Below are 113,209 nucleotides of genomic sequence, written 5' to 3'. Positions count from 1 at the left end.
ACAGTCGGCTGGCGGCCGTGGTGGCGATGGCGCAGGGCATGGCCGCGGCGCAGACACCGCGCGGGACGTGGCGGGCGGCGGCGACGGGTGCGCGCCGAGCCCTCGCCGGCAGCTTCGCGGCGCTCTCCGTCTGGGAGCGCGACCTGGGCCGGCTGCGGGTCCTCGTCAACGTGGGGGAGCGCGCCCCCGGCGAGGAGGAGTTCCCGGAGGACGAGACCTATCCCGTGCACCAGTTCGCCGAGATCACCGAGTTCCTGCACGAGCGATGGGCGGGTGGCGGCGAGCCCGACGCCTGGGTGGAGACCGCCGAGGGGCCCGCGGCGGGCCGGCCCGGGTACTGCCACCAGCGGGTCGCCGCCCTGCGCCGCCGAGGACGCGGCTGCTGCGTGGTCGCGCCGATCGTGCTGCACGGCCGCGCGTGGGGCGAGCTGTACGTGGCGCGCCCGGTCGGCGCGCCCCTGTTCGGCCGCGCCGACGCCGACTTCGCGACGGTCCTGGCGGCGGTCGTCGCCGCCGGGATCGCGCAGACCGAGCGGCTGGAGGAGGCCAGGCGGCTCGCGTTCACCGACGCGCTCACGGGGCTCGCCAACCGCCGTGCCGTCGACATGCGCCTGGACGAGGCGGTCGAGCGGCACCGCAGGACCGGGGTCGTCGTGAGCCTCGTTGTGTGCGACCTCAACGGGCTCAAGCGGGTCAACGACACCCTGGGGCACGCCGTCGGCGACCGGCTGCTCGAACGGTTCGGGTCGGTGCTCTCGCTGTGCGGCGCGATGCTGCCCGGAGCCCTCGCGGCGCGCCTCGGCGGTGACGAGTTCTGCCTGCTCGCGGTCGGGCCGCCCGGCGACGACGTGGTCGCGGCGGCCCGGGAGCTGTGCCGCCGCGCGGGGCGCCTGGAGCTGGGCGAGGGGGTGGCGTGCGGGCTCGCGTCGACCGACGACCCGATCGGGGAGGTCCGCTCCGCCCGCCGTCTGTTCCGCCTCGCCGACGCGGCCCAGTACCGCGCGAAGGCGGTCCGTGCCGCCGAGCCGGTCGTGGCCGGCCGTGAGGGCCCGGACGACCCGGTCGTACGCCTCGCGGACACCGCCCCCGACGCTCCCGGGGGCGAACGCCGCCGCTTCCGCGGCCGCCACGACACCGCGCCGGGCGACCCCCGGGGCGGAGCGGACGGGCGGCCGGCGGACGTGACGGACCTGTAAGGGGTGAACCCGGCACCCAGTGGTGACACCGCCGAATTCACTGCGTACGCTCCTGAATATGGATATGCACACTGTGGTGGTGGGGACGTCCGGGGTCACCGCGTCCGACGTTCTCGCCGTGGCCCGCGAGGGCGCCCGGGTCGAGATCTCCGAGGAGGCGCTGGCGGCCCTCGCCGCCGCCCGCGAGATCGTGGACGCGCTGGCCGCCAAGCCGGAGCCCGTGTACGGCGTCAGCACCGGGTTCGGCGCCCTGGCGACGCGGCACATCAGCCCGGAGCTGCGCGCGCAGCTCCAGCGCAACATCGTGCGCTCGCACGCGGCGGGCCTCGGCCCGCGCGTGCACAGCGAGGTGGTCAGGGCGCTGATGTTCCTGCGGCTCAAGACCGTCTGCTCCGGCTACACGGGCGTACGCCCCGAGGTCGCCCGCACGATGGCCGACGTCCTCAACGCCGGCATCACGCCGGTCGTGCACGAGTACGGCTCCCTGGGCTGCTCGGGCGACCTGGCCCCGCTCTCCCACTGCGCGCTCACGCTGATGGGCGAGGGCAACGCCGTGGGCCCCGACGGCGTGGTGCGGACGGCCGCCGAACTGCTCGCCGAGCACGGCATCACCCCCGTCGAACTGCGCGAGAAGGAGGGGCTGGCCCTCCTCAACGGCACCGACGGCATGCTCGGCATGCTGGTCATGGCCCTCGCCGACCTCGACATGCTCTACAAGTCCGCCGACATCACGGCGGCCATGTCCCTGGAGGCGCTCCTCGGCACCGACCGCGTGCTCCTGCCCGAGCTGCACGCCGTGCGTCCGCACCCGGGGCAGGGCGCCAGCGCGGCCAACATGCTCGCCGTCCTCAAGGACTCCGGCCTGACCGGACACCACCAGGACGACGCCCCGCGCGTGCAGGACGCCTACTCCGTGCGCTGCGCCCCGCAGGTCGCGGGCGCCGGACGGGACACCGTCGCGCACGCCCGGCTCGTCGCCGAGCGCGAACTCGCCGCCGCCGTCGACAACCCGCTCGTCCTGCCCGACGGGCGCGTCGAGTCCAACGGCAACTTCCACGGCGCCCCGGTCGCGTACGTGCTCGACTTCCTCGCGATCGCCGCGGCCGACCTGGCCTCCATCGCCGAGCGCCGCACCGACCGGCTGCTCGACAAGAACCGCTCGCACGGCCTGCCGCCGTTCCTGGCGGACGACCCGGGCGTCGACTCGGGCCTGATGATCGCGCAGTACACGCAGGCCGCCCTGGTCAGCGAGATGAAGCGGCTCGCCGTACCGGCCTCCGCCGACTCGATCCCGTCCTCCGCGATGCAGGAGGACCACGTCTCGATGGGCTGGTCCGCCGCGCGCAAGCTGCGCACCGCCGTCGACAACCTCGCGCGCGTACTCGCGATCGAGCTGTACGCGGCCGGCCGCGCCGTCGAGCTGCGCGAGGGCCTCACCCCGGCGCCCGCCACCCGCGCGGCCGTCGCCGCGGCGCGTGCCGCGGGCATCGCCGGGCCCGGCCCGGACCGTTTCCTGGCGCCCGACCTGGCGGCGGCGGAGGCGTTCGTGCGCGAGGGCGGACTCGTCGAGGCCGTGGAGCCGGTCACCGGCCCGCTGCGCTGACCCGGAGCCCGGCCCGCTGCTCCGACGCGGCGAGAACGCAGGACGCCGGTGCCGGACCCCGCGAGGGGCCCGGCACCGGCGTCTTCGCGCGTCGGGGCGGTTACTCGAACTTGCCCTCCTGGGCCTTCAGCACCGCGGGGTCGACCGGGTAGGCCTTGCCGGACAGCATCCTGCCGAGGTTGATCGTGTAGTAGACGGCGACGGTCGAACCGTGCCGGACCGCCTCGGCGTGCGCGACGCCCTCCTCGCCCTCGGACGACATCGTCACGGCGAACGCCACCGACTCGTCGCCGGCCGCGGCCGGCTTCTCGGCGGTGACCTTGGTGATCTCCTGCTTCTCGCCGCCGGTGACCGTGAAGCCGCCCGAGCACTTCGCGACCGCGTCCGAGAGGGACTTCATGGTCGCCGCGGCGCCGTCGCCGTCGTAGGACGAGAGGCCGACCATGGTGACGTTGATGCTCATCGCGTCGGTCATCGAGTTCTCGATGTCCTCGTCGGACATGTCTTCGAGCGACGCGGTCGTCGACGGGGACGGGCCCTCGGTCTGCTGCACGAGGCGCTCGGCGTCCGCCGCGGAGTCGCCCGGCGCGAAGCCGGTGACGGCGTACCCGAGGGGCGCGCAGGCCGTGTCGGCGACCTTGACGTCCGACTTCGAGGCCGCGTACGCGTCCTCGCCGGTCAGCCCGCCGACCTTGTAGCCGTCGACGTCGGCGGTCGTGACGATCAGCTTCTTCAGCTCGGCCGCGCCGAGCGCCTTCCCCGTCGAGGCGTCGGAGCCCGACGCGGCGTCCGAGGACGCGGAGGAGGAGCCGGAGGCAGGGCCGGAGCCCTTGTCCCCGTCGGTGTCCCCGCCGCAGGCCGTGAGGAGGGCGAGGGACAGGGCGCCCACGGCGAGAGTGGTGCCGCCGCGCAGCACAAACGATCTTTCCATGAGCGGACTATGAAGCCCAGGTGAAAGAATCGTCAAGTATTTTAAAAGTATCGCGATGGGGGTGTGATCGGGGAACCGTCAGAAACCCAGACGTTCCCGGCGAATCGAATACACCACGAACCCCGCGCCCACCCCCAGGAACAGCGTTCCGCCGACGACGTACGGCGTGGTGTCCACGCTGCCGGTGTCGGCGAGCGCGGTGCCGTCCGAGGCGGTCGAGGTGCCGGACGGACCGGCCGTGGCGGGCCGCGCGGAGCCCGTCGGGGTGTCCGAGGCGGCGGCGGAGATCGCTCTGGCCTGCTGTGTGGCCTGCGGCGAAGCCGCGTCCGACGCGGCCGCCGCGTCCGGCCCCGCGTGCTCCGCGGAGGCGTGCGCGGACGGGACGAACCAGAGGGCGCCCAGCAGGGTGGCGGCGGCGGTGGCGGTCAGCAACGAACGGCGAGCGGATGACACGGAATATCGATCCCCTTGTGGCGCTGGCGAATTGGCCGTGTGGCCCGATGCTAGTGAACCGCGCGGGTCGTGGGAAAGTCGTGGAGGCTACGGGACTTACGCTCCCGGCATGAGCACTCCGGAGACATCACGCTTCGTACGCCTTCGTGTCGATCTGGTACTGGAGGTCGACGACGAGAACGCCGTGACCGAGGCCGCGCTGCGGCGGATCGCCGAGGACGACGGTATGCCCGCCGACGAGCGGGTACACGCCGAGGACGCTGTGGCGGAGGACACCGCCGAGGCCCTGGCCTATCTCGTGGACCCGTTCGACCTGGTAGGCGAGATGCCGGGCATCGAACTGGCGCAGGCTTCCTGGTCCAGCGAGGAGATCGACTACGACCCCGACGCACCGGATTGGGAGTTCGACGAGGATGAGTCCGAGGAGGAGGGCGACGCGCACGGCGCGGAGCGCACCGGCTGACGCGCGGAGCATGGCGGCCGGGCCGGAAGGGCATGCTCCGGCGGGGCCGACGGGCGGCACGACTTGGGAAAAACGTGACCCCGGAGGGCAACCGCCGTCCGGGGTTCCGTCGTCTCACAGGTCGCACGGACGGACACCCGGGCCCACTGTGGCGAACGTGGTGTGCCCCACACATCCAAAGGATGTGGAAGGGGACGAACCGGTCGTAGCGTTGAAGGTTCCCGATGGGACCACTCGGGATTCCGGGGATTCGGCAACAATGGAGAAGCGTGTGATGACGGACGGTAAGCGGCGCAAGGGCCTGATGGCCGCGTCCGCGCTGCTCGGCGGCGTAATGATGCTCTCGGCCTGTTCCGGGAGCGACGATGCGGCGGCGGGCGGCGGCGACACCTCGCAGGCGAAGGCCGACGAGGCGGCGGCGCAGAAGACGTCCGAGGCGGACATCACGGTCACGCCCAAGGACGGGTCGACCAACGCCTCCATCAACAACTCCGGGATCGTCAAGGTCACCAAGGGCACGCTGACCGACGTCAAGGTGACCACCGAGTCCGGCACGGCCGTGACCGGCGCCCTCACCGCCGACAAGACGAGCTGGAAGCCCAGTTCCCAGCTGGAGCGCGCCACCACCTACAAGGTGACGGCCACGGCCGAAGACTCCAAGGGCCGCGCGGCCCACGAGAACGCGTCCTTCACCACGGTCGCGCCCTCGAACAGCTTCATAGGGAACTTCACGCCGGACGACGGCACCACCGTCGGCGTCGGCATGCCCGTGTCGATCAACTTCGACAAGGCGATCACCAACAAGGCGGCCGTCCAGAAGGGCGTCACCGTCAACTCCAGCAGCGGCCAGGAGGTCGTCTGCCACTGGTTCGGCAACCAGCGCATGGACTGCCGCCCCCAGGACTACTGGAAGGCCGGCTCCACCGTCACGATGAAGCTGGCCCTCGACGGCGTCGAGGGCGCGAACGGCGTCTACGGCGTGCAGCAGAAGACGGTCACCTTCCACATCGGCCGCAACCAGGTCTCGACCGTCGACGCCAAGACCAAGCAGATGACGATCACCCAGGACGGCAAGGTGATCAAGACCATCCCGATCTCCGCCGGCGCCCCCGACCACACCACGTACGAGGGCCAGATGGTCATCTCGGAGAAGTTCAAGCAGACCCGCATGAACGGCGCGACGGTCGGCTTCACCGACGACGACGGCAAGGGCGAGTACGACATCAAGGACGTGCCGCACGCCATGCGGCTGACCACGTCCGGCACGTTCGTGCACGGCAACTACTGGGGCGCCAAGTCCGTGTTCGGCAACGAGAACACCAGCCACGGCTGCGTGGGCCTGTCGGACACCAAGGGCGCCAACGACCCGAACACGCCCGCCGCCTGGTTCTACAACCACTCGATCGTCGGTGACGTCGTGGTCGTCAAGAACACCGGTGACAAGACGGTCGCCCCGGACAACGGCCTCAACGGCTGGAACATGGACTGGGCGCAGTGGAAGGCGGGTTCGGCCGTCTGAGCCGAACACCCCGGGCCCTGACGCCCGGCTCCTGATCCCCGGTCCGTGCGACGAGGGCGGCCACCCGCGAGGGTGGCCGCCCTCGTCGCCGTTCGCGCAGCGTGCGCACAGCCCCGGAGCGTTTCCAACAGCTCCGTCCGGGGCGGCTGCTGGGACTGTGACAGGCTTCTCATCATTCTTTTATGACGGCCTTATGGCTTCATCACGGTCCCTACCTACCTTGCGGCCATGTTCTTCACCTACTTGAGGCGCGAACTGCGCCGCCGCAGAAAGGCGGCCCTCGTCGTCGCCTCAGGGCTCGCGCTGGGCATCGCCCTGGTCATCGTGGTCAGTTCCGTGTCGTCCGGCATGGGCAAGGCGCAGGACAAGGTGCTCCAGTCGCTGTACGGCCTGGGCACGGACATGACGGTCTCCAAGGCCGCGACGGCGACCGGAAGTGCCGCCCAGCGGCCGAAGTTCAACTTCGACGCACAGAACAACGACGCGTCCAAGACGCAGAGCAGCGACCAGGTCCGCGTCCAGGGCTTCTCCACGCTCGCGTCCTCGACCGTCACCAAGGTCGCCGGCCAGCAGGGCGTCGCCGGCGCCGCGGGCGGGCTCAGCCTGAACGTGGTCAAGGTCAGTGGCCAGTTCAAGCAGGGCCAGTTCAAGCAGTCCCAGGGCGGCGGCGACCAGCAGGGCGGCCGGGGCAACGGCGGCGGCAACGGCCAGCCGCAGGGCCAGGTCCAGGGCGGCGGCGCCAACTTCGACGTCAACAGCTACACCGTCTACGGCACCGACGTCAGCAAGCCGGCCCTCGGCCCGCTGACCTCCTCGAAGATCACGAGCGGTCGCACCTTCAAGACCTCCGAGACGAACGCCAAGGTCGTCGTCGCGGACAAGTCGTACGCGAAGGAGAAGAAGCTCGCCGTCGGTGACACCGTCACCATCAAGAGCGTCAAGTACAAGCTCATCGGCATCGCGACGCCCGACAGCGGCGACGCGGCGGCCAACCTCTACCTGCCGCTGACGCAGGCCCAGACCCTGAGCGACAACAAGAACAAGGTCACCACGGTCTACGTCAAGGCGTCGGACTCGAAGCAGATCAGCGCGGTCAAGAAGACCATCCAGAAGAACATCTCCGGCACCACGGTCACCACCTCCGCCGACCTCGCGGACACCGTCTCCGGTTCGCTCTCCACCGCCTCCAACCTCGCGACCAGCGTGGGCAAGTGGCTCTCCATCGCGGTGCTCGTCGCCGCCTTCCTCGTCGCCGGCCTGCTCACCTCCTCCGCGGTCTCCCGCCGGGTGCGCGAGTTCGGCACCCTCAAGGCGCTCGGCTGGAAGTCCGGCCGGGTGACCCGCCAGGTGGTCGGCGAGGCCATCGTCAACGGCCTCGTCGGCGGTGTCCTCGGCATCGCGGTCGGCCTGGCCGGCGCGTACGTCGTCACCGCGATCAGCCCGACCCTCCAGGCGCAGCTCGGCAACGCGGCGTCCGGCGGTGGCGGTGGCTTCCCCGGCGGCGGCGGTGGCGGGGGCTTCCCCGGCGGCGGCGCCGGCGGTCCCGGCAGGCAGGCGGCCGCGAAGACCCTGGAGGTCGCGCTCACCGCCCCGGTCAGCCTCAGCACCATCGGCGTCGCGGTCGGCCTGGCCGTCGCGGGCGGCCTGATCGCCGGTGCCTTCGGCGGCTGGCGCGCGTCCCGGCTGCGTCCCGCCGACGCGCTGCGCCGCGTCGAGTAGCGCCCGCCCGCAAGGTCCGCACGGCTCACGCGGCATCGGCGCCTGTCCCGCGCGACAGGCCCCGACCCCCTTTCGTATCCCAGGAGTTGGCACCATGTACGAACTCAGAGGCGTCACCAAGCGCTACAAGCGGGGCAAGGACACCGTCGACGCGCTCGGCGGCGTCGACCTCACCATCGCGGACGGCGACCGGCTCGTCATCCAGGGCCCCACCGGCGGCGGCAAGTCGACCCTCCTCCAGATGCTCGGCGGTCTGGACCGGCCCACGTCCGGCGAGGTCGTCCTCGACGGTGTCGACCTGGCCAAGCTGTCGGAGTCCCGCCTCACCAAGGTGCGCAGCGAGAACATCGGCTTCGTCTTCCAGTCCTTCAACCTGATCCCGACGCTCACCGCCCAGGAGAACGTCGAGACGGCCCTCGTCCCGCTCGGCGTCAAGACCAAGGAACGGCGCGAACGGGCCGCCGAGGCACTGAAGTCGGTCGGCCTCGGCGAGCGGCTCGGCCACGTCCCGGGCGAGATGTCCGGCGGCCAGCAGCAGCGCGTCGCCATCGCCCGCGCCCTGGTCAAGAACCCGAAGGTGCTCCTCGCGGACGAGCCCACCGGCAACCTCGACGAGTCGATGCGCGACGAGATCATGGACGTCCTCCAGCGCATGTGGAAGGAACTGGGGCTGACCTTCATCATGGTCACCCACGACTCGTCGATCGCGAAGAAGGCCCCGCGCCTGGCGACGATCCGCAAGGGCAAGATCACCGTCAAGGAGAACGCGCAGGCGTCGTAACGGTGCGCCCCACGCGGCGACCACCGCGCCCCCCCGAACACCCCTCGTCACGGACGCACTTGAGCCGGGACGGGGGGTGCGGTGCTGCCGGGTCCCGGCGGGGCGCCCGGGGGCGGGCACTCGGCGGCCCCTGCGCGTCCTCGCGCTCGTCGGCGCCTGGCACGGTCGTCGGCTGCACCTGCCGTTGACGAAGGCGGCGGGGGAGAGCGTGACGGACGCGGCAGCGATCACGCGGTCCGCGCCTGTCGTGCTGCTGCGGGACGCGTCCCGTCCGCAGGGCTTCGCCGTGCCTCTTGAGTTTCCGCCCGCCGGTCGTTCCCTATGTGGCGTCGAAGGACCAGAAAACCCCGACCTCGGTCCCGGAAACGGCGAGAAGTCCTACGTCCCAGTCGTGCTCACTGAAGGGGTCGCAGCCCTTGAGGGGGGAGTAGAAGTCCGTGGCGTCCCCCACCCCGTACCAGGCGTTGGTGAAGAATTCCGCCTCCGCTGCCGGGAAACGGGCCAGCAGGATCCGCGCCTTCTTCTCCAGCGCGGGGCGGTCGGCCTCGAAGCCGGGTTCCCTGGTCACATCCAGCCAGTTGGTCGAGATCGCGACGAGGAGACGTTCGGCCCCGCTGGGCTGGATCTTCCGCAGCCGGGCACGCCATTCGGAAGGCCCCGGCGGTACGAGCGGTGCGATCCGGCCGGGGCTCCACTCGTCGTCCTCCTCCTCGTAGAACTCCCGAGCCTTCCACCCGCGCGGATCGCGGGTCTTCCTGCGCAGCAGTGCGGCGACGTCGAGTTCCCAGTCTTCGTGCCGACGCGGGCCCACGACGACGACCGCGCAGCGCTTCTCGTACAGGGTCAGGGCCGCGGCCCAGGCGTCCGCGTCCGGATCGGTTGTCATGCTGTCTCCCGGGAGAGGGCCGATCCGGAGCGCAGGCCCGGTGCGGCGGACAGGGTCCGACTCATCTCGGCGCACTCCGTTCCGCCGTCCGTATGCAGTCCTGTGTACTTCTGGGCGGACGTGAGGTCCGGAAAGCTCGACGCGGCCGGGATGGAGCCCGTTGCTGTCGGCCTGGTCGCGGAGGCGCTGGAGCAACTGCGTGTCGAATCGGCGAGAGTGGCATCAACCGCACATCTCCGCCCGCTTGTTCACTAGCATTGATGCCCGCAGTGAGTACCGAGCACGCAAGGCCGTCGACACCGCACCTCCCCGCTCCACCGGCGAAGGGACACCCTGTCATGGCATCCGCATCTGCGTCCGAGCCCACGCCCGTCACGCCCGCCGCCCCTGCCAGGCCCGGAGCCTCGGTGCCCGTTCAGCGCACCGCGTCCGCCAGGCCCGCCGTCGTGCCGGAGGCGGACGCGCCGGCCGGGGCCCAAGTCGTCGGCTACGACCCCGACTTCCTCGGGACGCGCATCGACGTGCCGGAACTCGATGCCGAACTCCAGCCGGACGCCGTGCTGTTGGACGGCTCGGCCATAGTTCCGTACACGCACTTCTCGCTCACGCTGAGCGCCTCCCGCCGTTTCGCCTTCTGGGTGGCGTGGAACATCGACGGCGGGCTGATCAAGAAGCTGTCCCGCACCGGCATCGACTTCGTGAAGGACCCGCGGCTGCCCGCCGACGTCCAGGTCGGCAACGAGCTGTACGAGGGCAACGACATCGACCGCGGCCACCTCGCCCGCCGCGCGGACCTGCTCTGGGGCACCCTCCCGGAGGCGGGGAGGGCCAACACCGACTCGTTCTACTACAGCAACATCACCCCGCAGATGGCCAACTTCAACCAGGCGGCCAGGAGCGGGCTCTGGGGCGAGCTGGAGGACGCCGTCTTCGAGGACGTCGACATAGACGACCTGCGCGTCTCCGTCTTCGGCGGTCCCGTGTTCCGTGACGACGACCGTGTCTACCGGGGCGTGCGCATACCGCGCGAGTTCTGGAAGACGATCGTCTTCACCGGCGGAGGCACCCTGGGCGCGCGCTCCTTCCTGCTCACCCAGAACCTCGACCACCTGGAGACGGTCCTCGACCTCGACGACTTCCGCGTCTACGAGGTCACCGTCGGCGAGCTGGAACAGCGCACCCGCCTCCGCTTCCCCGTCGCCCTGCACGCCGCCGACGCCCCGGCGGCCCTCGCCGCCGGGACGGGCGGGCGTGCCCCGCTGGAGAGCACGGCGGACATCCGCTGGACGGCCTGAGCGCAGCCCGGCCGCACCCGCCCCGCTTCCGGCTGCGCCGCGTGGGCGACGCGACACCGCCGGTCACCGCGGCAGCGGCCCTGCGCCACCCCCCACGCGCGCGGAATCGCCCGCACCCCTCGCGTGTTGACCCCAGTGGGTACGCGACCGGCGTGAGCCGGGGCGGCCCGAGTGATCGATCCACGGACATGGGAGGACCGCAATGGCTGCGCAGACGCAGAGGGCCGTGCTGGCGGGAGGATGCTTCTGGGGCATGGAGGAACTGGTCCGGCGGCTGCCCGGCGTGACGGCGACCCGGGTCGGCTACACCGGCGGCGACGTGCCGAACGCCACGTACCGCAACCACGGGACGCACGCGGAGGCCATCGAGATCCTCTTCGACCCGGAGCGGACCGACTACCGCGCGATCCTGGAGTTCTTCTTCCAGATCCACGACCCGAGCACCAAGAACCGCCAGGGCAACGACATCGGCCTCAGCTACCGCTCGGCGATCTACTACGTGGACGACGAGCAGAAGCGGATCGCCGAGGACACGATCGCCGACGTCGACGCCTCCGGTCTGTGGCCGGGCAAGGTCGTCACCGAGGTGGAGCCGGTCGGCCCCTTCTGGGAGGCCGAGCCGGAGCACCAGGACTACCTGCAGAAGTACCCCGAGGGCTACACCTGCCACTTCCCGCGGCCGGGCTGGAAGCTCCCCGCCCGCGCGCAGGGCTGACCTCCGGGGGAACCACGTGGAGGCCGGATCACCGGCCTCCCGGCGGCCGGCCGGGGCGGCGTCAGTGCGGCAGCGACGCCGGGTTGCCGCCGTTGGCCTCGTAACCGGCCACCGCCAGCGCCCGGTAGACGGCGAACTCCGCCGCCGGATCGGCGGAGAGGGTCCAGGGCAGAGCGCCCACGTGACCGTCGACGTGGGTGATCTGGTCCATCGCCTCGGCCCAGCGCTCGCCGCGCACGAGGAAGAAGACCAGAAGGTGCCGGACGTGCGGGAGCATCGGGTCGTCCGGGCGGGCCGACCGCACGGCGAAGAGCGCGCCGTGCACCGCGCGCGTGACGGTCTCGCTCTGGTGGAAACCGCGGACCAGGTTCACCTCGGGCAGGTGCTCGAAGACCGAGAACAGCGGCATCGCCGCCAGCAGGGATCCGTGCGGCGCGCGGGCGGCCGCCGCCTCGGCGAACGCCGTCGCCACCTCGCGGGAACCGTGCCACTTCTCGCACCAGTAGTGCAGCGCGGCCAGGTGCGCGCCCATGTGCGCGGGCGCGCGGTCCAGGATCTTCAGCCAGAGCTGTTCGAAGTCGGCCTGCGGGTAGGCGAGGCCCCTGGCCACCGCCAGCTCCACGATGTACGGGACGGGGTCGCCGGGGGACAGCAGCGCGGCCCGGCCGCACGTCTCCCGCGCCTCCTCCATGATGATGCGGAACTCGTCGGTGCCCGGCGCCGACGTGCGCCACGCCTGCTGCACCAGGAACTCGGCATGCACGGCCGCGCCGCCCGCGTCCTTCGGCGCCTCCGCCCGCCACACCCGCAGCCACTGTCCGCCCGGCGTCTCGCTCACCCCGCCGGGCCGCTGCTGGAGTTCCAGCGCCGCGGCACCCGCGAAGGCCTGCACGCGCTGCCAGCGCAGTTCGTCGGAGATGCCGGTGCCGGCGAGCAGCTGGGACGCCGCGCGGTAGTCCTGGGTGCGCTGCACGACGTCGAGGACGTCCAGCAGATCCTGGTCGGGGCCGGGCAGGCGGACGTCCTGTTCCTCCTCGCGCAGGAAGCCGTAGTTCTCCGGGTCCGCGGCGTCGGGGTCGCCCGGCGAGACGAGCCGAATGCCGCCGCGGCTGCGGCGCAGCAACGACGTCGCCACGAAGCCGATCATGACCAGCGCCATCAGGACCCAGAGAATCTGCATGCTCCAAGCGAACCAGACCGGCCCGACAATTGGCCAACCCCACCCCCGGGCCCTGTGGAAAACCCCGCCCCGCGACCGCTCGTTCCCGCCCCGTTCACCCGGTGTTCTCCCTGGTCGCGGGCGCAAAAAAGAGGTCGGGAAACATCGCGGGCCGCGTACAACCATGCCTGTGTCCCGCCTGTCTCACCATCGCCCGCCGTCCGTACCGCCAGACGCGACCGCGACCGGTTCGCGCCGGACGGAGGGTCACATGGACCGGGATCCGCCCCGAGGGCGGGTCCCCGTAGGACGCAGGAGCAGAGAACTCCATGCACCAGCATCTCCGTACCGCCCTCGCGACGGCCACGGCCGCCGCGCTCACCGGCGGTCTGCTGACCCTCGCGGCGACCGCGCCGGCCGCCGCGGCCGACGCGGTCACGCACCCCGTCGCCGACTTCAACGGCGACGGCATCGGCGACGTGGCCTACTCGGCCCCCACGTCCACCGTCGCCGGTCACAAGTACGCCGGGAACCTCGTCGTCATGTACGGCTCCGCGACCGGCATCAACGGCGTGAACCGCAAGACGATCAACTACAACACCGCCGCCGTCGCCGGAACCCCCGGCACGGGTGACGAGTTCGGCGCCCTCAGCGCGGTCGGCGACTTCGACGACGACGGCTACGACGACCTCGCCGTGACCGCCCCGTGGAAGTCGGTGGGCGGACACGCGCGCGCCGGCATGGTGACCCTGCTGTGGGGCTCCCCGGGCGGGCTGACGGGCGGCACGACGCTCGCCGACCCGTCGTCGGCCGCCAACCGCCAGTGGGGGCAGGCCGTCGCCGCAGGCGACTTCGACGGTGACGGCAAGGACGACCTCGCCGTCGGCGCGGACGCCGCTTCCGTCTGGGTGTTCAAGAAGGGCATCAGCCGCAAGGGCGTCGCCGTCGCCAGGGGCACCGTCAAGGCGCCGATCGTGGCGGGCGGCGGCAGCGGCCCGCTCAGCCTCACGGCGGGCGACGTCACCGGCGACCACCGCACCGACCTGGTGGTGGACGGCTACGACCCGAAGACGGCCCAGCAGTGGAACGCGAACTACTTCATCCCGGGGACCGCCTCCGGACTGAACGCGGCGGCCGCCGTGAAGCTCGCGCCCGGTGTCATCACCGGCATCGCCGACGTCAACAAGGACGGCAGGGGCGACATCGTCACCGGCATGTCGTGGGACCCGTCGACGGGCGTGCCCGGCGCGGTCACCGGCGGCAAGGTGACGATCCGCTACGGCTCCTCCTCGGGCCCCGCGGGCACCACCGCCATCTCGCAGAACACCGGCAACGTCCCGGGCGGCTCCGAGACCGGCGACGGGTTCGGCAGCGAGCTGTCGCTGGGTGACGTCAACGGCGACGGCTACGCCGACCTGGCCGTCGGTTCGTGGGGCGAGGACCTGGGCACCGCGAAGGACACCGGCGCGGTCACCGTCCTGTACGGCTCGGCGAGCGGCATCGACACCAGCAGCGGCGCCCAGTACTTCGACCAGGACACGGCCGGGGTGCCCGACACCAACGAGTCGAACGACCTGTTCGGCTGCGAGATCAAGCTGACCGACGTCACGGGCGACGGCCGGGCCGACCTCACGGTCGGCGACTGCGACGAGAACACCAACGGCGCGGTCTTCTACCTGCCGTCGAACGGTACGAAGATCACCGCCACCGGGAGCCGCGAGATCTTCGCGTCCTCCGTGGGCGTGGACGCGGACGGCCACCCGTACTTCGGCATGAACGCCGCCGACTAGTACGTACGCGAGGTTCCCCGGCGCGTGCGCGGGTCCGGTGCGTACGCGCGTACCGGACCCGCGTACCGCCGCGGTGGCGCGCGGCCCCGGATCCGGCCGCCGCCTCCGGGGCCGTTTTCGGCCCCCGCGGGCCGACGCCCGCTCCGCGGGCCCGCCCGCGCTCTGTACGCTCTGTCCGCATGAGTGACAGGCACATCAGTCAGCACTTCGAGACCCTGGCGATCCACGCGGGCAACACCGCGGATCCCCTCACCGGCGCGGTCGTCCCGCCGATCTACCAGGTCTCCACGTACAAGCAGGACGGCGTCGGAGGACTGCGCGGCGGCTACGAGTACAGCCGCAGCGCCAACCCGACCAGGACCGCGCTGGAGGAGAACCTCGCGGCGCTGGAGGGCGGGCGGCGCGGTCTGGCGTTCGCGTCCGGACTGGCGGCCGAGGACTGCCTGTTGCGCACGCTGCTCGCGCCCGGCGACCACGTGGTCATCCCCAACGACGCGTACGGCGGCACCTTCCGGCTGTTCGCCAAGGTCGTCTCGCGCTGGGGCGTCGAGTGGTCCGTCGCGGACACCTCCGACCCGGCGGCGGTGCGCGCCGCGCTCACCCCGCGCACCAAGGCCGTCTGGGTGGAGACCCCGTCCAACCCGCTGCTCGGCATCACGGACATCGCGGCCGTCGCGCAGATCGCCCGGGACGGCGGCGCCCGCCTGGTCGTCGACAACACCTTCGCCACCCCCTACCTCCAGCAGCCGCTCGCGCTCGGCGCGGACGTCGTCGTGCACTCCCTGACCAAGTACATGGGCGGCCACTCCGACGTCGTCGGCGGCGCCCTGGTGGTGGCCGACGAGCAGCTCGGCGAGGAGCTCGCCTACCACCAGAACGCGATGGGCGCGGTGGCCGGCCCGTTCGACTCCTGGCTGGTGCTGCGCGGCGCCAAGACGCTCTCCGTGCGCATGGACCGGCACAGCGAGAACGCCGCCAAGGTCGCCGACATGCTCACCCGCCACGCGCGCGTGACGCGCGTGCTGTACCCGGGCCTGCCCGACCACCCCGGGCACGAGGTCGCCGCCAAGCAGATGCGCGACTTCGGCGGCATGATCTCGTTCCAGGTCGAGGGCGGCGAGGAGGCGGCCGTCGAGGTGTGCAACCGCACCGAGGTGTTCACCCTGGGCGAGTCGCTGGGCGGCGTCGAGTCGCTGATCGAGCACCCCGGGCGCATGACGCACGCGTCCGCCGCGGGTTCGGCGCTGGAGGTCCCCGCGGACCTGGTGCGCCTGTCCGTCGGCATCGAGAACGTCGACGACCTGCTCGAGGACCTCAAGAACGCGCTCGGCTAGGCCGGTTACCGGGGTGCCCGGACGGCCGGGCTCCTCACCAGTGGTTCAGCGGCGGAGTCGTCTCGGACGGCGGCTCCGCCCACGGGTGCGCCAGCACCGCCCACACGGTGAACGCCAGGGCGGCCCCGCACAGCAGCACCCACAGCGCGCGCCGTGCGCGGGCCCGGCGCCGCAGCGTCCGGCGGCCCCGGCGCTCCGCCCGCTCGCGGAGGTCGGGCGGTACGTGCGGCGGGTCCTGCTCCATGATCTGCCGTACGGCGGACTCCCGTTGGGCCCGGTTCACGCGCACCGCCCCCGGCACCCACGGGGCACCACGTACGCGCGTACCGGCCGGGCGGGCCCCCCGCGCGCGTACGGCGTGGCCGTCGTCGTCCGTCCGCTCACGGTGCCACCACCTTCGTCGTCCCGCCCACCACCGGTGCGCCCTGCCGCGGTGGGTGCAGGAGTGCCGTCGTCGCGCGGTCGCAGACCAGGCGGACGCGTTCCGCGGGCAGGCCCAGCAGGGCGGCCGTCTGCTCCTCGGCGAAGCCCTCGTACAGCCGCAGTACCAGGACCAGGCGCTCCTGCGGTCCGAGCGCGGCGAGCGGGCCCTCGCGCCGCGAGCGGGAGCGGCCGAGCCGGGCGTGCCAGGTCCCGTGGGCGAAGCGGGCGGCCAGGTACTGGCGCGCGTGGTCGTAGGGATCCTCGCCCCGCAGCCGGTCCCAGGACGCGTACGTGTGGGCGAGCGCGGTCGTCAACAGGCGCCGCGCGCGCGGGTTGTCGTCGGGCGCCTCGGCGGTGAGCAGCGTGCAGGCGTGCAGCAGCCGTCCGCCGGCGCCCGCCACGAACCACTCGAACTCCCGGGACCTGCGGGCCTCCTGGTCCGCACGTCGTCGTCGCATCGCGCCTCCCGCCCCGGGCGACACCGAGGTGTACGGTGCCCGGTCGCACGCACGGGAGCACCGTCACCGCGGTCACCGACGTACGCCAAGAGGGCCTGTTCTCATCTGAGTTCAGCGCGGGCCCGGGGTCAAGAGGCGGTGGCCCGCGGTCGCGGCGCCGGATGCGGGCGGGCGCACCGCGCGCGGGACCGGCCCCACCTCGGAGGAGCCGGTCCCGCGGTGCGCCGCCTGCCCGAGATCGTGTCCAACGGCCGGGCAGGGAAAGACAGTTGCCCTGTTCAGGAGGCCGGCGGCGCGTCCGTGCCGTCGTCCGCGCCGGTGGCCGGCACGCCGACGCCCTGTCCCGCGTTCGCCTGGCGCGCGGAGAGCGCGCCGTTGAAGCGGCTGAGGAGCGTGCAGAACGCCTCGCGCTCCTCGGGAGACCAGTCGCCGGTCAGCTCGGCCATCAGCCGGCGCCGGGACGAGCGCACCTCCTGGAGCCGGGCCGCCCCGCGCGGCGAGAGCTGGAGCACCACCGCACGGCCGTCCTCGGGGTGCGAGGTCCGCTTGACCAGGCCGGTGTCGACCAGCGGCGCGACCTGCCGGGTGACCGTGGACGAGTCGATGCCCATGCTCGCGGCGAGCGCCTTGACGCCCATCGGGCCTTCGGTGTCCAGGCGGTTGAGCAGCAGGTACGCGGCACGGTCCATGGAGTTGCGGACCTGCCCGACCCCGCCGAGCCGCGTCTGTTCGGCACGACGGGCGAACACCGCCACCTCGTGCTGGAGGGTGTCGAGAAGACCGGGGTCGCCGGCAGTCGTCATGTCCATCGACATTTCTGGTGTTGTGGGCATGGCCGGGAGCTCAATTCATGAAGGGGCTGCTGATTGGGGGACAGGGTACGCGGCCGGGGCGCGGGCCGTACCGGCGCTGCACGAACCGGTCTCGCAGGGTGAGCACGGCGCGAGGGGGCCGCGGTGAACTGCGAGACTTGGTTCATGAGCTACAGCACGGCAGGTCCTTTCGCGCCGGTCTCCCTCGACGACGTGCGCGGCGCCCAGAAGATGCTGTCGGGCGTGGCCCGCACGACCGCACTGGAGGGCAGCCGGTACCTGTCCGGCCTGGTGGGGGCGCCCGTCCACCTCAAGTGCGAGAACCTCCAGCGGACCGGCTCGTTCAAGCTGCGCGGCGCCTACGTGCGGATAGCCGACCTGCCGCCGGAGGAGCGCGCCGCCGGAGTCGTCGCGGCGAGCGCCGGCAACCACGCGCAGGGCGTGGCCCTGGCGTCCTCCCTGCTCGGGGTGCGGTCGACGGTGTTCATGCCGCACGGCGCGCCGCTGCCGAAGATCAGCGCGACCCGGCACTACGGCGCCGAGGTCCGCCTGGAGGGCGAGGTCGTCGACGAGACGCTCGCCGCCGCCCAGGAGTACGCGACCGCCACCGGCGCGGTCTTCATCCACCCCTTCGACCACCCCGACATCATCGCGGGGCAGGGCACGGTGGGCCTGGAGATCCTCGAACAGTGCCCCGAGGTGCGCACCATCGTCGTCGGCATCGGGGGCGGCGGCCTGGCGGCCGGTATCGCGGTCGCCGTGAAGGCGCTGCGGCCCGACGTGCGGATCGTGGGGGTGCAGGCGGCGGGCGCGGCGGCGTACCCGCCCTCGCTGGAGGCGGGCCGGCCGGTGTCGGTGGACGGCCCGGCGACGATGGCCGACGGCATCAAGGTCGGCCGGCCCGGCGACGTGCCGTTCGGGATCATCCGCGAGCTGGTCGACGAGGTGCGCACGGTCAGCGAGGACGAACTGTCCGCCGCGCTGCTGCTCTGCCTGGAACGGGCGAAGCTGGTGGTCGAGCCGGCCGGGGCGAGCCCGGTCGCGGCCCTGCTCAGCGACCCGCGCGGCTTCGAGGGCCCGGTCGTCGCGCTGCTGTCCGGCGGCAACGTCGACCCGCTGCTGCTCCAGCGCATCCTGCGGCACGGCATGGCCGCGCAGGGCCGTTACCTGGCGGTGCGGCTGCGGCTGACGGACCGGCCCGGCGCCCTCGCGGACCTGCTCGCGGTGGTGTCGGGGCTCGACGCCAACGTGGTCGACGTGAGCCACGTGCGCACCGATCCGCGGCTCGGCGTCACGGAGGCCGAGGTGGAGCTCCACCTGGAGACCAAGGGTCCCGAGCACCGTGCCGAACTGCTCGTGGCGCTCGGCGCGGCGGGCTACGCGGTCATCGGCTGACGACCGCGGGCGCGCCGCGCGGCGAACGGCAGGCACGCCTTCCGGGCCCGCGCCGCGCGGCCTCGGGGCAGCCGTGGCGGGGCCTCCCCGCGCCGGTCAGCATCCGTGCCCCGGCGGGCTTCACTCGTTCGGGGAACCCCGTTGTGAGACGCGATACATCGCGTTATGGTGTGTCTCGCTGGGTCGGCGCGCGTGACGGGGAGCACAAAAATACGCTTGTCGTGCGGTGCCCGCCGATGAATTCCGTGCGCCCGGCCGGTCGGAACGGCGTGGCATCCGCGACGGACGCCACGCCACGACAGACACCGCGCACCCGCATTCCGCAAACGACGGGGAGAGAACATGCCAGGCGCCATCTACGCCGAAGGTCTGGTGAAGACGTTCGGCGACGTCAGGGCTCTCGACGGGGTCGACCTAGACGTCCCCGAGGGCACCGTGCTGGGTCTGCTCGGGCCCAACGGCGCGGGCAAGACCACCGCCGTCCGCTGCCTGACCACGCTGCTGCGCCCGGACAGCGGGAAGGCGGTCGTCGCCGGGCTCGACGTCGTGAAGCAGCCCGACCTGGTACGCCGGTCCATCGGTCTCTCCGGCCAGTTCGCGGCCGTCGACGAGTACCTGACCGGCCGCGAGAACCTGCAAATGGTCGGCAAGCTCTACCAGATGAGGTCCAGGGCGGCGAAGCAACGGGCGGGCGAGCTGCTCGAACAGTTCCATCTCACCGAGGCCGCGGACCGGCCCGCCAAGACCTACTCCGGGGGCATGCGCCGCCGGCTCGACCTCGCGGCGGCCCTCGTCGTCTCGCCGCCCGTGATGTTCATGGACGAGCCGACGACCGGCCTGGACCCGCGCAACCGCCAGCAGCTCTGGGGGGTCATCAAGGACCTCGTCTCGGGCGGTACGACGCTGCTGCTGACCACGCAGTACCTCGAAGAGGCCGACCACCTGGCCCACGACATCGCCGTCGTCGACCACGGCAAGGTCATCGCGCGCGGCAGCTCCGACGAGCTCAAGGCCCGCACCGGGGGCGAGCGCGTCGAGGTCGTCGTCCACGAGCGGGAGCACATCACGCCCGCGTCGGAGATCCTGCGCGGCTTCGGCAAGGGCACCGTCGCCGTCGACGAGCACACCCGCAGGCTCACCGTCCCGGTGTCCGGCGGCGCCAAGCTGCTGGCCGAGGTCATCCGCGAACTGGACGGCCGCGGCATCGAGATCGACGACATCGGCCTGCGCCGCCCCACCCTCGACGACGTCTTCCTCTCTCTCACCGGTCACGTGGCCGAAGACGCCGAGAACACCGAGAACCCCGACAACACCGAGAACCCCGACGCCGCCGCCGGGTCCGACGAGACCGCCCCCTCCGCTCCCGCCGGGGACGACACCCCCGGCCGCGGGGACGACCAGGACCGCCCGTACACGAAGGAGACCTCCCAGTGAGTGCCGTCACCGAGGCCGCGGCCTCCCGCCAGGCGCAGACCGGCGGCGCCCTCTCCCGTTCCGTCCGGGACTCGCTGGTCGTCGCGCAGCGCAATCTGATCCGCATGTCCCGGATCCCCGAGGTGATCCTCTTCGGGCTCATCCAGCCGATCATGTTCGTCGTGCTGTTCAGCTACGTGTTCGGCGGCTCCATCAGCGTCCCGGGCGCGGGCCTGAGCGCCTCCGGGTACCGCGAGTTCCTGATGGCCGGCATCTTCGCCCAGACGGTGACGTTCGCCACCGCGGGCGCGGGGGCCGGGATCGCCGACGACATGCACAAGGGCCTCATCGACCGGTTCCGGTCGCTGCCCATGGCGCGCGGCGCGGTCCTGACCGGGCGCACGCTCGCCGACCTGGTGCAGACCGCCCTGACGCTGGTGGTCCTCGCGGTCGTCGCGGTCCTGATCGGCTGGCGCACGCACGAGAACTTCGGCGAGGTGCTGGCGGGGTTCGGCCTGCTGCTCCTGCTGGGGTACGCGTTCTCGTGGATCGGCGCGCTGATCGGCCTGTCCGTGCGGACCCCCGAGGCGGCCACCTCCGGCGGCCTGATCTGGCTGTTCCCGCTGACGTTCATCTCCAACGCGTTCGTGCCGGCGGAGAACATGCCGTGGTTCCTGCGGACCATCGCGAACTGGAACCCCTTCAGTGCCACCGTCCAGGCCTGCCGCCAGCTCTTCGGCAACCTCCCGGCGGGCTACCCGGTTCCCGACGCGTGGCCCATGCAGCACCCGGTGTGGGCGTCGCTGATCTGGTCGGTGCTGATCATCGTGGTCTTCCGCACCCTGGCCGTGCGCAAGTACCGCTCGGCCACTGCCTGACCACTCGGCGCGCCGGGCGAAGCCCGCGCGACGCACCGCACCCCGGCGCCGGAGGGCGCCGGGGTGCGGTCGGGCGATGCGGGGGGCGGCGGATCAGCCGTTGTAGGGCTCGGCCTTGATGATCCGCACGGCGGCCTTGCGGCCGTTGGGCAGCTCGTACTCGACGTCGTCGCCGACCTTGTGGCCGATCACGCCGGTGCCCAGCGGGGACTGCGGCGAGTACGTCTCCACGTCGGAGCTGGCGTACTCGCGGGAGGCGAGGAGGAACGTCAGGGTGTCGTCCTCGTCGCCGTCGAAGGCGATCGTCACGACCATGCCGGGAGCGACCACGCCGTCCGCGGCCGGCGCCTCGCCGACCTTCGCGTTCTCCAGGAGCTGGGTCAGCTGGCGCACACGGAGCTCCTGCTTGCCCTGCTCCTCCTTGGCAGCGTGGTACCCGCCGTTCTCGCGCAGGTCGCCCTCCTCGCGTGCGGCCGCGATCTTGGAAGCGATCTCGGTGCGCGCGGGACCAGACAGGTACTCCAGCTCGCTCTTGAGCTGGTTGTACGCCTCCTGGGTCAGCCAGGTGACGTTCTCACTGGTCTGGGTCACAGGTGCTCCTCGTAGGTACTGGGAATACAAAGCATCGCCCTACCCAGAAGAATGTTCCTTCACGGATGGGCGAAACCACGAGCCTAACAATTCAGCGGCGCAAGGGGGAGGACATAAGGCATCAGAATCACGTCCGAGCAGGTCAGCATGGACGTTTTCCGGCCGGTCTCACCCGGCGTGGCAGCCCACCAGCTCGGCGGTGGTGCCCCGGGCGGTCGTGCGCAGCGTGAGGACCTTGTCGACGGACGTGGCGTGCCCGTCGAACCGGAAGTCGGCGCGGCCCACCTCGGCACCGTCGGCGGACTGCGAACGCAGGGTGCAGTACCCGCCGGCGTCGGCGTCCTTGTGGACCTCGAGGTGCACCTTGACCGTCGTGTCGGACACGGCCTGGAAGGTCACCACCTGCGCGCTGATCTTGTTCTGGCCCACGTAGTGGTACGCGAAGTAGCCCATGAGGGCGATCAGGGCGGCACCGAACACGATCGCGGCCGTCCGCAGACCGCGGTTCGAGCGCTCGTCGGCGGGGCGCCCGTAGCGCCCTTCGGGGAGCCGCGTGCTCGCCGTACTCATGATCGTCCTCCCGGCAGCGGCGGGACCGTGTCCCGCGGGCGGGCCCCCGGATCCGGACCCGGGAATTGTTCGCCCTCCGATTCGGTCACTATAGAAGCCGCCCAACGCACCCGTTCACACCGGGCGCCGACTTACTTGAGGATTGAGTCTTGACTGACCAGCTGCGACTGATGGCCGTGCACGCGCACCCCGACGACGAGTCGAGCAAGGGCGCGGCCACCATGGCCAAGTACGTGTCCGAGGGGGTGGACGTGCTGGTGGTGACCTGCACCGGCGGGGAGCGCGGCTCCATCCTCAACCCGAAGCTCCAGGGCGACAAGTACGTCGAGGAGCACATCCACGAGGTGCGCAAGAAGGAGATGGACGAGGCCCGGGAGATCCTGGGCGTCAAGCAGTGGTGGCTCGGCTTCGTCGACTCGGGCCTGCCCGAGGGCGACCCGCTGCCGCCGCTGCCCGAGGGCTGCTTCGCGCTGGAGGACGTCGACCACGCGGCCGGCCAACTGGTCAAGCAGATCCGCGAGTTCCGTCCCCAGGTGATCACCACCTACGACGAGAACGGCGGCTATCCGCACCCCGACCACATCATGACCCACAAGATCACGATGGTCGCCTTCGAGCACGCGGACGACACCGAGAAGTACCCCGAGGCGGAGTTCGGTCCCGCGTACCGGCCGCTGAAGCTCTACTACAACCAGGGCTTCAACCGGGCGCGCACCGAGGCGCTGCACAAGGCGCTGCTCGCCCGCGGTCTGGAGTCGCCCTATGAGGAGTGGCTGGAGCGCTGGGAGAAGTCGGGCCACAAGGAGCGCACGCTCACCACGCACGTGCCGTGCGCGGAGTTCTTCGAGATCCGCGACAAGGCCCTCATCGCGCACGCCACGCAGATCGACCCCGACGGCGGCTGGTTCCGGGTGCCGCTGGACCTCCAGAAGGAGGTCTGGCCCACCGAGGAGTACGAGCTCGCGAAGTCCCGCGTGGACACGTCGCTGCCGGAGGACGACCTCTTTGCGGGCATCCGGTAGCCCTGAGGGACAATGCCTGACATGAGCGCTAGCGCGACCCTGGCAACAACGCATCTCACCTTCCTCGCGGAGGTCGACGAGAACAAGGTCACCCCCGGTGTCCTCGGCTTCATCGTCTTCGCGGTGATGGCCCTGGCCCTGTGGGGCCTGATGAAGTCCATGAACCGCCGGATGGCGAAGGTCGAGTTCAAGGAGGCCCCCGACCCGGAGGCCGCCGCGGGCCGCCCGTCGGAGATCACCGACGAGCCCCGGGCCCGCCGGAACTGACCGCGCCGCCGCGCGGACCGGTACGGGAACCACCCGGCGGGCACCGGCGCCCCTGCGGCGCCCGACCCGACGGGCGGTTCCCGTGTGCCGTGACGTCTGCGCGGGGCGACCGCGTCCCGCGCCGCTCCCGCCGGCACCGCCCTAGCGGCCCCGTGCCGCCGGCACCGCCACGCCCATGACCTCCCGGGCGTGCCGGTTGGGCACCATGCCCAGCCGCCAGCCCTGCCAGCCCGACTCCGGGTGCACCCCGCGGGTCAGCAGCAGCCGGTACGCCTCCAGGCACTCCTCCAGCTTCTCGTCGCGGGCCGGGTGCCCGGCGCGCGCCAGGCCGGCCAGTTCCTCCAGGGCGGCGGCCGTGTCGTCCTCCGCCCCGCCGGCCGCCGCGTACGGCAGCAGCGAGCAGCGCAGGAAGCGCGCCCAGTCCTCACCCCGCCGGTCGCCGTACGACGTGAACAGCGCGACGGCGTCCTCGCACAGCGACACCGCCCGGCCGGTGCGCCCGTTGCCCGCCTCGACCACCGCCAGCTCCAGGCAGGTCCACGCCTCGCCGTGCGCCACGCCGATGCGCTGGAAGTCGGCACGGGCGTCCACCAGCAACTGCCGCGCGAACCCCGAGTTGCGCAGCGACCCCGTCTGCGCCGCCCGCAGGTCCCGGGTCACCCGCGCGGAGTGGTGACGGGCGCACGCCAGGCCGTAGACGTCGCGGATGCGGGAGAACATCGTGCGGGAGCGTTCCAGTTCGCGCACGGCCCGGTCCAGGTCGCCGGACTCCTCCAGGGCCTGCCCGAGGTAGTAGACCGTCCACGCCTCGCCGCGCACGTCCTCGTTCTCCCGGTGGCGCAGCGCCGCGCGCCGCAGGCCGTCCACCGCCGGGGCCGGGTCGCCGGCCACCAGTCGCGCCCGGGAGAGCTGGGTCAACGCCCACGCCTCGCCGCGCGCGTCCCGGGTGCGTCCGTACCGGGTGAGCGCCTCGCGCAGTTCGGCCTCCGCCCGCGGTACGTCGCCCATGCGCAGGGCGAGCTGGCCGAGCTGGAAGTGCGCCCACGCCTCGCCGTGCACCGAGCCGCCCTCGCGGTGCAGGACCAGCGAGCGGGTCAGCAGGTCCAGCGCCTCGACGGGGTTGCCCCGGTCGCGCTCCACGGCCGCGAGCGCGTGCATCGTCCACGCCCGGTCGGTGGCCAGCTCCGGCGGCGCCTGGAGTTGCAGCGCCTCCCGCAGCTTCGCCGACGCCTCCGTCAGGTTGCCCTGGTGGTGCAGGGTGATGCCCAGCGAACCCAGCGCACGGGCCGCCCCCGCGTCCTGCCGTGCCGACACGTACAGGTCGACGACGGACGTCAGGGTGGTGCGCGCCCGGTCCAGTTCGCCGAGCTGGCGGGCCGCGATGCCGGTGCGCCAGCGCACCGACCGTACCAGCGGGTCCTCGACGTCGCCGCCCTCGCGCAACGTCGCCAACTCGCTGATCTCGCCCAGGCGGTAGAGGTCGCCGCGCAGCAGGCAGTAGTCGCACAGGGCGCCCAGCAGGTTGAGCACCGCCTCGTGGTGGACGCTCTCCGCCTGGCGCAGGGTCGCCGTGATGAAGCTCGACTCGTCGTCCAGCCAGCGCAGCGCCTCGTCCAGCGAGGCGAAACCGTGCGGTCCGAACCGGTCGGAGCGGGTCGACATGTTGCCGTCCACCAACCGCAGTACGGAATCCGCGAGTTCGGCGTAGTTGACGATCAACCGACCCTGCGCCGCCGTGCGTTCGGCCGGCTGCTCCTCGTCGAGGAGGCGGGCGTGCGCGAAGGCGCGGACCAGGTCGTGCAGCCGGTAGCGGTGGCCCCGCACCCGGTCCACCAGGCCGGCCGCCGACAGCACCGCCAGGTGCCGGGCCGCCTCCGTCTCGTCGGTGGCGAGCAGTGCCGCCGCGGCGGCGGCCCCCAGGGACGCCCGCCCGGCCAGGGCCAGTCGGCGCAGCAGCCGCCGGGCGGTGTCGCGCTGGTCGGTGTAGCGCAGCCACAGCGCGCGCTCCACCGGGTCCACCGGCCCGTACGCGTCGAGGTCGGTGACGAGCTGTCCGTACGACCGCTCGCCCAGCGACGACCCCGCCACGCGCAGCGCGAGCGGCAGACCGCCGCACAACTCCCTTGTGCGTTCGGCCGATTCACCGTCGTACGGGGCCGAGCCGTCCTCGGCGACGGCGTTCAGGAGCTCCTCGGCGCCCGCCGCGTCTAGGGCGTCGACGGGGAGCCGGTGCACCCGGGCGGGCAGGTCGGCGGGGAGACCGGCCGGCCGGCCCAGCGGTTCGCGCGCGGTGATCAGGACGAGGCTGTCGGACCGTTCGGGCACCAGCGCGCGGACCTGCTCGGGGTCGGCCGCGTCGTCCAGCACGACCACCACCGACAGCCCCGTCAGGTGCTGTTGGTACAGCTCGCTCAGCCGCCTGACCTGCTGCTCCGCCGAGGACCGCTCCCGGAACAGCAGTTGCTCGCGCGGCGCCCCGAGCCGGTTGAGCAGGTGCAGCAGCGCGTCGCGCGTGGACAGCGGGGGCAGGCCCGCGCTGTCGCCCCGCAGGTCCACGACGACGGCACCGCGGAACTCGTCCCGCAGGTCCAGCGCGATCCGCACCGCCAGCGTCGTACGGCCCGAGCCGGGCGCGCCGTGCAGCACCACGACCGTCGGCCGGGTCTCGGTGTCCGCCCGCGCGGCGCGCACCCACTGCCGCACCTGCGCCACCTCCCGGCGACGGCCCGCGAACGGACCGTCGGACATGGGGAGTTGGTCGAAGGACTGCTCAAGCACCGTTCGCCTGCGGGCCGCCGCGCTCTTGTCGGCACCGCGCAGCCGGGGTGCCCCCTGCCGCGGGCCGGCCGCCGCGTCCAGCACCCGCTGCTGCTCCAGGAACGGGCGGATGCCGCGCACCTCCAGCGCGCTCAGCCACCGCAGCCTCAACTGCTCGACACCGCCGGGCTGTCCGGCCGCTCCCGCGTGATGGTGGGCCGCCGGCAGATGGGCCGCGGCGACCTTCGCCACCGTCGCCGCCGCGCCCACCACCCCCACGGTCACGCCCGCCCCGAACGCCGTCCCGACCCCGGTGCCCAGCGCCGCGTCGGCGACCACCGCCGCCACGGCCGCCGCACCCGCGACCCACAGCGGGGTGCCGGCGCCGTCCCGCACGTACCGCTGCGCGAAGCTGAGCCGGCCGGCACGCGCCGCGTCCAGCGCCTCGGTGTAGGCCGCGTACTCACCGGCCGCGGCCTGCGCCATCGTCTCCAACGTGCCGCGGCCCCGCGACAGCAGGACGTTGCCGTCGAGGCGCCCTCCCGAACGGCGCACCTCGTCCTCCACCGCGCGGGCCAACAGCCCCTCGGCCTCCACCCGATGCCCGTCCCGCATGCACGTCCCCCTCCAGCGGCCCGCCGTCCCGGGCCGTCCGCCCGGGATTAATGAGTGTCCTTCGTGCAACGCCGCCGCGCGAGAGGCCCGTTGGGATCAAGGGGGGCCTCCGTACGGGCCCGGTGCGCGGAGGGGGCCGGTGGGCGACGGCGGACGGCCGTCAGGACGTCCCGAAGGTCACCCGGTAGTAGCAGGCACCCTTGCAGGACATGGTCGCCGCGTCGTCGAAGGCGTAGGAGTAGGCGTACGGTTCGGCCTTCTTGAAGACCTGGGTGTAGTCGACCGGCCACTTCGACGGCACGCAGTTCTCGCGGCCGGCCCACGCGCCCCGGCAGCAGTACGTGTCGCCCCCGAACGCGGCGCACGGCGGTTTGCAGCCGATCGGCTGCCCGCCGGACAACTGCCGCATGGCAGCGGGGCAGTCGACCTCCGAGGTGCAGGTGCCGCGGTAGCAGCCGGACGCGTCGACCGGGTCGGTGGTCGTGGTGTGCGAGATGTTGACGAACATCGGGAGGTTGGAGCCGTCGACCATGCTCACGTCGTAGAAGTCCAGGCCGGCGTAGGCGGCGAAGCTGAACTCGCCAAGTGTCGTGGGCGGGTTGGCGCCCTCGCACACGGAGGTGCAGTCACCGCCCGCGCAGGTCCCGGCGGCCGAGGAGACGCATCCGGTGCGGCCCCAGATCCGGCCGCCCCAGTTGCCCGCCACGGTCACCGAGGTGGACTGCCCCGGGGCGAGCCTGCGCCCGGCCGGGTAGGCGGCCGTGTCGGTGGCGACGGCCCAGACGGTCTGCGCGGTGTGGTTGACCATCGTGATCACGCGCTGCCCGGCCGGTGCGCCGGCAACGCCCGTGCTGGGAGCGGCTGTTGCGGCTGCCCGGGGCGAACCGGTCCTGCTCGCCGACGGCCTGGGGGAGGCGCCGGCGGAGGCGCGCCGCGTGCGGGTCGCCGTGGGGGAGGGGGAGGCGGGGTCGGAGTCCCGCGCGGAGGCGGCCGCGGACACCCGCGTCCCGATCGCACCGTCCGCCGCGGGGTCGGGCACACCGCCGCCGGACGGCGGCCACGCCACGTAGGTGACCAGGGCCGTCACGAGGACGGTCAGGGCCGCGCCGGCCGCGTACCAACGGCGTTGTCGTGCGGGCCTCGTTGCGTGCCGACCGCTTCGTGCCATCCTCGCGCCTTCCTCGTACCCTGTGTGCTCCGATCACGCGTACTCGCGTCGTGCCGGAGACCGGGCGGGGCCGGGCGCGACAACACAAATTCGTCGACGGGACGACGGGACGACGGCGCGGCCCCGGCCGCACGGGAGGCGAGGCGAGGCGCCCATCGCGCCCGAGGCGTCCGTGTCGCCCGACGAAAGACCCCGGCGACAAGGCGCCCCGCTTTTTGTGTTGTCGGGCGCCGTGCTCCCGGTCTCCGATGCAGCAGACGTCCTCCCGGCCCGTTCCGCGGACCGTGAGGAGACGCCACGGCAGGACCCACACGCGGAGGAACGGACCCCATGCCCAAGACCCACCGGAGTGGACCAGGCGCCGGGACGGTGACGGCCGCGCGGGCCGGTGACCGCCGTGCCCTGGACGAGTTGCTGACGCAGGTCCTGCCGCTGGTCTACAACATCGTCGGCCGGGCCCTGAACGGCCACGCCGATGTCGACGACGTCGTACAGGAGACCCTGTTGCGCATGGTGCGAGGGCTGCCCGGCCTGCGGGACCCGGCCGCGTTCAGGTCCTGGCTGGTGGCCATCACGATCCGGCAGGTGCGCGACCGCGAACGGCTGCGGGCCGCGGCCCACGGCCGCAGCGCGGACCTCGCGGACGCGGAGGCGCTGCCCGACCCCGGCCCCGACTTCGCGGGACTGACGATCCTGCGCCTCGGTCTCACCGAGCAGCGCCGCGAGGTCGCCGCGGCCACCCGCTGGCTCGACCAGGACGACCAGCAACTGCTGTCCCTGTGGTGGCTGGAGGAGACCGGCGAACTGGACCGCGCCGAACTCGCCGCCGCGCTCGGCCTGTCCGACCGGCACGCGGCCGTGCGGGTGCAGCGCATGAAGAAGCAGATGGAGACCTCGCGCGTGGTGGTGCGCGCCCTGGAGGCGACCCCGCGCTGCGAGGGGCTCGGGGAGACCGCGCTCGCGTGGGACGGGGTGCCGAGCCCCCTGTGGCGCAAGCGGTTCGCGCGGCACGTGCGCGGGTGCGAGGTCTGCGACGGCCTCGACCGGGGCCTGCTGCCGATGGACCGGCTGCTCGGCGGCCTGCCCCTGCTCGCGCTGCCGCCGACGCTCGACCCGGCGCGGGTCATCGCGGCCGTGACCGGCAGGGCCCCGGCGCCCGGCGACCCGGGCACCTCGTCGTCGGCGCACACCGGCGGCCCGGGGCGCGGACGCGCCTCGCACGCCCGCCGCGCGGGGCGGGGCGCGTCGCGTGCGGGGCGCGTCCTGCCCCGGTCCGTGCTCGCGGGCACGGCGGCGGCGGCCGTGACCGTGCTCGCGCTGGTCGCGGCGCACCTGACCGGCGGCCCGTCGGAACCCGCCGCGCGAGTCACCACCCCCGGCCGGGCGGTCGCGGCACCGGCCTCGGTGTCCCCGGCGCCCTTGCCGGACGCGTCGCCCTCCCGGTCGGCGAAGGCGTCCGCGTCCGCGTCGCCGAGCGCCACGCACAAGAAGCCGGCGGCCACGCCGACGGCGACCCGCCGGGCCGCGGCCCCCGCCGCCCCCGCTGTCCAGGGCCCCCGCAAGGGAGTCGGCGTCTGGTCCTTCGACGGGGTGAACCAGGCCCTCGCGTCGTCGGGCGCCGGCTGGTACTACACGTGGTCGACGCAGCACCCGGGGATCACGACCCCGGCGGGCGCCGACTTCGTGCCGATGATCTGGGGCTCGGCGTCCGTCACGGACAGCGCCCTCGCGCAGGCCCGTGCGAACGGCCCCTACCTGCTGGGCTTCAACGAGCCCGACATGGCGGCCCAGTCGAACATGACCGTCGACCAAGCACTCGCGCTGTGGCCCAAGTTGACGGCCACCGGCAAGATCGTGGGCAGCCCGGCGGTCGCCTTCGGCGCGGACCGGGCCGGCGGCTGGCTCGACCGGTTCATGACGGGAGCGGCGGCCAAGGGCCTGCGCGTCGACTTCATCACCCTGCACTGGTACGGCGGCGACTTCCGCACGCCGCAGGCGGTGGACCAGCTCACCTCGTACGTCAAGGCGGTGTACGCCCGCTACCGCAAGCCGATCTGGCTGACCGAGTACGCCCTGATCGACTTCTCGAACGGTACGAGCTTCCCGTCCCCGTCCCAGCAGGCCGCCTTCGTCACGGCCTCCACCAAGGCCCTCGACGCGCTGCCCTACCTCCAGCGCTACGCCTGGTTCGGCCTGGGCGCGGACCCGTCGGCCCCGAGCAGCGGCCTCTACACGAACGGCACGACACCGACGGAGGCGGGAACGGCGTTCCGGGCGGCGCGGTGAGGACGGCGCGGTGAGGACGGGACGGTGAGGGCGGCGCGGCCACGAGGGAGAGGGCAACGCCCGCCTTCGCCGTGCCGGTACGTGCTTGGGACGGGTCCCTGAAGGGCGACCTGTCGGCTCAGCCGACGAGAGGCGACAACCCCGGTCCGGGCTGTTCGTCAGATGGGATCCCGCTTTGGCGTACTGGTCCACCTTCACGATCCGGTCGGTGGTCTCCGACCCCGGCGACACGACCTCGACCACGAGGAGCACGTGCTCCGGACGAGTGGGCGTCAGGTCGATGGTCTCCGCACGGTAGACGTGACATCCGGACGAGCGGGCCCGTCGGTGTCTCACCGGTCGCGGTGGACGCTGTGAGAGGCTGGGCCGTATGAACCGGTTGGCTGGTGTGACCTCGCCTTATCTGCTTCAGCACGCTGACAACCCGGTCGACTGGTGGCCCTGGACGCCGGAGGCGTTCGAAGAGGCCCGTCGGCGCGACGTACCCGTTCTGCTGTCGGTCGGATACTCGGCATGCCACTGGTGCCACGTCATGGCGCACGAGTCCTTCGAGGACGAGGAGACCGCCGCCTACCTCAACGAGCACTTCGTGAGCGTCAAGGTCGACCGCGAGGAACGGCCCGACGTCGACGCCGTGTACATGGAGGCCGTGCAGGCCGCCACCGGTCAGGGCGGGTGGCCCATGACCGTGTTCCTCACGCCCGACGCCGAGCCCTTCTACTTCGGTACGTACTTCCCGCCCGAGCCCCGGCACGGCATGCCCGGGTTCCGGCAGGTGCTCGAAGGGGTGCGCCACGCCTGGACCGAGCGGCGCGACGAGGTCGCCGACGTGGCAGGGAAGATCGTGCGGGACCTCTCCGGGCGGGAGATCTCGCACAACGGCAGCGAGGCCCCCGGCGAGGGTGAACTCGCCCAGGCACTGCTCGGGTTGACCCGCGACTACGACGCGCAGCGCGGCGGATTCGGTGGGGCGCCGAAGTTCCCGCCGTCCATGGTGCTGGAGTTCCTGCTGCGCCACCACGCCCGCACCGGCGCCGAGGGCGCGCTCCAGATGGCGGCGGACACCTGCGAACGCATGGCGCGCGGCGGCATCTACGACCAGCTCGGCGGCGGCTTCGCCCGCTACTCGGTCGACCGGGACTGGCAAGTCCCGCACTTCGAGAAGATGTTGTACGACAACGCCCTGCTGTGCCGCGTCTACGCCCACCTGTGGCGGGCCACCGGATCGGACCTCGCCCGGCGGGTGGCGCTGGAGACCGCCGACTTCCTCGTGACCGAACTGCGCACCTTCGAGGGCGGGTTCGCCTCCGCGCTCGACGCCGACAGCGACGACGGGACCGGCGCGCACGTCGAGGGCGCGTACTACGTCTGGTCGCCCGAGCAGCTCGCGGAGGTCCTCGGCGAGGACGACGCCGAACTGGCCGCCCGCTACTACGGCGTCACCGCGGAGGGCACCTTCGAGGAGGGCTTCTCCGTGCTCCAACTCCCGGTGCAGGACGAGGTGTTCGACGCCGACCGCATCGCGGGCATCGCCCACCGGCTGCGTGCCGCGCGCACCCGACGCCCCGCGCCCGGCCGCGACGACAAGGTCGTCGCCGCTTGGAACGGCCTCGCGGTCGCGGCCCTCGCGGAGACCGGCGCCTACTTCGACCGCCCCGATCTCGTCGAGGCCGCCGTCGGCGCCGCCGACCTGCTCGTCCGCGTCCACCTGGACGACCACGCGCACCTGTCCCGCACCAGCAGGGACGGCCGCGCGGGCGCCAACTCCGGTGTCCTGGAGGACTACGCGGACGTCGCCGAGGGATTCCTGGCCCTCGCCTCCGTCACCGGGGAGGGCGTCTGGCTGGAGTTCGCCGGGCTGCTCCTGGACCACGTGCTGACCCGCTTCACCGACGGGTCGGGCGCCCTCTTCGACACCGCCGTGGACGCCGAGCGGCTGATCCGCCGGCCGCAGGACCCCACGGACAACGCCACTCCGTCCGGCTGGACCGCCGCGGCGGGCGCACTGCTCGGCTACGCGGCGCAGACCGGCGCCGAGCCCCACCGCACCGCCGCGGAAAGGGCGTTGGGCGTCGTGAAGGCCCTCGGCCCGCGCGTCCCGCGGTTCGTCGGGTGGGGGCTGGCGGTCGCCGAGGCGCTGCTCGACGGGCCGCGCGAGGTCGCCGTCGTCGGCCCGTCCCTGGACGACGACGCCACCCGCACCCTGCACCGCACCGCGCTGCTCGGCACCGCGCCCGGCGCGGTCGTCGCCGTCGGCGTTCCCGGCGGCGACGAGTTCCCGCTGCTCGACGGGCGGCCGCTGGTGGACGGCGCCCCGGCCGCGTACGTCTGCCGGAACTTCACCTGCGACGCCCCGACGACCGACCCGGAACGGCTCCGCGCGGCGCTCGGCGACTGAGCCGGCCGGGGCGACCGGGCGGGACGGGGCGGCGCACGCCCGGGACGGGGCAGCGCCCGCCCGGGTCCCGCCCCCCGTCCCGCCCTCAGCCCGCCGTCCCGCCGGGGGCGCCGGGGGCGGCGGGCAGGCCGCGCTCCAGGACGTCCAGGGCGCGTTCGGCGAGTTCCTTGAGGTCGTCCTCGTGGTCGTGGTCCGCCCAGTACAGGGTGGTCTCCATCAGGGCGCCGACCAGCGCCATCGCGTACACCCGCACCTCCAGCGACTGCGGGTCGCCGCCGGTGCGTTCGGCGATCACGCCGCAGAGCATGCGGCCGGTCACCGACATGGACTCCATCATCCGCGAGCGCACCGCCGGCACCTCGGCCGTCAGCCTGGCCCGCAGCCTGCTGACGGCGAGGTCCTCGTCGATGCCGACGGCGATGGCCTCGCGGACCACGTGCCGGATGGACACCGGCCACGGCTCGTCGGCGGGCCGCATCCGCAGTTCCGCCAGCATGACCGGGTCCCACTCGTCCGTGAGGACGATGTCCTCCTTGGTCGGGAAGTACCGGAAGACGGTGGACGGCGACACCTCGGCGCGTTCGGCGATCTGCTCGATCGTCGTCGCGTCGTACCCCTGCTCCTCGACCAGCGCGTACATCGCGGCCCGGATGCCCTCGCGGGTCTTGATCTTCTTCCGCTCCCGGAGCCCCGGGCGGGGGTGGTCGGCGGGGGGTGTGATGCGTGCGGCCGTCATGAGGGTCATTCTCGGGCATCCACCTGGGGAAGGGCCACGCCCGGGGTCCGCGGGGGGACACCTTCCGCACTCCCCGCCCCGCCGTCCGCCCCGTCGTCGGTCCGCACGTCCGCCGTCTCCGCGGCGTTCGGCAGCAGTGCCGCTACCAGCAGCGCGGTGACGAGGGCGGCGATCCCGCACACCAGCAGGACGAGACCCATGCCGTGCACGTACGCCGCGTTCGCCGAGGCGGCGAGGCGGGCCGAGCCGGTCCGGTCCGCGACCAGGTGGGCCGCGACCACCGACTCACCGGCCGTGTCCGCGGCCCGCGCGGCGAGTCCGCCCACGTCGAGGCGGTCCCGGAAGGCGGTGGCCAGCAGGCTGCCGAGCAGGGCGATGCCGACGGCGGAGCCGACCTGGCGCAGTGTCATCAGCAGTCCCGAGCCGCTGCCGGCCCGGTCGCGGGGGAGGGCGGCGAGGGCGTTGTCCATCGACGGGACGATGGAGAAGCCGAAGCCGACACCGGCGATCGCCAGCCACAGCGCGGTGAAGCCGTAGCCGGAGTCCACGGTGGTGCGGCTGCCGAGGAGGGCCGCGAAGGCGAGCACGACCAGACCCGCGCCGATGACGGCCCGTGCGCCGAAGCGCGCGACGACCGGCTGCGCGGTGCGGGCGGCGAGTATCAGGCCGCCCATCATCGGCAGCAGCCGCACACCGGTGCCCAGCGCGTCGTTGCCGAGGACCGCCTGGAGGTACTGCGGCAGGACGAACAGCAGGCCGGACAGGATGAAGGTCACCAGCGTCGCCGCGAGGGTGTTGAGCAGGAAGCCGCGGTGGGTGAGCAGGCTCATGTCGAGCATGGGCCGCGTGAACCGCCGCTCGCGCAGGACGAGGGCGGTCAGCAGCACCACCGCCAGGGCGAACGTGCCGAGCACCAGCGGGTCTCCCCAGCCGCGGTCCGGCGCCTCGATGATCGCGTAGACGAGGGCGGCGAGACCGCCCGCCGTGAGCGCGGCGGAGACCGCGTCGACCCGGGGCGAGGAGGGGTCGCGGGTCTCCGGCAGCAGCAGCACGCAGGCGGTGACGCCGATCGCGACCATCGGGATGTTGATCAGGAAGACCGAGCCCCACCAGAAGTGGTTGAGCAGCCAGCCGCCGATGATCGGACCGAGCGGCATGCCGAGCGCGGACGCCGCCGAGATGATGCCGACCGCCTTGGACCGCTCCGAGGGGCCGAACAGCGACGGCAGTACGGACATGGCCAGCGGCATCACCAGCGCGGCGCCGACGCCCATCACGGCACGGGCGACGACGACCCAGGTGACGTCCCCGGCCAGGGTGCCGATCAGCGACCCGGCGAGGAAGACGCCGAGGCCGCTGATCAGCACCCGGCGGCGGCCGAAGCGGTCCCCGAGCAGTCCCGCCGGGAGCATGAGCGCGGCGAAGACGACGATGTAGATGTCCGCCATCCACTGCTGTTGACCCGTGCTCGCGCCCAGTTCGGCCGCCATCGTCGGCAGGGCCACGTTGAGGATCGTCATGTCGAAGCCGAGCACCAACATGCTCGCGACCAGGGCCCCGAGGGCCCACCAGCGGCGGGGATCGCGCTGGATCCCGGCGTCTTGAGTGACAGTAACCATGAAATGAGAGTAACTGTCAAAAGGTGGTAGCTGTCAATGAGGGGTCGGTGTCAGGTCGGGAGGGGGCGTGTCCGGGCACGAAAAAACCGGCCACGGCGGAAGGCCGTGACCGGGAGGGGTGCCGGAGCGGAGGGGAGGGGGAGTGGGGGCCGGGGCCGCCCGGTGGGTCAGGCGTGCTGGTAGGCCACCAGGGAGATGCCCACGTAGTGCACGACGAAGGCCGCCAGGGTGAGGGAGTGGAACACCTCGTGGAAGCCGAACCAGCGCGGTGACGGGTTGGGCCGCTTGATCCCGTAGATCACGCCGCCCGCGCTGTAGAGCAGTCCGCCGACGACGACCAGGACGAGGACGGCGATGCCGCCCGTCCGCATGAAGTCCGGCAGGAAGAAGACCGCCGCCCAGCCCATCGCGATGTAGCAGGGGGTGTAGAGCCAGCGCGGGGCGCCGACCCAGAAGACGCGGAAGGCGATGCCCGCCGCCGCGGCCGCCCAGATGCCCCAGAGCACCCACTGGCTCTTGGCGTCGGGCAGCAGCAGCATGGCCAGCGGTGTGTAGGTGCCGGCGATGATCAGGAAGATGTTCGCGTGGTCGAGGCGGCGCAGCAGGCCGCCCATGCGCGGCCCCCAGTTGCCCCGGTGGTAGAGGGCGCTCACTCCGAACAGCAGGCACGCCGTCAGGACGTAGATGCCGCAGGCGAGCCGGCCGCGCGAGGAGTCGGCGAGAGCGGTGAGCACCAGACCGGAGATCAGCACGGCGGGGAACATGCCGAGGTGCAGCCAGCCGCGCAGATGAGGCTTGGGGGGTTGCGGGAGCGTGAGCGCGACGGGACCGCCACGGTCGGTGACCGGCGTGTCCTCGGGCGCGTCGGGGGCGGACGCAGTCATGCGCGAATCGTACCTACGGAACCGTAAGTCGCGTATCAGTGCGGCTTGTCAGCCGATGGTGGACGGGTGGATTCCGGCCGTACGGCGGCGGGGCGGAACCGGCGGCGCGCCGCGCGCGGCGTCGCGTTCCCGTCACCCCCGGTCGTTCACACGCGCGTCTTCCCCGCGCCGCCGCCCGTCATTCGGCCGTCGTGCCAAAAGTCCTTACGGCGAACGTCATGTGGACGCAAAAAAACACGGTCACACGTGGCGAGGCTCACTTCGCTCGTATGTGAGGCCCCCTGGACAGATGGGCACTCGCATCGGAGGATCAAATGAGTGCGGTCGGCACCGGATGAGCGGAAGCAGGCGTCCGGGTCGCGGCCCCCACGGGGCAACCAACACAAATCCCTCATTTAGGAGCGATCGTGGCGCGCGACATCGCGGCACCCCCCGTCGTCCCCACCACCCACCGTGACCTGGTCGCGTGGGTGAACGAGATCACCGAACTGACGCAGCCGGACAACGTGGTCTGGTGCGACGGATCCGAGGCCGAGTACGAGCGGCTCGCCGAAGAGCTCGTACGCAAGGGCACCTTCAGGAAACTGGACCCGGTCAAGCGCCCCCACTCCTACTACGCCGCCTCCGACCCGACCGATGTCGCGCGGGTCGAGGACCGGACGTACATCTGCTCCGAGCAGGAGGAGGACGCCGGCCCCACCAACAACTGGATGGCTCCCGCCGAGATGCGGGAGACCTTCGAGGGCAAGGACGGCGACGGCGGCATCTTCCGCGGCTCCATGCGCGGCCGCACCATGTACGTCGTCCCCTTCTGCATGGGCCCGCTCGGCTCGCCGCTGTCCGCGATCGGCGTGGAGATCACCGACTCCGCCTACGTCGCCGTCTCGATGCGCACGATGACGCGCATGGGGCAGGCAGTCCTCGACGAACTGGGCGAGGACGGCTTCTTCGTGAAGGCCGTGCACACCCTCGGCGCCCCCCTCCAGGAGGGCGAGGCGGACGTGCCGTGGCCGTGCAACAGCACGAAGTACATCTCGCACTTCCCCGAGGACCGCGAGATCTGGTCCTACGGCTCCGGCTACGGCGGCAACGCCCTGCTCGGCAAGAAGTGCTACGCGCTGCGCATCGCGTCCGTCATGGCGCGCGACGAGGGCTGGCTCGCCGAGCACATGCTGATCCTCAAACTGACGCCGCCGCGCGGGGAGTCGAAGTACGTCGCCGCCGCGTTCCCGAGCGCCTGCGGCAAGACGAACCTCGCGATGCTGGAGCCCACGGTCTCCGGCTGGACCGTCGAGACGATCGGTGACGACATCGCCTGGATGCGGTTCGGCGAGGACGGCCGCCTCTACGCGATCAACCCCGAGGCCGGCTTCTTCGGCGTCGCGCCCGGCACCGGCGAGCACACCAACGCCAACGCGATGAAGACGCTGTGGGGCAACGCGGTCTTCACCAACGTCGCCCTCACCGACGACAACGACATCTGGTGGGAGGGCATGACCGAGGAGAAGCCCGCCCACCTGACCGACTGGAAGGGCAACGACTGGACGCCGGACTCCGACGTCCCCGCCGCCCACCCCAACGCCCGCTTCACCGTCCCGGCCGCGCAGTGCCCGATCATCGCGCCGGAGTGGGAGGACCCGAAGGGCGTGCCGATCTCGGCGATCCTCTTCGGCGGGCGCCGCGCCACCGCCGTCCCGCTGGTGACCGAGTCCTTCGACTGGAACCACGGCGTCTTCCTCGGCGCCAACGTGGCCTCCGAGAAGACCGCCGCCGCCGAGGGCAAGGTCGGCGAGCTGCGCCGCGACCCGTTCGCCATGCTGCCGTTCTGCGGCTACAACATGGGCGACTACATGGGCCACTGGGTCGACGTCGCCAAGGGCAAGGACCAGGCGAAGCTGCCGAAGATCTACTACGTGAACTGGTTCCGCAAGAACGACGCGGGCAAGTTCGTGTGGCCCGGGTTCGGCGAGAACAGCCGCGTGCTCAAGTGGATCGTCGACCGCCTCGACGGGCGTGCCGAGGGCGTGGAGACCCCGATCGGCGTGCTGCCGGCCAAGGGCGCGCTCGACACCGAGGGCCTGGACCTGTCGGAGTCCGACCTCGACTACCTGCTCACCGTCGACAAGGACGTCTGGCGCGAGGAGGCGGCCCTGGTGCCCGAGCACCTCAACACCTTCGGCGACCACACGCCCAAGGAGCTGTGGGACGAGTACCGGGCGCTGGTCGAGCGCCTGGGCTGAGCCCGACCCGACGTGCCCGTGCGGCACTCGAGTTCCGCGGCCGGCCGCGTTGCCCTGACCCGCGACGTCGTCACGGCCGGCCGCGGTGCACGCGGGCGCCGCCGGGAGACAGCACGCCGGCGGCGCGGCGCGGCACACGCGTGAGGGCGGGGACCGCACCCGAGAGGTGTGGTCCCCGCCCTCACGCGTGCGGTCAGGCGGCCAGGCCGCTGGGTTCCCCGGCGGCCGCGTGGGCGTCCATGCGCTCGGCGGCGAGGATGGCCGCCGCCGTGTCGGCGCGGGAGGCGGCGACGACCAGGGCGCGCCCGGCGAGCGCGTGCGCCCGCCGGTGGAGGTCGGCGGCCCGCGGGCCGCGGGCGGCGTCCGCCGGGGCGGGGCGCGCGGAGGGGCGGCTGCCCGACGGTTCCCGGACCCGCTCGGGGAGGGACGCTCCCCAGCGCAGCCTGGTCACCTGTTCGGCGAGGCGGCCCGCCGCCGCGTCCAGGTCGGCGGAGGGGGCCAGCAGGCGCAGCTCGTCCGTGACGGAGAGCAGTGCCGCGAGGTGCCCCGCGAGCTGGATGTCCAGCTCCTCCTCGCGCGTGCGGTGGGGGAAGTCGGAAGCGGGGCCGGCCACCGGGCTGTGGACCGACTTGGAGCGGATCGGTTCGTACATGGGACGGCCTCCTGACCGGGCAGGACACCATCCTACATTGGAACGCGTCTAAAGTTGAGCCGGTTCGCTCCACGGAACCGGGTGGGCACCGGCGGTGGCGGGGCCGGTACCCGGCAGGCGTCTAGGGCTGTCTACGGATGTCTACGGCTGTCCGTAACCGTCGAGGAAGCGGGCGATGCGGCCCACCGCGTCGCGCAGGTCGGTCACCGACGGCAGGGTCACCACGCGGAAGTGGTCCGGTTCGGGCCAGTTGAAGCCGGTGCCCTGGACCACCATGATCTTCTCCCGGCGCAGCAGGTCCAGGACCATCTGCCGGTCGTCCTTGACCTTGAACACCTTCGGGTCGAGCCGCGGGAACAGGTACAGCGCCCCGCGCGGCTTCACGCAGGTCACGCCCGGGATCTGGGTGAGCAGTTCGTGTGCGGTGTCGCGCTGCTCGCGCAGCCGTCCGCCCGGCAGGACGAGGTCCTTGATGGTCTGCCGGCCGCTGAGCGCCGCGACCACGCCGTGCTGGCCCGGCATGTTGGCGCACAGCCGCATGTTGGCCAGGATCGTCAGGCCCTCGATGTAGGAGTCGGCGTGCGCGCGCGGACCCGAGACGGCCATCCAGCCCACCCGGTAGCCGGCCACCCGGTACGCCTTCGACATGCCGTTGAAGGTCAGCGTCAGCAGGTCGGGGGCGACGGCGGCGGTCGGGACGTGCACGGCGTCGTCGTAGAGGATCTTGTCGTAGATCTCGTCCGAGCAGACCAGCAGGTTGTGGCGGCGGGCGATGTCGGTCAGGCCGCGCAGCACCGCCTCGTCGTAGACCGCGCCCGTCGGGTTGTTCGGGTTGATGATCACGATCGCCTTGGTGCGGTCGGTCACCTTGCGCTCGACGTCGGCGAGGTCCGGCATCCAGTCGGACTGCTCGTCGCAGCGGTAGTGCACGGCGGTGCCGCCGGACAGCGAGACCGCGGCGGTCCACAGCGGGTAGTCCGGCGCGGGGACGAGCACCTCGTCGCCGTCGTCGAGCAGGCCCTGCATGGCCATCACGATCAGCTCGGAGACGCCGTTGCCGATGAAGACGTGCTCGACGTCCGTCTCGATGCCGAGGGTCTGGTTGTGCATGACCACGGCGCGGCGGGCGGCCAGCAGGCCCTTCGCGTCGCCGTAGCCGTGGGCCGTCGAGACGTTGCGGAGAACGTCCTCCAGGATCTCGGGTGGGCATTCGAAACCGAACGCCGCCGGGTTGCCGGTGTTGAGCTTGAGGATGCGGTGGCCTGCCGCCTCCAGCCGCATCGCCTCCTCAAGGACCGGGCCACGGATCTCGTAGCAGACGTTGGCGAGCTTGGTCGACTGGATCACCTGCATGTCAAGGAGCTTACGGCCGGGTAACGGCGGACGGGTCGTGTTTTCCGCCACGCGGGGGGTCCCGGAGGTGCGGGGTGTGACGCGCGGCGGCTCACGGGGCGGCGCGTGCCCCGGGAGTGAGCCGCAGTGCGCCGGGGGTGCGCCGGCCGGGGGCCCGGTCCGGGTGCGACGTCAATGCGGCTTGCATTCAAGCCAGTTGGGCCGGCGGGGTGCATACCGCCCGTGCGACGACTCCTTGTCGCGCTCGTCCCCGTCACCTCAGAATGCACATGACAAGACACGAGGTGCCGGAAGATCTCCGGCCACCCACGTCTGCGAGGGGACCCCCACATGAACAAGCCTCTCCGCGCCGCGCTGACCGCCCTGGTGATCACCGGGACGGGCGCGGCATCCGCGGTCGCCGTGCCCACGGCGGCGTCCGCCGCGCCCGCGCCGGCCCCGGCCGCCGCGGCCGTGACCGTGAACTACGCCGGGACCGTGGCGCTCAGCAACTGTTCCGGCTCGGTCGTGCGCTTCGCGGACTCCGCGTCCGACGACCCGGCGCTGGTGCTCACCAACGGCCACTGCCTGGAGACCGGCTTCCCGGCCGCCGGGCAGGTCATCGTCGACCAGGCGTCCACCCGCTCCTTCGGCCTGCTGAACTCGGCCGGCTCCCAGGTCGCCACCCTGCGGGCGTCCAAGGTCGCGTACTCGACGATGACCGACACCGACATCACGATCTACCAGCTCACCCGAACGTACGCGCAGATCCAGAGCTCGTACGGCATCTCCGCCCTCACGCTCGCCAACACGCACCCCGTCGCCGGCACCGCGATCAAGGTCGTCTCCGGGTACTGGAAGCGGATCTACACCTGCAACGTCGACGGTTTCGTCTACCGCCTCAAGGAGGGCAGCTGGACCTGGAAGGACTCGCTGCGCTACACCGCCGCCTGCAACACCATCGGCGGCACCTCGGGCTCGCCCGTGATCGACACCACCACCGGGAAGGTCGTGGCCGTCAACAACACCGGCAACGAGGACGGTGCGACCTGCACGGAGAACAACCCGTGCGAGGTCGACGAGACCGGCAAGGTCACCGTGCGCAAGGGCATCAACTACGCCGAGGAGACGTACCAGATCGACGCCTGCTTCGGCGTGGACAACAAGCTCGACCTGAGCGCGGCGGGCTGCACCCTGCCCAAGCCGTGAGGATGCGCTGACGCGCGGGGCGGCCGGACCCCGGTACCGGGCCCGGCCGCCCCGCCCCGGTCAGCCCACCGGCGTGCGCCGCACCGAGCGTCCGGCGAGGACGCCGGTGCGGCGGCCGTCCTCGATCACGAAGCGGCCGTCGACCAGGACGTGCGGGATGCCGGCCGGCGGGGTGCGCGGCGCCTCGAAGGTCGCGCCCGCCGCGACGGTCGCCGGGTCGAAGAGGACGAGGTCCGCGCGGTACCCCTCGCGGACCAGGCCGCGGTCGGGCAGCCGCAGCCGGGCGGCCGGCCGGCCGGTCAGGTGCGCGACGCACTCCTCCAGGGACAGCACCCCCAACTCCCGCGCGTAGTGCCCGAGATACCGGGGGAAGGTGCCGTACGCGCGCGGGTGCGGCTTGCTGCCGCGCAGGATGCCGTCGGAGCCCCCGGTGTGCGCGCGGTGGCGCATGATCGCGCGGACGTTCTCCTCGTGGCCCACGTGCTGGAGGATCGTCGGGCCCAGCCGGTCGGCGACGAGCAGCCGCCGCGCGGTCTCCCACGGGGCCTCGCCGCGCAGGCGGGCCGTCTCCCGGACCGTGCGGCCCACGTGGTCGGCGAGCGCCGGGTCGCCGACGCCCGAGATCTCGACGGTGTCCCAGTCGACGGGCACCCCGTGGCAGCCGTCCGCGCCGGTCACCTCCAGGTCGTGGCGGACGCGCTCGGCGGTCTCCGGGTCGGCCAGCCGGCGCAGGATCTCCTCCGGCCCGCCCTCGCTCGCCCAGCTCGGCAGCAGCGCGACGAGCGTCGTGCAGCCGGGGGTGTACGGGTAGGTGTCGAGGGAGATGTCGGCGCCGGAGGCGAGCGCGTCGTCGAGGAGGGCGAGGAGTTCGGGCGCACGGCCCTCGTTGACGCCGAAGTTCATGGTGGCGTGGGCGAGATGGAGCGGGCAGCCGGCCGCACGGGTCAGCGCGATCATCTCCTCGTACGCGGCGAGCGCTCCCGCGCCGTACGAGCGGTGGTGCGGGCAGTAGTAGCCGCCGTGGGACGCCACCACCCGGCACAGTTCGGTCAGTTCGGCGTCGGGGGCGTACATGCCGGGCGTGTAGGTGAGACCGGACGACATGCCGACCGCGCCCTGTTCCAGCCCCTCCGCGACCAGTTGGCGCATCCTGTCCAGCTCGGCGGGTGTCGCCGCCCGGTCCTCCCAGCCGAGGGCCAGCATCCGCACGGTCCCCTGCGGCACCAGGTAGGCCGCGTTCACCGCGATGCCCTCGTCGAGGCGGTCCAGGTACTCCCCGACGGAACGCCAGTCGATGTCGACGTCGTCGCCGTACCCGTTCCAGCCGGTGATCGCCCGTCGCACCTCGGCGAGCGTGCGGTCGTCGACCGGGGCGTACGACAGGCCGTCCTGGCCCAGGACTTCGAGGGTCACGCCCTGCGCGGCCTTCGCGCTGTGGTCGGGGTTCCGCAGCAGTTCCAGGTCGCTGTGGGCGTGCATGTCGATGAACCCGGGGGACAGGGCCAGACCCTCGGCGTCCAACGTCCGTCGCCCGGACGGGCGTTGGCACCCGGCGGCCGCGGCCTCCTTGACGATCGCGACGATCCTGCCGTCCCGCACGGCCACGTCCGCGCGGTAGGAGGGAGCGCCCGAGCCGTCGACGACGTCCGCGTCCCGGATCACCAGGTCCGCGAGGTCGGCGGGGGCGCCCGCGGTCGGCCGCGGCAGGGGAGTGCCGGGTGCGGGGTCGGCTGAGGTCATGGCGGCGTGCTCCTAGAAGAACGTGCGGACGTAGTCGACGACCGTGCCGTCGGCCTCCACCAGCGGGACGAGCTGCCACTTGTCGAACGACGTGCACGGGTGGGACAGGCCGAGCCCCACCCAGTCGCCCACCGCCAGATCCGCGTCCGGCCCGGTCTCCAGCCAGGCGTGCTGGTCGGACAGCTTGGTCAACTCCAGCCCTGCCGCCGGGAGTTCGACGCCGTCGCGGCGGACCGTCTCGACCACCGGCAGGTCCAGGTCGTACGCAGCGTCCCGCTTGCCCGCGTTGACGAACGCCTGCCCGGGAGAGGGGCGCGACACCACCTGCGACCAGAGGCGGAACGCGGGCTCCAGCGCGCCCTCCTCCGGCACGCGCACGAACGGCGTCAGCCGGCGGTAGTGGCCCACGTCGTGCGAGACGTAGGCACCGGAACGCAGCAACTTCACTACCGGCAGGGACAGTCGGGGAATCTCCGCGAACACGTCGGCCACCGCGTCGAACCAGGCGCTGCCGCCCGCGCTCACCACGATCGAAGCGACCCCCGTGAACCGGCCCGCCCGGTCGAACTCCGCTGCCAGCGCGGTCAGTCGGCGCAGCCACGCCCGCACGCGGTCCGGGTCGGCGGACGGCACCTCGCCCTCGTAGCCCGCGACACCGGCCAGGCGCAGGGTGCCCGTGGCCGCCACCGCGTCCGCGACGGCCGCGCACTCCTCCTCCGTGCGGGCGCCGGTCCGGGCGCCCTCGCCCGCCGCCAGTTCGACCACGACGTCCAGCGGGCGCCCGCCGGGGGCGGCGCCCGCGCCGTCGCGCAGCGCCGCGTCCATCAGCTCCACGCCGCGCACCGAGTCCACGTAGCAGAGGAAGCGGAACTCGGGGTCGGCGGCCAGCTCGGCGGCGATCCAGCGCAGGGCGGGCACGTCCACCAGCTCGTTGGCGAGGAAGACGCTCCGCACCCCGAACGCCCGTGCCACGCGCACCTGGTGGGGCACCGCGAGCGTGATGCCCCACGCGCCCCGGTCGAGCTGCCGCCGGAAGAGCTGCGGCGCCATCGACGTCTTGCCGTGCGGGGCGAAGGCGAGGCCGTGCCGCTCCGCGTACGTCTCCATGAGCGCGAGGTTGTGCTCCAGGCGCTCGGCGGACAGCGCGAGGACGGGCGTGGTGAACCCGCCCGTGAACAAGTTGCGGCGCTGCGCGGCCAGTTCGCCGACGGTCAGCCCGTCGGCGTCCGGCGGCAGGCCCTTGAAGCGGTGGTCGACGCGTTCGGCGGCCAGCCGGGCCAGTGCCGTGTCGGCGAGGGACGGGCTGGCGGGTGCGTCGGCCATGAAGCCTCCCTGATCAGGTGCGTTGCATTCTGTGCAACGGCCGTTGCGTGCGGTGCTCCATGCTGTCTAACATCTCGGCCGACGCGGGGTCAACGGCGCCGCCGCCCGCGCACCGCCCCGCACCGCCCCCGAGAACCACGAGGAGTCCCGGCCGCCGTGACCGCACCTCCGCGCCCCGCCGCGCCCCGCGCCGTGGACGTCGTCGCGCTCGGCGAGTCCATGGTGACCCTCCTGCCCCGCACGCCGGGACGGCTCGCCGACGTCGACACCTTCGACCGGGCCATCGGGGGCGCCGAGTCCAACGTCGCCTGCGTGCTGGCCGCCGCCGGACACAGCGCCCGCTGGATCGGCGCGGTCGGCACCGACGGCTTCGGCGACCACCTCACCGCCGCGATCGCCGCGTACGGCGTCGACACGGGCGCCGTGCGCCGCGACCCGCACCGGCCGACCGGCGTCTACTTCCGCACCGCCGGGGACCGCGCCACCGACGCCCACGAGGTCGCGTACTACCGCGCCGGGTCCGCCGCCTCGGCGATGTCGCCCCGCAACACCGACCTCGCGGCGGCCCGCGCGTGCCGCGTCCTGCACCTCACGGGCATCACCGCCGCGCTCTCCGGCGACTGCCACGACCTGCTGCACACCCTCACCGCGCCGGACCCCGGCCGCCCCCTCGTCTCCTTCGACGTCAACCACCGCCCCCGCCTGTGGCCCGGCGCCGGGGCGGACGCCGGCGCGGACGTGCTCCTCGCCCTCGCCCGCCGCAGCGACCTCGTCCTCGTCGGTGCGGACGAGGCCGAGACCCTCTGGGGGCACCGCGACGCCGACGCGGTGCGCGCCGCGCTGCCCGGACCCCGGCTGCTCGTCGTCAAGCAGGGCGGCAGGGGCGCCACCCTCTTCGACGGCGCCGACCGCGTCTTCGTCCCCGCCCTCCGCGTCGACGTCGTCGCCGAGGTCGGTGCGGGCGACGCCTTCGCCGCCGGGTTCCTCTCCGCGACCCTGCGCGGACTGCCCCCGCGCGAGCGGCTGCGCCACGGCCACCTCGCGGCGGCCGCCGCCCTCACCGTCCCCGGCGACCTCGCCGCGCCGCCCGGACGCGGCCACGCCGACCGGCTGGCCGCGCTGGACGACGACGCGTGGGGGAAACTGCGACTCGGCCCCGGCTGGACACGAGCGGACGGGGACGAGAAGGAGGTACGTACGACGTGAGCCAGACCGTCGACCGCGCGCTCAGCATCCTGCCGCTGCTCGCCGAAGGCCCCGCGGACCTCGGGCAGGTCGCCGACCGGCTCGGCGTGCACAAGTCCACCGCGCTGCGCCTGCTGCGCACGCTCAACGAACACGGCCTGGTCTACCGCCAGTCCGACCAGCGCTACCGCCTCGGCGCGCGCCTGTTCGCGCTCGCGCAGGAGGCCGCCGAGAACCTTGACGTCCGCGAGATCGCCCACCCCCACCTGGTGCGCCTCAACGAGGAGTGCGGCCACACGGTCCACCTCGCGGTGTACGAGGAGCACGAGGTGCTCTACATCGACAAGGTCGACAGCCGCTACCCCGTGCGCATGTACTCGCGGGTCGGCAGGCCGGTCGCCCTCACCGTCGCCGCCGTCGCCAAGCTGCTCCTCGCCGACCTGCCCGAACCCGAGCGGCGCGCCGTCGCCGAGAAGCTCGAATACCCCCTGTACACGTCCCGATCGACCCCCAACGCGGCAGCTTTCCTGCGGGAGTTGGCGACCGTGCGCGAACAGGGCTGGGCCACCGACCTCGGCGGCCACGAGGAGTCCATCAACTGCGTCGGCGCGCCGGTCCGGGGCGCCGACGGCCGGGTCGTCGCCGCGATGTCGGTGTCCGCGCCGAACGTCGTCGTCACCGCCGACGAACTCCTCACCCTCCTGCCGCTGGTGCGCCGCACCGCGGACACCATCAGCGGCGAGTACTCCGGCAGGAACCCCACACAGGCGGGCACCCCCGCGGAGGCCCCGCCGAACGCCCCGAAGAACATCTCGACGAACACCCCGAAGGAAGCCCCATGACGGACAAGACCGCCCTCGTCCCCGCCACCCACACCGTGCCGCCGGCGAAGTTCTCGCACGGCGTGCGCAAGGGCAACATCCTCCAGGTCGCGGGCCAGGTCGGCTTCCTGCCCGCCGAGGAGGGCAAGGCCCCCACCCCGGCCGGCCCGACCCTGCGCGAGCAGACCCTCCAGACCCTCGCCAACGTCAAGGCGATCCTGGAGGAGGGCGGCGCGCACTGGGACGACGCCATGATGATCCGCGTCTACCTGACGGACGTCGACCACTTCGCCGAGTTCAACGCGCTCTACAACGCGTACTTCGAGGAGCAGGAGCTCACCCTGCCGCCGGCCGCCCGGACGACCGTCTACGTCGGCCTGCCCGCCGGACTCCTCGTCGAGATCGACGTCCTGGCCGTTCTCGGCTGACGAACGGGGGTCTCCGGGGACTCCTGGGCCACGATTCGTATAACGATGCAGGGGCCGACTGTGTCCGGCACAGGATTGTCGACCATACTGCCCGCTGTGGAGCAGCGCATAGGTTCGAGCAGCCAGCCCCTGGACGGCGCCGGAGTCGACCCGGCCTACATTCCCGGGCTCACCTCACCGGCGTCCGGCACCGGGGACGAACCGTCCGACGGTGCCGAACGGCGCGCCGCGGACGCGGAGTCGCCCGCGGCGCCGGACACGGACGGGTCCGCCGCGGAGCCGGAGGCGTCCGGCGGGACCGACGCGCCCGCCGACGCCGGGGCGAGCACCCCGGCCGACGAGGCGGACGCGGAGGCGGAGCCCGAGTTGGAGCCGGAGCCCGAGGACGAGCCCGACGGCCCGGTCTTCGAGGCCGCCGACCGCCGCGCGCGCATCGTCGCCGACGCGAAGGGCGTCCGGCTGAGCCTGGACGACCAGGCGTGCGAGTTCCGTTGGGACGAGATCGGCGCCGTCGAGACCGAGTCCCCGCGCTTCGGCAAGCGGTTCACGGTCACCGTGCACACCCCCGACCGCCGCTGGTACCCGATCGAGATCGAGGCGGCCGCCAAGTCCCGGCACAAGGAGTGGGAGGCGCGCCTCGACGAGGTCCTGGACGCGTACTTCGACGACGGCGCCGACGACGAAGTGCCTGACGAGACAGGGGAGTCGGAGGCGTCGGACGTGCCCGAGGCGACCGCCGGTGATTCCGCCGAGCCCGCCGACAAGGCCGACGCCGAGCCTGCCGACACGGACGCGAAGACCTCCGACGACGGCGACGAGGACGGCGGCGACGCCGACCCGGCCGGCAAGTCCGGTGCCAAGTCCCCCTCCGAGAAGAAGATCTGACGCACACACGGAAGCGGGGTACGGCCTCCTCGGCCGTACCCCGCTTCCGCCGTTGTGCGACGTCGGGCCGTCAGGCCGTCACGCCAGTCCGTGCACCTTCGCGCCCACGGACGTGGACCACGCGTTGCCCGCGCTCGCGTCCCAGTTCGTGGACCAGGTCATCGCGCCCCGCAGGTCGGGGTACGTCTTCGAGGGCTTGAACGAACCGCAGTTGGTGCCCTTGGTCAGGCAGTCCAGGGCGTTGTTGACCACGGTCGGCGAGACGTAGCCGCTGCCCGCGGCGCTCGTCGACGCGGGGAGGCCGAGGCCCACCTGCGACGGTGCGAGGCCGCCTTCGAGCTGGATGCAGGCGAGCGCGGTGAGGAAGTCCACCGTGCCCTGGCTGTAGACCTTGCCGTCGCAGCCGAGCATCGAACCGCTGTTGTAGTACTGCATGTTGACGACGGTCAGGATGTCCTTGATGTTGAGCGCCGTCTGGAAGTACGTGTTCGACGTCGACTGCATGTCGATGGTCTGCGGGGCCATCGTGATGACGAGCGAGGAGCCCGCCTTCGCCGAGAGGGAACGCAGGGCCTGCGACATGTACGTCGAGTTGAGGCCGTTCTCCAGGTCGATGTCGACGCCGTCGAAGCCGTATGTCGTCATCAGCGAGTAGACGGAGTTCGCGAAGTTGGTCGCCGAGGCGGAGTCGGCCACCGAGATGGTGCCGTTCTGGCCGCCGATCGAGATGACGACCTTCTTGCCGGCCGCCTGCTTCGCCTTGATGTCCGCCTTGAACTGGTCGACGGTGTAGCCGTTCAGGCCCGCCGAGTCCAGCGTGAAGGACACCGCGCCGGGCGTCGTCGTGGCGTCCGCGAAGGCGACGGCGACGATGTCGTACGCGGAGGGGACGTCGGACAGCTTCTGCACCGTCGCGCCGTTGTTGAAGTTCTGCCAGTAACCGGTCACCGCGTGCTTGGGCAGCGTGGTGCCGCCGGTGCCCGTGCCGGTGCCCGTCGCGGCCGTGGTGCCCGTGACGGCGGCCGACTTCGCGGACTCGCCCGCGGAGTTGGTCGCGGTGACCTGGAAGGAGTACGCGGTGGACGCGGTCAGCCCGGTCACCGTGGCCGAAGTCCCGGTCACGGACGTCACCTTGGTGCCGGCGCGGTACACGTTGTAACCGGTCGCGCCGGACACCGCGGACCAGCCCAGGGAGACCGAGGACGAGGTGGTCGAGGACACCGCGAGGCCGGCCGGGGCCGCCGGGACGGTGGGAGCCGGGTCGCCGCCGCCCCCGCCGTCGGGGCCCTGCACGGAGACGTCGTCGGCGTAGTAGGCGGCCGTGCCGTACCAGCCGTGGGTGTAGATCGTCACGGAGGTGGTGGAGGCGCCGGTGGTGAAGGTCGTCGAGAGCTGCTTCCAGCTCGACGAGTCGGGCGTCCAGGTCGAGACGTCGGTGGTGCCGGTGCCCGTGGCGCCGAGGTAGGCGTAACCGCCCTGCACCCAGGCGCTCAGCGTGTAGGTGGAGCTGGGCTTGACCGCGACGGTCTGCGTGCACTGGGCGTTGTCCAGCCCGGCGGGCGTCGCCTTGAGGGCCGCGGCGCCGCCGTGCACGGGGGAGGAGACGACGGCGCCGCTGGAGGCCGAACAGGTCCAGTTGCTCAGGCCGGACTCGAAGCCCGCGTTCTTGGCGTTGTTGACGTCCGCCGCGGACGCGTGTCCGGTGCCGGCGAGGGTCAGGGCGAGGGCGGCGGTGACGGCGCCGGACCAGACGCGGGTCCGTCTGCGGGCTGAGCGTCCGGGCATGCCTGGTACGCGATCCACTGGGGCCTCCGGTGGGGGAGAGGGGGAACGGGGGGAGGAGAAGGGGGAGTGGAACGGTGGCCACCGTTGGCCTAAAAGGTGGTCCAGACCAATCGGGTTGTCAAGAGGTCCAGACCAAAATCGACGCCCAACCCGCCCACCGCGCAAGCCTCTTGACGAACCCGCCGCTCAGTGGCTCCGCCGGCCCCTCCCGCCCCGTGGCGGCTCCCGCTCTCCCGCCGGTACGGCTTTCCCGGTCCGCCCGTCGGCACGGCTCTCCCGGTCCGCCCGTCAGTGCGGGTCCCGGTCCTCCCGCCAGGCGTCCAGCAGCAGTCCCACCGCGCAGCCCGCGAGCAGCACTCCCGTGGACATCCAGAACGCCGACGTCCCGGGCCCCGTGCGGTCCCGGCCCAGCGCCAGGGTCAGCAACTGCGCGGCGACCGGCACCGCGCACGCTGCGGCCACGTGCCGCACGGGCGACTCCCGCCACGGCAGCGGGTGGACGCGGGCCGCCGCGAAGGTGGCGAGGACGAGGCAGACCAGGTTCGGCAGGTGCACCAGCGCCAGCGCCGCCCCGAAAGAGCCGACGCCGCCCGGCCCGACGAGCGGGTCGTACACCCCCTCGACCTGCACGTACTCGGTGACGCACAGCACGACGATGCCCGTGGCCCAGGACCGCACCAGGGCCAGGGCCGGCGCCGGGGTGCGGCCCGCCCCGGGACCGAGCGGTCCGGAGTGGCGGGCCATCACAGCCCCCCGGTCGCGTACTGGCAGAGCAGCGTCGCGAAGCCGAGCGCCGCGAGGCCGCAACCCACGCACAGCAGCGTGTACTTGAAGAGGGTGGACCAGGAGCCGCGGCCCGCGACGGTCGCCGTGCGCCGGGGGTCGCGCGGGTCGTAGGTGACGGTGACGGGGGTGCCCTCGTTGGTCGACCAGCTCGCGAGGTCCTCGAACTCCACCCGCGTGCGGTCGGCCGTGTAGAAGGCGAAGTAGTGCCGCGTGGCGTCGCTGTGCGGCTCGGACTCGACGCGCACGCACTCACCGCCCGCCCGCACCCCGTACCGCAGCACCCGCGCCGCGTTCGCCAGCCGCACGGCGTTGCGCACCGAGACGACGGCGAACAGGGCGGCGAGCAGCGGCAGGACGACGTACCCGGCGCCGGGAATCTCCATGTCACCCCACCTCCGCGGGAGTTGGCCCGCGCCCTGGAGCCGGGGCGCTTCGGGCGGCCGCCATCAGTGCACCTCGACCGACTTGACGATCTTCGTCAGCTCGGCGTCGGAGAGCTTGCCCCGCTGGGCGTCCACGCGGACGGCGAAGGTCTTCCCCGAGGAGTCCAGTCCGGTCAGGATCACGCCCTCGACGGGCGTGCCCTTGGTGGGACCGCCGTCCTCGCCGGTCGCGGTGAAGGTGAAGTCGACGCGCCTGGCCTCGTCGGCCCCCGCGAGCCTCACGTCCTTGTCGGACGTGACCTTCGCGCCGAGCGCGATGCCGGCCTCCGCCGCGATCGCCGCCTGCTCCGCCGACTTGGCCCGGGTGAAGTCGAGCTGGACGGTCATCAGCGCCACCGTCCGCCCGCTCTCGTCGCGTTCGGCGGCGGCCGCGTTGTGCTTGTCGCGCTCGGCGTCCGTCTGCGCCCGGAAGCCGCCCGAGCCCTCCGGGTACGACACGGAGACGCCCTTCGTGTCCAGGGTCCCCCAGCCGTCGGGCACGGCTCCCGCGTCGTCCCCGCCGCAGCCGGTGAGGGCCAGGGCGGCGGTCAGCAGGCCGGCGGCCACGAGGGTGCGGCGGATGCTCATCGGTGTCGGCTCCTGTCTGGCCCGGCCGAGCCGGGCGGCAGTTCGGTGGTCGGCTGATCGTCAGTGCTCGGTGCTCGGTGCTCGGTGCTCGGTGCTCGGTGTGCGTGGGCCGGTGATCGGTCCGGTCCGCTGGACTCTTCCCCGATTCGGCGGTCAATTCGCGCAGTAGCTGTAGGGCACGTACGCGCGGCTGCCGCTGTTCGGAGCGCCGAGGAACTTCGCGTCGGACAGCGTCTCGGTCTTCTTCTCCGTGCTGACCGACAGGCCGAGGCTGACGCCGAGGTTCAGCTCGAAGCCGTACTCGGCCGCGTCCACCTGGCCGTTGTACTCCATGCGGCTGGACAGGCCCTTGTCGAAGAGCAACTGGCCGAAGGGGTCGTCGGCGCCGGGCCGCCGGGTGGGGGCGTGGTCGCCGAACATGAAGTCCCAGGGTTTGGCGATCTGTTCGTTGCCGGCGTTGAGCCAGTCCTGCGCCACCGCCCGGTCCGCGTCGCCGTCCGGACCCGGGTCGAGGACCAGCGAGTTGGTCTCGATGTGGATGCCGCGCGGGGTGTCGGTGCCCTTGACCGACGCGCTGCCGCCTCGCTTGTCGGTGCCCTTCTTGCCGTTGTCGCCACCGGCCTTGGCGCTGTCCTTCTGGTTGCCGTCCTCGACGGTCTGCGTCATGTCGATGCGCACCAGCTTGCCGCTCGTCTTGTCGTAGGTGACCGTGATCGTCCCGGTCCGGGTGGTGGAGGCGGCGTAACCCCCGCTGAGCGGACCGGCGGTGTAGCCCACCTCGGTGCCGTACTCGATCGACGACGTGTACGTGTACGACTTGGTGTTCTTGTACGTGTTGTCGGTCCAGGTCACGCCGGGCGCGTACTTGAAGTTGCCGCCGAGCGACGCGCTCAGCTTCTTCTCGTCGCCCGCCGAGATCTTCAGGCCCCCGGCCGCCGACGCCTCCAGGCCGACCGTGCCGTACGTGATCTGCCGGTTGTCGCCGAGTTCCTTCTCGACCCGCTTCTGGGCGTCCTCGGCGTCCTTCAGCGGCCCGGTGCCGAACAGGTACAGGATGGAGTTGCCGACGCTCGCGTCCGCGCCGCCCGGCGTCGACAGCATCTGCTCGTACGACTGGAGCGTCTCGACGTCCTCGCGGAACTTCGCGGCCTCCGCCGGGCTCTCGAAGACCCAGGTGTCGCCCGCGGTGACCTTGATCCCGCCGGCCAGCTCGATCGAGTCGGGGCTGACCTTGCCGAGCTTCAGGCCCGGCGTGAAGCTCTTCTTCGCGGCGATCGACGCGGCGTCCGTGAAGGTCAGGTAGACCAACTCGTCCTGGTCGTCGACCTTGCCGTCGTGGTTGACGTCGGTGCGCGCCTTCAGGTGCTGCTCCTGGAGGCCGTACTCCTTGCCGATCTCCCAGAACAGGATCTTCGTCTTGCTGCCCGCCTTGTCGGACACCGACGAGACCTGGCACAGCGCTGGTTCGTAGTCGGCGTCGGTGGGCACCTTGCCGGCCTGGCCGGGGCCGCCCGCGCCGCAGTCGCCGCCACCGGTGACCTTGCAGATCTCGGTCGCGATGCCGTTCTGGACGCGGCGGCCCACGTCCGTGGCGGAGACCCCGGTCACGATGGCGGCGGCGACCACGATCATCCCGAGGTACTCGGTGCCGGTGGCGCCGCGGTCGTCGGACAGGCACCTTCCGTACCCGTGCCGCAACCGCCGTGCGATGCCCCCGCGATTCATCCGGCGTGCCCCCGTCCGTCTCGTCCGTGTCTCCGTGGGTCCGTGTGGACGGTGAGACTAGGTTCGGGCGGGTGTGCGGGCGTGGGTCCGCGGACCCAAACGGAGGCCCACTCTGCCCGGCGGACGCGGGCCCGGCGGACCGGGTCCGGGCGGGGCCGGGCCCAAAGGGCGTGCCGCCACGGCGGACTTGGCGACGGGGCGCGGGATCAAGTGGTGCGAGATTGCTCAACCTGCCCCGTTTTGACGTGCCTTGTGCACCGACAGTTGCGACACAGCTACAGAAACGCTGTTCACCGGTCACAGAGGCGTGGTTACAGTGCTGAGGTAGTCACGCAGTGAAGTCAACTCGGCGTACCGAAGGCAACCGGGGAATGCCGACCGGCGTGAAACGGGGGAGCCGCACGTGTCCACTGCCATTGCCGTGACCGGTGCCGACATGGCCCTGCCGGCGCAGGACGGGCGAACACTGCCCGCTGTCGTTCTGCAGGATCTGGACCAGCAGCCGCTGGAACGCGCGCTGGCCGGGTTCCAGACGCTGATCGACCAGCACGGGCACGTGATCGTCGTCTACTCGCAGGCCGTGCCCGAGGCGGTCGAGCGACGGCTGCACACCGTGCGCTCGCTCCTGGAGAGCGACCGCATCGCCCTCTTCCGCCCCGACCTGCCGCCGCTCGGCATCGCCGTGCTGGCACGGCAGTTGAGGCAGCTCGCGTCCTGCGACCTCAGCCCCGGCGTGCTCGCCTCGGCGGGCAGGCTGCTGACCCACTACATCCACGCCGGTGCGGTCCTCGGCTCCGTCACCCGCCTGGACCGGGTGCCGGTCGGCCTCAAGTCGCACGCCAAGTCGTGGGTGCCGGGCAGTCAGTTCGCCGTACTCGCGCACCCGGAGCCGCAGTTGGCCCGCATCGGCCCCGAAGCCTCGCTCACCGGGCCGGAGTTCGGCACCTGGATGCTCTACGCGCAGGGTCAGCTCAACACGGACTGGGTGAGCGCGACCCTCGCGCCGTCCTGGAACGTGCAGGGGCTGCGGGAGGCGACGCTGCCCGCCGAGTCCGCGGAGTGGTGGGGCACGGGACGGCTCGTGGAGTTCTGCACCTACCTGCCCGACCTCTCCGTCCTCTACCAGCTGGTGACCTCGGTACGGCAGAGCGTCTGCCACTGGTGCGGCATCGACGTCATCGGCGACCGGTGCGTCTTCTGTTCGGCCACACCGCCCGTCCTGGAGAACCACAGTGCCGCCGGCTGAGCCACCACGACGCGGCCGCGGTCGGTCGCGTCCGGCCTGAGCCGGCCTCCCGGCCCGTCCGCCCGTCCGCCCGCCCGCCCGTCCAAGCACCGCTCGCACCTCCGCACGGAACCCGCCCTCTCGACCGCTCTCCCCTAAGAGGTTGTACGGCTCATGAACTCCCGTCAGCGCCGCGGCGTGATACTCCTGCTGCTGTCCGTCATCTGTGCTCTCGCCGCGTTCGCCGGCGTGCTGTCCGTCATCGGCGACGCCAAGTCCAAGGTCGGGCCCGAGGTCACCGCGTACCAGCTCAACACCAACGTCGCGCCCTACACGACGCTCAGCACCGGGCAGTTCAAGAAGATCCAGATGCCCAAGCGGTGGCTGTCCGAGAACGCGGTCACCGACCTGGCCCAGATCCGGGGCAAGATCGCCGTGACGACGCTGCGCAAGGGCTCGCTGCTCCAGACCGACATGATCGTGGACCAGCCCGCCCTGCAACCGGGGCAGCAGGAGGTCGCGATCATGATCGACGCGGCGACGGGCGTCGCGGGCAAGATCACGCCGGGGGCGACGGTCAACGTCTACGCCACCTTCGAGGGCGCCCGCGAGGGCGACCCCGACCTGTCCAAGATCATCGTCACGAACGCCAAGGTCATCGACGTCGGCAAGCTGACCTCGCTCGAACCCGACGCGGACAACAAGTCGCAGCAGCCGACGGACGCCGTGCCGATCACGTTCGCGCTGTCCACCATCGACGCCCAGCGCATCACCTACGCCGAGTCGTTCGCCGAACGCGTACGCCTCGCCCTGGTGGCACCGGGCAGCGACACCACGGTCCCGGACAAGGACCGGACCTACGAACTCGCGAACGACAAGTGAGAGGCCCGCATGCCCACGAGGATCCTCCCGGCAGTCGGCGACGTGGACGCGGTCCGGTCGATCACCACACTGCTCAGCCAACTCCCCGACGCGGAGCCGGTCAGCCCCGTCGGTGACTCGACGCAGCTCATCGACACCCTCGCGCGCCTGGCCGCCGAGTCGGTGGACGAGCTGCCCGAGGTCGTGGTCGTCCACGAACGCATCGGCCCCGTACCGGCGTTGGAGCTGATCCGCGAGGTGGCCCTGCGTTTCCCCGCGGTCGGCGTCATCCTCGTCAGCTCCGACGCGGGCTCCGCGCTGTTCGCCGCCGCGATGGACTCCGGCGCCCGCGGACTGGTCGCCCTCCCGCTCAGCTACGAGGAACTCGCCTCCCGCGTCCAGGCGGTGGCCCAGTGGTCGGTGGGCGTACGACGCCATCTCGGCCACGGGGCGGACGTGTTCAGCGGCGTCGGCGGCACCGTCGTCACGGTGAGCGGGGCCAAGGGAGGCGTCGGTGCGACCCTCGCCGCCATCCAACTCGCCCTGGCGGCACAGGCGTCCGGGCACAGTACGGCACTGGTCGACATGGACCTCCAGGCGGGCGACATCGCCTCGTACCTGGACATCCAGTTCCGGCGCTCCGTCGTCGACCTCGCCGGCATCAACGACATCTCGCCGCGGGTCCTCGCCGACGCCGTCTTCCGCCACGACACCGGGATCGCGCTGCTGCTCGCCCCCGCCGAGGGCGAACGGGGCGAGGAGGTCACCGACCGCGCGACGCGCCAGATCGTCAGCGCGCTGCGCTCCCGGTACGAGATCGTCGTCATCGACTGCGGCGCCCAGATGAACGGCGCGAGCGCGGCGGCGGTCGAAATGGCCGAGACGGCACTGCTGTTCACCACGCCGGACGTCGTCGCCGTACGGGCGGCGAAGCGCACCGTGCGGATGTGGGACCGGCTCCAGGTCCGCAAGGCGGAGGAGACGACCGTCGTCGTCAACCGGCACACGCGCGGTACGGAGATCCAGCCGCCGCTCATCCAGCGGATCACCGGGACTGCCCTGGCGGCCACCGCGATCCCGGCCAACTTCAAGGAACTCCAGGCCGCCGTCGACGCGGGCCGGATCCACGAACTGGACGCGAAGAGCACGGTGAAGCAGGCGCTGTGGACCCTCGCGGCGGAGGTCGGCGTGGTCAAGGCGGCCGAGGCCCCGCGCAAGTCCGGCAGATTCCGCGGCGACCGGGGCTCGATGAGCTTCCGGGGCCGCGGCGGCGGAGGCGGGTGAGGATGCGCGCACGGCGGCGGGCGGGGTTGTGCGACGGGGGAGTTGACGATGCGATGGCCGTGACGAGGAGGACGGGGAGGTCGCCGGGATGAGGCCGACGGGGTTACGGAGGCGGGTCGCCGCACTGCCGCGGGCCGCGGCAACGGGTCCCGCACGGGACAGGGGCCAGGTCACCATCGAGTTCCTGGGCATGACGCCACTGATCATTCTGACGCTGGTGCTGCTGTGGCAGTTCGTCCTGGTGGGGTACACCTTCACCCTCGCGGGGAATGCTGCCGACGAGGCGGTGGAGGCGGCCACGGCCGCGACGCGGGGGGCCCGCGCGGGGGCGTGCGAACAGGCGGGCACGGACAAGCTGTCCGACGCGTGGAAAGGGGGCGCGAACGTGAGCTGCAGCACCGCGAACGGCTACGTCACGGCCTCGGTCGACCTGAAGGTCCCGGTGCTCTTCCCCGGCGCCATCGGCTTCCCGTTCACCGTCCACGGGCACGCGGGCGCGGTGGAGGAGGAGACGAACTGACATGAGCCTCTTCCACCACGCGCACGAGTACCGGTACCGCGCGAGCAGGGTGCCCGCCGACAGACGCGGCGACACGCGCGGCGACACGCGCGGCGGGCCTCGCCGCGAACGCCGCCACGGGCGCGACCTCGGCCAAGTGGCCATCGAATACCTGGGGTTCATCCCGATCCTCCTCCTCGTCGCCATGGCGGGAGTGCAGATCGGCCTGGTCGCCTACACCGGCCAGCAGGCCGGCACCGCCGCCCGCACGGCCGCGCGCAGCGCCTCGCTGAACGGCGACTACACGGCGGACGGCCGCCGCGCGATGAGCGACTGGCTGGCCGACGGGGCCGGGTTCTCACGGTCGGGCGGGGGCGACACGGTGACGGTCACGGCGACGGTCGACGTGCCCTCGATCATCCCCGGCTGGCACTTCGATCCGGTGAGCTCCACCGCCACGATGCCGGTCGACCACTGACCCGAACCGCTCCTTCCCCGACGGCGCACCGGCCGCCGCGGGACCCGAGAAGAACAGCGCGACCGCACGGAACCGGACGACCGCGACAGCACGCACGAACGAGGAGCACGGGAACCATGAGCCTGCGGGCACGCATCAACTCCCCCGACGAGCAGGGCAGTCGGGGTGATGACGGCCACATGGTCGCCTCCTACCGGGCCAAGCTCCTGGAGGAGATCGACCTCGCGGAGATGAGCGCCCTCGCCGCGGCCGAGCGGCGGGCCAGGCTCGAACGCGTCCTCGGGCACATCATCAGCCGCGAGGGCCCCGTCCTGTCGACCGGCGAGCGCTCGCAGCTGATCCGCCGGGTGGTCGACGAGGCACTCGGCCTCGGCATCCTGGAGCCGCTGCTCGAAGACGCGTCGATCACCGAGATCATGGTCAACGGCCCGGACGCGATCTTCGTCGAACGGGGCGGCAGGGTCGAGCAGTTGCCCCTGCGCTTCCCCTCCCACGACCAGCTGATGCAGACCATCGAGCGCATCGTCTCGACGGTCAACAGGCGGGTGGACGAGTCGAACCCGATGGTCGACGCCCGACTGCCGTCCGGCGAGCGCGTCAACGTGATCATCCCGCCGCTCTCCCTCACGGGCGCCACGCTCACCATCCGCCGCTTCCCGCGCTCCTTCACGCTCCAGGAGATGATCGGCCTCGGCTCCCTCGACGAGCACATGCTGTTCCTGCTCGCGGGCCTGGTGCAGGCGAAGTTCAACGTCATCGTCTCGGGGGCCACGGGCACCGGCAAGACGACGCTGCTCAACGCGCTGTCCGGGCTGATCCCCGGCGGCGAGCGCATCATCACCATCGAGGACTCCGCCGAACTCCAGCTCCAGCAGAGCCACGTGATCCGGCTGGAGGCCCGGCCGCCCAACGTGGAGGGCAAGGGCCAGATCAGCATCCGCGACCTGGTCCGCAACTCGCTGCGCATGCGGCCCGACCGCATCGTGGTCGGTGAGGTCCGCGGCGGCGAGTCGCTCGACATGCTCCAGGCGATGTCGACGGGTCACGACGGCTCGCTCGCCACGGTGCACGCCAACAGCGCGGAGGACGCCCTGATGCGGCTCCAGACGCTGGCCTCCATGTCCGACGTCGAGATCCCGTTCGTGGCGCTGCACGACCAGATCAACAGCGCCATCGACGTCATCGTCCAGCTCACCCGCTTCGCCGACGGCGCCCGCCGCATCACCGAGATCGCGCTCCTGGACAGCCACGGCAGCGAGCCGTACCGCCTGGCCACGGTCGCCCGCTTCGACGCCCGGCCCATGGCCTCCGACGGCCGCATCTACGGCGGCTTCCAGTACTTCCCGCTCACCCGCCGCACGGCCGAACGGCTCTACATGGCGAGCCAGCCCATCCCGCAGGCGTTCGGTGTCGCCCAGTCCGCAGACGAGCTCACCACCCGAGAAGCCAGGTAGGACCCGACCCCATGGAACTGCAGACACTTGTCACGCTCACCACCGGCATCACCCTGCTGACCTGCATCTTCGCCGTCCTGGGCCTGCATGCCTACTCCACCGGCAAGGCACAGCGGCAGGCACTGGTCGACCGGCTGTCGGCCACCGGCCAGATCCCCATGACGGGCAGGCGGCGCCGCTTCCCCAACCTCGACCGGCGCCTGCGGCGCACGAACCTGGGCAAGAAGCTCGAACTGCGACTGATCGCCACGGGACTGGACGTCACACCGGGCGAGTTCTTCGTCTACATGCTGGCCGTCGTCGCCGCCCTCTGGCTGATCGGGCAGGCCACCCTGGCACCGTTCTTCGGGCCGATCGCCGGACTGCTGGGCATCTGGGCGGCACTTCAGTTCCTCAACTGGCAGCGGCAGCGGCGCATCGAGAAGTTCATCAACCAACTCCCCGAACTGGCCCGGATCCTGGCCAACGCGACGCAGGCCGGTCTGGCACTGCGCACCTCCATCGGCATGGCGGCCGAGGAGCTGGAGGCCCCCGCGGGCGAGGAGTTGGGGAAGGTGGCCAACCAACTGGCGGTCGGCGCCTCGATGGACGACGCGCTCGGCGAACTGGCACGGCGCCTGCCGTCCCGCGAACTCGTCGTCCTGGTCACCACACTGGTGCTCTCCAGCCGCGCCGGCGGCCAGGTCGTCGGCGCCCTGCGCAACCTCACCGAGACCCTGGAGGAGCGCAAGGAGACCCGGCGCGAGGTCCGCACCCAGCTCTCGCAGGTCAGCATGACGTCCTACGCGGTCCCCGTCCTGGGCGTCGGCGCCCTCTTCCTGATGAACGGTGTCAAGGAGGGCGCCCTGGAACGGATGACGGGGTCCCCGCTCGGGCAGGGCGCCGTCATCATCGCCTTCTCGCTCTACGCGATCGGGTTCGTCCTCATCCGCCGCATGTCCCGCATCGACGTCTGAGCCGGAAGGAGACCGGATTTCCATGGCTCTGCTGCTCGCCCTCGTCGTCGGCCTCAGTGTCTGGGGCATCTTCGCCGGCATCCGCATGTACCGGGCGGAGACGAAACTCCCCGGCGACCTCGCGCTCGCGCTGGAGGTCGGCTCCACCCGCACCGGGGCCGTCGACTCCCTCGTCGACCGCCTCGGCATGCGCTACGCACCGACCGTGCTGCGCCTGATGGGCCCCAAACAGGTCGCCAAGTACCGCCGCAAGATCGACCTCGCGGGCAACCCGGGAGGTCTGACCATCGACCGCTACGCGGCCCGCCGGGCCGTCTACGGGGCCCTCGGTGGTGTGGGCGGCGTGGTGATGCTGATGCGGGGCAGCTTCTTCGTCGCGCTGATCCTGTTCGCGTTCGGCGCGTTCTGGACGGAGGTCGGCATCTGGTCGGCGATCCGCATCCGCAAGGACGTCATCGAACGGACCCTGCCGGACTTCCTCGACGTCCTCGCCGTCGTGGTCAGCGCCGGACTCGGCTTCCGGCAGGCGCTGGACCGGGTCGCCTCCAAGTACGAGGGCCCCTGGGCCGACGAACTCCGCATCACCCTGCGGCAGATGGACCTCGGAATGAGCCGGCGCCAGGCGTTCGGAGAGCTGCGCCGCCGCAACGACTCCGAGCAAGTGGCCATGTTTGTCACGGCACTTCAGCAGGGCGAGGAGCTGGGCGCGCCGATCGTCGACACGCTGGTCTCGCTCGCCAAGGACATGCGCCGCACCGACGCCCAGAACGCCCGGCGCAAGGCGGCCCGCGCGGTACCCAGGGCCACGTTGATGATCACGACCTTCATGGTGCCTGCCACCTTGATCCTCCTCGGGGCAGGTCTGCTGCTCGGTTCCGGCAGCGACTTCAGCTCGGTGACCGGCTAGACGGTACGGAGACGGACATGGCGACGAGCAAGGACAGACCGGGGCTGCTGCGACGCCGCCCCAAGAGCCCCGAGATCACAACCCCGCCCGCGGGTACGGTCCTGCCGGAGCACGTCCGTACCGGCGCCCCGGACATCCCCGTCACGTCGGCGACCCCGGCGCTGCCGCCCGGCTGGGTCCCGGCGGACGCGCCCCTGCCCGCCCCGCCGCCGGGCGCGGATCCCCGCACGGGGGACTGGGCGGGGCACGCGGACGACGGTGGGACACAGGACGCGGTGCCCCGCCCGGTTCCGCGCGGGCCCGCGCCCGCCCTGCCGGAGGGCGGCCCGGGGCCGTCCCGCCCGGCTTTGGGCGCGCCCGGCGGCGACGGCGCGGCGGACCTGGCGGACCCGGCGACGGAGCCGGACCGCACCGTGCGCTTCAGGCGGCTCCCCGCGAGGGCCGAGCGGCGCCCCCGGGCACCGGAGGAGACCGGCGAACGGTGGCAGGACGATCCCGCCGCGCGGGGCGGTGCGGGCCCCGCCGGCGGCCGGGACGTCCCGGCCCCCGACGAGCACTCGGGCCGCGACACCTCGAACTCCCCTTCCGGGCCCGCTGTCTCCCCCACCCGCCCGGCTCCGGAGCCGTGGTCCGCCGCCGCGTTGTCACCGGCCGTCGAGCCGCGGATCAAGGCGGTACCGCCGCCCGCCGACGCCGGTCCGCGCCCCGCGGACCGCGGGCACCCGCCGGCCCGCCGTCCCACGAGCCAGGCCCCCGCCCCGGCCCTGCCCCCTGCCGTACGGGACAGCGGCACGGGCGGTGCGGGTAGTGCTGCCCCTCCTGCTCCCCGGGCGGGCGCCGCGCGCCCGCCGCTGGAACTGCCGGCAGCCCCGCGGGAGGAGCCCGACTCCGGGGGAGCGCCCGGGGACGCGTCCGCCGCGCTGCTGCCGCAGCCGTACAAGCCGCAGCCGTACCCGCGGCAGCCCTACGGGCCCGCGCCGGAGCCCGCCGGCCCCGGAGCCGGCCGGAAGCGGCGCGCCCCGTCCCGGGGCCGTCACGCCCGCCCCGCGCCCGAAGCGGCGGAACCGGCGGACAGCGGGTCCGGCACCCGGAGCGACACCGGCGCCGGTCCGGGCCCGGCCCTCCCGATCCAGGTCAGCGCGCTCCAGGCGATGTGCCGCCAGGTCTTCGGCTTCCGGCTGGCGATGATCGCGCTGGCCGCGCCGTCCGCGCTGGTCAACGCCGCGCCGGGACTGGCGACGCAACTCGTCGGCGCGGCGGTCGTCGTCACCTTCATGGTGTCGTACGCGCTGTTCCGCGACTGGGAGCGCTTCGGGCCGCTGCTGCTGCGCCACCCCACCCTGCTCGCGGTCGACACCCTCTTCGGCTCGCTGCTGCTGGTCGCGGCGGGCCCCGACAGCACCCTGGCGTACGTGAGCGTGTGCACGCCGCTGCTGGCGGGCCTCGTCTACGGCTGGCGCGGCGCGGCCGTGTTCGCCTCGCTCCAGTCGCTGATCCTGGTCGTGGTCACCGCGTCGGAGAAGTCGCTGCACGACCACACGCCGCAGGCGTTCCTGCTGCCGGGGCTGTGCCTGGTCGCGGGCGCCGTGGGCGTGAACCTGCGCGGCCTGATGCTCCGCTTCGGCAGCGCCACCCAGGCCCTCACCGAGATGCAGGCACGGCTGGCCGTCACGGAGGCGGTCAGCGCCGAACGCGCCCGCCTGGCACGGGAGATGCACGACTCCGTCGCGAAAACCCTGCACGGGGTGGCCCTCGCGGCGGACGGGCTGGTCGGCTCGGCCGGCGCCGAGCACATGGACGCGGGGCTGGTGAGGCAGCAGGCCGACCTGGTCGCCCGGTCGGCGCGCCGGGCGGCCGCGGAGTCCCGCGAGATCCTGGCGGACCTGCGCCGGGAGTCCGATCCCACGCACGGCACCGACGTCTTGGTCGAACTCGCCGCCAGGACACGCGACTTCAGCAAGCGCACCGGCATGCCGGCGACGTACCGGCCGACCGGCGAGCACGCGGTGCCGCCCGTGCCGCCCGCCGTGGCCCGCCAGCTCCTCACCATCGCGACGGAGGCCATGGAGAACGCCCACCGGCACGCGGGTCCCAGCCGCGTCGACGTGCGCGCGGGGGTGCACGGCGACCTGCTGCGCATCAGCGTGCACGACGACGGGCGCGGCCTGCCGGACGGCACCAGCCTCGAACAGCTGCGCCGCACGGGCCACTTCGGCCTGGTCGGCATGGTCGAGCGGGCGGCCTCGGTCGGCGCCCGCATCCGCATCGGCCGCGGAGCGCACCCGACGGGCACCGAGGTCCGCCTGGAACTGCCCGTCGCCGCCCTGACGATCCCGGCCGCCACAGCGTGAGCGGCGCGTCCCGTACGTCCCCATCCCATCCGAGAGGAGGCCGCCCGATGCCGGACCAGACACCGAACACCGGCCCTCCGCGGCCGCAACCGCACAATCCGTTCGAGGGGTTCCCGCCGCCCGCGCCCGTGGCACCGCTGCGTGTGGTCGTGGCGGACGACAACCCGGTGGTCCGCGCCGGCCTCACGGCGCTGCTCTCCGGGCGGGCCGACATCACGGTGGTCGCGGAGGCCGTCGACGGCCGCCAGGCCTACGAGGCGGCCTACCAACACCGCCCGGACGTCGTGCTGTTGGACGTCCGGATGCCGGGCGTCGACGGCATCTCCGCCCTGCCGTACCTGGTACGGATCGCCCCGGTGGTCATGCTGACCTACAGCCGCGAGTCGGAGATAGTCCACGAGGCGCTGCGCCGCGGCGCGGGCGGCTACCTGGTCCACGGCGAGTTCACCGCCGACCAACTGGTCGACGCCGTACGGGACATCAAGCAGGGCAGGGCCCACTTCACCCCGACCGCGGCGGGCGCCCTGCTGGCCGAACTCCGGCAGGGCCGAACGATCACCGATCCGGTGGGCGCGACGCTGCCGGAGGGGTTGGGGACGTCACCGTACGATGCGATTGCACACGACCAGGGGTTCGGGGCAAGGCTACATCAGCAGCCTCAACAGGTCGCTGATCATGGGCCTGTTGAGTACCGACACGGTCACGGTTCGAGTAATTCGTCGGAAAACCTTTCGCAGTTGCAACCGACTGTGGGACAGTCGACGTCTGAGTGGAAGACTGCCCCGCCGGCCGCTCCCGACCGGTCGCGGTTCCTACTGAGCACGAGGGAGGCGGAGATCATGGACCTCATCGCGTCCGGGATGAACAACCAGCAGATCGCCGCCGCGTGCTTCATCAGCGAGAAGACGGTCAAGAACCACATCAACCGCATCTTCGCCAAGCTCCACAGCACCAGCCGCTCGGAGGCCGCCGCCAAGTGGCTCGGCACGGCCCCGGGTTCGGGCCGAGGGGTGGGGTGACCTGGCATGACGTTACTGGAGAGCGTGATGTTGCGCCGTGCGGTCCAGGGGGCCAACTGCCCTTCCCGGGACCGGTTCTGGGACTCCGATTGGGCCCTGGATTGGGCCCTGGGACCCTCTGGCCACCGGGGTGCCCGGCCGTACGTTTCTCCTGTCGCAAGCGGCACCGGCATGGAGGAAGCCGGTTCCGGGGACGACACCACGGAGACTCACGAGCCAACCGGGCTGCGGTCGGCCGAATCGGGAGGGGAACCCCATGAGCGACTTGATGCTGAAGACCGCCGTTGCGACCAAGGTCCGCGTGAACGGCTGGAAGAACACCACGGTGGCGGCCGTGCAGAAGAGGGGCGGCGACCGGGGGCAGACCGCGGTCGAGTACCTGGGCATCATCGCGGTGGTCGTGGCGATCGTGCTGGCGATCACGGGTACGAGCCTGGGGCAGACCATTCTCACCAAGATCACGGCGCAGATCAACAAGGTCGCTCCTTGATCCGACGCCGTCCCCTCGGTGACGCAGGGCAGGCCTTCCCCATCTACATCACGGTGGTGGGGGGCCTGCTCTTCCTTGCGTTCGCCTATCTGGCAGTCGGCCAGGCGGCAGCCAATCGAAACGGTGCTCAGACGGCAGCGGACGCGGCGGTTCTGGCGGCGGCGCAGGACACTCGCAAGCAACTGGCCGATGAATGGACACGGAGCGTTCTGGACCCCACTCAGTGGGGGCAGATCTTCGGTGGCGAAGCGGCGGGACTTGCTCCGTCGTGCTGGCGTGCCTCGCAGTTGGCAGCCCAGAACGATGCCCACGTAGAGGCGTGTTCGCCCTATGGTTTGTTGGCGTACAAGGTCACCGTGAGGAACGACAAGTCCGCCGGTGAATCGATCGTTCCGGCGACGGCGAGCAAGCATTCCAAGGCTTCCGCCATCGCGGTGATCGAGCCGCTCTGCACGTTCAAGCCTCTTGCGGAGGATGCCGGCGACGACGTTCTCCCGCGCCTTTCGTGCAAGGGCGGGAACTGGGATCTGGATCCGAAGCACCTGACCGATCTTCCGAGCCCGGAAGATCTTTTCGACGTTCATCTGGCTGACTGACAGCGAGCGACGAGCAAAGAAGGAAGCGGAGTCATGAGCATTCGGTTCACTACGCGGACGCGCGGTGGCCTGGTCGCAGTTTGCGTTGCGGCCAGTTTGGCCCTTGGTGCGGCCGGTTGCGGCGGCAATGAAGAAGGCAAGTCGCCGGGCGCTTCGGCCTCCGCTTCGAAGGACGACAGTTCTGACCCGAGTCCGCAGGAGGGCCAGTCGGCCGAGCCCATGGCCGAGCTCAAGGGAACGGACGGGCTGATTCTCCAAATCACCTCTGCCAAGAGGGATTCGGGTGGGTTCGTGACCGTGAACGGCGACCTGAAGAACGACGGTGCGAAGTCCGTGGCCATCCCGGCGCAGATCAGTGGCGACGAGACGGAGATCATCGTCCACGGGCCTTCCTTCGGCGGTGCCACGTTGGTGGACTCCAAAGGAAAGAAGCGTTATTACGTCTTGAGGGACACGGACGGCCGCCCGCTGACCACCGTCGGTGTCTCCACCGTCGAATCGGGTCAGACCCTCCCGGTGTTCATGCAGTTTCCCGCCCCGCCCGCAGGCACGTCGGACGTGACGCTGCAACTGCCGACCTTCTCCACCGCCTCCATCCAGATCTCCGGATGAGGCCCCCCATGACCCACACCCCGATTCCACCCCAGGAGGCGGCCCGGCGGTCGCCGGCCCCCCGTGTCGCCCTCATCGTCACCGCCGCCACCGTCATGGTCGCCGCGAACATCTTCGCTGCCGTCTCCGCGCACGCCGACGACGACCCCAGCCAGCCGCCCGGCACCGCGCCCTCCGCCTCGGCGCCCGTCCAGGTGGACCCGACCGACCCCGACCTGAAGCTGCCGGAGGGCGCCACGCTCGCCGCGTCCAAGGTGCTGGACATCAAGTCGGTCGTGGAGGACGAGGGCGGTGACGAGCGCCGCGAGGACACGAACACCGACGTGACGTTCGCGCTCCAGGCCGAGGTGCTGTTCGCCAAGAACAGCTCCAAGCTGAGCGGCGAGGCCAAGTCCCGCATCGACGCGATCGCCGAGGAGATCAAGAAGCAGAACGCCACGCACGTCCGGGTGTTCGGCTTCACCGACAACCTCGGTTCGTCCGCCCACGGCGACGTCCTGTCCAAGCAGCGTGCCGACGCCGTCCAAGGCGTCCTGAACGGCGACCTCCAGGACTCCAGCATCACCTTCGAGGTGCGCGGTTACGGCGAGGACTACCCGATCTCCTCCAACGCCACGGAAGAGGGCCGCAAGAAGAACCGCCGGGTGGAGGTCTCCTTCCCCCGCACGGAAAGCTGACCCGCCGCTCGCCGGAGAGCGAGCCCCGGCCGAGGCCCGGCCACGCCAACACCGGTGTGGCCGGGCCTCGTTGCGTACCCGGCGTACCCGCCGACTTTGGGTGCCGTTTTGGGTCCTCGGGCCCATCCCCGCCGCACGAGTCGTCCCTAGCCTCGGGCGCAGGGGCATCGATGCGGATGAACGCGCCCTCGCACGGGGCGCGTTGAGGGGGAGCTGTGGCGTTTGTCGGGGGAACGGCGGGAGCCGGGGCCGGGTTCGGCGAGCCGCCCGCGAACGACGGGCGCCGGGAGATGCCGGGCCCGCTCGGTTCCGCACTGGTCCTGGTGCACGTGCTGTTCGCGTTCACGATCGTGGGCGCCCTGGGGCTGCTGCTGACCTACACGTCGTACGACGCACTCGACGGCCGTTCGCTGGCGGTCGTCGCGTACGCCCTGCTGCCCGGATCTCTCGGCTGGTGGCTGGCCCGCCGTGCCTGGGAGGGCGGGCCGAGGATCCTGGCGGCGCTGGTCGCCGTGCAGATCTGGTTCCTGATCGGCGCGGTGTCGAACCTCGTCGACGGATCGCGGCACGGTTTCACCCAGCTCTTCCTGCCCATCCTGATCCTGTACTTCCTGCGCCGCCCCGAGAGCCGCGCGTGGTTCCGCCTGCGGGAGAGGGACCGGCAGGAACGGCGCCCGTTCTCCGTGTCACGGATGATCCGCTGGCGCAGGGACGGCGGGCAGACGGCGGTCGAGTACGCCGGCCTGGTCGCCGTCGTCGCGGCGATCATCCTCGCGATGCTGCTCAGCGGCCTCGGCACCCAGATCTACGGCGGCATCCAGGCCGAGGTCTGCAAGGTCACCGGCAGTGCCTGCCCCGCCCCGGCCACCGACGTGAACGCGGGCGGCGACAAGAAGGGCGACGGCCGCGAACCCGGCACGGACACGGGCGGTACGACGGCGGGCGGCATCACGGCCGGGGGCACCGACGCGGGCGGTACGACGGCGGGCACCACGGGCACGGCCGGGACGACCGGCGCGAACGGCAGCACCGGCACCACGGACGGCAGCACCGGCACCACGGGCAACACGACGACCGGAGGCACGGGCAGCACAGGCGGCTCAACCACAGGCGGCACAGGCGGCTCGACAGCAGGCAGCACAGGCAGCACAGGCAGCACAGGAACAACAGGCGACTCGGGCACCTCCGGCACGACCGGCGGCACCTCCGGCACGACCGGCGGCGACTCGGGCACGACCGGCAGCACGACCGCCGGCACCGCAGGCACGACCGCCGGCACCGCAGGCACGACCGGCGCCACCTCCGGCACGACCGGCGGCACCACAGCCGGAGGCACCACCTCCCCCGGCGACGACTACACCGACTACTCCGACGACACCGACGCCGACAAGGACGACGCCGCCCAGAACGAACCCGGCTGGGGCGACGACGAGCCGCCCGTCGACACCGCCGCGCCCAAGGACGACAAGAAGGACAAGGGCTGCTTCTCCGGCTTCGGCGCCTTCTTCGGCTGCGCCGGCCACCAGGTCAAGGAGGCCGGTCAGGGCCTCGGTGTGGACGGGGTCTGGGGGGACGTCAAGGGCATCTACGACATGGGCCGCCACCCCATCGACACCGTCAAGGGGATCGGCAAGTACGGCCAGCAGCTCGGCAGCGACTGGATGAAGAACTCCAAGGACGCCGGCAAGAAGTGGTCCGACGGTCACTACTGGGACGCGCTGACCGACTGGGGCGGTGCCTCGCTGAAGACCGGCGGCACGGTCCTGTTCGACATGTTCATCGGTGACGACGTCGCCGACCAGTGGAAGAACGGCGACAAGACCCGCGCCGGGGCGCACGTCCTGTGGAACATCGGCTCCCTGTTCATCCCCGGCGTGGACGGCGCGAAGGTCGTCAAGGAGGTCGGGGAGCTCGGCAAACTCGGCAAGTTGGGCAAACTCGGCAAGCTCGCCGAGAAGGCCGCCGAGGCGGCCGACGACGCGAAGAAGGCCGCGAAGGCCGGAGACGTCAAGGCCGCGGACAAGGCGGCCAAGGACGCGGACGCTGCGGCCGACGAGGCCGAGAAGAAGGCACGCGAGTCGGGCTGCACGATCTCCGCCCCGGTTCGCCGGGTCCCGTACGCCGGTGGCGACGGCAAGGACGGCCCAGGCGGCCGGCCCGCGCCTCCGGCAACGGTCCTCGGCGGCTCCGGCACCGGTACCACCGTGCTCGCGGCGGGCGGCGCCCCGTACGTGGTCCTCGCGGAGGGCGAGGGGTGTGACCCCGCGGACAAGGCGGCGGCGGAGGAGGCCCGCAAGAAGGCCGACGAGGCGGCGAAGGCCGACAAGGAGGCCCAGCGGGAGGCCGGCCGCAAGGCGGTCGCCAAGTGGAAGAAGCCGTCCTGGTACAAGGACCTGAAGAACCCGAGGGCGGGCACGAAGGCCGGCGGCGACGGCGCGTGGAAGGCCAAGAAGGCCGTGGCGTACGGGCCGAGGATGGAAAGCTGGATGCGCTACCAGGAGCAGGTCTCCATGGTGAAGCGCGGCAAGGAGTACGCGGTCAAGGACCCGAAGACGGGCCGGGACGTGGACTTCGACGGCTGGGACCAGTCGCGGAACACCTACGTGGAGGCGAAGTTCGGCTACAGCAACAAGGTGCGCCCGGACGGCACCCTGGAACCGGCGACGGCGAAGAAGTTCGTCGAGCAGGCCCAGCGTCAACTCCGCGCCGCCAACGGCAAGACCGTCGAGTGGAACTTCTCCAACGAGGCGACGAAGGAGGCGGCGGAGAAGGCGTTCGAGGACGCGGGCGTCGACGTCACCGTCAAGTACACGCCGTGGAAGAAGTGACGGCGGCGCGCGGAGGCCGCTGCGACACTGGAGCCTGCCGTACGACTCCGAGTTGACCGAACCAGAACGGGAGTAAGCACCATGGGCACCCTGACGGTCGCCGTGTACTGGGGCCCGAGGCCCGAGACCCCGCTCGCGCAGGCCGGCCGCTGGCTCGACCTCCTGGGCCGGCTTGACCGGCTGGCCGGGGCGCGTCTCGACTGGCGCTGGGACGTCGACAGCGAGGAGGCGCCGGGCGGTCAACTGCCGTCCGGGAAGGCCGACTTCGCCGAGGCGCTGGTCGCGGCCAACCCGCAGGACGACGCCGACCTCATCGGCTGGACCGGCCAGGTCGTGGGCGCGCACCCGGCGGGGGGCCAGGTGCGGGTACGGGTCCGGGCGGGCGGGGAGGACGAGGTCAGCCCCTTCCACGCGGTCCTGGACCTCGTGGCGCCCCCCGGCACCCAGGACGTTCCGCCGCCGCTCGCCGACCACCTCCCCGAGACCCTCGCGGCGGCAGCCGGCGCGTGGGACGCGGACACCGGACTGACCTACGACCGCGAGGTGTTCGGCGAGGTCAAGCGGGCGTACGGGCTGCGGCCCAGCTCACCGCGCGCGGGCTGGGCGGTGTTCCTCTCGGCACACCGCGCGGCCCTGGTGCCCGCGTCCTTCCCGGGCCGCCGCCTGGCCGCCGACCACGACGGCGTCGTCCTCGATCTCGCCGCCGCACCGGGCGGGCCGCCGTCCACGGCGACCGTCGTGACCGCCCACCAGGACCTCACCGACTGCGGCGCCCTGGAACGCCGCCCGCAGGAGCCGCTGCGCGCGAAGCTGTGACGGCGGCGGACCGCGCCCGGGGGCCTCGGCCGCGGTCGTCCGCGGCTGTGACGCCCGCGGGGGTGCGGTAGTTGCGAAGTCGCCCGGGGATTGCCGTCCCGGGTGACAGGCTGAGGACGGAAGCGTACGAAACCGATCGAGGGCCCCACCCGGAACCGGAAAGGAACTCCGCCATGGGCGACTTCTTCCAGCGGATCGTCGACGTCGAGGTCGGCGCCCGCGAGGCGGGCCCGCTCGCCGTGCGTGCCGTGGACTGGCTGGTCGGCGAGGGGGTGATCACGCGCGAGATCTCCGGCGACGGTGTCTACAGCCCGACCGCGAACGAGGGGTACCTTCCCGGGCCCGCCTGGCGCACCGCGGCGGCCGGTTCCCCCGACCCGTCGTGGCTGCCCGGCCCGGTGGCCGTCATGACCGGCCGCAACTACTACGTGGGCGGGCAGGGCGAGGACACCGCGTCGTCGGCGACCTGCGCGCGGTGCGGCATCAAGCAGGTGATCATCAACTACCCGGCACGGTTCGAGCCGGACGAGGGGGCGTGGCGCCCGTTCCGCGAGGCGATCGCGCAGTGGCGGGCGACGGGCGAGGGCACGGTCGTCTGCCCCTCCTGCCGCACGCCGATCTCCGTCCTGGAGTGGACCTTCGACTCCGACTTCGTCCTCGGCGCCCTGGCCTTCGACTTCTGGGGCTGGCCCCCGCTCGCCATCGGCTTCCTCGCCCGTCTCCAGCGCCAACTGGGCCACCGCACCGCGGACCACTCCGGCAAGTTCTGAACGCCGGGGCCACGAGGGAGGGCACCACGGCATGACCGGCACGAACGAGCCCGACCGGCCGCCCGCCGGGACGCCGCGGTCGGCCGCGGGGGACGGGACGGGCGTGCCGACTCCGTGGAGCGAGGTCGAGGCCGTGCTCCGGCAACGGCCTCTCGTGGACGTCCTGATGCCCGGTCACATCGACCGGGACGGGGGGTTCACCCGCTTCGTGCCGCTGACCATGGTCGTCTTCCTTCAGTTCGACGAGGGGTGCCTGCGACTCGAATCGGCGGGCCAGTACGACCACTTGGAACCCCGCCTCGTCGACCGCCCCTCGCTGGACGGGGTCTTTCCTTACACGGAGTTCGAGGAGGAGGGTGACGAGATCGCGATCGCTTCCCTGGGGGACCAGCTCTGGGGCGAGGGGCGGATCAGCCGCCCCTGCACCGGCGTTCGCCTGCTGCGGGCGCGCCCGCGGCAGGATTCCGCCCGTGTAACGTGCCTCGCCCTCGAACTGGACGGACGGCGCACGCTGTTCCTCGACCCGACGTGGACCATGGGCATCAAGGTCGGCGGTGCGGGAGACCTGCGCCGCTGGGAGAGCGAACACGGCACGCCGGCCACGTGAGCGTGCCGGCGTGCCGTGTTCGCGAACTCCTGGGCAGGCCCCGCCGGTTGACCGCCAGGCGGGCGGTCGCGGCGGCTACGACTCCACCGTCACCCGTGCCCCCGGCCGCAGACCCCACCCCGCCATGGCGCCGGCCTCGGCCTCCAGGACGTGCCGCGCGCGCAGCCGGGGAAGCCCCAGGCGGCCGGGCCTCATCGTGCGGACCGCGGTGACCGTGAAGTGCCGGTCCAGATAGGCGACATCGATGGGGATGCGCATGCGGAAGGTGTGCACGCTGCTCGCCGGGGACAGCAGCATCGCCCCGTCCACCGCGTCACGCCCCAACAGGCCCTTCGTGCGGGCCCGGTAGGACGTCGCGATCTCCAGCGGCACCGTCACCGGAGCCTCGTCCGCGCCCGTCCCGCCCGCCCCGGTGACCGGGCTCGCGGCTCCGTTCGCGTGCACGATCAGCTTTCCCCGCCCGTCCCGCCAGCGCCCCATCCGGGCCACCTCCCCTGTCCCGCCGCTCCGTCACGGCATCGTCCGTCCCGCACACGGGAACCGCTCCGCGGGGCGACCGCGCCGCACGCCGTCACACCCGCGACCGCCCCACCCATGCAGTGCCCGCGCGCCCGCCGTCCACCCCGCTCCACCCGGCCGAGTTGTGCCCGTTCCGGGTCAACCGACCGTATCCACAAGGGAGTAGGCCCCACATGGGTCCCCGGACCCATGTCCCACGCGCCCCATCCGCACTAGGGTCCCGGCGTGCGCCTACTTCTCGTCGTCGTGGCCGTCCTGTGGGGCGCCGGAACCGGTCTGCTGCTGCCCCGGGCCGCGTACCGCTTCTCCGTGGAGCCCGAGGAGCCCTGGGCCGCCCGGTGTCCCGCCGGGCACCCGCTCACCGGGGCGTTCGGCGGCTGGCTCGGCCTGGCCCGCTGCCCCGGCGGCGCGGACGGCACCGCGTGCCCGCCGTACGGTCCGCGCACGGTCACCGTCGCGGCGGTGACCGCGCTGGTCTGCGCCGCGCTCGCCGCCGCGACGGGCGCCCGCCCCGAACTCGCCGTCTGGCTGTCCGCGGCCCCCGTCGCCGTGCTGCTCGCGCTCGTCGATCTGCGGGTGCACCGGCTGCCCGACGTCCTGACGCTGCCGCTGGCCGTCGCGACCGCGGCCCTGCTCGGTGTCGCGGCCCTGCTGCCCGGCGACGGCGGCTCGTGGCCGATCGCGCTGCTCGGCGGACTCGCCCTGTGCGCCGCCTACTTGGTGCTGCACTGGATCAACCCGGCCGGCATGGGCCCCGGCGACGTCAAGGTCGCCCTCGGGCTCGGTGTCGCCCTCGGCTGGTACGGCTGGGCGGTCCTGGTCACCGGTGGCTTCGCCGGCGTGCTGTTCGGGGCCGTGTACGGGGTGGGCCTGCTGATCCTGCGCCGGGCGGGCCGCAAGACCCCCATCCCGATGGGCCCTTTCATGATCGCGGGCACGTTCACGGGCCTGCTGCTCGGCGCCCTCGCCGTGTCCTGACCCCCGGCGCGCCACCCTGTGCGGCGGCGCCGCTCCGTGGGACGGTGAACGACGTGCCGCGGCAGGGCGCGGGACCCGGGCACCGGCAGCGTGGCCGGCCATCGCGGGAGAGAAGGGGTGACGGCCGTGCGCAAGGTCGTTCTGTGGAGCTCGGTGTCCCTGGACGGTTACATCGAGGGCCCCGGCCAGGACATCGGCTGGCACCGGGTCGACGAGGAACTGCACCGGCACTTCAACGACGAACTCCGGCAGATGGGCGCCTTCCTGAGCGGGCGGGTCACCTGGGAGCTGATGGCGGACTTCTGGCCGACGGCCGACGAGGACCCGGGGGCCGAAGCGGTCACCGCCGAGTTCGCCGCGATCTGGCGCGACACCCCGAAGATCGTCTACTCGCGGACCCTGGACCACGCGGACTGGAACACCACGGTCGTGCGGGAGGTCGTCCCCGACGAGGTCAGGGCCCTGACCGCCGGCCCCGGCGGGGATCTCGCGCTGAGCGGTGCCGGAGTGGCCGCCTCGTTCCTGGAGCACGACCTCGTGGACGAGTTCCGGATCTACGTGCACCCGGTGCTCGTCGGCGGCGGCACCCCGTTGTTCCCGCGCACGTCCACCGGCATGCCGGCGTCACTGCGCCTGGTCGGGACCCACCGGTTCGGCAACGGCGTCGTGATGACGCGCCACGCGCGCGCCGCCGACCGGAGCTGAACGGCCCCTCAGCGCTTGCCGGTTCACCCGGCCGCCCGGCCACCCGCCCCGTCCTCGGCGCCGCGCAGCGCGGCGACCGCCCGCGCCGTCGCCGTGCCGATCGCACGGCTGACCGCGCCGTCGTCCGCGCCGGGCCGGGTCCGGGTGAACACGGCGGCGGCGTAACGGCGTCGGTCGGGGAAGGTGACGACCCCGACCTCGTTGCGGACCACGCCCATCAGGCTGCCGCTCTTCGCGGCCACCCGCACCGGCGGCCGGAAGCCGCTCGCGATGCGGTGCCGGGTCAACTGCCGTGCCAGCACGTCCCGTACGCGCGCGCAGGCGGCCGGGGGACCCGCCCGGTCGGACCACACCAGGTCCAGCAGGTCCACCATGTCGCGTGCGGTGGTGCGGGTGGCACGGCTCGGGTCGAGGGCGCGGGAGTTCATCAACCGCTCGTCCGCGTCGGCGAGTTGGTCGGGTGACGCCTGCGCGGCCCAGGCGGTGGCTTCGGCCCAGTCGCCGAACCCGATGTCCTCGCCGACGGAGTCCACCAGCTGCCGGATGTCGGAGACCACCACCGTGCCCCGCAGCCCGAGCCGGGCGGCGCTCGCGTTGAGGGTGTCGACGCCGACCTCCCGCACCAGCACGTCCGTCGCGGCGTTGTCGCTGATGCTGAGCATCAGGACGACCAGGTCCCGCAGGGAGACTACGGCGTCGTCGTCGAAGAGCGAGATGCCGGTCGGGCCGGGCGTGCGGTCGTCGGCGCCCACCCGCACCGGCCGGCGCGGGTCGAGCAGCCCGCGGGCGATCCGGGACTCCACCTCCAGGGCAACCTGCACCTTGACCACGGAAGCCGACACGGCGGGCTCGTCCGCACGGAAGGCCACCTCCGCACCGTCGTCCAGTGACCGCACGCACAACGTGCCCGTACAGCCTGCCTGTTGGAATATCGCCGCGATGCCGTTGTCGTCCATGCCGGACAGTCTGCCCGACCCCGGGAACATTCGTGCAGGGGCCATGCACCTGCTGCCGGCGGAGCCGTTCCCTCACCCCGGCCGCACGACCCCCGTCGCGCCGTCGAGGTACTCCCGCAGGATGTCCATGTGCCCCACGTGCCGGGCCGTGTCCTCGATCATGTGGACCAGCACCCAGCGCAGCGTCACGTACTGGTCGCGCCACGCCGGGCGGCCCAGGTCCGCCAGGTCCAGTTCGGCGATCACCCGGTCGGCCGCCGCGTTGGCGCGTCCGTAGAACTCCACGATCTGCGCCGTGGTCTCCCCCTGGTCCGCGCGCATGTCCTCGCCCTCGTACGGGTCGAACCACAGCGGCTCGGCCTCCCGGCCGAAGGACTCCACGAACCAGCCGTACTCCGCCGACGCGAGGTGCTTCACCAGCCCGAGCAGGCTGGTTCCCGAGGGCGTCATCGGGCGGCGCAACTGCTCGTCGTCCAGGCCCTCCAGCTTCCACAGCGCCGCGTCCCGGTGCCGGCGCAGGCTCGCGAGCAGTGTCTCCTTCTCCCCGCCCGCGTACGGCATGCCCGCGGGCGACGGGGGAGCGGGGAGGGGCGCGGACCCTGGTGCGGGCGTGGAGTCGGTCATGGGCGAAAAGTAGTGGCCGCCACTGACACGCGCTGCGACGATCACCCCATGAGCCCCGACCGCGCCCCCGGCCCCGACCGCGCCCCCGGCTCCCGGCGTCGCAGCGCCTCCTACGGCGAACTCGTCGCCGAGGGGGCCGCCGAGCCCACCGACGGCTGGGACTTCTCCTGGTTCGAGGGCCGTGCCACGGAGGAGCGGCCCTCGTGGGGTTACGCGACCTCGCTGGCCGGGCGGCTGGCCGGTGCGCGGGCCGCGCTCGACGTGCAGACCGGTGGCGGCGAGGTGCTCGACTTCGCGCTCGGCCGGGCCGTGCGCCGTCCGCCCGTGCTCGTCGCCACCGAGGGCTGGGCACCGAACGCCGCCCGCGCCACGGCGCTGCTGGCCCCGCGCGGCGTGGCGGTGGTGGCCGTGCCGGAGGGCGCGCCGCTGCCGTTCGCCGACGGCGCCTTCGACCTCGTGACGAGCCGGCACCCGGTGGCGCCCGACTGGCGCGAGATCGCCCGCGTCCTGCGGCCGGGCGGCACGTACTTCGCCCAGCACGTGGGTCCGGCCAGCGTCTACGAACTCGTCGAGTACTTCCTCGGCCCGCAGCCCGAGGAGAGCCGCACCGCCCGCTCGCCGGAACGCGAGAGGGCCGCCGCCGAGTCCGCGGGGCTGGAGGTCGTGGGGCTGCGCCCCGAGCGGCTGCGCGTGGAGTTCCACGACATCGGCGCCGTCGTCCACTTCCTGCGCAAGGTGATCTGGATGGTCCCGGACTTCACGGTGGCGGACTACGAACCCCAACTCCGGTCCCTGCACGGGCGGATGGAGACCGACGGCCCGTTCGTCGCGTACAGCGCCCGCCAACTCGTCGAGGCCCGCAAGCCGCTCGGCTGAGACGTAGTACGGCAAACGCGTACAACTGCCGTACCTCGACAGGGGTGTTGGCGGCACCCTGGGACGGGCGTTCGTCCGCGGCCGGAAACCTCCGGTCGCACACCGGGGCGAAACGCGCATACGCTCACGGATCTCCGCCGCTTCTTCACGAGGTTTCCGCATCGTTATCGCAGACGCTTCCCGTCGGGGTGCCCACTCGCGTAAGTTCAGGCCCAGGTAATTCGCGTGAGCAAAGCCATGCGGATCGCACCGCGCAGTGGAGGGGGCTGCGCGGTGCGGCGCCTGCCGGTGAAGGCGTGCCGCCCGGACGCGGGTGGCGGCCCGGAAGCGGCCGTCGGGCCTCATGGGGCGCGTGCGACCACCGGGCCGCGGGCGGACGTGCCGCCGCGGCCCGCACCGGGAACCGGCGGCCCGCGGCGCGGACCAGCCGAACGGGTGATTCGGGCGGAGCCCTCCCAGGGGCCCAGAACGCCGCGAACAAGCCACGGACAGGCCGTGTTACCGCTTCCTGACGACCGTCGCGCCGTTGCCGAACGACTGCGGAGAGTAGTTGTTTGACGGCAATGCACGCGGCATCCCTCACAAAGGGTTATGGTGGAGACCCCCCCTCGGGCCGGTCCGTCTCCCCCCCCACGGACCGGCCCGTTTTTTGTGCCCGCGCGCGGGCCGGGCGCACGGCCTCCGTTCTCCCCCCGCCCGCGCACCACATCCCCTTCCGTCCCGTCCCCCTCCCGCGCGCGGCGTCTCCGCGCTGCCACCGGCCCCCGGCGCACCGCGTTTTGGGGGAGCGCGCGGGGTGAGGGGTAGGCTGCGCCGACGGGGAACGCCATCCGGACAGGACCGCCGCGCGGACACAGAACCGCCCGAGGCCGTGTCTGTCCGTTCCATACGGAGGGGCTGACGATCACGTGAACCTGCGCGACAAGCTGCGCGGCCTCCTGGTCAGGTTGTACGCACGCCGCGTGGAAGGCCACCTGGACCACGACCAGGTGCCCAAGCACATCGGCGTCATCATGGACGGGAACCGGCGCTGGGCGAAGGCCGCCGGGTCCACCGCAGCCCAGGGGCACCTGGCGGGCGCCGCCAAGATAGAGGAGTTCCTCGGCTGGTGCACCGAGACGGACGTCCAGGTCGTCACCCTCTGGCTGCTGTCGACGGACAACTTCGACCGGCCCGCGGAGGAACTGGTCCCGCTGCTCGGCATCATCGAGGACGTCGTCCGCTCCCTCGGCTCCGACGGCCGCTGGCGCGTGCACCACGTCGGTACGCCCGACCTGCTGCCGCAGCAGATGCAGACCGTCCTCAAGGAGGCGGAGGAGACCACCGCCGAGGTCGACGGAATAGTGGTCAACGTCGCCATCGGCTACGGCGGACGCCAGGAGATCGCCGACGCCGTGCGCTCAATGCTCCACGAGGCCGCCGACAGGGGCACCTCGCTGGAGGAGATCGCCGAGTCCGTCGACGTCGACATGATCGGCCGGCACCTCTACACCCGCGCCCAGCCCGACCCCGACCTCGTCATCCGCACCAGCGGCGAGCAGCGGCTGTCCGGATTCATGCTCTGGCAGACGGCCCACTCCGAGTACTACTTCTGCGAGGTCTTCTGGCCGGCCTTCCGCAAGGTCGACTTCCTGCGCGCGCTGCGCGACTACGCGGCCCGGCACCGCCGCTTCGGCGGCTGAGAACGGCGCCACGACGGCTCCGGACCCCGTGGTTCCGGGGTGCGGAGGCCCCCGGTGGCGCCACCCGGGCGCGGTCCGGCACGGCCGGTAAACGGAACCGGGTACCCCGTTTGGGGTGGGAGTAACAAAGAGTTCACCAGGGAGCCGTGTCCCCCCGGGGCATGGCCGCGGGAGTTCGAGGGCATAACCCAAGCAGGTCGACACCCGAACCACGGGTGTCGTATCTCAGCGGACGGCACAGGGGCCGTCCGCCCGGGAGGCCCTTTGCACCAGCCCGACCGTGTGCTCACCGCACGGACGACAAGGCGGGGGGCCGGTCTCCGGCCCGCGCATCGCGGCCGACGACCGGTCCAGCTCCTTCTCGTCGCTCCCCGACCTCTTACGAGGGGGTACGTCCTTCCGTGGTGACCAGCACACAGCGCCACAAGCCTGAACGGCGCACCTATGTTCTCGACACCAGCGTCCTGCTGGCCGACCCGAACGCAATGTCCCGCTTCGACGAGCACGAGGTAGTGCTGCCCGTCGTCGTGGTGACGGAGCTGGAGGCGAAACGGCACCACCCCGAACTCGGCTACTTCGCCCGGCAGGCCCTGCGCCTGCTCGACGACTTCCGGGTCCGGTACGGCCGCCTCGACGCCCCCATCCCGCTCGGGGATCTCGGCGGGACACTCCGCGTCGAGCTCAACCACTCGGACCCCAGCGTGCTGCCCAGCGGCTACCGCCTGGGGGACAACGACTCACGCATCCTCGCGGTCGCCCGCAATCTCCAGGCCGAGGGATTCGACGTCACCGTCGTTTCGAAGGATCTCCCGCTCAGGATCAAGGCGTCCTCCGTGGGGCTCCTGGCCGAGGAGTACCGCGCCGAGCTCGCCATCATGGACAACTCCGGCTGGACCGGGATGTCCGAACTGACGCTCTCCGGCGAACAGGTGGACGTCCTCTTCGAGGAGGGCCAAGCCCACATCCCGGAGGCGTCCGGGCTCCCCGTGCACACGGGTCTGACGATCCAGTCCGAGCGCGGCAAGGCGCTCGGCCGGGTCACGCCGGACGGCGACGTCAGGCTGGTGCGCGGCGACCGGGAGGCGTTCGGCATCAAGGGCCGCAGCGCCGAACAGCGGATCGCGCTCGACCTGTTGCTCGACCCCGACATCGGGATCGTGTCGATGGGCGGCCGGGCCGGCACCGGCAAGTCGGCGCTCGCGCTGTGCGCGGGCCTGGAGGCGGTCCTGGAGCGGCGGCAGCACAAGAAGGTGATGGTCTTCCGGCCGCTGTACGCGGTCGGCGGGCAGGAGTTGGGCTATCTGCCCGGTTCCGAGGCGGAGAAGATGGGCCCCTGGGCCCAGGCCGTCTTCGACACCCTCTCCGCGGTCACCAGCCGTGAGGTCATCGAGGAAGTCACGTCGCGCGGGATGCTGGAGGTCCTCCCGCTGACGCACATCCGCGGCCGTTCCCTGCACGACGCGTTCGTGATCGTGGACGAGGCGCAGTCCCTCGAACGGAACGTGCTGCTGACCGTGCTGTCCCGGATCGGGGCCAACTCGCGGGTGGTCCTCACCCACGACGTCGCCCAGCGGGACAACCTGCGGGTCGGCCGGTACGACGGAGTGGTCGCCGTCGTCGAGAAACTGAAGGGGCATCCGCTCTTCGCGCACGTCACCCTCAACCGGTCCGAAAGGTCCCAGATCGCGGCCCTTGTGACCGAAATGCTGGAGGAGGGACAGATCTGATCCGGTCCGGCCGGGGGTGTGCCCTCCGGCCGGCCCGCGTTCCGCCTGAATTGCCCCGGATGCGGGCAACATAGCTGGTCAGCAGGCGAGTTGGCGCCGCTCGGCAAAGGCAGTGAGCCTAGCCGGGCGGCGCCTTCGTGTGGAGCCCTTTCTTGAAATCCCCTGGGCCAAACGGCATGTGAGCTTTCACACGCAACTCGGAATTGCCTCGCGGCGTCCGGTTACGGCAGAGTCTCAGTCCTGTCAGGCCCCGCATGCGACGCAGTCGTACCTCCTGTCCCTCCGGAGATACGGCGCCTCTTGAGAAGTACAGCCAACTCCATAGCGTCGTCGTATGCCGCCCGTCTTCACCCGGTGCTCCTCTCAAGGGAGTTGCCGATCGGGCCCGCGCCTCCGTGACCCCGCAGTTGGGAGGCCAGCGTCAAGGGGCACGATTGCGTCCGCCAGGGTCACCGAAGCGGGCGATGCTGGAAGGAAACCGTGTGAGCCGGATTTCGGTCCGGGGATTCGCAGTGGCTTCGGCCACCGCGGTCACCGCCGTCGGAAGCGTTGTGGGAGTTGCCTCGGGCAGCACCGCACAGGCAGCGAACAACGACGCCGAGGCGACGGCAAGCGACGCGACGCTCCTTGCGGACATCCCCGCGGGCCAGCAGGCCCAGGTGCAGACCGCGTCCCTGACGCAGCAGGCGGACGCCCAGGCGATCGCCGCTGACGCCAGCGCCAAGAAGGACGCGGAGGAGACGGCCCGCAAGGCGGCCGCCAAGACCGCGATCGCGAAGAAGGCAGCCGCCGAGAAGGCGGAGAAGGAAGCCAAGGAGCGCGCCGAGGCCAAGGAAGCCGCCAGCCGCAGCGAGGCCAAGACCTCCACGGCCGACGCGTCCAGCTTCGCGGTCCAGAGCTCCTACACCGTCGCGCAGATCCAGGCGATGGCCCGTTCGATGGTGCCGAGCGCGCAGTTCCAGTGCTTCAGCAACATCGTGGACCACGAGTCGAGCTGGAACTACCAGGCGGTCAACGCCTCTTCGGGTGCGTACGGCCTCTTCCAGGCACTGCCCGGCTCCAAGATGTCCTCCGTGGGCGCCGACTGGCAGACCAACCCCGCCACCCAGATCAAGTGGGGCCTCAACTACATGGACAGCCGCTACGGCAGCCCGTGCGAGGCCTGGTCGTTCTGGCAGGCCAACAGCTGGTACTAGTCCGGCCCCTGCGCCGTACCGGGACGAACCGTCCCATGTCCCGCGGCCGCTCAACCTCGTGAAGCCCCTCCCCGTCCTCGGGGAGGGGCTTTCGCGATGTACGGTCGGGAACGAACGGCTCCCGCGGGGAGTGTCTGCGCGGGACGGGGGAAGAGGACGGATCATGTCGCGAGTGCCACGGTGGGTCGGCCGGTTCGGTGCCGGACTGGCCGAGATGAGTGAACGGCTCGACGAGCGCCGGGCCGAGGCGGAGCGGGACCACCACTCCGAACCCGAACGGTCCGCCGCCCCCGCCGAGATGTCCCCGACGGCCGTCCCGGTTCCCGTGGTGGTGCGTCCGGACCCGGCGCAGGCGGTGCCGTGGGGAGTGCGCGTCGCGGCCGAGGCCGGCTGGCGGCTGCTGGTCCTCGCGGGCACGGTATGGGTGCTGATGCGCGTCATCAGCGCCGTGCAACTGGTCGTACTCGCCTTCGTGGCCGCTCTCCTGGTCACCGCGCTGCTCCAGCCGACCGTCGCGCGGCTGCGCCGGCACGGGCTGCCGCAGGGCCTGGCCACGGCGCTCACCGCGATCCTGGGCTTCGTCGTGATAGGCCTGATCGGCTGGTTCGTGACCTGGCAGATCATGGAGAACCTCGACAACCTCTCCGACCAGGTCCAGGACGGCATCGACGAGTTGCGCAAGTGGCTGCTCAACAGCCCCTTCCACGTGACCGACAAGCAGATCAACGGGATCTCCAAGAACCTCCGGGACGCGGTCAGTGCCAACACCGACCAGATCACCTCGGCCGGTCTGGAGGGCGTCACCGTCATCGTGGAGGCCCTCACCGGCATCCTGCTGGCGATCTTCTCGACGCTCTTCCTCCTCTACGACGGCCGCCGCATCTGGGAGTGGACGCTCAAGCTGGTGCCCGCCGCGGCCCGCCCCGGCGTCGCCGGTGCCGGTCCGCGCGCCTGGCGCACCCTCACCGCGTACGTCCGCGGCACGGTCATAGTCGCCCTGATCGACGCGATCTTCATCGGTCTCGGCATCTTCTTCCTCGACGTGCCGATGGCCGTCCCGCTGGCCGTGTTCATCTTCCTGTTCGCGTTCATCCCGCTGGTGGGCGCGGTCGTCTCCGGCGCGCTCGCCGTGGTCGTGGCCCTGGTGACCCAGGGCCCGCTCACCGCCGTGCTGGTGCTCGCCGTGGTGCTCGCCGTGCAGCAGATCGAGGGGCACATCCTCCAGCCGTTCATCCTGGGCCGCGCGGTGCGGGTGCACCCGCTGGCCGTGGTGCTGTCGGTCGCGGCCGGCGGGATGGTCGCCGGGATCGGCGGCGCCGTCGTCGCCGTGCCGCTCGTCGCGGTCACCAACACCGTCGTCGGCTACCTGCGGGCGTACACGCACGAGGCGTCGCTGCGGCACTCGCCGGCACCGCACGGGGCGACCGCGCTGGGCGAGGCGATGGTGCAGCCGCCGGTGTCCTCGCCGTCCGGCGACGGGCCGGGGCACGGCGCCGGAGAGCGGTCGTCGATCGCCGAGCAGGCGGTGGAGGACGCGAAGCGCGACGCGGACCGGGACGCGGCGGCCGAGGAGGAGCTGGAACGCGCCGAGGCCGCCCCCGGCGCGGCCGAGCCGCAGGACGCCGGTTCCGCCCCCGAGGCCGGCGTCGACCGCGGCCCCGGCACCGTGCCGGACACCGCCACCGGCCGTCCGGACACCGGGGACGACACCCCCAAGTAACGCCGCGGGGGCGGCCGTTGGGCCGCCCCGGGAGCGGGCGCGAACGCGGAAGAGGGCTCCACCCGTCAGGGGGAGCCCTCTTCCGCGTTCGGGGCGAGGAGCCTGCCGACTACTCGGCCAGGACCGCCTCGGCGTCCAGCGTCACGCCGACCGCCTGCACGACGGAGGCGATCTTGAACGCCTCCTGGATCGTGTCCCGGTCGACGCCGGCCTTGCGCAGCACCTGCTCGTGCGAGTCCAGGCACATGCCGCAGCCGTTGATGGCGGACACGGCGAACGACCACAGCTCGAAGTCGACCTTGTCGACACCGGGGTTGCCGATGACGTTCATCCGCAGGCCGGCCCGCAGCGTGCCGTACTCGTGGTCCGACAGCAGGTGCCGGGTGCGGTAGAAGACGTTGTTCATCGCCATGATCGCCGCGGCGGACTTCGCCGCCGTGTACGCCTCGGCCGACAGGTTCGCCTTCGCCTCGGGCGCCAGCTCACGCAGCACGATCGGGGAGCGCGAGGCGATCGCCGTGGCGAGCACCGTGCCCCACAACTGCTGTGCCGGGAGGTCGGAGTTGCCGATGACCGAACCGAGGTTCAGCTTCAGGTCCTTGGCGTAGTCCGGTATGGCGGACTTCAGGGAGTCGAGGGACACGGGTCACTCACCGGCCAGCAGCGCGACCGGGTCCAGGGTCTCGTCGCCCTTGCTCCAGTTGCACGGGCACAGCTCGTCGGTCTGCAGGGCGTCGAGCACCCGCAGGACCTCCTTGGGGTTACGGCCGACGGAACCGGCGGTCACCATGGTGAACTGGATCTCGTTGTTCTGGTCGACGACGAAGACGGCGCGCTTGGCGAAGCCGTCCTCGCCCTCGATGCCGAGGTCGCGCATCAGCTCGTGCTTGGAGTCCGCCATCATCGGGAACGGCAGCTCCAGCAGGTCCGGGTGGTCCTTGCGCCAGGCGTGGTGCACGAACTCGGAGTCGCCGGAGAAGCCGAGCACCTGCGCGTCACGGTCGGCGAACTCGTCGTTCAGCTTGCCGAAGGCGGCGATCTCGGTCGGGCACACGAAGGTGAAGTCCTTGGGCCAGGCGAAGACGACCTTCCACTTGCCCTCGTAGGTCTTGTGGTCGATCGTCTCGAACTCCCGGCCCTTCTCCAGCGAGACGCAGGCGGTCAGTTCGAACTCGGGGAACTTGTCACCGACAGTGAGCACACGCTCTCCTTGCAACGAGGAAACGCCCGGTTCGCGGACGTTTCCCACGGGTTGGACTCTGGCGATGTTGGCACACGCTGGATTGATTACGGAAATAGCTACACTCGGTCGTGTTGATCGAGTTCCGTTATCAGTGACCATCAGTGAGGGGTGTGGGTTTTCGTGGGTGCGCCCAGGGGCGGGGGACGGCGGCAGCCCAGCCTTTCGCAGTTGCGGGCCTTCGCCGCGGTCGCTGAGCATCTGCACTTCCGCGACGCCGCCGCCGCGATCGGCACGAGCCAGCCCGCGCTGTCCGGCGCCGTCTCCGCGCTGGAGGAGATCCTCGGGGTGACCCTGCTGGAGCGCACCACCCGCCGCGTGCTGCTCTCGGCCGCCGGGGAGCGGCTCGCGGTGCGGGCCAGGGCGGTGCTCGACGGGGTCGGCGCGCTGCTCGACGAGGCGGACGCGCTGCGCGCCCCCTTCACCGGGGCGCTGCGGCTCGGTGTCATCCCGACCGTCGCCCCCTACCTGCTGCCGACCGTGCTGCGCCTGGCCCGCGACCGCTACCCGGACCTCGACCTGGAGGTGTACGAGGAGCAGACCGCGAACCTGCTGGACGGGCTCACCGGCGGACGGCTGGACCTGCTGCTGCTCGCGGTGCCCGTCGGCGTGCCCGGGGTCGCCGAACTCCCTTTGTTCGACGAGGACTTCGTGCTCGTCACGCCGCTGGGGCACTCGCTCGGCGGCCGCGAGGGCATCCCGCGCACCGCGCTGCGCGAGCTGAACCTGCTGCTCCTGGACGAGGGGCACTGCCTGCGCGACCAGGCGCTCGACATCTGCCGCGAGGCCGGCCGCGACGACGTGCCGGTGACCACCACGGCGGCCGGACTCGCCACCCTGGTGCAGCTCGTCGCCGGCGGGCTCGGGGTGACCCTGCTGCCGCGGACCGCCGTCAAGGTCGAGACCTCGCGCAGCAGCCGCCTGCTCACCGGCCGCTTCGCCGCCCCCGCCCCGGCCAGGCGCGTGGCGCTCGCCATGCGCACCGGTTCGGCCCGCGCCACCGAGTACACGGAACTGGCGGCCGCCCTGCGCGAGGCACTGCGTCCGCTGCCGGTGCGGGTGTGCGAGGACGGCGCCGCCTGATCGGCGGCGGCCTTCCGGTACTGCAAGAAGGCGCCTCCCTTTCGGTCAAATGGGCTTGTCGCGGCGGAAGTTGAAAGGCAGGTGAATTCAACTTCCGTCACCGGAAGGCAGGTCGGAAGAAGCCACGGCTGAATTCCCTTCCCGGCTGGTACACATACCCCCTCAGCGTTACGCATCAGGCGTGTGTGCGAAATGTCAAGGGGAGTGATGTCGGACGTTCGGGATTCCCTTGGCCGGGTCGGTTACGACCTGCTCTCGCGCGCCCTGACGGACTGCGGGCGCGAGTGGTTCACGGGGGAGGTGCGGGTGACCGGCCGGCCCGGCGGCTCCTTCCACCTGCGCGACGGACTCGTCGTCGCCGTGGAGAGCCCCGGCGCCCCGGGCCCCGAGGCGCTGCTGCTGCGCTCCGGCCGCATCGACGGCGACCAGTGGGCCGAACTGGTCAGGGAATCGGGGGGCGCGCGCTGGCCGGAGGCCGGACTCGTCGCGCACGGCTACGCCGGGGCCGCGCAGCTCAGGGTGGTGTGCATGCTGGCGCTCCAGGACGCCGCCTTCGCGATCGTCGCGGGGCGGATCGACTCCTGCGAACGCGTCCCGGGCACCGAGCCGGTGGCGCGGGTCCCCGTGGGGGAGGGGCCGCTGCGACTGCTCCAGGACTCGGTCCGCAGGCTCGCCGCCGTCAGCTCACTGCCGTACCCGGTACGCCCGGACCGTGAACGCCCGCTGCCCGCAGCCGAGTTGCCGCAGGTCCGGCTCGGCGAGCTCCAGCGCGAGCTGCTCGACCGGGCCGACGGGCGCAGTACCGCCCGTGACCTGGCGTTCCGTTCCGGACGCGGTGTCTACGCCGTCACCGTCGAGGTCGGGCGGATGCTCGCCGCCGGGCTGCTGGAGTGCCCGGACCCCGCCGCCCCCGCGCCCGTGCGGATCCTCGCGGACACGCACGCCGTCCGGCACCGGGAACCGCCGCCGCCCCCACCGCCGTACGGGCCGCCGGAGCCGCCCGGCGACCCGGTCATCCTGCCGCGCCGGACCCCGGGTGCCAGCGGCATCACCGAGGCGCTCACCCCGCAGAAGGCGGGCGCGAGTTGGAAAGGGTTCTTCCGCATGCGGAACGGAACTGCCCGATAGGGCAGCGGAAATGCCGCCACCGGTCTCTCCGTATTCCTGAACAGGTTCCACAAGCAAGGGAGTTGACGACATGGACCACAAGGCCCTGGCCCTGGAGATGCGCGAACTGCGCGAACAGGTGGCCGGGATCACCGACACGGCGGTGGCGGCCGCCGACGGGCTGCTCATCGCGGCCGACACCGCCGTCACGATCGAACCGGAAGGACTCGCCGCGCTCTCGGCGGCCGGCCTGGGCCTCGCCCGGCGCACCGCTCAGGCCACCGGGCGCGGCACGCTGCGCCGCACGGTGACCTACGGCAGCCACGGCTGCGCGGCCTTCTACGCCGTCGGCGACACCGCGCTGCTCGTGGTGCTGGGCGACGAGGGCATGGACGTCGACAGGCTGCACCGGGTGACCCAGCCGGTCATCGACCGGATCGAGTCGATCCTCGTCGGCAAGTCGGTACCGGCCGGGGCCGCGGCGGCCCCGGAGCACCGGGCACCGGCGGGCGCCGGGACCGTACCGGTCCTGGCGGAAGCGGTACCGGGCCTTCTCCAGAAGGCCCCCAAGGGAGTGTGAAGGGATGGCGACGAAGCGTATGACCGCTACCGGCTTTTCCGATCAGGTGATGGGCCTGGTCAAGGCTCTCCGTACGGACGCCCCCGAGTGCCTGGCCTCGGGCGTGGTCGACATGTCCACGGGCATGCTGCTCTCGTACGAGACCGTCGAGAACCATCCGCCCGAGGTCCTGGACCTGCTGGCGGGCGCGACCCTCGACCTGTTCCAGGGGCGCACGGTCGTCATGATCGAGGACATCTTCAAGGAGCGCCGGGGCACTCAGGGGGACGAGCACTTCTTCCAGGAGATCCTGGTCAACAGCGCCAATCTGACGCACCTGTTCGTACGGATGGTCGACGAGCAGGACGTGGTGGCGGTCGTCGTCTGCCGCAAGTCGGTGAACGTCGGCATGCTCTTCGCCCAGGTGCGGCGGGTGATCAAGGAGTACAGCCTCTGAGGGGGCCGCCGCCGCGCCCGCCTCAGTCGTCCTCGTCCGCCTCCGCGGCCGGCCGCGCGGCCCCGCCCGGCGGGCGGCCGCGGCGGGGGAGGGGGCCGGTGTCGCGCGGGAGGCGTCCCGCGTCGGACAGCGCGCGGCGCAGCAGGAACTCGATCTGCGCGTTGGCCGACCGCAGTTCGTCGCCCGCCCAGCGGGCCAGCGCGTCGTGCACGAGGGGGTCGAGGCGCAGCAGCACCTGCTTGCGCGCGCGGCGCGCGGCCCGCGCCGCACGCGGGGGAGCGGGAGCGGCCTCCGCCGCGGGGGGCTCCTGCGCCGGGGAGCCCTCCGCCGCGGGGACCTTCTCCGGGGGCGTGTTCCCGGCGGCCGGCGTCGTCACTGGTAGAGCGACCCGGTGTTGACGACGGGCTGCGGGGCGCGGTCGCCGCACAGCACCACGAGCAGGTTGGACACCATCGCCGCCTTGCGTTCCTCGTCCATCTCCACGATGCCCTGCTCGGCGATGCGGGCGAGCGCCGCCTCGACCATGCCGACCGCACCGTCCACGATCAGCCGCCGGGCCGCGACGACCGCGCCCGCCTGCTGGCGCTGGAGCATCGCGGAGGCGATCTCGGGCGCGTAGGCGAGGTGCGTGAAGCGGGACTCGACGATCCGCACACCGGCGGCCGCCACGCGGGCGTGCAGTTCGACGACGAGCTTCTCGGTGATCTCCTCGGCGTTGCCGCGCAGCGAGAGACCGCCCTCGTCGTGGGCGTCGTACGGGTACTCGATGGCGATGTGGCGCACCGCGGCCTCGGTCTGCGTGGCCACGAACTCCTTGTAGTCGTCCACCTCGAAGGTGGCCTGCGCGGTGTCCTGGACCTTCCAGACCAGGACCGCGGCCAGCTCGATCGGGTTGCCGTACGCGTCGTTGACCTTCATGACCGGGGTCTCGTGGTTGCGCACGCGGGTGGAGATCCTGGTGCGCGACGTGAACGGGTTCACCCAGCGCAGTCCGTCCTGCCGGATCGTGCCCCGGTACCGCCCGAAGAGCTGGACGACCCGCGCCTCGCCGGGGGCCACCGTGTTCAGCCCTCTCATGCCGATGAACGAGGCCAGCAGGACGACGATGCCGGCCACGATCAGCACCGCTCTGACACCGGCGGACGTGGTCGCGGCCGTCGAGAAGAGCAGGGCGGCGCCGGCCAGCAGTCCGACCAGGCCGAGCAGCAGCGCGAGGCCGCCGCCGATGCTGTGCGCGGTGAACTCCCGCACCCGGGGCGCCGGCATCTCGGGCACGGTGGCCGCGGCCGGGGCGTTGGGCGCGCCGTCCGCGGTGTCGTGCGGGTCCTGGGCGCCGTGCGTGTCGTGCGTGGACATGGTGGTCCCCGTTCCGGTGGAGGGGCCCCGCGGCGGTGCGGGCGCCTCGTCCCAGCCTACTCGCGCTTCTATCAAAGTGATAGCATTTTTACGGCGGCCGCCGCTCGTCGCCGAAGTCGCCGCGCACCCTTCCGGCCGCCTTCCGCGTCGGTTCCACAGGAACGGGGTGCTCATTGTCACGTCCGTAAAAGACCGGATCGTGGGCCCTTTGTCACATAGAGGGGTGTTAGCTTTCTGAGCTGACTCGGGCCGGGCGGCTGTGAAACGCCCGTGAGCGGCCCGGAACGGCCCGCACCGGTCGAACAAGAGCCGGGAAAAGACAAGAACGAAGGCGGAGCGGACGAATCCATGGGACGAGCGGAAGAAAGACGAGCGCGACAGCGCGGTGGCCACCGCTCGGCACCCGGAGCTTCCGCGCCGACCGCCGCCGGCACGGGACACCGGGCGGCCGCCCGCCAGTCCGGCCCCAAGAAGGGGTTGCTGCGCCGCCTCTTCACGTGGAAGAAGATCCTCGGCACCTTCTTCGGCCTCTGCCTGCTCGTCATCGGCAGCTTCATCGTGCTGTACATGGTGGTCCAGGTCCCCCAGGGCAACGCCGAGGCGCAGAGCCAGAGCAACGTCTACAAGTACAGCGACGGCACGACGCTCGCCCGCGTCGGCGCGGTCAACCGCGAGACCGTCGACCTGTCCAAGGTGCCGAAGCCGGTCCAGCACACCTTCGTCGCCGCCGAGAACAAGTCCTTCTACTCGGACGCCGGCGTCGACCTGAAGGGCACCACCCGCGGTCTGCTCAACACCGCGCTGGGGCGCGGCAAGCAGGGCGGTTCGACGATCACCCAGCAGTACGTGAAGAACTACTACCTCAGCCAGGACCAGACCGTCTCGCGCAAGCTGAAGGAACTGGTCATCTCGCTGAAGGTGGACCGCCAGATGTCCAAGGACGACATCCTCGCGGGCTACATCAACACCAGTTACTACGGCCGCGGCGCCTACGGCATCCAGGCCGCCGCCCAGGCGTACTACCGCGTCGACGCGAGCAAGCTGACGGTCCAGCAGGGTGCCTACCTGGCCGCGCTGCTCCAGGCGCCGAGCCAGTACGACTGGGCCGTGGCGTCCGACACCGGCAAGAAGCTGGCCAAGGCCCGCTGGAACTACGTCCTCGACAACATGGTCGAGCAGAAGTGGCTCAGCGCCTCCAAGCGGCAGGCCATGGAGTTCCCCGTGCCCAAGGACCCGAAGAGCGCCGCGGGCCTCGACGGGCAGAAGGGCTATCTCGTCAAGCTCGCCAACGACCAGCTCGCGGCGCAGCTCATGAAGCAGAACAACCTGACGAAGTCCGAGGCCGACGCGGCGGTCGACGGCAAGGGCTGGACGATCACGCTGAACATCAGCAAGTCCAAGCAGGCCGACCTGGAGACCGCCGTCAAGGCGCAGCTCACCAGCAAGCTCGATGCGAAGAAACGCTCCGTCGACGGCAACGTGCAGGCCGGGGCGGTCTCCGTCGAGCCGAAGACCGGCAGGATCGTGGCGCTGTACGGCGGCAAGGACTACTACAAGCACTACATCAGCAACGCCACCAGAGCGGACTACCAGCCGGCCTCGACGTTCAAGCCGGTCATCCTCGCCGCCGCCATGCAGGAGGCCGCGGAGACCCAGGACGGCAAGCCGATCGACGCCAACACCATCTACGACGGCACCAGCGGCAGGCCGGTGAAGGGCAGCGACATCGCCTTCTCGCCGCCGAACGAGGACGACGCGGACTACGGGAACATCACCGTGCAGACCGCGATGAACAAGTCCGTCAACTCGGTGTTCGCGCAGATGGGTGTCGACGTCGGCATGACCAAGGTGCTGAACGTGGCGAGCAAGCTCGGCATGGACACCGACGGGGTGCAGGCGGTGCCCGCGCAGACGCTCGGCAGCATGGGCGCGAGCCCGCTGGAGATGGCGTCCGTCTACGCGACCTTCGACAACCACGGCAAGCAGGTCTCGCCGTCCATCCTCAAGTCGGCCGAACAGAGCACCCGTACGGTGAAGCTCGACAGCCCGATCGGCGACCAGGTCATCAGCCGCGAGGCCGCCGACACGGTGACCTCGGTGCTCACCGGCGTGGTCGACGACGGTACGGCGAAGACCTCCGTGCGGGACAACAGCGCGCGCGACGGGCAGCAGGTGGCGGGCAAGACGGGCACCTCCGACAACAACAAGTCGGCCTGGTTCACCGGCTACACGCCGAACCTGGTGACCTCGGTCGGGCTGTTCGGCGAGGACGCGAAGAAGCACACGCAGGTCACGCTCAAGGGCGCCACCGGCCTGATCCCCGGCACCGGCCGCATCAACGGTGGCGGCTACCCGGCGCAGATCTGGGCGCAGTACACGTTCTCCGCGATGGGCGGCGTCAGCAAGTTCGACCTGGACACCACGCAGGGCGCGGCCGTCCAGCCGACGAAGTCGGCGACACCCACGCCGACGCCGACGCCCACCCCGACGACCGAGGAGCCGACGACGCAGGCGCCGACCACCGAGGAGGCGACGCCGACGCCCACGCCGACGGAGACGCAGTCGCAGACCACGACGCCGACCCCGACGGCGACGAGAACGACGCCGACCCCGACGGCCACCGAGACGGACGAGGGCGACGACCCGCTCGGCCAGGACGACGAGGACACGGGGCGGTAGGTCCCGCGTTCCCGGGCGGCGCGCGTACGCCGGAAGGCCGTTCCCTTTGGGGAACGGCCTTCCGTGTGTCGCGGCGCCGGTGTCAGCCGCCGTTGACCTTGGCGGCGATGCGGTCGCCGAGGTCCTTGTCGACGTTGCGCCAGTACTGCACCGCGCGGGCCAGCACCGGGGGCGTGACGCCCTGGAGCAGGTGGCCGCTGATGTTCGAGACGAGCCGGTCGCGCGCCGCGTCGTCCAGCACCTGGCGCACCAGCGTGCCGGCCTGGCCCCAGTCGTCGTCCTCGGCGTGCAGCTTGTAGTCCTCCCGGACCATGTCGCCGGCCGTCTGCCAGCCCGCGACGTCGCCGAACCGCGCGGTGTCCGCCGCGGGGCCCCCGTAGGAGTTGGGCGCGTACACCGCTCCCACGTTGTTGGACTCGTAGCGCATCGGGCCGTCCTTGGCGTACGAGTTCACCTGGGAGTGCGGCCTGTTGGGCGGGAGCTGCGCGTAGTTCGGGCCGATCCGGTACCGGTGCGTGTCCGGGTACGAGAACAGCCGGCCGAGCAGCATCTTGTCCGGCGACGGGCCGATGCCCGGCACCATGTTGGACGGCTCGAACGCCGCCTGCTCGATGTGGACGAAGTGGTCCTCGGGGTTCCGGTTCAGGGTCATCCGGCCGACCTCGATGAGCGGGTAGTCGGCGTGCGGCCACACCTTCGTCAGGTCGAACGGGTTGAACCGGTAGTCCGGGGCGTCGTCGAACGGCATGACCTGCACGTGCATCGTCCAGGACGGGTGGTCGCCCGCCTCGATCGACTCGAACAGGTCGCGCCGGTGCTTGTCGGCGTCCTTGCCGGCCAGCTCGTCGGCCTCGGCCTGGGTGAGGAACTCGATGCCCTGGTCGGTCTTGAAGGTGTACTTGACCCAGAACCGCTCGCCGCCCGCGTTGACCCACATGTAGGTGTGCGAGCTGAAGCCGTCCATGTTGCGCCAGGTCTTCGGGATGCCCCGGTCGCCCATGAGCCACGTCACCTGGTGCGCGGACTCGGGGGACAGCGTCCAGAAGTCCCACTGCATGTCGTTGCTGCGCAGACCGGTCTGCGGGTGCCGCTTCTGGGAGCGGATGAAGTCCTGGAACTTGATCGCGTCACGGACGAAGAACACGGGGGTGTTGTTGCCCACCATGTCGTAGTTGCCGTGCTCGGTGTAGAACTTCAGCGCGAAGCCGCGGGGGTCGCGCCAGGTGTCCGGGGAGCCCATCTCGCCGGCGACGGTGGAGAACCGCGCGAGCATCTCGGTGCGCTTCCCGGGCTGGAAGAGGTCGGCCTTGGTGAACTGGCTGACGTCGTTGGTGACCTCGAAGACTCCGTACGCGCCGCTGCCCTTGGCATGGACGACGCGCTCGGGGACCCGTTCCCGGTTGAACTGGGCCATCTTCTCGATCAGGTAGTGATCCTGGAGCAGGACCGGGCCGTTGGAGCCGACAGTGAGCGAGTGTTCGTCGCTCTCCACCGGGATTCCGGCGTTGTTCGTCGTGTACGGGACCTGCTGGGGCGCCTGCGTCACGAGCGTCCTCCCATCGAAAAGGGGGGTTTCAGGTGGGTTCGCTCACCCCGAGCAGTCAACTCCGCCGACGATGGGTCGGCAACATTTGGACTGCGTCCAAATCCGGTTCGGTTCTGAAACGAGTCGCTGTCGGGGCTCGGGACGCGAGTACCCCGCACGTGCGGTTCAACCGCCGGGCCGTGCGGCCCGGCGGTGTGCCGGTGTCAGGCGCGGTTCAGTTCGAACCAGACGACCTTGCCCGTGCTGAGCCGGGTCGCGCCCCACCGCCGGGCCAGCCGGTTCACCAGGTAGAGCCCGCGGCCGTCCTCGTCCGTGGCGCGGGCCTGCCGCAGCCGGGGAAGCTGCGGGACGTCGTCGCCGACCTCGCAGCGCAGCACGTCGGTGCGCAGCAGGCGCAGGGTGACCGGGCGGGACGCGTAGCGCACCGCGTTGGTCACGACCTCGCTGACCAGCAGCTCCACCGAGTCGGTCATGTCCTCCAGACCCCAGCGGGCCAGGGCGCGCCGCGCCAGCCTGCGGGCCCGGCCGGGGGCCGAGTCCTCCGGGTCCAGGTACCAGTACGCGACGTCGCTCGGCGCGATCCCGTCGAAGCGGGCGGCGAGCAGCGCGATGTCGTCGTCCCGGTCGCCCGGCCCGAGCATGTCGAGCACCTCGTCGCACAGCGCCTCCAGCGGCGGCGGGTGGTCCGCCCCGGTGAGCCGGGCCGTCGCCACCAGCTTCTCGCGCAGCTGTTCTATACCGGTCCAGACGTCGCGCAGCCGGGACTCGACCAGCCCGTCCGTGTACAGCAGCAGCGTCGCGCCCGCCGGCGCGTCCAGCTCGACCGCCTCGAAGTCGACGCCGCCCACGCCGATCGGGGCGCCCGGCGGCACCTTCAGCACCTCGGCGCGGCCGCCCAGGTGCAGCAGGACGGGCGGCGGATGGCCCGCGTTGGCGATGGTGATGCGGTGCGTGACCGGGTCGTACACCGCGTAGAGGCAGGTCGCCATGCGGTCGGTGCCCAAGCGCTGCGCCTGCTCGTCGAGGTGGTGCAGCACCTCCTGGGGCGGCAGGTCCAGGCCGGCCAGGGTCTGCGCGGTCGTCCGGAGCTGGCCCATGATCGCCGCCGACGTCATGGAGTGGCCCATCACGTCGCCGACGACGAGCGCGACCCTGCTGCCCGGCAGCGGGATCGCGTCGTACCAGTCGCCGCCCACCCGCGCCGTCTCGGCGGCCGGCAGATAGCGGGACGCGAGCCGTACGCCGGTCGGGTTGGGCAGTGTCTCCGGCAGCATCGTGCGCTGGAGCTCGTCGGCGATGTACGCCTCGCGCCCGTACAGCACGGCCTTGTCGATGCCGAGCGCGCTGTGCGTGGCGAGCTGCGCCGCGACCAGCAGGTCCTCCGACTCGAACGCGGGCCGCTCGGCGCGGCGCAGGAACACCGCGGCGCCGATCACCAGCCGGCGTCCGCGCAGCGGCGCGAGGATCGCGCGCTGCCCGACCGGCACCACCGGCACGCCCGCCTCGCCCAGCAGTTCGGGCAGGGCGGCACGGGCACCGGGCGCGTCCGCGAAGACGGGGCGCACACCGCGCAGCACCTCGGCGAGCGCGCCGTCCGGCCGCACGTCGCAGCGCTCGGCGGCGGCCGTGAACGGCGCCGGCGGCTCCGGCAGCAGCGGCGGGCTGAGCACGCCGTCCGCGTCGCGCTCGGCCGCCGGGATGCGGTCGGTGCGGCGCAGCCGGAGCACGAAGTCGCCGCTGGGCCGCTCGTCGCCGACCGGCAGCGGGTCGCGCAGGTAGACGAGGATCGCGTCCGAGAACGTCGGCACGGTGGCCCGGCACAGGCCCATCACGATCTCGTCGAGGTCTATGCCGCGGGCGATCCGCCGCGTCGCCGCGCCCACGTAGCGCAGCCGGTCGCCGTCACGGCGCATCGGCATCGGCCGGCCCGCGGGCAGGCCCTGTCCGCTGCGCCGCTCCAGGCCCTCGGCCACCTGCGGCGCACGGTCCTGTCCGGTACCGGGCTGGACCGGGATGCTCTCCGGCGCCGGGCGCGGGCGGTGCGTGCCCGTCTCGGCCGCGGACGGCTGGGAGTGCTCCGGGCCGGCGGCGGCGGGGCCGGCCCCGGGGGCCGGCGGCCCGTCCGGACGACGGCCGTCCGCGCCGTACGGGGTGACGGCGCCCGGTGTGCCCGGTGTCTCGCCGGAGCGCGCCTGGGCGGGCAGGGCGGCGGCACCGGGGGAGCGTACGGCGTCCGGGGCGAGCGGGAACGCCCCGTGGTGATCCACGGGGCCGACGCCCGGCTGGGGGCGTTCGAAGGAGGTCGGGTGCTCCGTCACGCGTGTCGAGTCCATCCGTCCGGGGCCGCGCACCGCGCGAGCGGCGCGTGCAGTTCGTCCCGCAGAGAGGCCGATACCCGGAAGTCCTGCCCGGGGAACGGAATCTCGGCGTGCTCGCAGGCCGTTGCCGTACCGGTGCCCGAACCTCCGCGATCCCGGCCGGTGTTGCCCTCTTCGCCCTCGCTCACGTCGTGCCGCCCCTCGGTGACGGTTGGTCAAGCCCGGTTGGAACTGCGGAGGTTGGTGCCGAGCACCCTTGCGGAGGACGATCCTACGTTTCGTGCCCGGGGGCTCTTCAAGGGTCTCACGAGGACGCGTGCGCGGGAGTGCGGTCCCAGTCCTCCGGGAGTGACGGTACAGCCCACGCCGGATCGGGCCGCCAGCGCTCCCAGCCGTCGGCGAACGGCGAGCCCCATGCCCTGATCACCCCCACCGCGGACCGTCCCGCCGCCCGTACGCGTTCGGCGAGGTCACGGTCCATCAGGCCGTCCCGCTGGGCCTGCGCGAACTCGTCCTCGTCGCGCCAGTGCCAACTGTGGTCCGGCTGCACGTCGATGTCCAGGAAATGATCCTCGGAGTCGACCCCGCCGTCCCAACGGGCAAGCGGCTGCTCCAGGTTCACGTACCAGTTCTTGAACCGCCAGCCCGGCTCCCAGAACAGCCACACCGACCAGGGCTCGCCCGGCCGCGCCAGCTTCAGCACGCCCGTGCCGAGCCAGCGGCCGCGGCGGACCGTGCGGGGGGCGGTGTACCGGGTCTCCAGCGGTTCGCGCGCGACCGGCGAGCCGTCCGCCAGCGCCGGCCGTACGCACTCGGTGCCCGGGGCGAGCCACACGGCCAGCAGTTCGGCGTCGTCGCGCACGACCGTCACGGGGCGGGCGATGTGGAAGTGGTCACCGGCGTTCTCCCGGTAGCGCCACAGGACGGGGGTGCCCGGGGACCAGTACGCCGCCGAGCCGCCCGCTTCCGTCCGTCCCCGTCCCACCGCTGTGTCGTCTGCCATGCACAGATATTAGGTGCCCTTGGCATAGGACGCGGCGGCACACGTCACGGTTCACGCCAAGGGGATCAATGGTTACGGGTGCGTCATCCCGAGGACATCGAGCGCCGCGTCGAGCTGCTCCTCGGTGAGGTCGCCGCGCTCCACGTACCCGCCCTCCAGGACGACCTGACGGATCGTCTTGCGTTCGGCCAGCGACTTCTTGGCGACCTTGGCGGCCTCCTCGTACCCGATGTACTTGTTCAGCGGCGTCACCACCGAGGGGGACGACTCGGCGTACTCCCGGGCGCGTTCGCGGTGCGCCACGATGCCGTCGACCGTGCGGTCGGCCAGCAGGCGGGAGACGTTGGCGAGCAGCCGCACGGACTCCAGGACGTTCTTCGCGATGACCGGCAGCATGACGTTCAGCTCGAAGTTGCCCGCGGCGCCCGCGGTCGCGACCGTCGCGTCGTTGCCCACGACCTGCGCGGCCACCATGACGACGGCCTCGGGGATCACCGGGTTGACCTTGCCCGGCATGATCGACGAGCCGGGCTGGAGGTCGGGCAGGGAGATCTCGGCGAGGCCGGTGCGCGGTCCCGAGGACATCCAGCGCAGGTCGTTCGCGATCTTTGTGAGCCCCACGGCGACCGTGCGGAGCTGCCCGCTGGTCTCCACGATGCCGTCGCGCGCGCCCTGCGCCTCGAAGTGGTTGCGCGCCTCCGTCAGCGGCAGCCCCGTGGCTCGGGCGACCTCCTCGATCACCGCCGCCGAGAAGCCGGGCGGGGTGTTGATGCCGGTGCCCACCGCCGTGCCGCCCAGCGGCAGTTCGGCCAGCCGCGGCAGCGACGCGGTGAGCCGCTCGACGCCGTAGCGGATCTGCGCCGCGTAGCCGCCGAACTCCTGGCCCAGGGTGACCGGGGTGGCGTCCATCAGGTGCGTACGGCCCGACTTGACCACGTCGGAGAACTCCTCGGCCTTGCGCTCCAGCGCCTCGGCGAGGTGGTCCAGGGCCGGCACCAGGTCCCGGGTGACGGCGGCGGTGGCCGCGATGTGGATGCTGGAGGGGAAGACGTCGTTGGACGACTGGGAGGCGTTGACGTCGTCGTTGGGGTGGACGGCGCGGCCCAGGCGCTCACCGGCGAGCGTGGCGAGGACCTCGTTGGTGTTCATGTTGGACGATGTGCCGGACCCGGTCTGGAACACGTCCACCGGGAACTCGGCGTCCCAGCGGCCCTCCGCGACCTCGGCGGCGGCCTCCTGGATCGCCTCCGCGACGTCCTTGTCGATCACCCCGAGCCGGGCGTTGACCTTCGCCGCGGCGCCCTTGATCCGGGCCAGCGCCTCGATGTGCGCGCGCTCCAGACGCTGCCCCGAGACGGGGAAGTTCTCCACCGCCCGCTGCGTCTGCGCCCGCCACTTCGCGTCGGCCGGGACCTTCACCTCGCCCATCGAGTCGTGCTCGATCCGGTATTCGCTCATACCCGTACAGCGAACGGGACGGCCCGGATGTTCCGGACACGCGCAGACGTGCGGAACATCCGGGCCGTCCCGGAGAGCCGGCTCCGGGAACCCCCGGGGCGGCTCGGGGTACCCCTAGGCCAGCCCCGGGCCGCGCACCGGGATGGACGTGAACGTGGGCGGCTCGGCGGGCGCCTGGAAGAAGTCGTTGCCCTTGTCGTCGACCACGACGAACGCGGGGAAGTCCTCGACCTCGATCCGCCAGACCGCCTCCATGCCGAGCTCCTCGTACTCGACGACCTCGACCTTCTTGATGCAGTCCTGCGCGAGCCGCGCCGCCGGGCCGCCGATCGAGCCGAGGTAGAAGCCGCCGTGCGCGTCGCACGCGCGCGTGACCTGCGCCGAGCGGTTGCCCTTGGCGAGCATCACCTTCGAGCCGCCCGCCGCCTGGAACTGCTCCACGTAGGAGTCCATCCGGCCGGCCGTGGTCGGGCCGAACGAGCCGGACGCGTAGCCCTCGGGGGTCTTCGCCGGGCCCGCGTAGTACACCGGGTGGTCCTTCAGGTACTGCGGCATCTCCTCGCCGGCGTCGAGGCGTTCCTTGATCTTGGCGTGCGCGATGTCGCGGGCCACGACCAGCGGGCCGGACAGCGAGAGCCGGGTCTTGACCGGGTACTTCGTCAGCTCGGCCAGGATGTCGTCCATCGGCTGGTTCAGGTCGATCCGCACGACGTCGCCCTCGTCGTCGAGGTGCTCGTCGGTGGTCTCGGGCAGGAACCGCGCCGGGTCCGTCTCCAGCTGCTCCAGGAAGACGCCCTCGGCGGTGATCTTCGCGACGGCCTGGCGGTCCGCCGAGCACGACACGGCGATGGCCACCGGGCAGGACGCGCCGTGCCGGGGCAGGCGCACCACGCGCACGTCGTGGCAGAAGTACTTGCCGCCGAACTGCGCGCCGATGCCGATCCTCTGCGTCAGCTCGAAGACCTTCCGCTCCAGCTCCTGGTCGCGGAAGCCGTGCCCCAGCGCGGAACCCTCGGACGGCACGTTGTCGAGGTAGTGCGCGGACGCGTACTTGGCGGTCTTCAGCGCGTACTCGGCACTGGTGCCGCCGACGACGATCGCCAGGTGGTACGGCGGGCAGGCGGCCGTGCCGAGCGAACGGATCTTCTCCTCCAGGAACTTCATCATGGAGGACTCGTTGAGGACGGCCTTCGTCTCCTGGTACAGGAACGACTTGTTGGCGGAGCCGCCGCCCTTGGCCATGAAGAGGAACTTGTAGGCGCCGCCGTCGGTCGCGTACAGCTCGATCTGCGCCGGGAGGTTGGAGCCGGTGTTCTTCTCCTCCCACATGGTGACCGGGGCCATCTGCGAGTAGCGCAGGTTCAGGCGCGTGTACGCGTCGTAGATGCCGTGCGACAGCGCCTTCTCGTCCTCGCCGGAGGTCAGCACGTTCTGCCCGCGCTTGCCCATGACGATCGCGGTGCCGGTGTCCTGGCACATGGGCAGCACGCCGGCCGCCGCGATGTTCGCGTTCTTCAGCAGGTCCAGCGCGACGAACTTGTCGTTGCCGGACGCCTCGGGGTCGTCGATGATCCTGCGCAGCTGCGCGAGGTGGGCGGGGCGCAGGTAGTGCTGGATGTCGTGGATCGCCTCCTCGGCCAGCTTGCGCAGGGCCTCCGGCTCGACCTTGAGGAAGGTGCGCCCGTCGGCCTCGAAGGTGGAGACACCCTCGGAGGTCACCAGCCGGTACGGGGTGGTGTCCTCTCCCTGGGGGAGCAGATCGGTGTACGCGAACTCAGGCATGGCGCCCATTCCTCACTCGACAGACGGCGGCTGACCTCCGTGTCAGCGCCCACCAGCGTAGAACCCGCCCCGGAGCGGCGGCTTTGTTAGGTAAGACTCAGTTGGAGCCGTGCGGGATCTCCAGGCGGGCGGACGGGGGCCCGCGCCGGGTTTTCCACAGGCTCGCGACGGGGGGTAGTCGCGATCTATCGCGTTTGGGTACTCTGCTGCCGTGGACCTTCAGAAGCAGACCGCGCCGCGCGTCGCCGACCATCGCGCCCCGGCCGCCGAACTCCGCGCCTCGGACGCCGACCGCGACCGGATCGCCGACATCCTGCGGGACGCCCTCGCCGAGGGCCGGCTGACCCCCGACGAGCACGCGGAGCGTGTCGAGGGGGTGCTCGCGGCGCGCACCGCGGGCGAGCTGGAGGTCTTCATCCGGGACCTGCCCGCCGGCCAGCAGCGCGTGCCGCGGGGCCCCGCGTCCGCGCCCAACCGCCCCACACCGGGCGCGATACCCCTGGACGCCGAGGAGAACGTGGTGGCGGTCTTCAGCACCGCCGCGCGCAAGGGCCGCTGGCGGGTGGGCCGCAGGCTGCACGCGTACTCCGTCTTCGGCAACGTCGAGATCGACCTCAGCGAGGCGGTCTTCGAGTACCAGCAGGTCGTCATCAAGGCGGTGTCGGTGTTCGGCAACGTGGAGATACGCGTCCCGGAGAACGTCTCGCTGCGCGGCACCGGCGGCGGCGTCCTCGGCAACTTCGAGGTGGACACGCTGGACTCGGTCGACCCGGACGCCCCCGTGGTCTACGTGGACGGCTGGGCGGTCCTCGGCAACGTGGAGGCCAAGCCCCGGCGCGGCAAGCTGGTCGTGGACATCCTCGACCGCGTCAACGCCAAGGTCGAACGGAAGCTGCGCAAGCACCTGGACCGCTGACCGGCGCACGCCCGGCGGACGTGAACTCGGCCGCGCGCCAAGGGTGTTGGCGCGCCCGGTGCGGGCCGCCGCATGGTGCGCCGGAGGGCCCGGCGGTTCGGAACTCAGTGCATAGGCGCGCGCACAGCGGGTAGGGCTTGCCCCATCGTCTCTCGCTTGCGAAGCCGTCGTCAGGAGTAGGCCGTGCTGCAACCGTCGCATTCGTCCTTGCAGGTCGCCGCCGTACCCGCCCAGCGGGTACGGGTGCCAGACAGGGACCAGGACGCGCCGTGGCACACCGAGGCGGTGTGCCGGCGCGACGAGGCCGGCCTGTTCTTCGCACCGTCCAAGGAACCCACCGCCGCGCGGCTCTCCCGCGAGGAGGCCGCCAAGCGGGTCTGCGCCCGCTGTCCCGTGATGGTCGAGTGCCGCGAGCACGCGCTGCTCCAGCCCGAGCCGTACGGCGTCTGGGGCGGTCTGACCGCCGCCGAGCGCCGGGTGGTGCTGGCCCGGCGCCGCCGCCGCGACCTGGAGCTGAAGAAGGCGGCCCGCACCGACGGCCGCATAGCGGCGGCCGGTTAGCCCTCCCGCGGCCCGCCGGCCGGCCTCCGGTTCTTCCTCCACCCCGCAAGTCCCTTGTCCCGTGCGCCTGCGGACCGCGGACGGGGGCGCCCCTCCGCACAAGGAGCGCCCCGGCGTCGTGCGATCCGTCCCCGCCTACTTCGCGCGGTCGAAGTCGATCGCGCTGTACGCGCGCAGCTTGCTCAGCCGGTGCTCGGAGTCGATCCGGCGCACCGTGCCCGACTTGGAGCGCATCACGATCGAGTCCGTCAGCGCCGTCTCCGAGCGGTAGCGCACCCCGCGCAGCAGTTCGCCGTCGGTGATCCCGGTGGCCACGAAGAAGACGTTCTCGCCGGAGACCAGGTCGTTGGTGGTCAGCACCCGGTCCAGGTCGTGCCCGGCGTCGAGCGCGCGCTGCCGCTCCTCGTCGTCCTTCGGCCAGAGCTTGCCCTGGATGGTGCCGCCCAGGCACTTCACGGCGCACGCCGAGATGATGCCCTCGGGGGTGCCGCCGATGCCGAGGAGCAGGTCGACGCCGGTGCCCTCGCGCAGCGCCAGGATCGACCCGGCGACGTCGCCGTCGGAGATGAGCTTGATGCGGGCGCCGGTCTCCCGGATCTCCTTGATGAGGCTCTGGTGCCGCGGCCGGTCGAGCACCACCACGGTGACGTCCTCGGGCGTGCGGCGCTTCGCCTTGGCGACCCGGCGGATGTTGACCGACACCGGGGCGTCGATGTCCACGAAGTCCGCGGCCTCGGGGCCGGTGACCAGCTTGTCCATGTAGAAGACCGCCGACGGGTCGAACATCGATCCGCGGTCGGCGGCGGCGAGCACGGCGATGGCGTTGGTCATGCCCGCCGCGGTCAGCGTGGTGCCGTCGATCGGGTCGACGGCGATGTCGCACTCGGGCCCGGTCCCGTCGCCCACGCGCTCCCCGTTGAAGAGCATCGGGGCCTCGTCCTTCTCGCCCTCGCCGATGACGACGATGCCGTTCATCGAGACGGTGTGGACGAGGGTGCGCATGGCGCGGACGGCGGCGCCGTCGGCGCCGTTCTTGTCACCGCGGCCGACCCATCGGCCGGCGGCCATGGCGGCGGCCTCGGTGACCCGGACGAGCTCCAGGGCGAGGTTGCGGTCGGGGGCTTCGGAGGGGACTTCGAGTTCGGACGGCATTTGATGCTCGGTCATCGGAACGCACCTTCCCTGTACGACGACGGCCGGATGAGGGTATGGCCACGACTCTATCGCCAGGCTGACAAAATGAGCAGGGGGCCCCACGGATGAGCGGGCGGGGCACCTGCGACGATAGACGCGTGGCAGGTGCGAAAGGCAAGCAGAAGACGGTCCGGGACATGATCCTGTCCCTGGCCCTGATCGTGCTGATGGCGGGCGTCATCTACATCTTCATCCCGCACGACGACTCGGAGCCCGACCTCCCCCGGGTCGACTACAGCGTCGAGCTGCTGACGGCCCGGCGTGCGGCGTCCTACCCGGTGGCGGCCCCCGAGGGCCTGCCCGCGACCTGGAAGGCGACCTCGGTGCGCTACCAGGGCGACCAGGGCGACGCGTGGCACATCGGGTTCCGGGCGCCGGACGGCGAGTACGTGGCGGTCGAGCAGTCCGTGCAGAAGCGCTCCGCCTTCATCGACGACGCCAGCCAGGGCGCGAGGGCGACGACGAAGACCGAGCGGATAGACGGACAGACCTGGACCCGCTACACCGGCGGCCGTTACGACGCGCTGGTCCTGGAGGGCCCGAAGGGCTCGACGACGGTCGTCGCGGGCACCGGGTCCTTCACGCAGCTGGCCACCATGGCGGGCGCGCTGTCCACCTCCTGAACCACCGCCTCCCGGGCGGGCGTTCGGCCCTCCCCACGACGGCGCGAAGGCTCCCGGCGTACTCGCCGGGAGCCTTCGTCGTTCCTGCGCGGTTCACGCGCGCGGGGCGCGTGGGGCGGTGCTCAGACCGTCGTGACGACCTGGTCGTACTCCAGGCGCGGGGAGCGCGGGAACCAGGCGTCCTCGCCCGGCTTGCCGATGTTGACGACCATCAGCGGGGTGTGGTCGTCGTCCAGGAACTCCTTCTGGACGCCCGCGAAGTCCAGGCCGGTCATCGGGCCGGCGGCCAGACCGGCGGCCCGGATGCCGACGATGAAGTAGGCGGCCTGGAGCGTGGCGTTGAGCACCGCGCTGGGCTCGCGCACGCCGCGCTCGCCGAAGATGGCGTCCTTCGCCGCGGGGAAGTGCGGGAAGAGCTGCGGGAGTTCCTCGTGGAACTCGTTGTCGGCGGAGAGGATGGCGACCAGCGGGGCGGCGGCGGTCTTCGGCTGGTTGCCCTCGGCCATGAGCGCGACCAGGCGCTCGCGGGCCTCCGGGGAACGGACCAGCGTGACGCGCAGCGGCGACTGGTTCATCGACGTCGGGCCGTACTTGACCAGGTCGTAGATCGCCTGCACCTGCTCGTCGGTCACCGGCTCGTCGGTGAAGGTGTTCGCGGTGCGGGCCTCGCGGAACAGGAGGTCCTGGGCGGCGGGGTCAAGGGCGAGAGACATGGGAACCTTCTCGGAAGAGCGTCGGGCGCGGAGGCCCGGATCGACTGACAGGCCGACGGTACGCGATTAAAGTTCAAGGTTCAACAAATTGCGGAGCGCAGTGATCCGCCTCACAGGAGTGAAGCGGATCACGGCGGTCGACGGCCGCCGCGCGCCGTGCGGGGCGGGCCCGATCCGGCGGGGCGCGCGGCCCGCGCGGGCGGTCGGATCAGTCGTCGGCGGAGGCGGACGCGCGCTGCTCCTCCGCCCCGGCCTCCTCGGCGAGCGCCGCGTCCAGCCGGGCCCGCGCCCCGTCCAGCCAGCGGCGGCAGACCTTCGCCAGTTCCTCGCCGCGCTCCCACAGCGCGAGCGACTCCTCCAGCGTGGTGCCGCCCGCCTCCAGCCGCCGGACGACCTCGATGAGTTCGTCCCGCGCCTGCTCGTACCCGAGGGCGTCGGCAGCGCCCGGCGCCTTCGCCTCGTCCGTTGTGCCGGTCATGCGTCCACCCTATGTGTCGACTCGTACGGAGAACTCGCCCTCGGCGACCCGCGCGCGCAGCGCATCGCCGCCGGTCACGTCGTCCGGGTCGCGGACCACGTGACCGTCCGCGCGCTGGAGCACCGCGTACCCGCGCCGCAGGGTGGCGGCGGGGGAGAGGGCCACCACGCGCGCGCGGGTGTGCGTCAGCTCGGAGTCGGCGCGGTCCAGCAGGTGGCCGAGGGTGCGCCGGCCCCGGTCGAGCAGCGCGGCCACCTGGTCCGCGCGGTCGTCGACCATGCGGTGCGGGTCCTCCATCGAGGGCCGCGACAGCGCGTGCGCGAGGCCCCGCTCCTCCCGGTCGAGGAAGCCCTCGACGCACCGCAGCGCCCGGTTCCGCAGCAGCCGTACCCGCTCGTACTCCTCGCCCACGTCCGGCACGACCCGCTTCGCCGCGTCGGTCGGGGTCGAGGCGCGCAGGTCGGCCACGTAGTCGAGCAGCGGGGTGTCCGGCTCGTGCCCGATCGCGGACACCACGGGCGTGCGGCAGGAGGCGACGGTGCGCACCAGCTCCTCGTCGGAGAACGGCAGCAGGTCCTCCACGCTGCCGCCGCCGCGCGCCACGATGATCACGTCGACCTCGTCCATGGCATCCAACTCCCGCACAGCACCCACTACTTGGGGCACGGCGTGCACGCCCTGGACGGGGACGTTGCGCACCTCGAAGCGGACGGCGGGCCAGCGGTGCCGGGCGTTCTCCAGGACGTCCCGCTCGGCGGCCGAGGCGCGCCCGCAGACCAGCCCGATCAGCTGCGGCAGGAACGGCAGCGGCTTCTTGCGCGCGGCGGAGAACAGTCCCTCCTCCGCGAGCGACTTCTTCAGCCGTTCGAGGCGGGCCAGCAGTTCCCCGACGCCCACCGGCCTTATCTCGGTGGCCCGCAGGGAGAGCTGTCCGCGCGGCGCGTACCACTCGGGTTTCGCGAGGACGACGACCCGGGCCCCCTCGCCGACCACGTCCGCCACCTGCTCGAACACCTGACGGAAGCAGGTCACGCTCACCGAGATGTCCTGCGAGGGGTCGCGCAGGGTCAGGAAGACGACGCCCGCGCCCGGCCGCCGGGAGAGCTGGGTGATCTGCCCCTCCACCCAGACCGCGCCGAGCCGGTCGATCCAGCCCCCGATCAGCCGCGAGACCTGGCCCACGGGCATGGGGGTGTCGGCGGACGTGTTCACAGCCATGCCGGTGAGCGTAGCCCCCGGTGCCGACAGCGCCGGTGCGGTCCGGGCGTCTGCGGTGCGACGGGGTGGGGCGTGGTGCGACCCGGCGCGCGCCGCCGCGCGCCGGGTGTGCGCCCGGCGCCGTCGGAGCGTCCTTTGGACGGCGTCAGGCGAGGGGCCCGGCGTGGCGCCCGCCCGTGACCGGCCGGTACTTTTAGCGTCGAAATATGACAAGAGTCACACATGCCAGGAATGTCGCGGTGTCCACCCGGGCCCGGAACGCCGTGCTGTTCACGGCGTGCACGGTCGGGTCGGGCACGCTCGCGGTGGCCGCGCTCGCCGCCGCGACGACCGGCGCAGTCGCCCGCGACACGGTCAGCGTCGGCAACCCGGTGGCCGGCAGCAACGGCTTCGGCGTGGTCACCGAGGGCGACGCCGTGCTCGGTGCCACCGAGTCGGAGGGGCCCGTCGCGATCGGCGGCAACCTCAGCTTCGGCCCCGGCTACAACGTCGCCCTCAACGACACGGGCAGCTACGTCGCGCCCGGCGACTCCAGCCCCACCGCGCTGCTCGTCGGCGGCAGGGTCGACTACGCGGCCAGCAGCCCGAACGGCGTCCTGTCGGTGCTCAGCGGCGGCTACGTGAAGATCGGCGACATGTCCAACGGGCACGCCCTCAACGAGGACGCCAACGGCGCGTCCGTCGACACGCACGTCGACGCGCTCGCCGACCCCTACGACGCGACGCCGCGCATCGGCCTCACCACCCAGCAGCCGGTGTCCTCCGTTGGGCCCGCCGACCTGATGGACTTCACGTCCCTCTTCTCCGACTACCGCGACCGCTCCGACGCCATGGCCGCCTGCGCGGACAACGTGGTGCTGCGCGACACGGCGGGCGATCCGCTGCCGGACCAGGAGAACATCGCCGAGGGCGCCAACGTCGCGATCTCCCTCACCCCGGGCGAGACGAACGTGCTGCACCTGACCGCCGAGCAGCTCAACAACATCGGCGTCCTCACCTTCCTGAACCAGCCCGACGCCGACACCCCGCTCGTCATCGACGTGGACACCACCGGCGTGGGCGGCGACTTCACGTGGGACACCCCGACCCTCGCGGGCGTCTCGGGCGCGCAGGCCCCGTACATCCTGTGGAACTTCCCGGACGCCACGAACATCACCATCGCGACGGGCGACACGGTGGAGGGCACCGTCTACGCGCCCCGCGCCGACCTCACCGACCTCGACGCCTCCAACATCGAGGGCGACATCATCGTGAAGTCCCTGGTCGCGGGGCCGCTGAACAGCGACCGCAGCGACGCGGTGAACGCGGGCGAGATCCACTACTTCCCGTTCGCCGCCGACATCTCGTGCGACGACGGGACCCCGTCACCGAGCCCGTCGGACACGACGACGTCCCCGACGCCGACGGATTCGCCGACGCCGACGGATTCGCCCACGCCGACACCCACGGACACCCCCACGCCGACACCCACGGACACCTCCACGCCGACCCCGTCGCCGAGTCCGTCGACGTCGATGCCCGTCGTGCCGCCGACCCACAAGCCGCGCCCGTCGCACTGGCCGCACCACTCGCACGGGCCGCACCCGTACCCGTCGCACGGGCCGCACCATTCCCACGGCCCGCACCCGAGCCACTCGCACGGCCCGCACCCGAGCCAGAGCCCCACGCACGGCCACGGCCACGGCGGCGGCCATCAGGGCGGTTACGGCGACGACGGGGGCGACCACGGCGACCACGGCGGCCACGGTCACGGCAACGGCGGGCACCTCGCCAACACGGGTGAGCAGCGCACCTCGCTCTACGCCCTCGGTGGCGTCGCCGCGCTGATCGCCGCCGCCGGCACCGCGCTCACCGTCTGGACCGCGCGCCGCCGCCGCGGCGACCACGAGGCCTGACCGGGAGGGACACCGGCCCGGCGCGCCTGCCGGGCCGGTGTCAGCCCTCGGCGGGTCCGACGCCCCGCCGGGTGGCCAGCACCAGCAGGCCCAGCACCAGCCACACCGCGCCCACCACCTGCGCCGTACCGGACGCCTCGACGATCACCGCGATCGTGATCGCCGCGCCGATCACCGGCACCACCAGGTGCTTGAACCAGTTCACCGGCCCCGCGCCCCGGTGCCGCACCACGAACCAGCCCACGACGCTCGCGTGCAGCAGGGTGAACGCGGTCAGCGCGCCCACGTTCACCACCGACGTCAGCACGTCGAGCCCGTCGTCCCGCCGCGCCGCCCACACCGCCGCGACCAGCGTGATCACGGCCGCGCACGCCAGCGCCGGCCGCGGCACCCCGCCCTCCGTGCGCGACAGGAACCGCGGCAGCCGCCGGTCCCTGCCCATCGCGAACAGCAGCCGCCCGGCGGCCGCCTGCCCGGCCAGCGCCGCGAAGGCCGCCCCGAGCGCCTTGCTCGCGGCCACCAGGTCGTGCAGCCAGGTGCCCACCGAGGCGTCCACGGCGTCGTAGAAGGCGGAGCCCTGCGCGTCCGGGTCGGCGGCGAGCTGGGCCGACGTCATCGGTTCGAGCAGCGCCACCAGGTACGTCTGCGCGACGAACAGGACGCCCGCGAGCGCCAGGCAGAACAGCAGCGCCCGTGCCACCCGCTGCGAACCGCCGGTGACCTCCTCCGCGAACGAGGCGATCGCGTCGAAGCCCAGGTACGACAGGACGGCCACCGACACCGCGCCGACCACCGCCGACAGCGCGAACGCGCCCTGCGTGCCGTCCCCGGAGAACGGCGACAGCCAGCCGCGCTCGGCGCCGTCCCGCACGAGCACCACGATCGCCGACACCACGAACACCAGCAGCACGGCGATCTCCAGCGCCAGGACGAGGAACCCGACGCGGGCCGCGACCCGTACGCCCCACAGGTTCAGCGCGGTCGTCACGACGACCGCGATCGCCGTCCACACCCAGCGCGAGACCTCCGGCACCAGCGAGTTCATCGCGATCCCGGAGAACAGGTAGGCGACCGCGGGGATGAGCAGGTAGTCCAGCATCGCCATCCACCCCGCGACGAACCCGGCGTCCTTGCCGAGGCCGGCACGCGCGTACGCGAAGACCGAGCCGGCCTGCGGCACCACCCGGACCATCTGGGCGTAGCTGAAGGCGGTGAACGCCATGGCCACGGTCGCCACGACGTAGACGAGCGCGACCGCGCCGTGCGACTTGGCGTCCAGCGTGCCGAACACGCCGACCGGTGCCATGGGCGCGATGAACAGCAGTCCGTAGACCACCAGGTCCCGGAAACCCAGGGTGCGGCGCAGGCCGCCCGTGCCGTCGGCGGCGCCCTCGCCGCCGTCGCCGCCGGCCGGGGGAACGGCCGTTGCGTTGTGGGACATCAGTGCCTCCGCGAGTCGCGTCGTTCCCGCCCCTCCCCACCTCCCGGCCAGTCTCTCCGAGGAGGGGACCTTTGACCCGCCGAGCGCGGCCTTACGATGGGTGCCATGACTGCTTCGCCCCGCCGCCGCGTCCTGCTCGCCGCCCCCCGGGGCTACTGCGCGGGTGTGGACCGCGCCGTGATCGCCGTCGAGAAGGCCCTGGAGCAGTACGGCGCTCCGGTCTACGTCCGGCACGAGATCGTCCACAACAAGTACGTCGTGCAGACCCTGGAGAAGAAGGGTGCCGTCTTCGTCGAACGGACGGAGGAGGTGCCCCCGGGCAACATCGTCATGTTCTCCGCGCACGGCGTCGCCCCGGCCGTCCACGACGAGGCCGAGCGCGGCAACCTCGCCACGATCGACGCGACCTGCCCGCTGGTCACCAAGGTCCACAAGGAAGCCGTCCGCTTCGCGAACGACGACTACGACATCCTGCTGATCGGCCACGAGGGGCACGAGGAGGTCATCGGCACCTCCGGCGAGGCCCCCGACCACATCCAGCTCGTCGACGGTCCCGGCGACGTCGCCAACGTCGAGGTCCGCGACCCCTCCCGCGTGGTCTGGCTGTCGCAGACCACCCTCTCCGTCGACGAGACGATGGAGACGGTCGACGCCCTGAAGGACAAGTTCCCGCAGCTCATCTCGCCGCCCAGCGACGACATCTGCTACGCCACGCAGAACCGCCAGCAGGCCGTGAAGCAGATGGGCGCCGAGGCCGAACTGGTCATCGTGGTCGGCTCCCGCAACTCCTCCAACTCCGTGCGCCTCGTCGAGGTCGCGAAGCTGGCCGGCGCCCGCGAGGCCTACCTGGTGGACTTCGCCGACGAGATCGACGACGCCTGGCTGGAGGGCGTGAGCACGGTCGGCGTGACGTCCGGCGCGTCCGTCCCGGAGGTCCTGGTCGAGCAGGTCCTGGAGTACCTCACCACGCACGGCTTCGACGACGTGGAGATCGTGAAGGCCGCCGAGGAGTCCATCGTCTTCTCGCTGCCGAAGGAACTCCGGCGCGACCTGCGCGAGGAGGCCGCGGCGCTGGCCGCCGGCCGCGGTGGTTCCGGCAACCTGGACAAGTGACCCTGCGTCCCTCGTCGTAACGTGGTGCCATGCAGATCTTCGGCGTGGACATCGGTGGGTCCGGTATCAAGGGCGCCCCTGTGGACCTGGACAGGGGCGACCTCGCGGACGAGCGTTACAAGGTGCTGACTCCGCACCCGGCCGTGCCCGACGGCGTGGCGGACAGCGTGAAGGAAGTGGTCGACCACTTCGGCTGGACGGGCCCGGTCGGGATCACGTTCCCCGGTGTCGTCACCGGCGGCTCGACGATCCGCACGGCGGCCAACGTCGACAAGAGCTGGATCGACACGGACGCGAGTGCCCTCATCAGCGAGCGGCTCGGCGGCCACGAGGTCACGGTCGTCAACGACGCGGACGCGGCCGGCGTCGCCGAGATGAGCTTCGGCGCGGGCAAGGGCCGCAAGGGCACCGTCATCCTGCTCACCTTCGGCACGGGCATCGGCAGCGCCCTCTTCGTGAACGGCACCCTGGTGCCCAACACCGAACTGGGGCACCTGGAGCTGCACGGCCACGACGCGGAGACCAAGGCCTCCAGCAAGGCCAAGGAGGACAACGACCTCTCGTGGGAGCACTGGGCGCACCGCGTCCAGAAGTACCTGGCCCACGTGGAGATGCTGTTCTCGCCCGAGCTGTTCATCGTGGGGGGCGGTGTGAGCCGCAAGGCGGAGAAGTTCCTGCCGCACATCAAGGGCATCAAGGCCGAGATCGTCCCGGCCCAGCTCCAGAACAACGCGGGCATCGTCGGCGCGGCGATGCACGCGGCGACGACGGACTGACGCGCGCGTCGGTCTCTTCTCTCCGGCGGACGGCCGGAGAACGCTACTTCCCCGGCAGGTGGCCGGACGGGACAGCCCGTCCGGCCACCTGCCCTCATGTTCCGGGGGACTGCGCCGGGGACGCCTGCGACGCCTGCCGGGCGGCGGCCGCCCGACGGCGGCCCAGCAGCCGCACCCGGCGCACCAGCACGATCACGACCGCGAGCAGGGTGCCCGCGTAGAGCCAGCCGACCTCCGTGGACAGCGCGGTGACCAGCCCCACGGCGTGCCCGGAGACCCCCTCGCCGCCCTCCGCGACGGCCAGCAGACCCACGGCGAACGCGATCGGCACCACGACGGGCGCGGTCGTCAGGTCGCCCGAGCGCACCCAGAACGCGGTCAGCGCGCACACCGGTACGAACAGCGCCCCGTACGCGGTGAGCGACGCCCCGAACAGCAGCTCGTCCAGGCACCCCAGCAGGAACATGACCACCGCCGCGAACACCCCGCCGCCCAGCCGGGTCAGCCGCGGGTTGGGCAGCCGCCGGGCCGACGGCGCCGGGGACTGCGGGGGCCGGCGCTGCGGGCCCGGACGCCGCTTGGCCGAGCCGTCCGCGCCGGCGCCCGTGCCGGGGCCGGGCAGCCCGGGGCGGGCGGGCCGCGTACGGCCGCCGTCGCCCCGCGCCCTGCCCGCCTGCGGGGGCAGGGGAGGCGTGCCGGGCGTGCCGCGCCGTGCGCCGGGCCGTGGGGGTCGCGTCCTGTGTTGCTCCACCGGACCAACTTAGGTCGTTTTATGTGCCGAACAGACTCTGGGACACGCCGGGGAGACGACCTTGAAAGGGCGTTCGATCCGTCGCCGGGAGCCCGTCCGGCACGCCGTAGACTGGTGGATCGGCCCCGGCGCTCCGCAGCCGCCCGCACCCCGCCCCGCCCCTCCTCCTCACGTACGGGAAGTCGCAACGTGTCGCTCACGATCGGAATCGTCGGTCTGCCCAATGTCGGCAAGTCGACCCTGTTCAACGCCCTGACCAAGAACGACGTGCTCGCGGCCAACTACCCGTTCGCCACCATCGAGCCGAACGTCGGCGTCGTGGGCGTCCCGGACGGCCGCCTCGCGCAGCTCGCCGCGGTCTTCAAGTCGGAGCGGATCATCCCGGCGACGGTCGACTTCGTCGACATCGCGGGCATCGTGCGCGGCGCGAGCGAGGGCGAGGGGCTCGGCAACAAGTTCCTCGCGAACATCCGCGAGTCCGACGCGATCTGCCAGGTCATCCGCGCGTTCCAGGACGAGAACGTCGTGCACGTCGACGGCAAGGTCTCGCCGAAGGACGACATCGAGACGATCAACACCGAGCTGATCCTCGCCGACCTCCAGACCATCGAGAAGGTCCTGCCGCGCCTCCAGAAGGACTCGCGGATCAAGAAGGACATCGGCCCGAAGGTCAAGGCCGTCGAGGAGGCCAAGGAGATCCTGGAGCGGGGCGACACCCTCTTCGCCCAGGGCATCCTCCAGGGCAGCGAGCGCGCCGAACTCCTGCACGACCTGCACCTGTTGACGACGAAGCCGTTCCTGTACGTCTTCAACGTCGACGAGGACGAACTGGTCGACGAGGAGTTCAAGGAGCGCCAGCGCGCCCTGGTCGCCCCGGGCGAGGCGATCTTCCTCAACGCCAAGCTGGAGCAGGACCTCGCCGAACTGGACGAGGAGGACGCCCTGGAGCTCCTGGAGTCCGTCGGCGCCGAGGAGCCGGGCCTGGCCACCCTCGCCCGCGTCGGCTTCGACACCCTGGGCCTGCAGACCTACCTGACGGCCGGCCCGAAGGAATCCCGCGCCTGGACCATCAAGAAGGGCGCCACGGCCCCGGAGGCGGCGGGCGTGATCCACACGGACTTCCAGAAGGGCTTCATCAAGGCGGAGGTCATCTCCTTCGCCGACCTGATGGAGACCGGCTCGGTGGCCGAGGCCCGCGCCAAGGGCAAGGCCCGCATGGAGGGCAAGGACTACGTGATGCAGGACGGGGACGTGGTGGAGTTCCGCTTCAACGTGTAGCGGGCCCATGAGGGCGGCCCGGCCCGCGTGCCGCCGGTCGGGCCGTCCTCGCACCGGGGGAGGGGCGGGACGCGTGGGGCGGGACGGGCGGGAGACGGTCGCGCGGGGAGTGCGGCTGCGCGGGGCGGCGCAGGCGGTCGTCGACGACCACGGCAGGGCGGTCGAGGCGGTGCGGGCGGCGCTGGGGCCGATCCACGACGCGGCGGCCGGGCGCGAGCTCGCCGCCATCCCCGTCGCCCGGCTGCAGGACGTCACCGAAGGGCGTCTGCGGCTGGGGAGCATCGAGAAGAGCGGTTTCCGCACGGTGGGCGCCGTCCTCGAAGCCGGCCCCTACCGGCTGCGGCAGATCCCCGGTGTCGGGCAGCGCACCGTCGACCAGATGCTCGCCGCGGCCCGCCGGATCTCCGATGCCGTGCACGAGACGGTGGCCGTCACCATCGACGTGGACCGGCCGGAGCCGGGCACCACCGCGCTCGTCACGGCCCTCCAGGTACTGGTGGAGGCCGGCCCGGACGCCCGGCGCGCCGTGGGACGGGCCACCGCCCTCACGGAACGGCTCGGCCCGCTGCTGCTCGACGCGAAGCCGGCCGCCGGCCGCCTCGGGATGCTGCTGGCCGGCCAGGACAGGAGAGCGCGCGCCCTCGCGGCGGTCACCGACATCCGCTCGCTGGTCGACGAGGCGGAGCGGGCCGGACTGCCGGAGCTGTTCGCCCAGACCTCGGTGGACCTGCTGCGCGGGCCCTCGTCCGACGTCGCGGCCTGGGTGGACTTCGAACTGCGTTCCGCCGAGTACTACGGCCTGCTCGCCGAGATCTCCGGCCGGCGGCCCGACGCGGCGGCGGCCGAGGGCTTCCTGCCGGAGGAGATCGCCGAGCGGGTGCGGACCCAGCAGCTCGACGACTCCCACCGCCGGGTCTCCCTGCGCGGATACCAGGCGTTCGGCGCGCGGTTCGCCCTGGCTCAGCGCAAGGTGATGCTCGGCGACGAGATGGGG

At 72.1% G+C, this 113,209-nt stretch carries 102 protein-coding genes and 1 pseudogene (2 of these 103 only partly in view); 61 read left to right on the top strand and 42 right to left on the bottom strand.

What is annotated here, in order from left to right; all coding sequences use genetic code 11:
- Both ACFZA0_RS32100 and hutH read left to right on the top strand, forming a co-directional pair.
- On the top strand, window positions 1-1,196 hold the 3' portion of the coding sequence (locus ACFZA0_RS32100) for a diguanylate cyclase domain-containing protein (RefSeq protein WP_391023478.1). 10 nt of this gene lie to the left of the window's left edge; the window shows 1,196 of its 1,206 coding nt (coding positions 11-1,206); its start codon lies beyond the left edge, outside the window; the stop codon is at window positions 1,194-1,196.
- 64 nt (window positions 1,197-1,260) lie between these two features.
- Entirely contained in the window at window positions 1,261-2,799 is a 1,539-nt protein-coding gene (gene hutH / locus ACFZA0_RS32095; RefSeq protein WP_391023510.1) for a histidine ammonia-lyase, read from the top strand.
- A 100-nt stretch (window positions 2,800-2,899) separates the two neighbouring features.
- On the opposite strand, the gene ACFZA0_RS32090 is transcribed toward hutH, so the two are convergent.
- Together ACFZA0_RS32090 and ACFZA0_RS32085 are read right to left on the bottom strand one after the other, a co-directional pair.
- Window positions 2,900-3,730, bottom strand: a complete 831-nt coding sequence (locus ACFZA0_RS32090) for a hypothetical protein (protein ID WP_391023477.1) — start codon at window positions 3,728-3,730, stop codon at window positions 2,900-2,902.
- A 78-nt stretch (window positions 3,731-3,808) separates the two neighbouring features.
- Window positions 3,809-4,183, bottom strand: coding sequence for a hypothetical protein (locus tag ACFZA0_RS32085; protein WP_391023475.1), 375 nt, complete (start codon window positions 4,181-4,183; stop codon window positions 3,809-3,811).
- Window positions 4,184-4,292: 109 nt separating this feature from the next.
- Here ACFZA0_RS32085 and ACFZA0_RS32080 point away from each other — a divergent pair, with 109 nt between their 5' ends.
- From ACFZA0_RS32080 to ACFZA0_RS32065, 4 genes are all read left to right on the top strand, one after another.
- A complete protein-coding gene (locus ACFZA0_RS32080; RefSeq protein WP_391023473.1) occupies window positions 4,293-4,646 on the top strand; it encodes a hypothetical protein in 354 nt (117 codons plus the stop codon).
- 274 nt (window positions 4,647-4,920) lie between these two features.
- Window positions 4,921-6,165, top strand: a complete 1,245-nt coding sequence (locus tag ACFZA0_RS32075) for an Ig-like domain-containing protein (protein WP_391023472.1) — start codon at window positions 4,921-4,923, stop codon at window positions 6,163-6,165.
- Between the two features lie 228 nt (window positions 6,166-6,393).
- Entirely contained in the window at window positions 6,394-7,884 is a 1,491-nt protein-coding gene (locus tag ACFZA0_RS32070) for an ABC transporter permease (protein ID WP_391023470.1), read from the top strand.
- Between the two features lie 94 nt (window positions 7,885-7,978).
- A complete protein-coding gene (locus ACFZA0_RS32065; RefSeq protein ID WP_391023469.1) occupies window positions 7,979-8,665 on the top strand; it encodes an ATP-binding cassette domain-containing protein in 687 nt (228 codons plus the stop codon).
- Window positions 8,666-8,984: 319 nt separating this feature from the next.
- Here the strand turns inward: ACFZA0_RS32065 and ACFZA0_RS32060 are convergent, their stop codons facing one another.
- Complete coding sequence (locus tag ACFZA0_RS32060) at window positions 8,985-9,551, bottom strand: hypothetical protein (protein ID WP_391023467.1); 567 nt, start codon at window positions 9,549-9,551, stop codon at window positions 8,985-8,987.
- A 338-nt stretch (window positions 9,552-9,889) separates the two neighbouring features.
- Here ACFZA0_RS32060 and ACFZA0_RS32055 point away from each other — a divergent pair, with 338 nt between their 5' ends.
- The gene (locus ACFZA0_RS32055; RefSeq protein WP_391023465.1) at window positions 9,890-10,846 is read left to right on the top strand and encodes a DNA/RNA non-specific endonuclease; all 957 of its coding nucleotides are present in this window, start codon (window positions 9,890-9,892) and stop codon (window positions 10,844-10,846) included.
- Window positions 10,847-11,048: 202 nt separating this feature from the next.
- Window positions 11,049-11,561, top strand: coding sequence for a peptide-methionine (S)-S-oxide reductase MsrA (gene msrA / locus ACFZA0_RS32050; RefSeq protein ID WP_391023463.1), 513 nt, complete (start codon window positions 11,049-11,051; stop codon window positions 11,559-11,561).
- 61 nt (window positions 11,562-11,622) lie between these two features.
- Here msrA and ACFZA0_RS32045 read toward each other — a convergent pair whose 3' ends face one another.
- Window positions 11,623-12,741, bottom strand: a complete 1,119-nt coding sequence (locus tag ACFZA0_RS32045; RefSeq protein ID WP_391023461.1) for a hypothetical protein — start codon at window positions 12,739-12,741, stop codon at window positions 11,623-11,625.
- A 308-nt stretch (window positions 12,742-13,049) separates the two neighbouring features.
- Between ACFZA0_RS32045 and ACFZA0_RS32040 the strand changes: the two genes are divergently transcribed.
- Complete coding sequence (locus tag ACFZA0_RS32040; RefSeq protein ID WP_391023459.1) at window positions 13,050-14,510, top strand: FG-GAP-like repeat-containing protein; 1,461 nt, start codon at window positions 13,050-13,052, stop codon at window positions 14,508-14,510.
- 179 nt (window positions 14,511-14,689) lie between these two features.
- Entirely contained in the window at window positions 14,690-15,844 is a 1,155-nt protein-coding gene (locus tag ACFZA0_RS32035; protein WP_391023457.1) for a cystathionine gamma-synthase, read from the top strand.
- A gap of 34 nt (window positions 15,845-15,878) precedes the next feature.
- Here the strand turns inward: ACFZA0_RS32035 and ACFZA0_RS32030 are convergent, their stop codons facing one another.
- From ACFZA0_RS32030 to ACFZA0_RS32020, 3 genes are all read right to left on the bottom strand, one after another.
- Complete coding sequence (locus ACFZA0_RS32030) at window positions 15,879-16,127, bottom strand: hypothetical protein (protein ID WP_391023456.1); 249 nt, start codon at window positions 16,125-16,127, stop codon at window positions 15,879-15,881.
- 97 nt (window positions 16,128-16,224) lie between these two features.
- On the bottom strand, window positions 16,225-16,725 hold the full coding sequence (locus tag ACFZA0_RS32025; protein ID WP_391023454.1) for a sigma factor-like helix-turn-helix DNA-binding protein: 501 nt from the start codon (window positions 16,723-16,725) through the stop codon (window positions 16,225-16,227).
- 278 nt (window positions 16,726-17,003) lie between these two features.
- The gene (locus ACFZA0_RS32020) at window positions 17,004-17,534 is read right to left on the bottom strand and encodes a MarR family transcriptional regulator (protein ID WP_391023453.1); all 531 of its coding nucleotides are present in this window, start codon (window positions 17,532-17,534) and stop codon (window positions 17,004-17,006) included.
- A gap of 168 nt (window positions 17,535-17,702) precedes the next feature.
- Here ACFZA0_RS32020 and ilvA point away from each other — a divergent pair, with 168 nt between their 5' ends.
- From ilvA to ACFZA0_RS32005, 3 genes are all read left to right on the top strand, one after another.
- A complete protein-coding gene (gene ilvA / locus ACFZA0_RS32015; protein WP_391023452.1) occupies window positions 17,703-18,932 on the top strand; it encodes a threonine ammonia-lyase in 1,230 nt (409 codons plus the stop codon).
- A 342-nt stretch (window positions 18,933-19,274) separates the two neighbouring features.
- Window positions 19,275-20,366, top strand: a complete 1,092-nt coding sequence (locus ACFZA0_RS32010; RefSeq protein ID WP_391023450.1) for an ATP-binding cassette domain-containing protein — start codon at window positions 19,275-19,277, stop codon at window positions 20,364-20,366.
- Window positions 20,363-21,223, top strand: coding sequence for an ABC transporter permease (locus tag ACFZA0_RS32005; RefSeq protein WP_391023448.1), 861 nt, complete (start codon window positions 20,363-20,365; stop codon window positions 21,221-21,223). The genes ACFZA0_RS32010 and ACFZA0_RS32005 overlap by 4 nt, the downstream gene beginning before the upstream one ends.
- 93 nt (window positions 21,224-21,316) lie before the next feature.
- Here ACFZA0_RS32005 and greA read toward each other — a convergent pair whose 3' ends face one another.
- Together greA and ACFZA0_RS31995 are read right to left on the bottom strand one after the other, a co-directional pair.
- Complete coding sequence (gene greA, locus ACFZA0_RS32000) at window positions 21,317-21,814, bottom strand: transcription elongation factor GreA (protein ID WP_391023446.1); 498 nt, start codon at window positions 21,812-21,814, stop codon at window positions 21,317-21,319.
- Window positions 21,815-21,982: 168 nt separating this feature from the next.
- Window positions 21,983-22,384 carry a DUF4307 domain-containing protein gene (locus ACFZA0_RS31995; RefSeq protein WP_391023444.1) on the bottom strand — a complete coding sequence of 134 codons (402 nt, stop codon included), beginning with the start codon at window positions 22,382-22,384 and terminating at the stop codon, window positions 21,983-21,985.
- Window positions 22,385-22,554: 170 nt separating this feature from the next.
- Here ACFZA0_RS31995 and mca point away from each other — a divergent pair, with 170 nt between their 5' ends.
- Together mca and ACFZA0_RS31985 are read left to right on the top strand one after the other, a co-directional pair.
- On the top strand, window positions 22,555-23,406 hold the full coding sequence (mca, locus tag ACFZA0_RS31990; protein ID WP_391023508.1) for a mycothiol conjugate amidase Mca: 852 nt from the start codon (window positions 22,555-22,557) through the stop codon (window positions 23,404-23,406).
- A 12-nt stretch (window positions 23,407-23,418) separates the two neighbouring features.
- Complete coding sequence (locus ACFZA0_RS31985; RefSeq protein ID WP_391023442.1) at window positions 23,419-23,673, top strand: hypothetical protein; 255 nt, start codon at window positions 23,419-23,421, stop codon at window positions 23,671-23,673.
- Window positions 23,674-23,814: 141 nt separating this feature from the next.
- Here ACFZA0_RS31985 and ACFZA0_RS31980 read toward each other — a convergent pair whose 3' ends face one another.
- Both ACFZA0_RS31980 and ACFZA0_RS31975 read right to left on the bottom strand, forming a co-directional pair.
- Window positions 23,815-27,045 (bottom strand): tetratricopeptide repeat protein, encoded by a 3,231-nt coding sequence (locus ACFZA0_RS31980; protein ID WP_391023440.1) that lies wholly within the window; start codon window positions 27,043-27,045, stop codon window positions 23,815-23,817.
- 160 nt (window positions 27,046-27,205) lie between these two features.
- Window positions 27,206-28,213 carry a thaumatin family protein gene (locus ACFZA0_RS31975; RefSeq protein WP_391023438.1) on the bottom strand — a complete coding sequence of 336 codons (1,008 nt, stop codon included), beginning with the start codon at window positions 28,211-28,213 and terminating at the stop codon, window positions 27,206-27,208.
- Window positions 28,214-28,543: 330 nt separating this feature from the next.
- On the opposite strand from ACFZA0_RS31975, the gene ACFZA0_RS31970 reads away from it, so the two are divergent.
- Window positions 28,544-30,499 (top strand): sigma-70 family RNA polymerase sigma factor, encoded by a 1,956-nt coding sequence (locus ACFZA0_RS31970; protein WP_391023436.1) that lies wholly within the window; start codon window positions 28,544-28,546, stop codon window positions 30,497-30,499.
- A 168-nt stretch (window positions 30,500-30,667) separates the two neighbouring features.
- On the opposite strand, the pseudogene ACFZA0_RS31965 reads toward ACFZA0_RS31970, so the two are convergent.
- Window positions 30,668-30,799, bottom strand: a pseudogene (locus tag ACFZA0_RS31965) (Uma2 family endonuclease); the annotation flags it as partial.
- Window positions 30,800-30,869: 70 nt separating this feature from the next.
- Between ACFZA0_RS31965 and ACFZA0_RS31960 the strand changes: the two are divergent.
- The gene (locus ACFZA0_RS31960) at window positions 30,870-32,897 is read left to right on the top strand and encodes a DUF255 domain-containing protein (RefSeq protein ID WP_391023434.1); all 2,028 of its coding nucleotides are present in this window, start codon (window positions 30,870-30,872) and stop codon (window positions 32,895-32,897) included.
- Window positions 32,898-32,982: 85 nt separating this feature from the next.
- Here ACFZA0_RS31960 and ACFZA0_RS31955 read toward each other — a convergent pair whose 3' ends face one another.
- The 3 genes from ACFZA0_RS31955 to ACFZA0_RS31945 form a co-directional block, all read right to left on the bottom strand.
- Window positions 32,983-33,642, bottom strand: a complete 660-nt coding sequence (locus ACFZA0_RS31955; protein ID WP_391023432.1) for a TetR family transcriptional regulator — start codon at window positions 33,640-33,642, stop codon at window positions 32,983-32,985.
- Window positions 33,639-35,252, bottom strand: coding sequence for a DHA2 family efflux MFS transporter permease subunit (locus ACFZA0_RS31950; protein ID WP_391023430.1), 1,614 nt, complete (start codon window positions 35,250-35,252; stop codon window positions 33,639-33,641). Before ACFZA0_RS31950 ends, ACFZA0_RS31955 begins: the two co-directional genes overlap by 4 nt.
- Before the next feature lie 167 nt (window positions 35,253-35,419).
- On the bottom strand, window positions 35,420-36,136 hold the full coding sequence (locus ACFZA0_RS31945; protein ID WP_391023427.1) for a hemolysin III family protein: 717 nt from the start codon (window positions 36,134-36,136) through the stop codon (window positions 35,420-35,422).
- Between the two features lie 407 nt (window positions 36,137-36,543).
- Between ACFZA0_RS31945 and ACFZA0_RS31940 the strand changes: the two genes are divergently transcribed.
- Window positions 36,544-38,376 (top strand): phosphoenolpyruvate carboxykinase (GTP), encoded by a 1,833-nt coding sequence (locus ACFZA0_RS31940; RefSeq protein WP_391023425.1) that lies wholly within the window; start codon window positions 36,544-36,546, stop codon window positions 38,374-38,376.
- A gap of 193 nt (window positions 38,377-38,569) precedes the next feature.
- Here the strand turns inward: ACFZA0_RS31940 and ACFZA0_RS31935 are convergent, their stop codons facing one another.
- Window positions 38,570-39,028 (bottom strand): hypothetical protein, encoded by a 459-nt coding sequence (locus tag ACFZA0_RS31935; protein ID WP_391023424.1) that lies wholly within the window; start codon window positions 39,026-39,028, stop codon window positions 38,570-38,572.
- A gap of 141 nt (window positions 39,029-39,169) precedes the next feature.
- Window positions 39,170-40,381 carry an aminotransferase class I/II-fold pyridoxal phosphate-dependent enzyme gene (locus ACFZA0_RS31930; protein WP_391023422.1) on the bottom strand — a complete coding sequence of 404 codons (1,212 nt, stop codon included), beginning with the start codon at window positions 40,379-40,381 and terminating at the stop codon, window positions 39,170-39,172.
- A gap of 330 nt (window positions 40,382-40,711) precedes the next feature.
- On the opposite strand from ACFZA0_RS31930, the gene ACFZA0_RS31925 reads away from it, so the two are divergent.
- Window positions 40,712-41,569, top strand: coding sequence for a trypsin-like peptidase domain-containing protein (locus ACFZA0_RS31925; protein WP_391023421.1), 858 nt, complete (start codon window positions 40,712-40,714; stop codon window positions 41,567-41,569).
- Between the two features lie 60 nt (window positions 41,570-41,629).
- Here ACFZA0_RS31925 and ACFZA0_RS31920 read toward each other — a convergent pair whose 3' ends face one another.
- Both ACFZA0_RS31920 and ACFZA0_RS31915 read right to left on the bottom strand, forming a co-directional pair.
- A complete protein-coding gene (locus ACFZA0_RS31920; protein WP_391023419.1) occupies window positions 41,630-43,309 on the bottom strand; it encodes an amidohydrolase family protein in 1,680 nt (559 codons plus the stop codon).
- Window positions 43,310-43,321: 12 nt separating this feature from the next.
- The gene (locus tag ACFZA0_RS31915; RefSeq protein ID WP_391023417.1) at window positions 43,322-44,632 is read right to left on the bottom strand and encodes an alanine racemase; all 1,311 of its coding nucleotides are present in this window, start codon (window positions 44,630-44,632) and stop codon (window positions 43,322-43,324) included.
- 156 nt (window positions 44,633-44,788) lie between these two features.
- On the opposite strand from ACFZA0_RS31915, the gene ACFZA0_RS31910 reads away from it, so the two are divergent.
- The 4 genes from ACFZA0_RS31910 (at window position 44,789) to ACFZA0_RS31895 (ending at window position 47,951) form a co-directional block, all read left to right on the top strand.
- Entirely contained in the window at window positions 44,789-45,838 is a 1,050-nt protein-coding gene (locus tag ACFZA0_RS31910; RefSeq protein ID WP_391023415.1) for a PfkB family carbohydrate kinase, read from the top strand.
- Window positions 45,835-46,659, top strand: coding sequence for an IclR family transcriptional regulator C-terminal domain-containing protein (locus ACFZA0_RS31905; protein ID WP_391023413.1), 825 nt, complete (start codon window positions 45,835-45,837; stop codon window positions 46,657-46,659). Before ACFZA0_RS31910 ends, ACFZA0_RS31905 begins: the two co-directional genes overlap by 4 nt.
- Window positions 46,656-47,066 (top strand): Rid family hydrolase, encoded by a 411-nt coding sequence (locus ACFZA0_RS31900; RefSeq protein ID WP_391023411.1) that lies wholly within the window; start codon window positions 46,656-46,658, stop codon window positions 47,064-47,066. The genes ACFZA0_RS31905 and ACFZA0_RS31900 overlap by 4 nt, the downstream gene beginning before the upstream one ends.
- Before the next feature lie 96 nt (window positions 47,067-47,162).
- Window positions 47,163-47,951 carry a hypothetical protein gene (locus tag ACFZA0_RS31895; RefSeq protein ID WP_391023409.1) on the top strand — a complete coding sequence of 263 codons (789 nt, stop codon included), beginning with the start codon at window positions 47,163-47,165 and terminating at the stop codon, window positions 47,949-47,951.
- A 78-nt stretch (window positions 47,952-48,029) separates the two neighbouring features.
- Here the strand turns inward: ACFZA0_RS31895 and ACFZA0_RS31890 are convergent, their stop codons facing one another.
- From ACFZA0_RS31890 to ACFZA0_RS31870, 5 genes are all read right to left on the bottom strand, one after another.
- Window positions 48,030-49,736, bottom strand: a complete 1,707-nt coding sequence (locus tag ACFZA0_RS31890; protein ID WP_391023407.1) for a glycosyl hydrolase family 18 protein — start codon at window positions 49,734-49,736, stop codon at window positions 48,030-48,032.
- Window positions 49,737-50,024: 288 nt separating this feature from the next.
- Complete coding sequence (locus ACFZA0_RS31885; protein WP_391023406.1) at window positions 50,025-50,480, bottom strand: hypothetical protein; 456 nt, start codon at window positions 50,478-50,480, stop codon at window positions 50,025-50,027.
- Window positions 50,480-50,905, bottom strand: a complete 426-nt coding sequence (locus tag ACFZA0_RS31880) for a DUF3592 domain-containing protein (RefSeq protein WP_391023404.1) — start codon at window positions 50,903-50,905, stop codon at window positions 50,480-50,482. Before ACFZA0_RS31880 ends, ACFZA0_RS31885 begins: the two co-directional genes overlap by 1 nt.
- Before the next feature lie 63 nt (window positions 50,906-50,968).
- Window positions 50,969-51,532 (bottom strand): hypothetical protein, encoded by a 564-nt coding sequence (locus ACFZA0_RS31875; protein WP_391023402.1) that lies wholly within the window; start codon window positions 51,530-51,532, stop codon window positions 50,969-50,971.
- A gap of 153 nt (window positions 51,533-51,685) precedes the next feature.
- Complete coding sequence (locus tag ACFZA0_RS31870; protein ID WP_391023401.1) at window positions 51,686-53,257, bottom strand: hypothetical protein; 1,572 nt, start codon at window positions 53,255-53,257, stop codon at window positions 51,686-51,688.
- Window positions 53,258-53,693: 436 nt separating this feature from the next.
- On the opposite strand from ACFZA0_RS31870, the gene ACFZA0_RS31865 reads away from it, so the two are divergent.
- The 18 genes from ACFZA0_RS31865 (at window position 53,694) to ACFZA0_RS31780 (ending at window position 71,687) form a co-directional block, all read left to right on the top strand.
- Window positions 53,694-54,503, top strand: a complete 810-nt coding sequence (locus ACFZA0_RS31865; protein ID WP_391023506.1) for a hypothetical protein — start codon at window positions 53,694-53,696, stop codon at window positions 54,501-54,503.
- Window positions 54,504-54,656: 153 nt separating this feature from the next.
- On the top strand, window positions 54,657-55,364 hold the full coding sequence (gene cpaB, locus ACFZA0_RS31860; RefSeq protein WP_391023399.1) for a Flp pilus assembly protein CpaB: 708 nt from the start codon (window positions 54,657-54,659) through the stop codon (window positions 55,362-55,364).
- Window positions 55,365-55,373: 9 nt separating this feature from the next.
- A complete protein-coding gene (locus ACFZA0_RS31855; RefSeq protein ID WP_391023397.1) occupies window positions 55,374-56,627 on the top strand; it encodes an AAA family ATPase in 1,254 nt (417 codons plus the stop codon).
- A 190-nt stretch (window positions 56,628-56,817) separates the two neighbouring features.
- A complete protein-coding gene (locus ACFZA0_RS31850) occupies window positions 56,818-57,147 on the top strand; it encodes a pilus assembly protein (RefSeq protein WP_391023395.1) in 330 nt (109 codons plus the stop codon).
- Window position 57,148: 1 nt separating this feature from the next.
- Window positions 57,149-57,604, top strand: a complete 456-nt coding sequence (locus tag ACFZA0_RS31845; protein ID WP_391023393.1) for a TadE/TadG family type IV pilus assembly protein — start codon at window positions 57,149-57,151, stop codon at window positions 57,602-57,604.
- Between the two features lie 116 nt (window positions 57,605-57,720).
- Complete coding sequence (locus ACFZA0_RS31840) at window positions 57,721-59,058, top strand: ATPase, T2SS/T4P/T4SS family (protein WP_391023391.1); 1,338 nt, start codon at window positions 57,721-57,723, stop codon at window positions 59,056-59,058.
- 11 nt (window positions 59,059-59,069) lie between these two features.
- A complete protein-coding gene (locus ACFZA0_RS31835; protein ID WP_391023390.1) occupies window positions 59,070-60,014 on the top strand; it encodes a type II secretion system F family protein in 945 nt (314 codons plus the stop codon).
- Between the two features lie 22 nt (window positions 60,015-60,036).
- Entirely contained in the window at window positions 60,037-60,921 is an 885-nt protein-coding gene (locus ACFZA0_RS31830) for a DUF5936 domain-containing protein (RefSeq protein ID WP_391023388.1), read from the top strand.
- A 1,151-nt stretch (window positions 60,922-62,072) separates the two neighbouring features.
- Window positions 62,073-63,272 carry a histidine kinase gene (locus ACFZA0_RS31825; RefSeq protein WP_391023505.1) on the top strand — a complete coding sequence of 400 codons (1,200 nt, stop codon included), beginning with the start codon at window positions 62,073-62,075 and terminating at the stop codon, window positions 63,270-63,272.
- A gap of 47 nt (window positions 63,273-63,319) precedes the next feature.
- Window positions 63,320-64,291, top strand: coding sequence for a response regulator (locus ACFZA0_RS31820; RefSeq protein WP_391023386.1), 972 nt, complete (start codon window positions 63,320-63,322; stop codon window positions 64,289-64,291).
- Window positions 64,292-64,547: 256 nt separating this feature from the next.
- Complete coding sequence (locus ACFZA0_RS31815; protein WP_391023384.1) at window positions 64,548-64,781, top strand: Flp family type IVb pilin; 234 nt, start codon at window positions 64,548-64,550, stop codon at window positions 64,779-64,781.
- Window positions 64,781-65,377, top strand: a complete 597-nt coding sequence (locus ACFZA0_RS31810; protein WP_391023503.1) for a pilus assembly protein TadG-related protein — start codon at window positions 64,781-64,783, stop codon at window positions 65,375-65,377. Before ACFZA0_RS31815 ends, ACFZA0_RS31810 begins: the two co-directional genes overlap by 1 nt.
- 33 nt (window positions 65,378-65,410) lie before the next feature.
- The gene (locus tag ACFZA0_RS31805; protein ID WP_391023382.1) at window positions 65,411-65,989 is read left to right on the top strand and encodes a hypothetical protein; all 579 of its coding nucleotides are present in this window, start codon (window positions 65,411-65,413) and stop codon (window positions 65,987-65,989) included.
- Window positions 65,990-65,997: 8 nt separating this feature from the next.
- On the top strand, window positions 65,998-66,666 hold the full coding sequence (locus ACFZA0_RS31800) for an OmpA family protein (protein WP_391023380.1): 669 nt from the start codon (window positions 65,998-66,000) through the stop codon (window positions 66,664-66,666).
- 215 nt (window positions 66,667-66,881) lie between these two features.
- Window positions 66,882-69,494, top strand: coding sequence for a Tox-REase-5 domain-containing protein (locus tag ACFZA0_RS31795; RefSeq protein ID WP_391023378.1), 2,613 nt, complete (start codon window positions 66,882-66,884; stop codon window positions 69,492-69,494).
- Between the two features lie 81 nt (window positions 69,495-69,575).
- Complete coding sequence (locus tag ACFZA0_RS31790; RefSeq protein ID WP_391023376.1) at window positions 69,576-70,310, top strand: hypothetical protein; 735 nt, start codon at window positions 69,576-69,578, stop codon at window positions 70,308-70,310.
- A gap of 173 nt (window positions 70,311-70,483) precedes the next feature.
- Complete coding sequence (locus ACFZA0_RS31785; protein WP_391023375.1) at window positions 70,484-71,080, top strand: hypothetical protein; 597 nt, start codon at window positions 70,484-70,486, stop codon at window positions 71,078-71,080.
- Between the two features lie 31 nt (window positions 71,081-71,111).
- Window positions 71,112-71,687, top strand: a complete 576-nt coding sequence (locus ACFZA0_RS31780) for a hypothetical protein (RefSeq protein ID WP_391023373.1) — start codon at window positions 71,112-71,114, stop codon at window positions 71,685-71,687.
- A gap of 75 nt (window positions 71,688-71,762) precedes the next feature.
- Here the strand turns inward: ACFZA0_RS31780 and ACFZA0_RS31775 are convergent, their stop codons facing one another.
- Window positions 71,763-72,167: a DUF192 domain-containing protein gene (locus ACFZA0_RS31775; protein WP_391023371.1), complete on the bottom strand. Its 405-nt coding sequence runs from the start codon at window positions 72,165-72,167 to the stop codon at window positions 71,763-71,765.
- Window positions 72,168-72,431: 264 nt separating this feature from the next.
- Between ACFZA0_RS31775 and ACFZA0_RS31770 the strand changes: the two genes are divergently transcribed.
- A complete protein-coding gene (locus ACFZA0_RS31770; protein ID WP_391023369.1) occupies window positions 72,432-73,184 on the top strand; it encodes a prepilin peptidase in 753 nt (250 codons plus the stop codon).
- Window positions 73,185-73,310: 126 nt separating this feature from the next.
- A complete protein-coding gene (locus tag ACFZA0_RS31765) occupies window positions 73,311-73,889 on the top strand; it encodes a dihydrofolate reductase family protein (RefSeq protein WP_391023368.1) in 579 nt (192 codons plus the stop codon).
- 23 nt (window positions 73,890-73,912) lie between these two features.
- On the opposite strand, the gene ACFZA0_RS31760 is transcribed toward ACFZA0_RS31765, so the two are convergent.
- Complete coding sequence (locus ACFZA0_RS31760; RefSeq protein WP_391023366.1) at window positions 73,913-74,845, bottom strand: serine hydrolase; 933 nt, start codon at window positions 74,843-74,845, stop codon at window positions 73,913-73,915.
- A gap of 72 nt (window positions 74,846-74,917) precedes the next feature.
- Window positions 74,918-75,406: a DinB family protein gene (locus ACFZA0_RS31755; RefSeq protein ID WP_391023502.1), complete on the bottom strand. Its 489-nt coding sequence runs from the start codon at window positions 75,404-75,406 to the stop codon at window positions 74,918-74,920.
- A 111-nt stretch (window positions 75,407-75,517) separates the two neighbouring features.
- On the opposite strand from ACFZA0_RS31755, the gene ACFZA0_RS31750 reads away from it, so the two are divergent.
- The 5 genes from ACFZA0_RS31750 (at window position 75,518) to ACFZA0_RS31730 (ending at window position 82,670) form a co-directional block, all read left to right on the top strand.
- Window positions 75,518-76,345 (top strand): methyltransferase domain-containing protein, encoded by an 828-nt coding sequence (locus tag ACFZA0_RS31750; RefSeq protein ID WP_391023364.1) that lies wholly within the window; start codon window positions 75,518-75,520, stop codon window positions 76,343-76,345.
- A gap of 908 nt (window positions 76,346-77,253) precedes the next feature.
- On the top strand, window positions 77,254-78,027 hold the full coding sequence (locus tag ACFZA0_RS31745; RefSeq protein WP_391023363.1) for an isoprenyl transferase: 774 nt from the start codon (window positions 77,254-77,256) through the stop codon (window positions 78,025-78,027).
- Between the two features lie 401 nt (window positions 78,028-78,428).
- Window positions 78,429-79,754, top strand: a complete 1,326-nt coding sequence (locus ACFZA0_RS31740) for a PhoH family protein (protein WP_391023362.1) — start codon at window positions 78,429-78,431, stop codon at window positions 79,752-79,754.
- Window positions 79,755-80,236: 482 nt separating this feature from the next.
- Window positions 80,237-80,950, top strand: coding sequence for a lytic transglycosylase domain-containing protein (locus ACFZA0_RS31735; protein WP_391023360.1), 714 nt, complete (start codon window positions 80,237-80,239; stop codon window positions 80,948-80,950).
- Window positions 80,951-81,113: 163 nt separating this feature from the next.
- The gene (locus tag ACFZA0_RS31730; RefSeq protein ID WP_391023359.1) at window positions 81,114-82,670 is read left to right on the top strand and encodes an AI-2E family transporter; all 1,557 of its coding nucleotides are present in this window, start codon (window positions 81,114-81,116) and stop codon (window positions 82,668-82,670) included.
- A gap of 109 nt (window positions 82,671-82,779) precedes the next feature.
- On the opposite strand, the gene ACFZA0_RS31725 is transcribed toward ACFZA0_RS31730, so the two are convergent.
- A complete protein-coding gene (locus ACFZA0_RS31725) occupies window positions 82,780-83,313 on the bottom strand; it encodes a carboxymuconolactone decarboxylase family protein (protein ID WP_391023357.1) in 534 nt (177 codons plus the stop codon).
- A 3-nt stretch (window positions 83,314-83,316) separates the two neighbouring features.
- Window positions 83,317-83,871, bottom strand: coding sequence for a redoxin domain-containing protein (locus ACFZA0_RS31720; RefSeq protein WP_391023356.1), 555 nt, complete (start codon window positions 83,869-83,871; stop codon window positions 83,317-83,319).
- A 162-nt stretch (window positions 83,872-84,033) separates the two neighbouring features.
- Between ACFZA0_RS31720 and ACFZA0_RS31715 the strand changes: the two genes are divergently transcribed.
- The 4 genes from ACFZA0_RS31715 (at window position 84,034) to ACFZA0_RS31700 (ending at window position 87,116) form a co-directional block, all read left to right on the top strand.
- On the top strand, window positions 84,034-84,993 hold the full coding sequence (locus tag ACFZA0_RS31715) for a LysR substrate-binding domain-containing protein (RefSeq protein WP_391023355.1): 960 nt from the start codon (window positions 84,034-84,036) through the stop codon (window positions 84,991-84,993).
- Window positions 84,994-85,200: 207 nt separating this feature from the next.
- Window positions 85,201-86,121 (top strand): MarR family transcriptional regulator, encoded by a 921-nt coding sequence (locus ACFZA0_RS31710; RefSeq protein ID WP_391023353.1) that lies wholly within the window; start codon window positions 85,201-85,203, stop codon window positions 86,119-86,121.
- A gap of 70 nt (window positions 86,122-86,191) precedes the next feature.
- A complete protein-coding gene (locus tag ACFZA0_RS31705; RefSeq protein WP_391023351.1) occupies window positions 86,192-86,680 on the top strand; it encodes a roadblock/LC7 domain-containing protein in 489 nt (162 codons plus the stop codon).
- A gap of 4 nt (window positions 86,681-86,684) precedes the next feature.
- A complete protein-coding gene (locus ACFZA0_RS31700; RefSeq protein ID WP_391023349.1) occupies window positions 86,685-87,116 on the top strand; it encodes a hypothetical protein in 432 nt (143 codons plus the stop codon).
- A gap of 22 nt (window positions 87,117-87,138) precedes the next feature.
- Here the strand turns inward: ACFZA0_RS31700 and ACFZA0_RS31695 are convergent, their stop codons facing one another.
- Both ACFZA0_RS31695 and ACFZA0_RS31690 read right to left on the bottom strand, forming a co-directional pair.
- Window positions 87,139-87,492: a hypothetical protein gene (locus ACFZA0_RS31695; RefSeq protein ID WP_391023347.1), complete on the bottom strand. Its 354-nt coding sequence runs from the start codon at window positions 87,490-87,492 to the stop codon at window positions 87,139-87,141.
- A complete protein-coding gene (locus tag ACFZA0_RS31690) occupies window positions 87,489-88,472 on the bottom strand; it encodes an SPFH domain-containing protein (protein ID WP_391023346.1) in 984 nt (327 codons plus the stop codon). The genes ACFZA0_RS31695 and ACFZA0_RS31690 overlap by 4 nt, the downstream gene beginning before the upstream one ends.
- A 348-nt stretch (window positions 88,473-88,820) precedes the next feature.
- On the opposite strand from ACFZA0_RS31690, the gene ACFZA0_RS31685 reads away from it, so the two are divergent.
- Window positions 88,821-91,151 carry a transglycosylase domain-containing protein gene (locus ACFZA0_RS31685; RefSeq protein WP_391023344.1) on the top strand — a complete coding sequence of 777 codons (2,331 nt, stop codon included), beginning with the start codon at window positions 88,821-88,823 and terminating at the stop codon, window positions 91,149-91,151.
- Between the two features lie 82 nt (window positions 91,152-91,233).
- On the opposite strand, the gene ACFZA0_RS31680 is transcribed toward ACFZA0_RS31685, so the two are convergent.
- The 5 genes from ACFZA0_RS31680 to ACFZA0_RS31660 all read right to left on the bottom strand — a co-directional run bounded on the left by ACFZA0_RS31680 (window position 91,234) and on the right by ACFZA0_RS31660 (window position 99,258).
- Window positions 91,234-92,697 (bottom strand): catalase, encoded by a 1,464-nt coding sequence (locus tag ACFZA0_RS31680; RefSeq protein WP_391023343.1) that lies wholly within the window; start codon window positions 92,695-92,697, stop codon window positions 91,234-91,236.
- A 203-nt stretch (window positions 92,698-92,900) separates the two neighbouring features.
- A complete protein-coding gene (locus ACFZA0_RS31675) occupies window positions 92,901-95,030 on the bottom strand; it encodes a SpoIIE family protein phosphatase (protein WP_391023341.1) in 2,130 nt (709 codons plus the stop codon).
- Between the two features lie 289 nt (window positions 95,031-95,319).
- A complete protein-coding gene (locus tag ACFZA0_RS31670; RefSeq protein ID WP_391023339.1) occupies window positions 95,320-96,018 on the bottom strand; it encodes a DUF402 domain-containing protein in 699 nt (232 codons plus the stop codon).
- A gap of 72 nt (window positions 96,019-96,090) precedes the next feature.
- Window positions 96,091-97,476 carry an aspartate ammonia-lyase gene (locus ACFZA0_RS31665; RefSeq protein ID WP_391023337.1) on the bottom strand — a complete coding sequence of 462 codons (1,386 nt, stop codon included), beginning with the start codon at window positions 97,474-97,476 and terminating at the stop codon, window positions 96,091-96,093.
- 114 nt (window positions 97,477-97,590) lie between these two features.
- Entirely contained in the window at window positions 97,591-99,258 is a 1,668-nt protein-coding gene (locus tag ACFZA0_RS31660; protein WP_391023335.1) for a FumA C-terminus/TtdB family hydratase beta subunit, read from the bottom strand.
- A gap of 211 nt (window positions 99,259-99,469) precedes the next feature.
- On the opposite strand from ACFZA0_RS31660, the gene ACFZA0_RS31655 reads away from it, so the two are divergent.
- Together ACFZA0_RS31655 and ACFZA0_RS31650 are read left to right on the top strand one after the other, a co-directional pair.
- On the top strand, window positions 99,470-100,174 hold the full coding sequence (locus ACFZA0_RS31655) for a DUF1707 domain-containing protein (protein ID WP_391023333.1): 705 nt from the start codon (window positions 99,470-99,472) through the stop codon (window positions 100,172-100,174).
- A 183-nt stretch (window positions 100,175-100,357) separates the two neighbouring features.
- Window positions 100,358-100,735, top strand: a complete 378-nt coding sequence (locus ACFZA0_RS31650) for a WhiB family transcriptional regulator (protein ID WP_391023332.1) — start codon at window positions 100,358-100,360, stop codon at window positions 100,733-100,735.
- A gap of 135 nt (window positions 100,736-100,870) precedes the next feature.
- Here ACFZA0_RS31650 and glpX read toward each other — a convergent pair whose 3' ends face one another.
- Complete coding sequence (glpX, locus tag ACFZA0_RS31645) at window positions 100,871-101,902, bottom strand: class II fructose-bisphosphatase (RefSeq protein WP_391023330.1); 1,032 nt, start codon at window positions 101,900-101,902, stop codon at window positions 100,871-100,873.
- Between the two features lie 125 nt (window positions 101,903-102,027).
- Between glpX and ACFZA0_RS31640 the strand changes: the two genes are divergently transcribed.
- Window positions 102,028-102,552, top strand: coding sequence for a DUF4245 family protein (locus ACFZA0_RS31640; protein ID WP_391023328.1), 525 nt, complete (start codon window positions 102,028-102,030; stop codon window positions 102,550-102,552).
- Between the two features lie 122 nt (window positions 102,553-102,674).
- Here the strand turns inward: ACFZA0_RS31640 and ACFZA0_RS31635 are convergent, their stop codons facing one another.
- The 3 genes from ACFZA0_RS31635 to xseA all read right to left on the bottom strand — a co-directional run bounded on the left by ACFZA0_RS31635 (window position 102,675) and on the right by xseA (window position 104,961).
- Entirely contained in the window at window positions 102,675-103,265 is a 591-nt protein-coding gene (locus ACFZA0_RS31635; protein ID WP_391023326.1) for a malonic semialdehyde reductase, read from the bottom strand.
- Window positions 103,266-103,473: 208 nt separating this feature from the next.
- Complete coding sequence (locus tag ACFZA0_RS31630; protein WP_391023324.1) at window positions 103,474-103,743, bottom strand: exodeoxyribonuclease VII small subunit; 270 nt, start codon at window positions 103,741-103,743, stop codon at window positions 103,474-103,476.
- 9 nt (window positions 103,744-103,752) lie between these two features.
- Complete coding sequence (xseA, locus tag ACFZA0_RS31625; RefSeq protein ID WP_391023322.1) at window positions 103,753-104,961, bottom strand: exodeoxyribonuclease VII large subunit; 1,209 nt, start codon at window positions 104,959-104,961, stop codon at window positions 103,753-103,755.
- A 206-nt stretch (window positions 104,962-105,167) separates the two neighbouring features.
- Here xseA and ACFZA0_RS31620 point away from each other — a divergent pair, with 206 nt between their 5' ends.
- The gene (locus ACFZA0_RS31620) at window positions 105,168-106,856 is read left to right on the top strand and encodes a collagen-binding domain-containing protein (protein ID WP_391023320.1); all 1,689 of its coding nucleotides are present in this window, start codon (window positions 105,168-105,170) and stop codon (window positions 106,854-106,856) included.
- A 40-nt stretch (window positions 106,857-106,896) separates the two neighbouring features.
- On the opposite strand, the gene ACFZA0_RS31615 is transcribed toward ACFZA0_RS31620, so the two are convergent.
- Window positions 106,897-108,297 carry an amino acid permease gene (locus ACFZA0_RS31615; RefSeq protein ID WP_391023319.1) on the bottom strand — a complete coding sequence of 467 codons (1,401 nt, stop codon included), beginning with the start codon at window positions 108,295-108,297 and terminating at the stop codon, window positions 106,897-106,899.
- A gap of 96 nt (window positions 108,298-108,393) precedes the next feature.
- Here ACFZA0_RS31615 and ACFZA0_RS31610 point away from each other — a divergent pair, with 96 nt between their 5' ends.
- The gene (locus ACFZA0_RS31610; RefSeq protein WP_391023317.1) at window positions 108,394-109,410 is read left to right on the top strand and encodes a 4-hydroxy-3-methylbut-2-enyl diphosphate reductase; all 1,017 of its coding nucleotides are present in this window, start codon (window positions 108,394-108,396) and stop codon (window positions 109,408-109,410) included.
- 29 nt (window positions 109,411-109,439) lie between these two features.
- Window positions 109,440-110,186 carry a polyphosphate--glucose phosphotransferase gene (ppgK, locus tag ACFZA0_RS31605; RefSeq protein ID WP_391023315.1) on the top strand — a complete coding sequence of 249 codons (747 nt, stop codon included), beginning with the start codon at window positions 109,440-109,442 and terminating at the stop codon, window positions 110,184-110,186.
- A 94-nt stretch (window positions 110,187-110,280) separates the two neighbouring features.
- On the opposite strand, the gene ACFZA0_RS31600 is transcribed toward ppgK, so the two are convergent.
- Entirely contained in the window at window positions 110,281-110,937 is a 657-nt protein-coding gene (locus ACFZA0_RS31600) for a DUF6542 domain-containing protein (protein ID WP_391023313.1), read from the bottom strand.
- Window positions 110,938-111,126: 189 nt separating this feature from the next.
- On the opposite strand from ACFZA0_RS31600, the gene ychF reads away from it, so the two are divergent.
- Together ychF and ACFZA0_RS31590 are read left to right on the top strand one after the other, a co-directional pair.
- Complete coding sequence (ychF, locus tag ACFZA0_RS31595; protein WP_391023311.1) at window positions 111,127-112,215, top strand: redox-regulated ATPase YchF; 1,089 nt, start codon at window positions 111,127-111,129, stop codon at window positions 112,213-112,215.
- 73 nt (window positions 112,216-112,288) lie between these two features.
- Window positions 112,289-113,209: the 5' portion of an SNF2-related protein gene (locus tag ACFZA0_RS31590; protein ID WP_391023309.1), read on the top strand. 1,260 nt of this gene lie beyond the right edge of the window; 921 of the gene's 2,181 nt are visible here — the first part of the coding sequence; it begins with the start codon at window positions 112,289-112,291; its stop codon lies off the right edge, out of view.

The organism is Streptomyces sp. NPDC008150 (assembly GCF_042956945.1).
Lineage (GTDB): Bacteria > Actinomycetota > Actinomycetes > Streptomycetales > Streptomycetaceae > Streptomyces.
The sequence above is the reverse complement of the archived record's forward strand: the minus strand, read 5'-3'. Positions and strand labels throughout refer to the sequence as shown.

Excerpts from the sequence above, each read along its gene's own strand:
- ACFZA0_RS31955 (WP_391023432.1), bottom strand. The coding sequence starts at position 33,642 with ATGACCCTCATGACGGCCGCACGCATCACACCCCCCGCCGACCACCCC.
- ACFZA0_RS32070 (WP_391023470.1), top strand. The coding sequence starts at position 6,394 with ATGTTCTTCACCTACTTGAGGCGCGAACTGCGCCGCCGCAGAAAGGCG.
- ACFZA0_RS31920 (WP_391023419.1), bottom strand. The coding sequence starts at position 43,309 with ATGACCTCAGCCGACCCCGCACCCGGCACTCCCCTGCCGCGGCCGACC.
- ACFZA0_RS31705 (WP_391023351.1), top strand. The coding sequence starts at position 86,192 with ATGGACCACAAGGCCCTGGCCCTGGAGATGCGCGAACTGCGCGAACAG.
- ACFZA0_RS32075 (WP_391023472.1), top strand. The coding sequence starts at position 4,921 with ATGACGGACGGTAAGCGGCGCAAGGGCCTGATGGCCGCGTCCGCGCTG.
- ACFZA0_RS32010 (WP_391023450.1), top strand. The coding sequence starts at position 19,275 with ATGCCAGGCGCCATCTACGCCGAAGGTCTGGTGAAGACGTTCGGCGAC.
- ACFZA0_RS31755 (WP_391023502.1), bottom strand. The coding sequence starts at position 75,406 with ATGCCGTACGCGGGCGGGGAGAAGGAGACACTGCTCGCGAGCCTGCGC.
- ACFZA0_RS31865 (WP_391023506.1), top strand. The coding sequence starts at position 53,694 with ATGGCCCTGCCGGCGCAGGACGGGCGAACACTGCCCGCTGTCGTTCTG.
- ACFZA0_RS31760 (WP_391023366.1), bottom strand. The coding sequence starts at position 74,845 with ATGGACGACAACGGCATCGCGGCGATATTCCAACAGGCAGGCTGTACG.
- ACFZA0_RS31670 (WP_391023339.1), bottom strand. The coding sequence starts at position 96,018 with ATGGCAGACGACACAGCGGTGGGACGGGGACGGACGGAAGCGGGCGGC.
- ACFZA0_RS31890 (WP_391023407.1), bottom strand. The coding sequence starts at position 49,736 with ATGCCCGGACGCTCAGCCCGCAGACGGACCCGCGTCTGGTCCGGCGCC.
- ACFZA0_RS31845 (WP_391023393.1), top strand. The coding sequence starts at position 57,149 with ATGAGCCTCTTCCACCACGCGCACGAGTACCGGTACCGCGCGAGCAGG.
- ACFZA0_RS31935 (WP_391023424.1), bottom strand. The coding sequence starts at position 39,028 with ATGTACGAACCGATCCGCTCCAAGTCGGTCCACAGCCCGGTGGCCGGC.
- ACFZA0_RS31630 (WP_391023324.1), bottom strand. The coding sequence starts at position 103,743 with ATGACCGGCACAACGGACGAGGCGAAGGCGCCGGGCGCTGCCGACGCC.
- ACFZA0_RS31800 (WP_391023380.1), top strand. The coding sequence starts at position 65,998 with ATGACCCACACCCCGATTCCACCCCAGGAGGCGGCCCGGCGGTCGCCG.
- ACFZA0_RS31985 (WP_391023442.1), top strand. The coding sequence starts at position 23,419 with ATGCCTGACATGAGCGCTAGCGCGACCCTGGCAACAACGCATCTCACC.
- ACFZA0_RS31805 (WP_391023382.1), top strand. The coding sequence starts at position 65,411 with ATGAGCATTCGGTTCACTACGCGGACGCGCGGTGGCCTGGTCGCAGTT.
- ACFZA0_RS31980 (WP_391023440.1), bottom strand. The coding sequence starts at position 27,045 with ATGCGGGACGGGCATCGGGTGGAGGCCGAGGGGCTGTTGGCCCGCGCG.
- ACFZA0_RS31685 (WP_391023344.1), top strand. The coding sequence starts at position 88,821 with ATGGGACGAGCGGAAGAAAGACGAGCGCGACAGCGCGGTGGCCACCGC.
- ACFZA0_RS31620 (WP_391023320.1), top strand. The coding sequence starts at position 105,168 with ATGACAAGAGTCACACATGCCAGGAATGTCGCGGTGTCCACCCGGGCC.
- ACFZA0_RS31885 (WP_391023406.1), bottom strand. The coding sequence starts at position 50,480 with ATGGCCCGCCACTCCGGACCGCTCGGTCCCGGGGCGGGCCGCACCCCG.
- ACFZA0_RS32065 (WP_391023469.1), top strand. The coding sequence starts at position 7,979 with ATGTACGAACTCAGAGGCGTCACCAAGCGCTACAAGCGGGGCAAGGAC.
- ACFZA0_RS31925 (WP_391023421.1), top strand. The coding sequence starts at position 40,712 with ATGAACAAGCCTCTCCGCGCCGCGCTGACCGCCCTGGTGATCACCGGG.
- ACFZA0_RS31975 (WP_391023438.1), bottom strand. The coding sequence starts at position 28,213 with ATGGCACGAAGCGGTCGGCACGCAACGAGGCCCGCACGACAACGCCGT.
- ACFZA0_RS31700 (WP_391023349.1), top strand. The coding sequence starts at position 86,685 with ATGGCGACGAAGCGTATGACCGCTACCGGCTTTTCCGATCAGGTGATG.
- ACFZA0_RS32025 (WP_391023454.1), bottom strand. The coding sequence starts at position 16,725 with ATGCGACGACGACGTGCGGACCAGGAGGCCCGCAGGTCCCGGGAGTTC.
- ACFZA0_RS31775 (WP_391023371.1), bottom strand. The coding sequence starts at position 72,167 with ATGGGGCGCTGGCGGGACGGGCGGGGAAAGCTGATCGTGCACGCGAAC.
- ACFZA0_RS32080 (WP_391023473.1), top strand. The coding sequence starts at position 4,293 with ATGAGCACTCCGGAGACATCACGCTTCGTACGCCTTCGTGTCGATCTG.
- ACFZA0_RS31960 (WP_391023434.1), top strand. The coding sequence starts at position 30,870 with ATGAACCGGTTGGCTGGTGTGACCTCGCCTTATCTGCTTCAGCACGCT.
- ACFZA0_RS31615 (WP_391023319.1), bottom strand. The coding sequence starts at position 108,297 with ATGTCCCACAACGCAACGGCCGTTCCCCCGGCCGGCGGCGACGGCGGC.
- xseA (WP_391023322.1), bottom strand. The coding sequence starts at position 104,961 with ATGGCTGTGAACACGTCCGCCGACACCCCCATGCCCGTGGGCCAGGTC.
- ACFZA0_RS31840 (WP_391023391.1), top strand. The coding sequence starts at position 57,721 with ATGAGCCTGCGGGCACGCATCAACTCCCCCGACGAGCAGGGCAGTCGG.
- ACFZA0_RS31825 (WP_391023505.1), top strand. The coding sequence starts at position 62,073 with ATGTGCCGCCAGGTCTTCGGCTTCCGGCTGGCGATGATCGCGCTGGCC.
- ACFZA0_RS31855 (WP_391023397.1), top strand. The coding sequence starts at position 55,374 with ATGCCCACGAGGATCCTCCCGGCAGTCGGCGACGTGGACGCGGTCCGG.
- ACFZA0_RS31850 (WP_391023395.1), top strand. The coding sequence starts at position 56,818 with ATGACGCCACTGATCATTCTGACGCTGGTGCTGCTGTGGCAGTTCGTC.
- ACFZA0_RS32055 (WP_391023465.1), top strand. The coding sequence starts at position 9,890 with ATGGCATCCGCATCTGCGTCCGAGCCCACGCCCGTCACGCCCGCCGCC.
- ACFZA0_RS32040 (WP_391023459.1), top strand. The coding sequence starts at position 13,050 with ATGCACCAGCATCTCCGTACCGCCCTCGCGACGGCCACGGCCGCCGCG.
- ACFZA0_RS31970 (WP_391023436.1), top strand. The coding sequence starts at position 28,544 with ATGCCCAAGACCCACCGGAGTGGACCAGGCGCCGGGACGGTGACGGCC.
- ACFZA0_RS31730 (WP_391023359.1), top strand. The coding sequence starts at position 81,114 with ATGTCGCGAGTGCCACGGTGGGTCGGCCGGTTCGGTGCCGGACTGGCC.
- ACFZA0_RS31950 (WP_391023430.1), bottom strand. The coding sequence starts at position 35,252 with ATGGTTACTGTCACTCAAGACGCCGGGATCCAGCGCGATCCCCGCCGC.
- ACFZA0_RS31690 (WP_391023346.1), bottom strand. The coding sequence starts at position 88,472 with ATGTCCACGCACGACACGCACGGCGCCCAGGACCCGCACGACACCGCG.
- ACFZA0_RS32090 (WP_391023477.1), bottom strand. The coding sequence starts at position 3,730 with ATGGAAAGATCGTTTGTGCTGCGCGGCGGCACCACTCTCGCCGTGGGC.
- glpX (WP_391023330.1), bottom strand. The coding sequence starts at position 101,902 with ATGACCGAGCATCAAATGCCGTCCGAACTCGAAGTCCCCTCCGAAGCC.
- ACFZA0_RS31815 (WP_391023384.1), top strand. The coding sequence starts at position 64,548 with ATGAGCGACTTGATGCTGAAGACCGCCGTTGCGACCAAGGTCCGCGTG.
- ACFZA0_RS31945 (WP_391023427.1), bottom strand. The coding sequence starts at position 36,136 with ATGACTGCGTCCGCCCCCGACGCGCCCGAGGACACGCCGGTCACCGAC.
- ACFZA0_RS31785 (WP_391023375.1), top strand. The coding sequence starts at position 70,484 with ATGGGCGACTTCTTCCAGCGGATCGTCGACGTCGAGGTCGGCGCCCGC.
- ACFZA0_RS31870 (WP_391023401.1), bottom strand. The coding sequence starts at position 53,257 with ATGAATCGCGGGGGCATCGCACGGCGGTTGCGGCACGGGTACGGAAGG.
- ACFZA0_RS31610 (WP_391023317.1), top strand. The coding sequence starts at position 108,394 with ATGGGTGCCATGACTGCTTCGCCCCGCCGCCGCGTCCTGCTCGCCGCC.
- ilvA (WP_391023452.1), top strand. The coding sequence starts at position 17,703 with ATGAGCTACAGCACGGCAGGTCCTTTCGCGCCGGTCTCCCTCGACGAC.
- ACFZA0_RS32060 (WP_391023467.1), bottom strand. The coding sequence starts at position 9,551 with ATGACAACCGATCCGGACGCGGACGCCTGGGCCGCGGCCCTGACCCTG.
- ACFZA0_RS31790 (WP_391023376.1), top strand. The coding sequence starts at position 69,576 with ATGGGCACCCTGACGGTCGCCGTGTACTGGGGCCCGAGGCCCGAGACC.
- ACFZA0_RS31880 (WP_391023404.1), bottom strand. The coding sequence starts at position 50,905 with ATGGAGATTCCCGGCGCCGGGTACGTCGTCCTGCCGCTGCTCGCCGCC.
- ACFZA0_RS31875 (WP_391023402.1), bottom strand. The coding sequence starts at position 51,532 with ATGAGCATCCGCCGCACCCTCGTGGCCGCCGGCCTGCTGACCGCCGCC.
- ppgK (WP_391023315.1), top strand. The coding sequence starts at position 109,440 with ATGCAGATCTTCGGCGTGGACATCGGTGGGTCCGGTATCAAGGGCGCC.
- ACFZA0_RS31780 (WP_391023373.1), top strand. The coding sequence starts at position 71,112 with ATGACCGGCACGAACGAGCCCGACCGGCCGCCCGCCGGGACGCCGCGG.
- ACFZA0_RS32035 (WP_391023457.1), top strand. The coding sequence starts at position 14,690 with ATGAGTGACAGGCACATCAGTCAGCACTTCGAGACCCTGGCGATCCAC.
- ACFZA0_RS31835 (WP_391023390.1), top strand. The coding sequence starts at position 59,070 with ATGGAACTGCAGACACTTGTCACGCTCACCACCGGCATCACCCTGCTG.
- ACFZA0_RS31900 (WP_391023411.1), top strand. The coding sequence starts at position 46,656 with ATGACGGACAAGACCGCCCTCGTCCCCGCCACCCACACCGTGCCGCCG.
- ACFZA0_RS31995 (WP_391023444.1), bottom strand. The coding sequence starts at position 22,384 with ATGAGTACGGCGAGCACGCGGCTCCCCGAAGGGCGCTACGGGCGCCCC.
- ACFZA0_RS31710 (WP_391023353.1), top strand. The coding sequence starts at position 85,201 with ATGTCGGACGTTCGGGATTCCCTTGGCCGGGTCGGTTACGACCTGCTC.
- ACFZA0_RS31830 (WP_391023388.1), top strand. The coding sequence starts at position 60,037 with ATGGCTCTGCTGCTCGCCCTCGTCGTCGGCCTCAGTGTCTGGGGCATC.
- ACFZA0_RS31675 (WP_391023341.1), bottom strand. The coding sequence starts at position 95,030 with ATGGACTCGACACGCGTGACGGAGCACCCGACCTCCTTCGAACGCCCC.
- ACFZA0_RS32020 (WP_391023453.1), bottom strand. The coding sequence starts at position 17,534 with ATGGACATGACGACTGCCGGCGACCCCGGTCTTCTCGACACCCTCCAG.
- ACFZA0_RS31635 (WP_391023326.1), bottom strand. The coding sequence starts at position 103,265 with ATGTCTCTCGCCCTTGACCCCGCCGCCCAGGACCTCCTGTTCCGCGAG.
- cpaB (WP_391023399.1), top strand. The coding sequence starts at position 54,657 with ATGAACTCCCGTCAGCGCCGCGGCGTGATACTCCTGCTGCTGTCCGTC.
- ACFZA0_RS31915 (WP_391023417.1), bottom strand. The coding sequence starts at position 44,632 with ATGGCCGACGCACCCGCCAGCCCGTCCCTCGCCGACACGGCACTGGCC.
- mca (WP_391023508.1), top strand. The coding sequence starts at position 22,555 with ATGGCCGTGCACGCGCACCCCGACGACGAGTCGAGCAAGGGCGCGGCC.
- ACFZA0_RS31930 (WP_391023422.1), bottom strand. The coding sequence starts at position 40,381 with ATGCAGGTGATCCAGTCGACCAAGCTCGCCAACGTCTGCTACGAGATC.
- ACFZA0_RS31665 (WP_391023337.1), bottom strand. The coding sequence starts at position 97,476 with ATGAGCGAATACCGGATCGAGCACGACTCGATGGGCGAGGTGAAGGTC.
- ACFZA0_RS31750 (WP_391023364.1), top strand. The coding sequence starts at position 75,518 with ATGAGCCCCGACCGCGCCCCCGGCCCCGACCGCGCCCCCGGCTCCCGG.
- ACFZA0_RS31820 (WP_391023386.1), top strand. The coding sequence starts at position 63,320 with ATGCCGGACCAGACACCGAACACCGGCCCTCCGCGGCCGCAACCGCAC.
- ACFZA0_RS32045 (WP_391023461.1), bottom strand. The coding sequence starts at position 12,741 with ATGCAGATTCTCTGGGTCCTGATGGCGCTGGTCATGATCGGCTTCGTG.
- msrA (WP_391023463.1), top strand. The coding sequence starts at position 11,049 with ATGGCTGCGCAGACGCAGAGGGCCGTGCTGGCGGGAGGATGCTTCTGG.
- ACFZA0_RS31660 (WP_391023335.1), bottom strand. The coding sequence starts at position 99,258 with ATGCCTGAGTTCGCGTACACCGATCTGCTCCCCCAGGGAGAGGACACC.
- hutH (WP_391023510.1), top strand. The coding sequence starts at position 1,261 with ATGCACACTGTGGTGGTGGGGACGTCCGGGGTCACCGCGTCCGACGTT.